General features: G+C 42.3%; 106 protein-coding genes and 2 rRNA genes (2 of these 108 cut by a window edge). 83 read left to right on the top strand and 25 right to left on the bottom strand.

All coding sequences use genetic code 11. The annotated features are described in order from the left end of the window. The 3 genes from DESMER_RS05500 to DESMER_RS05510 form a co-directional block, all read left to right on the top strand. Nucleotides 1-2861, top strand: a 23S ribosomal RNA gene (locus tag DESMER_RS05500) (it extends 50 nt beyond the left edge of the window). A gap of 102 nt (nucleotides 2862-2963) precedes the next feature. Beyond that, a 5S ribosomal RNA gene (gene rrf, locus DESMER_RS05505) occupies nucleotides 2964-3079 on the top strand. 551 nt (nucleotides 3080-3630) lie between these two features. Further along, nucleotides 3631-3867 carry a phosphopantetheine-binding protein gene (locus DESMER_RS05510; RefSeq protein WP_042334294.1) on the top strand — a complete coding sequence of 79 codons (237 nt, stop codon included), beginning with the start codon at nucleotides 3631-3633 and terminating at the stop codon, nucleotides 3865-3867. 232 nt (nucleotides 3868-4099) lie between these two features. Here the strand turns inward: DESMER_RS05510 and DESMER_RS05515 are convergent, their stop codons facing one another. Both DESMER_RS05515 and DESMER_RS05520 read right to left on the bottom strand, forming a co-directional pair. Then, nucleotides 4100-4573: a hypothetical protein gene (locus DESMER_RS05515; RefSeq protein WP_014902081.1), complete on the bottom strand. Its 474-nt coding sequence runs from the start codon at nucleotides 4571-4573 to the stop codon at nucleotides 4100-4102. A gap of 484 nt (nucleotides 4574-5057) precedes the next feature. Further along, complete coding sequence (locus DESMER_RS05520; protein ID WP_014902082.1) at nucleotides 5058-5324, bottom strand: hypothetical protein; 267 nt, start codon at nucleotides 5322-5324, stop codon at nucleotides 5058-5060. A 496-nt stretch (nucleotides 5325-5820) separates the two neighbouring features. Here DESMER_RS05520 and DESMER_RS05525 point away from each other — a divergent pair, with 496 nt between their 5' ends. Continuing rightward, the gene (locus tag DESMER_RS05525; RefSeq protein ID WP_014902083.1) at nucleotides 5821-6516 is read left to right on the top strand and encodes an SGNH/GDSL hydrolase family protein; all 696 of its coding nucleotides are present in this window, start codon (nucleotides 5821-5823) and stop codon (nucleotides 6514-6516) included. Nucleotides 6517-6620: 104 nt separating this feature from the next. Here the strand turns inward: DESMER_RS05525 and DESMER_RS05530 are convergent, their stop codons facing one another. Next, nucleotides 6621-7217 (bottom strand): DUF1836 domain-containing protein, encoded by a 597-nt coding sequence (locus tag DESMER_RS05530; RefSeq protein WP_014902084.1) that lies wholly within the window; start codon nucleotides 7215-7217, stop codon nucleotides 6621-6623. Nucleotides 7218-7748: 531 nt separating this feature from the next. On the opposite strand from DESMER_RS05530, the gene DESMER_RS05535 reads away from it, so the two are divergent. The 3 genes from DESMER_RS05535 (at nucleotide 7749) to floT (ending at nucleotide 10555) form a co-directional block, all read left to right on the top strand. Beyond that, on the top strand, nucleotides 7749-8426 hold the full coding sequence (locus tag DESMER_RS05535; protein ID WP_014902086.1) for a PspA/IM30 family protein: 678 nt from the start codon (nucleotides 7749-7751) through the stop codon (nucleotides 8424-8426). 82 nt (nucleotides 8427-8508) lie between these two features. Then, nucleotides 8509-9033, top strand: coding sequence for an NfeD family membrane protein (locus DESMER_RS05540; protein WP_014902087.1), 525 nt, complete (start codon nucleotides 8509-8511; stop codon nucleotides 9031-9033). Between the two features lie 19 nt (nucleotides 9034-9052). Next, a complete protein-coding gene (gene floT, locus DESMER_RS05545) occupies nucleotides 9053-10555 on the top strand; it encodes a flotillin lipid rafts scaffold protein FloT (RefSeq protein WP_014902088.1) in 1503 nt (500 codons plus the stop codon). 517 nt (nucleotides 10556-11072) lie between these two features. Here floT and DESMER_RS05555 read toward each other — a convergent pair. Further along, entirely contained in the window at nucleotides 11073-11465 is a 393-nt protein-coding gene (locus tag DESMER_RS05555; RefSeq protein WP_014902089.1) for a DUF6173 family protein, read from the bottom strand. 430 nt (nucleotides 11466-11895) lie between these two features. On the opposite strand from DESMER_RS05555, the gene DESMER_RS05560 reads away from it, so the two are divergent. The 15 genes from DESMER_RS05560 (at nucleotide 11896) to DESMER_RS05635 (ending at nucleotide 28906) form a co-directional block, all read left to right on the top strand. After that, entirely contained in the window at nucleotides 11896-13734 is a 1839-nt protein-coding gene (locus tag DESMER_RS05560; RefSeq protein ID WP_014902090.1) for a PAS domain-containing sensor histidine kinase, read from the top strand. A 424-nt stretch (nucleotides 13735-14158) separates the two neighbouring features. After that, nucleotides 14159-14515: a DsrE family protein gene (locus DESMER_RS05570; RefSeq protein WP_042333423.1), complete on the top strand. Its 357-nt coding sequence runs from the start codon at nucleotides 14159-14161 to the stop codon at nucleotides 14513-14515. A gap of 282 nt (nucleotides 14516-14797) precedes the next feature. Further along, nucleotides 14798-15973, top strand: coding sequence for an HpcH/HpaI aldolase/citrate lyase family protein (locus tag DESMER_RS05575; RefSeq protein ID WP_014902092.1), 1176 nt, complete (start codon nucleotides 14798-14800; stop codon nucleotides 15971-15973). Continuing rightward, a complete protein-coding gene (locus DESMER_RS05580) occupies nucleotides 15924-17342 on the top strand; it encodes a phosphoribosyltransferase family protein (RefSeq protein ID WP_014902093.1) in 1419 nt (472 codons plus the stop codon). The genes DESMER_RS05575 and DESMER_RS05580 overlap by 50 nt, the downstream gene beginning before the upstream one ends. Nucleotides 17343-17388: 46 nt before the next feature. Then, on the top strand, nucleotides 17389-18507 hold the full coding sequence (locus tag DESMER_RS05585) for a cysteine protease StiP family protein (RefSeq protein WP_014902094.1): 1119 nt from the start codon (nucleotides 17389-17391) through the stop codon (nucleotides 18505-18507). Further along, nucleotides 18504-19340, top strand: coding sequence for an HAD family hydrolase (locus DESMER_RS05590; RefSeq protein ID WP_014902095.1), 837 nt, complete (start codon nucleotides 18504-18506; stop codon nucleotides 19338-19340). Before DESMER_RS05585 ends, DESMER_RS05590 begins: the two co-directional genes overlap by 4 nt. A 250-nt stretch (nucleotides 19341-19590) precedes the next feature. Next, nucleotides 19591-20211: a TerD family protein gene (locus DESMER_RS05595; protein WP_014902096.1), complete on the top strand. Its 621-nt coding sequence runs from the start codon at nucleotides 19591-19593 to the stop codon at nucleotides 20209-20211. A gap of 23 nt (nucleotides 20212-20234) precedes the next feature. After that, nucleotides 20235-20813 carry a TerD family protein gene (locus tag DESMER_RS05600; RefSeq protein WP_014902097.1) on the top strand — a complete coding sequence of 193 codons (579 nt, stop codon included), beginning with the start codon at nucleotides 20235-20237 and terminating at the stop codon, nucleotides 20811-20813. Nucleotides 20814-20962: 149 nt separating this feature from the next. After that, nucleotides 20963-21544 carry a TerD family protein gene (locus DESMER_RS05605; RefSeq protein WP_014902098.1) on the top strand — a complete coding sequence of 194 codons (582 nt, stop codon included), beginning with the start codon at nucleotides 20963-20965 and terminating at the stop codon, nucleotides 21542-21544. 227 nt (nucleotides 21545-21771) lie between these two features. Further along, on the top strand, nucleotides 21772-23706 hold the full coding sequence (locus tag DESMER_RS05610; protein ID WP_014902099.1) for a proton-conducting transporter transmembrane domain-containing protein: 1935 nt from the start codon (nucleotides 21772-21774) through the stop codon (nucleotides 23704-23706). Nucleotides 23707-23717: 11 nt separating this feature from the next. Further along, the gene (locus DESMER_RS05615) at nucleotides 23718-24674 is read left to right on the top strand and encodes a respiratory chain complex I subunit 1 family protein (RefSeq protein WP_014902100.1); all 957 of its coding nucleotides are present in this window, start codon (nucleotides 23718-23720) and stop codon (nucleotides 24672-24674) included. 12 nt (nucleotides 24675-24686) lie between these two features. After that, a complete protein-coding gene (locus DESMER_RS05620; protein ID WP_014902101.1) occupies nucleotides 24687-25340 on the top strand; it encodes a hydrogenase in 654 nt (217 codons plus the stop codon). A 6-nt stretch (nucleotides 25341-25346) separates the two neighbouring features. Then, nucleotides 25347-26801, top strand: coding sequence for a proton-conducting transporter transmembrane domain-containing protein (locus DESMER_RS05625; RefSeq protein WP_014902102.1), 1455 nt, complete (start codon nucleotides 25347-25349; stop codon nucleotides 26799-26801). A 1-nt stretch (nucleotide 26802) separates the two neighbouring features. After that, nucleotides 26803-28392 (top strand): hydrogenase large subunit, encoded by a 1590-nt coding sequence (locus DESMER_RS05630; protein WP_014902103.1) that lies wholly within the window; start codon nucleotides 26803-26805, stop codon nucleotides 28390-28392. Between the two features lie 19 nt (nucleotides 28393-28411). After that, nucleotides 28412-28906: an NADH-quinone oxidoreductase subunit B family protein gene (locus tag DESMER_RS05635; protein WP_014902104.1), complete on the top strand. Its 495-nt coding sequence runs from the start codon at nucleotides 28412-28414 to the stop codon at nucleotides 28904-28906. 141 nt (nucleotides 28907-29047) lie between these two features. Here the strand turns inward: DESMER_RS05635 and DESMER_RS05640 are convergent, their stop codons facing one another. Then, nucleotides 29048-30916: a sigma-54-dependent Fis family transcriptional regulator gene (locus tag DESMER_RS05640; RefSeq protein ID WP_014902105.1), complete on the bottom strand. Its 1869-nt coding sequence runs from the start codon at nucleotides 30914-30916 to the stop codon at nucleotides 29048-29050. Nucleotides 30917-31252: 336 nt separating this feature from the next. After that, a complete protein-coding gene (locus DESMER_RS05645) occupies nucleotides 31253-32275 on the bottom strand; it encodes a molybdopterin-binding protein (RefSeq protein ID WP_014902106.1) in 1023 nt (340 codons plus the stop codon). A 485-nt stretch (nucleotides 32276-32760) separates the two neighbouring features. On the opposite strand from DESMER_RS05645, the gene DESMER_RS05650 reads away from it, so the two are divergent. The 10 genes from DESMER_RS05650 (at nucleotide 32761) to cobC (ending at nucleotide 44966) form a co-directional block, all read left to right on the top strand. After that, complete coding sequence (locus DESMER_RS05650; RefSeq protein ID WP_014902107.1) at nucleotides 32761-35487, top strand: molybdopterin-dependent aldehyde oxidoreductase; 2727 nt, start codon at nucleotides 32761-32763, stop codon at nucleotides 35485-35487. Between the two features lie 172 nt (nucleotides 35488-35659). Next, nucleotides 35660-37957: a pyridine nucleotide-disulfide oxidoreductase/dicluster-binding protein gene (locus DESMER_RS05655; protein ID WP_014902108.1), complete on the top strand. Its 2298-nt coding sequence runs from the start codon at nucleotides 35660-35662 to the stop codon at nucleotides 37955-37957. Then, nucleotides 37954-38166, top strand: coding sequence for a DVU_1557 family redox protein (locus DESMER_RS05660; protein WP_014902109.1), 213 nt, complete (start codon nucleotides 37954-37956; stop codon nucleotides 38164-38166). Before DESMER_RS05655 ends, DESMER_RS05660 begins: the two co-directional genes overlap by 4 nt. A 12-nt stretch (nucleotides 38167-38178) precedes the next feature. Further along, nucleotides 38179-38625: a DVU_1555 family C-GCAxxG-C-C protein gene (locus DESMER_RS05665; protein ID WP_014902110.1), complete on the top strand. Its 447-nt coding sequence runs from the start codon at nucleotides 38179-38181 to the stop codon at nucleotides 38623-38625. Between the two features lie 3 nt (nucleotides 38626-38628). Next, a complete protein-coding gene (gene trsM, locus DESMER_RS05670; protein ID WP_014902111.1) occupies nucleotides 38629-39414 on the top strand; it encodes a DVU_1556 family methyltransferase in 786 nt (261 codons plus the stop codon). 3 nt (nucleotides 39415-39417) lie between these two features. Further along, entirely contained in the window at nucleotides 39418-40773 is a 1356-nt protein-coding gene (trsS, locus tag DESMER_RS05675; protein ID WP_014902112.1) for a radical SAM (seleno)protein TrsS, read from the top strand. A gap of 2 nt (nucleotides 40774-40775) precedes the next feature. Further along, complete coding sequence (locus DESMER_RS05680; protein ID WP_014902113.1) at nucleotides 40776-42116, top strand: DVU_1553 family AMP-dependent CoA ligase; 1341 nt, start codon at nucleotides 40776-40778, stop codon at nucleotides 42114-42116. After that, nucleotides 42117-43238 (top strand): DVU_1551 family NTP transferase, encoded by a 1122-nt coding sequence (locus DESMER_RS05685; RefSeq protein WP_014902114.1) that lies wholly within the window; start codon nucleotides 42117-42119, stop codon nucleotides 43236-43238. It begins immediately after the preceding gene. Then, the gene (locus tag DESMER_RS05690; protein ID WP_014902115.1) at nucleotides 43238-44341 is read left to right on the top strand and encodes an XdhC family protein; all 1104 of its coding nucleotides are present in this window, start codon (nucleotides 43238-43240) and stop codon (nucleotides 44339-44341) included. The genes DESMER_RS05685 and DESMER_RS05690 overlap by 1 nt, the downstream gene beginning before the upstream one ends. 22 nt (nucleotides 44342-44363) lie before the next feature. After that, nucleotides 44364-44966 (top strand): alpha-ribazole phosphatase, encoded by a 603-nt coding sequence (gene cobC, locus DESMER_RS05695; RefSeq protein WP_014902116.1) that lies wholly within the window; start codon nucleotides 44364-44366, stop codon nucleotides 44964-44966. A 119-nt stretch (nucleotides 44967-45085) separates the two neighbouring features. On the opposite strand, the gene DESMER_RS05700 is transcribed toward cobC, so the two are convergent. After that, nucleotides 45086-46960 carry a sigma-54-dependent Fis family transcriptional regulator gene (locus DESMER_RS05700; RefSeq protein WP_014902117.1) on the bottom strand — a complete coding sequence of 625 codons (1875 nt, stop codon included), beginning with the start codon at nucleotides 46958-46960 and terminating at the stop codon, nucleotides 45086-45088. Between the two features lie 426 nt (nucleotides 46961-47386). On the opposite strand from DESMER_RS05700, the gene DESMER_RS05705 reads away from it, so the two are divergent. The 6 genes from DESMER_RS05705 (at nucleotide 47387) to DESMER_RS05730 (ending at nucleotide 55094) form a co-directional block, all read left to right on the top strand. Beyond that, nucleotides 47387-49180 (top strand): aldehyde ferredoxin oxidoreductase family protein, encoded by a 1794-nt coding sequence (locus DESMER_RS05705; RefSeq protein ID WP_014902118.1) that lies wholly within the window; start codon nucleotides 47387-47389, stop codon nucleotides 49178-49180. A gap of 195 nt (nucleotides 49181-49375) precedes the next feature. After that, nucleotides 49376-49600, top strand: a complete 225-nt coding sequence (locus DESMER_RS05710) for a MoaD/ThiS family protein (protein ID WP_014902119.1) — start codon at nucleotides 49376-49378, stop codon at nucleotides 49598-49600. Between the two features lie 2 nt (nucleotides 49601-49602). After that, nucleotides 49603-50301, top strand: coding sequence for a HesA/MoeB/ThiF family protein (locus DESMER_RS05715; protein ID WP_014902120.1), 699 nt, complete (start codon nucleotides 49603-49605; stop codon nucleotides 50299-50301). A gap of 110 nt (nucleotides 50302-50411) precedes the next feature. Then, nucleotides 50412-51653, top strand: coding sequence for a molybdopterin molybdotransferase MoeA (locus DESMER_RS05720; RefSeq protein ID WP_014902121.1), 1242 nt, complete (start codon nucleotides 50412-50414; stop codon nucleotides 51651-51653). 33 nt (nucleotides 51654-51686) lie between these two features. After that, a complete protein-coding gene (locus tag DESMER_RS05725) occupies nucleotides 51687-53594 on the top strand; it encodes a molybdopterin biosynthesis protein (protein ID WP_014902122.1) in 1908 nt (635 codons plus the stop codon). A gap of 339 nt (nucleotides 53595-53933) precedes the next feature. Next, complete coding sequence (locus DESMER_RS05730) at nucleotides 53934-55094, top strand: iron-containing alcohol dehydrogenase (RefSeq protein ID WP_014902123.1); 1161 nt, start codon at nucleotides 53934-53936, stop codon at nucleotides 55092-55094. 127 nt (nucleotides 55095-55221) lie between these two features. Here DESMER_RS05730 and DESMER_RS05735 read toward each other — a convergent pair whose 3' ends face one another. Next, complete coding sequence (locus tag DESMER_RS05735) at nucleotides 55222-56244, bottom strand: molybdopterin-binding protein (RefSeq protein ID WP_014902124.1); 1023 nt, start codon at nucleotides 56242-56244, stop codon at nucleotides 55222-55224. Nucleotides 56245-56549: 305 nt separating this feature from the next. On the opposite strand from DESMER_RS05735, the gene DESMER_RS05740 reads away from it, so the two are divergent. After that, nucleotides 56550-57644 carry an XdhC family protein gene (locus DESMER_RS05740; RefSeq protein WP_014902125.1) on the top strand — a complete coding sequence of 365 codons (1095 nt, stop codon included), beginning with the start codon at nucleotides 56550-56552 and terminating at the stop codon, nucleotides 57642-57644. Between the two features lie 59 nt (nucleotides 57645-57703). Next, nucleotides 57704-57907: a spore protein gene (locus DESMER_RS05745; protein WP_014902126.1), complete on the top strand. Its 204-nt coding sequence runs from the start codon at nucleotides 57704-57706 to the stop codon at nucleotides 57905-57907. A gap of 205 nt (nucleotides 57908-58112) precedes the next feature. Here the strand turns inward: DESMER_RS05745 and DESMER_RS05750 are convergent, their stop codons facing one another. The 4 genes from DESMER_RS05750 to DESMER_RS05765 all read right to left on the bottom strand — a co-directional run bounded on the left by DESMER_RS05750 (nucleotide 58113) and on the right by DESMER_RS05765 (nucleotide 61747). Then, complete coding sequence (locus DESMER_RS05750; protein ID WP_014902127.1) at nucleotides 58113-58829, bottom strand: energy-coupling factor ABC transporter ATP-binding protein; 717 nt, start codon at nucleotides 58827-58829, stop codon at nucleotides 58113-58115. Nucleotide 58830: 1 nt separating this feature from the next. Next, nucleotides 58831-59532: an ABC transporter permease gene (locus DESMER_RS05755; protein WP_014902128.1), complete on the bottom strand. Its 702-nt coding sequence runs from the start codon at nucleotides 59530-59532 to the stop codon at nucleotides 58831-58833. Between the two features lie 111 nt (nucleotides 59533-59643). After that, on the bottom strand, nucleotides 59644-60534 hold the full coding sequence (locus tag DESMER_RS05760) for an ABC transporter substrate-binding protein (RefSeq protein ID WP_014902129.1): 891 nt from the start codon (nucleotides 60532-60534) through the stop codon (nucleotides 59644-59646). 295 nt (nucleotides 60535-60829) lie between these two features. Beyond that, on the bottom strand, nucleotides 60830-61747 hold the full coding sequence (locus DESMER_RS05765) for a helix-turn-helix transcriptional regulator (protein ID WP_014902130.1): 918 nt from the start codon (nucleotides 61745-61747) through the stop codon (nucleotides 60830-60832). Between the two features lie 363 nt (nucleotides 61748-62110). Here DESMER_RS05765 and speD point away from each other — a divergent pair, with 363 nt between their 5' ends. The 21 genes from speD (at nucleotide 62111) to DESMER_RS05865 (ending at nucleotide 81179) form a co-directional block, all read left to right on the top strand. After that, nucleotides 62111-62488 (top strand): adenosylmethionine decarboxylase, encoded by a 378-nt coding sequence (gene speD / locus DESMER_RS05770; protein ID WP_014902131.1) that lies wholly within the window; start codon nucleotides 62111-62113, stop codon nucleotides 62486-62488. A gap of 257 nt (nucleotides 62489-62745) precedes the next feature. Continuing rightward, a complete protein-coding gene (locus tag DESMER_RS05775) occupies nucleotides 62746-63513 on the top strand; it encodes a polyprenyl synthetase family protein (RefSeq protein WP_014902132.1) in 768 nt (255 codons plus the stop codon). 15 nt (nucleotides 63514-63528) lie between these two features. Beyond that, nucleotides 63529-64383 carry a UbiA-like polyprenyltransferase gene (locus DESMER_RS05780; protein WP_014902133.1) on the top strand — a complete coding sequence of 285 codons (855 nt, stop codon included), beginning with the start codon at nucleotides 63529-63531 and terminating at the stop codon, nucleotides 64381-64383. A 19-nt stretch (nucleotides 64384-64402) separates the two neighbouring features. After that, nucleotides 64403-65062, top strand: a complete 660-nt coding sequence (locus tag DESMER_RS05785) for an FO synthase (protein ID WP_014902134.1) — start codon at nucleotides 64403-64405, stop codon at nucleotides 65060-65062. A 23-nt stretch (nucleotides 65063-65085) separates the two neighbouring features. Beyond that, nucleotides 65086-66168 (top strand): cyclic dehypoxanthinyl futalosine synthase, encoded by a 1083-nt coding sequence (mqnC, locus tag DESMER_RS05790; RefSeq protein WP_014902135.1) that lies wholly within the window; start codon nucleotides 65086-65088, stop codon nucleotides 66166-66168. A 3-nt stretch (nucleotides 66169-66171) separates the two neighbouring features. Next, a complete protein-coding gene (tatC, locus tag DESMER_RS05795) occupies nucleotides 66172-66939 on the top strand; it encodes a twin-arginine translocase subunit TatC (protein WP_014902136.1) in 768 nt (255 codons plus the stop codon). A gap of 13 nt (nucleotides 66940-66952) precedes the next feature. Then, nucleotides 66953-67318, top strand: coding sequence for a twin-arginine translocase TatA/TatE family subunit (locus DESMER_RS05800; protein WP_014902137.1), 366 nt, complete (start codon nucleotides 66953-66955; stop codon nucleotides 67316-67318). A 7-nt stretch (nucleotides 67319-67325) separates the two neighbouring features. Beyond that, on the top strand, nucleotides 67326-68294 hold the full coding sequence (locus DESMER_RS05805) for a polyprenyl synthetase family protein (protein WP_014902138.1): 969 nt from the start codon (nucleotides 67326-67328) through the stop codon (nucleotides 68292-68294). Nucleotides 68295-68461: 167 nt separating this feature from the next. Next, a complete protein-coding gene (locus DESMER_RS05810) occupies nucleotides 68462-69058 on the top strand; it encodes a TetR/AcrR family transcriptional regulator (protein ID WP_014902139.1) in 597 nt (198 codons plus the stop codon). 112 nt (nucleotides 69059-69170) lie between these two features. Next, nucleotides 69171-70490 (top strand): cytochrome c biogenesis ResB family protein, encoded by a 1320-nt coding sequence (locus tag DESMER_RS05815; RefSeq protein ID WP_014902140.1) that lies wholly within the window; start codon nucleotides 69171-69173, stop codon nucleotides 70488-70490. Next, nucleotides 70487-71374 carry a c-type cytochrome biogenesis protein CcsB gene (gene ccsB, locus DESMER_RS05820; protein WP_014902141.1) on the top strand — a complete coding sequence of 296 codons (888 nt, stop codon included), beginning with the start codon at nucleotides 70487-70489 and terminating at the stop codon, nucleotides 71372-71374. The genes DESMER_RS05815 and ccsB overlap by 4 nt, the downstream gene beginning before the upstream one ends. A 109-nt stretch (nucleotides 71375-71483) precedes the next feature. Continuing rightward, nucleotides 71484-72122: a precorrin-2 dehydrogenase/sirohydrochlorin ferrochelatase family protein gene (locus DESMER_RS05825; protein WP_014902142.1), complete on the top strand. Its 639-nt coding sequence runs from the start codon at nucleotides 71484-71486 to the stop codon at nucleotides 72120-72122. Further along, nucleotides 72098-73432, top strand: coding sequence for a glutamyl-tRNA reductase (hemA, locus tag DESMER_RS05830; RefSeq protein WP_014902143.1), 1335 nt, complete (start codon nucleotides 72098-72100; stop codon nucleotides 73430-73432). The genes DESMER_RS05825 and hemA overlap by 25 nt, the downstream gene beginning before the upstream one ends. Continuing rightward, a complete protein-coding gene (gene hemC / locus DESMER_RS05835; protein ID WP_014902144.1) occupies nucleotides 73429-74340 on the top strand; it encodes a hydroxymethylbilane synthase in 912 nt (303 codons plus the stop codon). The genes hemA and hemC overlap by 4 nt, the downstream gene beginning before the upstream one ends. Nucleotides 74341-74580: 240 nt before the next feature. After that, nucleotides 74581-76086 (top strand): uroporphyrinogen-III C-methyltransferase, encoded by a 1506-nt coding sequence (cobA, locus tag DESMER_RS05840; RefSeq protein ID WP_014902145.1) that lies wholly within the window; start codon nucleotides 74581-74583, stop codon nucleotides 76084-76086. 4 nt (nucleotides 76087-76090) lie between these two features. Then, nucleotides 76091-77266 carry a putative heme d1 biosynthesis radical SAM protein NirJ1 gene (nirJ1, locus tag DESMER_RS05845; RefSeq protein ID WP_014902146.1) on the top strand — a complete coding sequence of 392 codons (1176 nt, stop codon included), beginning with the start codon at nucleotides 76091-76093 and terminating at the stop codon, nucleotides 77264-77266. 56 nt (nucleotides 77267-77322) lie between these two features. Next, a complete protein-coding gene (gene hemB / locus DESMER_RS05850) occupies nucleotides 77323-78300 on the top strand; it encodes a porphobilinogen synthase (protein WP_014902147.1) in 978 nt (325 codons plus the stop codon). Between the two features lie 2 nt (nucleotides 78301-78302). Next, nucleotides 78303-78437, top strand: a complete 135-nt coding sequence (locus DESMER_RS24660; protein ID WP_282433055.1) for a hypothetical protein — start codon at nucleotides 78303-78305, stop codon at nucleotides 78435-78437. Nucleotide 78438: 1 nt separating this feature from the next. Then, a complete protein-coding gene (ahbB, locus tag DESMER_RS05855) occupies nucleotides 78439-79455 on the top strand; it encodes a siroheme decarboxylase subunit beta (RefSeq protein WP_014902148.1) in 1017 nt (338 codons plus the stop codon). A 15-nt stretch (nucleotides 79456-79470) separates the two neighbouring features. Then, entirely contained in the window at nucleotides 79471-80760 is a 1290-nt protein-coding gene (gene hemL, locus DESMER_RS05860) for a glutamate-1-semialdehyde 2,1-aminomutase (RefSeq protein WP_014902149.1), read from the top strand. Between the two features lie 116 nt (nucleotides 80761-80876). Beyond that, a complete protein-coding gene (locus tag DESMER_RS05865) occupies nucleotides 80877-81179 on the top strand; it encodes a hypothetical protein (RefSeq protein ID WP_014902150.1) in 303 nt (100 codons plus the stop codon). 286 nt (nucleotides 81180-81465) lie between these two features. Here the strand turns inward: DESMER_RS05865 and DESMER_RS05870 are convergent, their stop codons facing one another. Together DESMER_RS05870 and DESMER_RS05875 are read right to left on the bottom strand one after the other, a co-directional pair. After that, nucleotides 81466-83160: a M3 family oligoendopeptidase gene (locus tag DESMER_RS05870; RefSeq protein ID WP_014902151.1), complete on the bottom strand. Its 1695-nt coding sequence runs from the start codon at nucleotides 83158-83160 to the stop codon at nucleotides 81466-81468. A gap of 1177 nt (nucleotides 83161-84337) precedes the next feature. After that, the gene (locus DESMER_RS05875) at nucleotides 84338-85324 is read right to left on the bottom strand and encodes an MBL fold metallo-hydrolase (protein WP_014902152.1); all 987 of its coding nucleotides are present in this window, start codon (nucleotides 85322-85324) and stop codon (nucleotides 84338-84340) included. A gap of 219 nt (nucleotides 85325-85543) precedes the next feature. Here DESMER_RS05875 and DESMER_RS05880 point away from each other — a divergent pair, with 219 nt between their 5' ends. Next, nucleotides 85544-86542 carry a DUF4434 domain-containing protein gene (locus DESMER_RS05880; protein ID WP_014902153.1) on the top strand — a complete coding sequence of 333 codons (999 nt, stop codon included), beginning with the start codon at nucleotides 85544-85546 and terminating at the stop codon, nucleotides 86540-86542. Between the two features lie 13 nt (nucleotides 86543-86555). Here the strand turns inward: DESMER_RS05880 and DESMER_RS05885 are convergent, their stop codons facing one another. Further along, nucleotides 86556-87731, bottom strand: coding sequence for a TraB/GumN family protein (locus DESMER_RS05885; protein ID WP_014902154.1), 1176 nt, complete (start codon nucleotides 87729-87731; stop codon nucleotides 86556-86558). A gap of 279 nt (nucleotides 87732-88010) precedes the next feature. Then, nucleotides 88011-89627, bottom strand: a complete 1617-nt coding sequence (locus tag DESMER_RS05890; RefSeq protein ID WP_014902155.1) for a (Fe-S)-binding protein — start codon at nucleotides 89625-89627, stop codon at nucleotides 88011-88013. A gap of 300 nt (nucleotides 89628-89927) precedes the next feature. Here DESMER_RS05890 and DESMER_RS05895 point away from each other — a divergent pair, with 300 nt between their 5' ends. The 8 genes from DESMER_RS05895 (at nucleotide 89928) to tatA (ending at nucleotide 94447) form a co-directional block, all read left to right on the top strand. Next, the gene (locus DESMER_RS05895) at nucleotides 89928-90137 is read left to right on the top strand and encodes a hypothetical protein (RefSeq protein WP_014902156.1); all 210 of its coding nucleotides are present in this window, start codon (nucleotides 89928-89930) and stop codon (nucleotides 90135-90137) included. A gap of 127 nt (nucleotides 90138-90264) precedes the next feature. Beyond that, entirely contained in the window at nucleotides 90265-90645 is a 381-nt protein-coding gene (locus DESMER_RS05900) for a DUF134 domain-containing protein (protein ID WP_014902157.1), read from the top strand. Next, nucleotides 90642-91022, top strand: a complete 381-nt coding sequence (locus tag DESMER_RS05905; protein ID WP_014902158.1) for an iron-sulfur cluster assembly scaffold protein — start codon at nucleotides 90642-90644, stop codon at nucleotides 91020-91022. Before DESMER_RS05900 ends, DESMER_RS05905 begins: the two co-directional genes overlap by 4 nt. 13 nt (nucleotides 91023-91035) lie before the next feature. After that, entirely contained in the window at nucleotides 91036-91404 is a 369-nt protein-coding gene (locus DESMER_RS05910; protein ID WP_014902159.1) for a NifB/NifX family molybdenum-iron cluster-binding protein, read from the top strand. Nucleotide 91405: 1 nt separating this feature from the next. Further along, nucleotides 91406-92263, top strand: coding sequence for a nucleotide-binding protein (locus tag DESMER_RS05915; protein WP_014902160.1), 858 nt, complete (start codon nucleotides 91406-91408; stop codon nucleotides 92261-92263). Then, nucleotides 92241-93116, top strand: coding sequence for an ATP-binding protein (locus DESMER_RS05920; RefSeq protein WP_014902161.1), 876 nt, complete (start codon nucleotides 92241-92243; stop codon nucleotides 93114-93116). Before DESMER_RS05915 ends, DESMER_RS05920 begins: the two co-directional genes overlap by 23 nt. A 189-nt stretch (nucleotides 93117-93305) precedes the next feature. After that, entirely contained in the window at nucleotides 93306-94091 is a 786-nt protein-coding gene (locus tag DESMER_RS05925) for an SDH family Clp fold serine proteinase (protein WP_014902162.1), read from the top strand. Nucleotides 94092-94255: 164 nt separating this feature from the next. Further along, nucleotides 94256-94447 carry a twin-arginine translocase TatA/TatE family subunit gene (gene tatA, locus DESMER_RS05930; RefSeq protein ID WP_014902163.1) on the top strand — a complete coding sequence of 64 codons (192 nt, stop codon included), beginning with the start codon at nucleotides 94256-94258 and terminating at the stop codon, nucleotides 94445-94447. A gap of 82 nt (nucleotides 94448-94529) precedes the next feature. On the opposite strand, the gene DESMER_RS05935 is transcribed toward tatA, so the two are convergent. Then, nucleotides 94530-94793 carry a spore coat protein gene (locus DESMER_RS05935; protein WP_014902164.1) on the bottom strand — a complete coding sequence of 88 codons (264 nt, stop codon included), beginning with the start codon at nucleotides 94791-94793 and terminating at the stop codon, nucleotides 94530-94532. Nucleotides 94794-94819: 26 nt separating this feature from the next. Then, on the bottom strand, nucleotides 94820-95026 hold the full coding sequence (locus DESMER_RS05940) for a hypothetical protein (RefSeq protein ID WP_014902165.1): 207 nt from the start codon (nucleotides 95024-95026) through the stop codon (nucleotides 94820-94822). Between the two features lie 243 nt (nucleotides 95027-95269). On the opposite strand from DESMER_RS05940, the gene DESMER_RS05945 reads away from it, so the two are divergent. After that, on the top strand, nucleotides 95270-96340 hold the full coding sequence (locus DESMER_RS05945; protein ID WP_014902166.1) for a tetraprenyl-beta-curcumene synthase family protein: 1071 nt from the start codon (nucleotides 95270-95272) through the stop codon (nucleotides 96338-96340). An 81-nt stretch (nucleotides 96341-96421) separates the two neighbouring features. On the opposite strand, the gene DESMER_RS05950 is transcribed toward DESMER_RS05945, so the two are convergent. After that, a complete protein-coding gene (locus DESMER_RS05950; RefSeq protein WP_014902167.1) occupies nucleotides 96422-97414 on the bottom strand; it encodes a polyprenyl synthetase family protein in 993 nt (330 codons plus the stop codon). A gap of 195 nt (nucleotides 97415-97609) precedes the next feature. Between DESMER_RS05950 and DESMER_RS05955 the strand changes: the two genes are divergently transcribed. Further along, entirely contained in the window at nucleotides 97610-97831 is a 222-nt protein-coding gene (locus DESMER_RS05955; protein WP_014902168.1) for a hypothetical protein, read from the top strand. 346 nt (nucleotides 97832-98177) lie between these two features. On the opposite strand, the gene DESMER_RS05960 is transcribed toward DESMER_RS05955, so the two are convergent. After that, complete coding sequence (locus tag DESMER_RS05960) at nucleotides 98178-99437, bottom strand: MFS transporter (RefSeq protein WP_014902169.1); 1260 nt, start codon at nucleotides 99435-99437, stop codon at nucleotides 98178-98180. A 199-nt stretch (nucleotides 99438-99636) separates the two neighbouring features. On the opposite strand from DESMER_RS05960, the gene DESMER_RS05965 reads away from it, so the two are divergent. Continuing rightward, nucleotides 99637-100197 (top strand): flavodoxin family protein, encoded by a 561-nt coding sequence (locus DESMER_RS05965; RefSeq protein WP_014902170.1) that lies wholly within the window; start codon nucleotides 99637-99639, stop codon nucleotides 100195-100197. Between the two features lie 63 nt (nucleotides 100198-100260). Here DESMER_RS05965 and DESMER_RS05970 read toward each other — a convergent pair whose 3' ends face one another. From DESMER_RS05970 to DESMER_RS05980, 3 genes are all read right to left on the bottom strand, one after another. Then, nucleotides 100261-100587, bottom strand: coding sequence for a hypothetical protein (locus DESMER_RS05970; protein WP_014902171.1), 327 nt, complete (start codon nucleotides 100585-100587; stop codon nucleotides 100261-100263). 99 nt (nucleotides 100588-100686) lie between these two features. Then, nucleotides 100687-100896, bottom strand: a complete 210-nt coding sequence (locus DESMER_RS05975; RefSeq protein WP_014902172.1) for a hypothetical protein — start codon at nucleotides 100894-100896, stop codon at nucleotides 100687-100689. A 77-nt stretch (nucleotides 100897-100973) separates the two neighbouring features. Then, nucleotides 100974-101420, bottom strand: a complete 447-nt coding sequence (locus tag DESMER_RS05980) for a demethoxyubiquinone hydroxylase family protein (RefSeq protein WP_014902173.1) — start codon at nucleotides 101418-101420, stop codon at nucleotides 100974-100976. A 292-nt stretch (nucleotides 101421-101712) separates the two neighbouring features. Between DESMER_RS05980 and pckA the strand changes: the two genes are divergently transcribed. Continuing rightward, nucleotides 101713-103287, top strand: a complete 1575-nt coding sequence (gene pckA, locus DESMER_RS05985; protein ID WP_014902174.1) for a phosphoenolpyruvate carboxykinase (ATP) — start codon at nucleotides 101713-101715, stop codon at nucleotides 103285-103287. 1043 nt (nucleotides 103288-104330) lie between these two features. Here pckA and DESMER_RS05990 read toward each other — a convergent pair. Continuing rightward, nucleotides 104331-104840 (bottom strand): type II toxin-antitoxin system HicB family antitoxin, encoded by a 510-nt coding sequence (locus DESMER_RS05990; protein WP_014902175.1) that lies wholly within the window; start codon nucleotides 104838-104840, stop codon nucleotides 104331-104333. Nucleotides 104841-105135: 295 nt separating this feature from the next. Here DESMER_RS05990 and DESMER_RS05995 point away from each other — a divergent pair, with 295 nt between their 5' ends. From DESMER_RS05995 to DESMER_RS06010, 4 genes are all read left to right on the top strand, one after another. Then, a complete protein-coding gene (locus DESMER_RS05995; RefSeq protein WP_042333434.1) occupies nucleotides 105136-105789 on the top strand; it encodes a molecular chaperone DnaJ in 654 nt (217 codons plus the stop codon). Further along, nucleotides 105779-106459, top strand: coding sequence for a formate dehydrogenase subunit gamma (locus DESMER_RS06000; RefSeq protein ID WP_042333436.1), 681 nt, complete (start codon nucleotides 105779-105781; stop codon nucleotides 106457-106459). The genes DESMER_RS05995 and DESMER_RS06000 overlap by 11 nt, the downstream gene beginning before the upstream one ends. Before the next feature lie 1178 nt (nucleotides 106460-107637). Continuing rightward, nucleotides 107638-108867, top strand: a complete 1230-nt coding sequence (gene sstT / locus DESMER_RS06005; protein WP_014902177.1) for a serine/threonine transporter SstT — start codon at nucleotides 107638-107640, stop codon at nucleotides 108865-108867. 163 nt (nucleotides 108868-109030) lie between these two features. Continuing rightward, nucleotides 109031-109756, top strand: coding sequence for an SGNH/GDSL hydrolase family protein (locus DESMER_RS06010; protein ID WP_014902178.1), 726 nt, complete (start codon nucleotides 109031-109033; stop codon nucleotides 109754-109756). 52 nt (nucleotides 109757-109808) lie between these two features. On the opposite strand, the gene DESMER_RS06015 is transcribed toward DESMER_RS06010, so the two are convergent. After that, nucleotides 109809-110951, bottom strand: a complete 1143-nt coding sequence (locus DESMER_RS06015) for a DNA cytosine methyltransferase (protein WP_014902179.1) — start codon at nucleotides 110949-110951, stop codon at nucleotides 109809-109811. A gap of 375 nt (nucleotides 110952-111326) precedes the next feature. On the opposite strand from DESMER_RS06015, the gene greA reads away from it, so the two are divergent. The 5 genes from greA to DESMER_RS06040 all read left to right on the top strand — a co-directional run. Further along, nucleotides 111327-111797 (top strand): transcription elongation factor GreA, encoded by a 471-nt coding sequence (gene greA, locus DESMER_RS06020; RefSeq protein WP_014902180.1) that lies wholly within the window; start codon nucleotides 111327-111329, stop codon nucleotides 111795-111797. An 855-nt stretch (nucleotides 111798-112652) separates the two neighbouring features. Next, nucleotides 112653-113840: an ATP-binding protein gene (locus DESMER_RS24290; protein WP_242831052.1), complete on the top strand. Its 1188-nt coding sequence runs from the start codon at nucleotides 112653-112655 to the stop codon at nucleotides 113838-113840. Nucleotides 113841-113988: 148 nt separating this feature from the next. Continuing rightward, on the top strand, nucleotides 113989-114183 hold the full coding sequence (locus tag DESMER_RS06030) for a helix-turn-helix transcriptional regulator (RefSeq protein WP_014902182.1): 195 nt from the start codon (nucleotides 113989-113991) through the stop codon (nucleotides 114181-114183). Between the two features lie 5 nt (nucleotides 114184-114188). Beyond that, a complete protein-coding gene (locus DESMER_RS06035) occupies nucleotides 114189-114629 on the top strand; it encodes a DUF6773 family protein (protein ID WP_014902183.1) in 441 nt (146 codons plus the stop codon). A 211-nt stretch (nucleotides 114630-114840) separates the two neighbouring features. Further along, nucleotides 114841-115343: the 5' portion of a DeoR/GlpR family DNA-binding transcription regulator gene (locus DESMER_RS06040; RefSeq protein WP_014902184.1), read on the top strand. Its footprint extends 274 nt past the window's final position; 503 of the gene's 777 nt are visible here — the first part of the coding sequence; it begins with the start codon at nucleotides 114841-114843; its stop codon lies off the right edge, out of view.

The raw sequence follows: 115343 nt of genomic DNA on the forward strand, positions 1-115343 counted from the left end.
GAAGGGCGCGGTTAACAGCGAAATGCCATGGGGAGTCGTAAGCAGGCTTTGATCCATGGATACCCGAATGGGGCAACCCAACCGGAGTCATGTCCGGTTATCCTCAACTGAATACATAGGTTGAAGAAGACAACCCGGGGAACTGAAACATCTAAGTACCCGGAGGAAAAGAAAGAATCATCGATTCCCTGAGTAGCGGCGAGCGAAACGGGAAGAGCCCAAACCGAATCCTTCGGGATTCGGGGTTGTAGGACCCTCTTTTAAGAATAAATCTCTAGCTGAAGAAGACTGGAAAGTCTCGGCAAAGAAGGTAACACCCCTGTAAACGAAAGGGAGACATTCTGTGAGGGAATCCTGAGTACCGCGGGACACGTGAAACCCCGTGGGAAGCAGGGAGGACCACCTCCCAAGGCTAAATACTACTTAGCGACCGATAGCGAACCAGTACCGTGAGGGAAAGGTGAAAAGCACCTCGGAAGAGGAGTGAAAAAGAACCTGAAACCGTACGCTTACAAGCAGTTACAGCACAGTTATGTGTAGTAGCGTGCCTTTTGTAGAATGAACCGGCGAGTTACGGTATGTAGCAAGGTTAAGGTGAGAAGCCGGAGCCGAAGCGAAAGCGAGTCTGAAGAGGGCGCAAGTTACATGCTGTAGACCCGAAACCGTGTGATCTACCCATGGCCAGGGTGAAGGTGGGGTAAAACCCACTGGAGGCCCGAACTCACTGTCGTTGAAAAGGCAGGGGATGAGCTGTGGGTAGGGGTGAAATGCCAATCGAACACGGAGATAGCTGGTTCTCCCCGAAATAGCTTTAGGGCTAGCCTCAATTGATGATCGATGGCGGTAGAGCACTGAATAGGCTAGGGGCCTTACCAGGTTACCGAACCTTATCAAACTCCGAATGCCATCAGATTTAGATTGGGAGTCAGACTGTGGGGGATAAGCTTCATAGTCGAAAGGGAAACAGCCCAGACCATCAGCTAAGGTCCCCAAGTATACACTAAGTGGGAAAGGATGTGGAATTGCACAGACAACCAGGATGTTGGCTCAGAAGCAGCCACCATTTAAAGAGTGCGTAATAGCTCACTGGTCGAGTGGTTCTGCGCCGAAAATGTAACGGGGCTCAAGTGTATCACCGAAGCTATGGCTTGCAGTTTTACTGCAGGGGTAGGGGAGCGTTCTATCAGCCGAGAAGTCAGACTGTAAGGTCTGGTGGAGTGGATAGAAGTGAGAATGCCGGTATGAGTATGCGAAAAGGAAGGTGAGAATCCTTCCCGCCGAAAATCTAAGGATTCCTGGGGAAGGCTCGTCCGCCCAGGGTAAGTCGGGACCTAAGCCGAGGCCGAAAGGCGTAGGTGATGGACAACTGGTTGAGATTCCAGTACCACCTAGAAATGTTTGAGCAATGGGGTGACACAGAAGGATAGGTTAAGCCAACCGTTGGTTGAGTTGGCCCAAGCGAGTAGGAGGTAGGGTAGGCAAATCCGCCCTGCGAGACTCTGAGACGTGATGGGGAGCGAAAGTTAGTAGCGAAGTAACCGACTCCAAGCTGTCAAGAAAAACCTCTAGTGAGTGACTAGGTGCCCGTACCGTAAACCGACACAGGTAGATGGGGTGAGAATCCTAAGGCGCGCGAGAAAACCCTCGTTAAGGAACTCGGCAAAATAGCCCCGTAACTTCGGGAGAAGGGGCGCTCTTGGCAATAAGAGCCGCAGAGAAATGGTCCAGGCGACTGTTTAACAAAAACACAGGTCCCTGCTAATCCGAAAGGAGATGTATAGGGGCTGACACCTGCCCGGTGCTGGAAGGTTAAGAGGAGAGGTTAGGGGCAACCCGAAGCTTTGAATTGAAGCCCCAGTAAACGGCGGCCGTAACTATAACGGTCCTAAGGTAGCGAAATTCCTTGTCAGGTAAGTTCTGACCCGCACGAAAGGTGTAACGATCTGGACACTGTCTCAACGAGGGACTCGGCGAAATTGTAATACCCGTGAAGATGCGGGTTACCTGCGACAGGACAGAAAGACCCCATGGAGCTTTACTGTAGCTTGACATTGGATTTTGGTATAAAATGTACAGGATAGGTGGGAGACTAAGAAGCTAGGGCGCCAGCCTTGGTGGAGTCAACGGTGGGATACCACTCTTTTTGTACTGAAATTCTAACTAGGTCCCCTGAATCGGGGATTAGGACAGTATCAGGTGGGCAGTTTGACTGGGGCGGTCGCCTCCTAAAGAGTAACGGAGGCGCCCAAAGGTTCCCTCAGCGCGGTTGGAAATCGCGCGAAGAGTGTAAAGGCAAAAGGGAGCTTGACTGCGAGACCTACAAGTCGAGCAGGGACGAAAGTCGGGCTTAGTGATCCGGTGGTACCGAGTGGAAGGGCCATCGCTCAACGGATAAAAGCTACCCTGGGGATAACAGGCTTATCTCCCCCAAGAGTCCATATCGACGGGGAGGTTTGGCACCTCGATGTCGGCTCATCGCATCCTGGGGCTGTAGTAGGTCCCAAGGGTTGGGCTGTTCGCCCATTAAAGCGGTACGTGAGCTGGGTTCAGAACGTCGTGAGACAGTTCGGTCCCTATCCGTCGCAGGCGCAGGAAATTTGAGAGGATCTGTCCCTAGTACGAGAGGACCGGGATGGACGAATCCCTGGTGTACCAGTTGTCTCGCCAGAGGCATAGCTGGGTAGCTATATTCGGAGCGGATAAGCGCTGAAAGCATCTAAGCGCGAAACCGACCTCAAGATGAGATTTCCCACAGCGAAAGCTGGTAAGACCCCTGAAAGATGATCAGGTTGATAGGCCAGGTGTGGAAGCACGGTGACGTGTGGAGCTGACTGGTACTAATCGGTCGAGGGCTTGACCTAAATCGAGACGCTAGGTGAGTGGCTCAAATTCTTAGACAATACTAGATAGACTCTGTGCAGTTTTGAGAGAACAGCAATCGAAAGAAAGCGATATCTCAGACATCTGGTGATTATGCCGGAGGGGTTCCACCCGTTCCCATACCGAACACGGAAGTTAAGACCTCCAGGGCCGATGATACTTGGGGCATAGCCCCTGGGAAAGTAGGTTATCGCCAGGTAAAACAAGCGAAAGATCATCTCGTTAGAGATGGTCTTTCTTTATGTTCATCCTTCCACCTCATATGGGGTGTCTTAAATTCGCCCACGTGGGCGAATTTGGGGAGCCGGGATTCCACCCTTCGGGAGTATGCGTTATAAGACGCAGTGTGGCGAAAGGCTCCCCTTCGCCACGAAGTGATTCTTTGTGGTTGGTGGCACTCATCCTCCGCCGCTAAGGATTCTTTGAGGGATCAGCGGCTTCGGCGAAACTCTCCACCGGAGACTTTCGTCACAGGACACTAGCGTGCCTTTCGTATCGCCAGGTAACAAGCGAAAGAACTATCTCTAACGATGTAGTTCTTTCTGTGTCGAATCATACTGAACGATAAGATCTTGGGCCCGGATTTCCACTCGTTGTATTCGAACGGCTTGAGTTAATTTTCGTGCTTATCCTGTGTTTTGAGGTTAAACGTGACAGCTTTGTCATTGTCAATACTAGAGGAAAAAGGTATATTTATTATAGGTAGTCAACACGATATTACATAAGTGTTGAGGAAGGTGTGTATTGAAAATGGAAGACAGAGTAATATTCACTTTAAAGCATATTTTAGCAAAGAAGAAGAGAAGGATAACCCTAGAGAGTCGTTTGCGGGAAGACTTATTTGTAGATTCGTTAGATATGGTGATGATCATTGCGGATCTGGAGGACGAATTCGAGATAACCATTACTGATGATGATTTTGCAAATGTGGTTACGGTCAATGATATTGTAGAAAAGTTGAGAGATAGAGGTTTAACCGACTACTGATACTTTTCAATTTCTTCTTCCGGTTCTTATTGGTTTACTATAATGGTCATTTTAACTCAAGTTACTCGTTTTCAAACAATGCTTTCGAGAGGACAAAAGGTGCAAACCTTTTGTCCTTTCTTTGCCAAAGGCTTAGGCAAAAAAAGAATGACGTTCAAATTGTTATCAAATTGAACGTCATTTCTTGTCTTTTGGCTAAGGTGATTTCTAAATTCTAGTTGGCTCTTTAATTCTAGATCAGTCCTGTTGATTCATATGAACATCTTTCCAGAACACTAGAATGAGAATTGGCTTTGTCTACATAGAATTTAGCCATTTTATGAGCATCTTCTAATGTATCAAAAATTAAGAGAGTGTAATTGAATAAAACTCTATTTTTTACATGATGCGCAAGGTGAGGTATTCCGCTTTGCTTGGCAAGTGAAAGCAATACGGGTTTCCTACCAATTCTCATGAGAATACTTAGGGCATCTAGAGATACGCATTTGTCTGTCATCGAAATTGAAATAGCTTTCTGCATATTACACTTGTTGTTGTTTTCGACATTAAGGTTATTCTTCTGGCGATGTTCAACCCACTCATCAGACATTTTGCTGTATAAATCGGATACTCCTTCTACCGCAAGTGTAAACTTTCCTTTTAATGATTCTGGCATATTCTCGTATTCCACCGGGGTAACTCCAATCACTATATTTCTCTTTCCCACGTTTCCCCACTCCTCGCCATAAATATTTTATATACATAGATCGACAAAATATATTGACAACTGCTTAAATTATTTGCTCAAAATCTTAAGAAACAATGCATAAAATTATAAATATAACAGTAAGCTGTACTTAGGGCGGAGCATTAACCCTAATATGTTAGTTTATTCATAAAAAGTTATAATTTATTGACCTAAATTAGTTTTGAATGTTTAGCCAATTCTTAATTATCTTGACAACATTATATACTTTGCGATACAAAAATTCAATGGCTATTTACAGAAAAATTCTTGTTTTTAGAAAAACATATTTTCGATACCCAGAGAAGAAAATCTGATATGGCAGTCTAATCAAGGGAAACTCTATCCAATAATAAAAGTACAAAAGAATAATATCCGTATGCTCTTTGTCATTAAGACAAGAGTATACGGATATTATAAGTTTTAGACAATATTTAAATTTGAGAACATGTACTACTGATTCAATCTAATTAATAATATAACGTCTCCACGGGATACTGCGTAGGTTTACCTTGGCAAGAAGGCTAACTATATTTTTTCGTCCATACCAGGTCGGTTTTCCTTGTGTGTCCTGGCTCATCAGGACGATTGGCATGCCTGGAAAAACGTGACGATAAGCATTCATAGCCTTTTGAAGCTCACTAGTACTTTGGAATACTTGGGGCTTAACCGTAACAATAGCTAAAGTATCATCCTTTACTTTAACAATGGCACCTTCAATTTGATAACTCATAAAAAATCACCTCCTTAAAATAAACAAAAGGGGTTCGAGTTTTCTTTAAATTCTCAAGATCTTACAAAAGAAGGAAGCCCCTGAATTTAATTAGTTCTAGGAATAATCGAGTAGCTAATTATAGACATCGTTTAATGGGTATTTTATTATAGCATGTCCGGGTTCATCTCGGATTACGCATCGATGAAAAAAGCAACCGATAATGATTTTATCAAGAACAACCAAATCATTCAATGGGATATTTAAGAATTAAAGTAGATTAAATTTTAAAAATTAACTGTTTATTACAACAAACCATGTATAAAAATGGTAAAATAGACTCGATGCAATTAATAAATAATCTAGTGGTCAAATCTCTCTCCCAGAACGAGAAAAATGGTCAATTCGAACCAGGTTCGCCTGCATGAGGTGACGAGAAAAAGATCAGAATAGATACTAAGTTTTCGAAAGAAGGCAATGTACATAGTCTTATTGGATGAGAAAGAGAGTAAGAGCTTTGAAGAAGATAATTGTTTACTTACTAATACCCTTACTGGTGCTGACTTTAGCCATTATTACTTATATTAAAGTCCAACCCTTAACCGGTATAAGCAAGATTAAAAACGGTACAGTGAAAGCTGTAATTCTTGGGGAGTCTATCGCTGTTAGTCAAGGTGCTTCAGACCCTTTAACAACTGGGTGGAATTCCAATCTTGAGAAATCCCTTTTAAACAAGTACTCAAACAAAATAGAATGGGATAACAAAGCTTCAGCAGGAGAACTTGTGGATTATTGCTTAAAGAGAGCAACTGAGATAGAAAGTACTACAGATGCTGTGTTTATTTGCTCAGGAAGAATTGATAGAAATTTTGAAACTCCCGAACAGTTCAGTAATAAATACACGCGGTTGATCTATGACATTAAAAGCAGAGCGCCGGGTGCTGACATATTTTGTGTTGTTGAACCACCTATGGTTTCCACAGATGAATCATTGTTTTTGGCAATCAGAGCAGTAATAATTAATGTTTCCGCTGCAACTGAATCAAACGTGTTGGATGTTTGGAGTGCATTTCCAGAGGATCAAGTAACTTTGAATAAATTATTGATGGACGGACTTCATCCCAATGATGAAGGATATAAGTTAATGTCGGATTATATTTATAATCGATTAGTTTTGATGGTTGATGCATTAAAGTGGAAATTTCCACTTTAACATATCAAAAGCAAGAGATATGAATCATTCCCAGGAAAAATTCATATCTCAATTTTTGTAATTATTCTTGGCTTTATATTATCAAACAAATCCGAAATAGGGGCTCAAGTTTTAGCAAAATATTTATCAATTATTTTTTCGGCTAATTTTTTGTGGGCATTTGCTTGAGCTATCAGCATTATGACAACTAAAAATAACTCGGCTGTGTCTTTACCATCTTTATCGATGGTCTGGGTCTTTTCTTTGATCATAGTTGCCTTGTCTATTAGTCTTTCATCAAAGGAAGCTAATTCAATATTTTTTACTTCCAGAAAAGTTGAGTAGATGTCTTCAAGGGAAATTAAATCATCTTCCGGAGTTTCAATATTGTTAAGAACTGGTTCAAATAAACTCTTGATATCGTTAATAGACAAAATGTTTTTAAGATAATACACAAGGATTAAGAGAATTATATGTCGTTTATTGTATTTCTTTTTTACTGGAGACATTACAAGCCCAGCTTTGGTATAGTTGTTGATCATTGTCTTAGTTAGGATTTTGTCTTGGTCGTCTCTCTTTTGGTTGCTCAGACCGCTTTCCATGAAAGAAGTTAGCTGTTCCATGTATAGGTCGATGTCCGGAATATCAGTGATCTTAATATCTTGGGTTAAGGATAATTCTTCTACTAATTGTTTAAGGGCCTTTTCATCGAATTGCATCATTAATCACCTCGAATAAATTATAGAGCATAGGAACCCTTATTTCAAGATAATATATAACATAACATGTAGTATTTGAAGCTACATTGAGAGAAGTAGAGAGATATTAACTAACAAGGGCAAATCTAAACCAAAAAGGAATGTAGTAATTAAAACCGGAACTTGAGGTTAATTTAAACAGATGTTATTATATAACCATAGCAATGACGCAAGGGAATATAGAAAGGAGGTACATAATTAATTTTTTTATTTAGTAGAATACTTAATACTTGTAACCTTTTAGCTATCTTAAAGCCTCTATATTATGAAGGATAGTACGCGGTTTCTTTCGTGAAGGTTAACACATAGTTTACCCTTAGCGCTGCTCTTCTAATGTAAAAACAGGGGGCGAATATATGTTTGACAGAACTGGTTTCAAAAAGTATAGAGATGAATTGATCTTTATAGGATTATCGGTGTTGGTGGTCTTTGGAATTAGTCTATTATCAAGATGATGTTTACTCATTATCAGACAAGCAAAGGAGTGTAAGTTTTATGGGTTTATTTAAAAGGGTTAGTGACAATATCAGAGCAAATCTAAATTCTCTACTGGATAAGGCAGAGGAACCCGAAAAAATGCTAGATCAATACCTAAGGGATATGGAGGAGGATATAGCGGATGCTGAGGCTGCTGTAGCAAGGCAGTTGGCTGTGGCTTGGAAGTTCAAGGCCCAATTGGATGATGCCCTGGCAATGGTTGAGAAACGAGGGAATCAAGCTATAGAGGCCTTAAACAGAGAACGAGAAGACCTAGCCCGCAAAGCCCTTGAAGATAAACGACTTAATAAAGCTAAGGCTGAGGATTACCAAGTACAGTACCAAAGCTGCAATTCTACGGCAGAAAAGCTTAGGGCAGAGTTGCAAGAAATGAAAAATGAATACGAGAAGCTGCGGATTAAACGAGATGCTTTGGTGTCAAGGGTTGAGGCAGCCAAAGCTCAAAAAGAAATCTATGGAGTCATGAATGGTTTTGGAACTAAAGGTTCTCGTCGTAATTTTGAAAGAATGGAGGAGAAAGTCCTCCGAATGGAAGCAGAGGCCTATGTGGCTCAAGATTTATCTGAGAAAGCTAAAAGTCTCGATCTGGAATTGGAAGCACTAGGAAATGATCAGATTGGCATAGAGAAGGAATTATCTGAATTGAAAGAGAATCTTACAAAAAAGAAGGAATAAGATACACTTATCGATCACGTATTTATTCCGGTAACTTAATATCCTATCATTTGATTTCAAAGCACATGGAGGGGGAGGTAGAGTGCTTGACATCTACTGGATTTGTTTAATCGGTGGAGTACTGTTTGCACTGGTAACCATAATATTTGGGGATATTTTAGGCGACATATTTGGTGGTTTCTTCGACGTCCTCTCCATGGATCACCTGGATTTTCTGCAGCCGATGGTTCTAGTTGGAGGGATCACAGTCTTTGGGGGCTCGGGGATTATGCTGAGTCGATACACCTCGCTAGAGCTCATCCCAGTGGTCATTATTTCTGTAGTGATTTCGCTGGCAGTTTCAGTCTTAGTTTATTTTTCTTATGTCAGACCCATGAAAAATTGTGAAAACTCTACGGGTTATTCGATGAAAGATCTCGTTGGCAAAATAGGTGAGGTAAGTGTTCCTATTCCTGTTAAAGGCTATGGAGAAGTGGTCATGAAAGTGGGAGCAGGAAACACTAACCAAATTGCCGGCAATCTCGAACAAGAAGAGCTACCCGCCGGAACTCGGGTAGTGGTTGGAGAAACAAAAGAAGGTATACTTTTTGTTTTCCGTTATGAGTAGATTGAGAGGAGAGGTAATCATGGAGATTTTAGGACTTGGGGTACTCGCAATTCCTATGGCTGTGTTGGGGGTTATTCTCGTATTAGGAATGGCCTTTTGGGCCAGGTATAAAACTGTTGGCCCTGATGAGGCTATGATTGTTACAGGTTCTTATTTAGGGAGCAAGAATGTCCATACAGACGAATCGAGTAGAAAGATAAAAATCATCCGAGGCGGTGGAGCTTTTATCCTCCCTATTTTCCAACAAGCCCAGTTTATTTCCCTGCTATCGCATAAACTAGATGTTACTACCCCGGAAGTATATACAGAACAGGGTGTACCGGTGATGGCTGATGGAGTGGCAATTATAAAAATCGGCGGGTCTGTAGAGGATGTAGCTACGGCGGCGGAGCAATTCATGGGTAAACCTACCGAATCTATACAGCAGGAAGCCCAGGAGGTATTAGAGGGGCATTTGAGGGCAATATTAGGAACGATGACTGTTGAGGAAGTTTACCGCAATAGGGACAAATTTGCTCAGGAAGTTCAAGGAGTGGCAGCTAAGGACCTGAAGAAAATGGGATTACAGATTGTATCCTTTACCATTAAAGATATCCGAGATAAAAACGGCTATCTGGAAGCCCTTGGTAAACCCAGGATTGCTGCTGTAAAAAGGGATGCGGAAGTTGCGGAAGCGCAAGCCGTTCGAGATGCCCGGATCCAAAAAGCTAAAGCTACCGAAGAAGGACAGAGAGCTGAGTTACTTAGAGATACAAGCATTGCTGAAGCCACCAAAGAGAAGGAACTCAAAGTAGCCTCCTATAAAAAAGATCAGGACACGGCAATGGCAGAAGCCGACCAAGCCTACCATATCCAAGAGGCTCGCTCTCAGCAACAGGTTATTGAAGAACAAATGAAGGTTTCCTTAGTTAGAAAGGAAAAAGAGATAGAAATTGAGGAAAAGGAAATTCTGCGCCGAGAGAAACAATATGACGCTGAAGTTAAAAAGAAGGCAGATGCTGATAGATATTCAGTTGAACAGGCTGCTGAAGCCGACAAAGCTAAGCGAATGCGGGAAGCCGATGCTCTAAAATATAGGATCGAGGCTGAAGCAAAGGCCAATGCCGAACAAAAACGTTTAGAAGGGCTGGCAATCGCTGAGGCAGAAAAAGCTAAAGGAACGGCAGAAGCAGAGGTCGTTAGGCTCAAAGGTTTAGCTGAAGCGGAAGCTAAAGAAAAGCTGGCTGAAGCCTTTGAAAAATTTGGTCAGGCCGCTGTACTCGACATTATCGTCAAAATGCTGCCTGAACTGGCCGGAAAGGTTGCTGAACCTTTGAAATCCATCGATAAACTGACGGTAGTAGATACCGGTCATGGGGAAGGAGCGGCAAGGGTTAGCAATTATGTTACCTCGCTGATGGCAACTGCTCCTGCGATGTTGAAAAGTGTATCCGGGATTGATCTGGAAAGCATGGTTAAACGGCTGACAAAGGAGCCTGATAACTATGTAGAACAAAAGGCTGAAGATAAACAACAGGTTTAGAAAGAAAGCAGGCTGCATGTTAAACATGTAGCCTGCTAGTTTCTTACTAAGTATAGTCTTAATTAAATCCAAAATGACGGAATAAACTTAATCTCACCAAGCAAAAACCGAATGTTATCACAGCGATGGGTTTTTGCTGACTTATCAGAAGTTTTTTGATTTCTGTATCTTCTTACTCTTGTCTGTAATCAAGGGGCCATATTTCTCCCATTCTTCGGGTGTCATCATTCGAGTCAGGCATTCACTGACCAAAGGGGGTGATTCTTCTTTTCCACATATCAATTGAGTGGTGTGTAGAGTCCCAGGTTTGTTTGCTTTTCCATACATAGCTATCAAGCGCCCTTTCGACTTTTTTCTACAGTTTACAAGATAAGGGAAATTAAGAGCATATGACATTAGTCATTATTTCGATAGGACTTTAAGCACGTTTTACGAATGGAAGGAATACTCCATGTAATGATTACCCGGAATGTTACAATTCCAGTAAGCAAATTGTTCCAGAAGCCGCAGAGCGGCTTCATTCTGTTTTGAAACCAATCTCTCGTTTTGGTTCATTAGGGTTATCGCGCAAAGATGAGGTCAAAAGAAAGCTTATTTGAGAGACATGCTGGATCAATTCCACAGGCGAACCATTAGGCATTGTTCCAGAGAAACGAATAAGGCTTGGGTTACTGTATCCCAGGCCGTTGACTACAAAAGTCACAGATTGTCCAAAATTCACCAAACGAACAGCAACTTGCTTATCATTATCAAGCTTGGAATCAAACTCAACAATTTGATCATAAATCTTCTTGCAAAATTCACTAGCTAGGTTCTGCTCAATCCATTCAAGTTGAGGATTTGTAAACATTGGTAGGTCTTTGAGAATATCAAGATTCATTTTTCTCAAAGAGGGTAAGAAATCATCCAAGGGATAAACCTCCTTCTTCTGCTATAGGTAATTCAGAACCCAATAATGTATATTTCGACAGCAGAATAGGGGAATCCTGTAAATTATCAAATCTAAAGAAAGTTCTTTTAATTTAGGCAAACTTAGAAAAGCTCGTATATAAAAGCTTTTTAGATAGATGTGCGCTAATTTATTGACATTAAACACATTAGATTTTGTAAACAGAAGTTTTAAAGCCCACGATTGAGATAAGGGGAATACGTGAAATTTCTTGGATTTAAAACTTTAAAGGATAATGGCAATACGTGTAGAATATTTGGGAAAGATAATAGTATTTAGAAACATATGGCGGATTATGTTTGGGATTTCACGTAAAGCTCGCTACCTGAAATTATCAGCGTATTGAAGGTTATTAATATAGATGACTGATTAGGTCATAGGAGGATTTGGATTGTGTAACGGAGGATTAAGTAACGAACATTATAAAAAAATATTAAGCATTACTCCCGAATTGCTGTGTATATCTGATATGCACGGGCAATTCCGGTACGTAAACTCAGCATTTGAAGAGGTCTTAGGTTACACGGCTGAAGAATTGAGGGGATCAACCTTATATTCCATTTTACACCCTGACGACAAGCAAGCTGCGACTAATACGATAAAGTGTTTGCTTATTAATAAACAAGAAAGATTAAGCATTGAGAGAAGGTACCTTTGTAAAGAAGGGGCTTATAAATGGATAGCCTGGGAAATAACAATTGATTGGACAGAAGAACTTGTGTATTCTTCTGGACGGGACATAACTGATAAGAAAAAAACTGAAGAAGCAGAACGCAAAGCAAAAGAAAGATTAGAAGAAGCTCAGGAATTTGCGCGTTTAGGGTATTGGGAGTTTGATGCAATCACAGGAGAAAATTATTGGTCTGATGAATTGCTTCAGCTATGTGGCTTAACCCGTGATGAATCGGCGTCAAATTTAGATGCTTTTATGCAGATGGTTCATCCGGATGACAAAAATTTGATAATAAATTCGATGAAGATGCCACCTAAAGATAATGAATTTGAATTGGAAATAAGGCTAATCAGGTCAAATGATGAAATCGTCTGGATCCATGAAAAAGTAAAGTATGACCAAGATTCTTCGGGTAAGGTAATTCGGTGGTATGGAGTAGTACGAGATATATCACTGCGTAAACTGAATGAAGATAAATTAATGGAAAGCGAAGCTAAATTCAAAGAACTTGTCGAAAACCTGGGAGAAGTAATCTGGATACGTCAGGGTGGAAAACTTGTCTATATTAGCCCGGCCTATGAGCAGGTATGGGGAAGAACGTGTCAAAGTTTATATAGAAATCCGCAATCATTTATAGATTCCATACACCCAGAGGATAAAGAACGTATTCTGCAGGCTTTTTTAAACGATAACTATAACAATACTAACCAGGATTTGCTTGAAGATCAGTATAGAATTATCAGGCCTGACGGAACAGAACGGTGGATTTGGTTAAGAAAATTTCCAATATTAGACGATGCCGGAAAACTAATTCGACATGTGGGAATCTGTTATGATGTCACCAAAATCAAGGAGTATGAGGAAGAAGTCTTGAAAAACAAAATGGAAAAAGAAATGGCTCGACTCGATAGACTAAGTCTTGTAGGGGAAATGGCTGCTGGTATCGGTCATGAGGTCAGGAACCCAATGACCACCGTTCGAGGGTTTCTCCAATTGTTAAGCAGAAAGGAAGACTGTTTAAAATACAATGAATTTTTCACGCTCATGATCGATGAACTGGATAGGGCAAATTCAATTATCACAGAATTTCTTTCCCTGGCAAAGGATAGAGTCGTTGAATTAGAAGTGCAAAGCCTTAAAGAAATTGTCCAAGATATATTTCCTTTAATCCAAGCTGATGGATTGGTTTCCGAAAAGAATATTGTGATGGAACTTGAAGAAGTTGCCAAAATTCCTTTAGATAAAAAGGAAATTCGTCAGCTTATTTTAAATCTTGTTCAAAACGGCTCCCAGGCCATGTTACCTGGAGGAACAATTAAGATTCGAACCTTTATGGAAAAGGAAGAAGTAGTTTTGGCTGTATCAGATGAAGGTTCAGGAATAACCCCACAAGTACTTGAGAAGATAGGAACACCTTTTTTCACGACCAAGGAAAACGGAACTGGCCTGGGGTTAGCGGTTTGCTATAGCATTGTAGCGCGGCATAACGCTAAGATAGATATTGATACTGGTTCAAAGGGGACTACGTTTTTTGTCCGGTTTAAAAACCTCACTTAAGTATAAGGGTTGCAGGAAGCTGCAACCTTTTTTGATATCTTACCAATAAAGAAAAAACAATTTGGAGTGAACTAGCTGCAAATAAATGTGAAGAAACTGTTTTCTAAGCATACTGAAGATGGAAATTTCAGTAAAAGCAAAGAATTATACACCACGAAAGGGAAAAGTGTAAGATAAATAATCATAAAGATTGTAATATTGATTACAAAAATGCCTTTACTCTGAAAAAACCACAGGGCAGCTTCGATCCTCAGGGGTGAATCCATTTTCCTCCTCCGCTGGAGCAGCATAGATGGCTACCCCTAAAATTAATTTTTGTTCTCCACAAGGAAAATAACAATTAATGGAGAAGGATACATCAATCAGGTATTGGGCATATGCCCAACTGATAAGGCTACGTAAGAGAATTAGGGAGGGAAAGACTTTGGAAAAATTTCTTTTTGTGCTAAGCCGAGGGCTTGAGGATCCGGTTCGGGCAACTAGGGCATTTCAACTTGCGAAAGTTGCTAAAGAAAAAGGTCATGAAGTTAATATTTTCTTAGTTGATGATGCTGTAGTCTATGGAGTTTTGGGATTAGCTGATAATGTTAAGGCACCTACCGGGGATGATGCTAAAACTTATCAGGATTACTTAATTGAGAAGGAAGTGCCATTTTACATTTGTACACCATGTGCTAGATATAGGCTCTTCGGCGAAGATGAATTTATTGCTGGGGCGAAATTGTCTACAGCAGCTCAGCTTATCGATCTGGCGGCTGAATCAAAAGTATTTACTTTTTAAGGATACTAAAATGGATATCTGTGAAGTAATATGCTGCTAGGAGAAGCAACGAGAGGAACTCGCCTTAACCTTTATAGGTTGACCCGGGTTTCTTTTATGTTCATTAAACAATTTTAATGATTGTTTTACTAAGATTTAACATAAATTTCACCAATTGTTCACCAAATAGGAAGGAATTAGTAGTATTCTTAAGTAAGACAAGTATAAAAAATTAATGTTGGTCTGAGGAAGGAGAGAAGTACAGCTTTGGGCTAGTACGATTGAGTGAGACATTTTAATTATTTGACGAAAGAGGGCCTAGAGGCCACTTTCTTTAAAGCTCCGGAGTTTTTCAACAAAGAAACTCCCCGAGCGATTCTTTCCCATGCCTTAGGTGCGTCCCTCTATATGCCAGGGACTAGAGAGACTATAGCCCCAGACATAATTTCTAATAAGTATCGAGGACTTGCCTCAACTGTCTTTTGCCTGGAAGATTCAATCGGTGATGCTGAAGTGCCATTTGCTGAGGAGAATCTTACAAAACAAGTCCAAGATATTTATAATTCGATAGAAAACCAGCAGTTAGAGTCTTTTGAACTGCCGCTAATCTTCATTCGAGTTAGGGATCCCGAACAGATTGTGCGCCTGATAGAGAGAATGGAAGACAGCAGCAAGATAGTCACGGGGTTTGTCTTTCCCAAATTTACATCCGAAAGTTATAGATACTTTGAAACTATCAAGAGTCTGAATCAAACGACAGGTTTTTTCTATGGTATGCCCATTATTGAAAGTACAGAGGTCATCTATAGAGAATCCCGCTTTCGGGAATTAATGGACATAAAGGGGCTTTTAGATACCTATCATGACTTAGTTTTAAATGTACGCATCGGGGCAACAGATTTTTCAGGCTATTATGGAATTCGTAGAGGTCCGGATGTAACAATTTATGATATAACGGTAATACGTGATTGTATTTCCGATATTATTAATATATTTAGCCGTTTTGAAAGTGATTACGTAGTCTCCGGTCCCGTCTGGGAGTACTTCTCTAATGGAGGGAGAGTTCTTAAACCGCAGCTGCGCAAGAGCCCTTTTGAACAGTTTCACGATAATCTCGGGAATAATCGAACGAAGATTAGAAGCCAGCTTCTGAATAAATATGTTGATGGGCTAATTCGGGAAGTTATTTTGGACAAAGAAAATGGAATTATTGGCAAGACCATTATTCATCCAAGTCATATCATTCCGGTACAATCCCTATATATTGTGGGATATGAAGAGTATTTAGATGCTTTGAGCATTATTGAGAATAGTAATGGCTTGCAAGGGGTTACGAAAAGCCATTATACTAATAAGATGAATGAAATGAAACCACATTATAATTGGGCACAAAAAATTTTATTAAGAGCAAAGAGTTATGGAGTATTTCATGAACAACACAATTTCATCAGCCTCTTTACCGAAGATGTATACTTATAATGTAGAAGGGCAAAGGGTATCCGTTACCCTAACCAAGAACCCTTTTGATATTGACCCTCAAATACTATATTCACTGGCGGCAAGACAGAACAAAAAACGAGGGTTTTTGTTTGTAAGTAAGGTTCTTGGCAAGCATGTACCGGTGGATCCCTTTATACCTTTGCTGGCAGGAAGCAGTTTAGCTATTCAATTTATGGCTAAGATTCATGGAGTAAATCATGCCGATACACCAGCTATTGTACAGGCCTTAAAAACGAATGAAGATACAAGAAAAGTTTATGAAGCCGTACTTTCCAAACCGCGCTTTGTACTGCCTCAGAAAACTTTATTCATAGGTTTCGCTGAAACAGCAACAGGCTTAGGGCAGGCAACTTTTAGCTCCTTTGATAATGCCCATTACCTACATACGACCCGGGATCAGATTCCTCTTTTGCCCGCAGTGCTGGATTTTAAGGAAGACCATTCTCATGCAGTTAATCATCGGTGTTATTCGGTGGATCCGGAATTGCTTCGAAATCCAGAAACCATTGTTCTTGTTGATGATGAGATAACTACCGGAAACACAGCTTTAAATATTATTAAAGCAATCCACGCTAAATTTCCGAAAAAAAATTATGTGGTCTTATCCCTCTTAGATTGGAGAACGAAAGAAAACCGGGCTAACTATCAGCAGCATGAACAGCTGCTTAATGTTAGAATTCACACCGTTGCTCTGTTAGAGGGAGAAATAGAAGTGAGCGGTTCCTCTTTAAACGAACGAAGAGAACAAGGGGAGCAAAGAAATTTGGAAGTGGAATCCGATATTGCTAAGGACTTTTGTGTTTCCGTAGAACAGAAACTCTTGAATTTAAAGGATATAATTTCATTCTATTCCCTTGATTCCAATGGAAATCCAAGTCTTGCCCCTTATCTTGGATTAACCGGTAGATTTGGATTGTCTAGCGAGAGAGAGCAGGAAATTCTGCCCTTAGCTAAGGGGATTGGGGAGAAGTTAAAGCTGGATAGGTCAGGTGAAAAAACCCTTTGCCTAGGAACCGGCGAATTCATGTATTTTCCAATGCTCATTTCGGCCTATATGGGTGATGGTATAAAATATCATTCCAGCACCAGAAGTCCGATTTATCCCTTTGCCAAGCCTGACTATGGGATTCAAAATAGATTTTCCTTCACCAGTCCGGATGATGAAGATCTTAATTTTTATGTGTATAACATTCCCCCCAACTATTATGATGAGGTCTATGTGTTTCTGGAAAGGGAAGTATCTTCTGCGCGTTTAAAGCCTCTATTACAGGTTTTTGCTGAACTTAAGATGCCGCGCTTAGTTTTTGTTATAGGCTCATCTATAGAAACCCCTGAAGACAAAGTCTAAGAATTTGAATTTTGCTCTTTAATAACAGGAAAAGAGGTGACCGCAGGTGAATGAAAAACTCTTTACTCATCAAATTCCTGATCCCGCCCCAATGGGATGCTATAGCCCGAAGGATGTTATTTTTTTACTCAAGAACCTTAATGGGTTAATGGCTGAGACAGATCTGGAAACCCGGGAGCAAAAGATCCAGTCCGGCGGTCATTATTCGGAAATGCTGCCGATAGAATATGAACCAACCAAAGATTACTTGGATCTTTTTCACCTGACTCTTCAAGAGAGTGCAAGGAAAGTCGCGAAGGCTGTAGGAATTGTAGCAGAGCAGATTTTACAGAAAAAGGGATCTGAAATGGTGCTTGTTTCTCTGGCTCGGGCTGGAACTCCGATAGGTATTTTGATCAAACGCTACTTGCTGGAAAAGCATGACTTAGATTTACCTCATTATAGTATTTCCATTATTCGAGGCAGAGGTATCGATGAAAACGCTCTGTTGTACATTCTTCAGAATCACTCACCTGCAAAGATCCAATTCATCGATGGGTGGACAGGCAAGGGGGCAATAACTCAAGTCTTAAATCAAGCCTGCCTGGAGTTTAATGCAAAATATAACTGGGAACTGGATGATGACTTAGCAGTCCTTGCCGATCCGGGGCACTGTGTAAAAACCTTTGGAACCAGAGAAGACTTTTTAATTCCTAGTGCTTGTTTGAACTCAACAGTATCTGGATTGGTTAGCCGAACTGTCCTTCGCCAAGATCTTATCGGAGACAAGGAATTTCATGGGGCCAGATTTTATGAAGAACTTCTCAAAGTAGAAGTATCCAATTTGTTTATAGATACCATTTCCAAGGAATTTTCATACCTTTCTCAAGAGAGCTTGGGATGTTTGAATAACACAGTTGAGGCGGAGGTTTCTTGGCAAGGGCTAAAATCCTTAAGAAGGATCCAGGAAAGGTATGGAATCAAGGATATCAATTTCATTAAGCCGGGTATTGGAGAAACGACGAGAGTTCTACTCAGACGATTGCCGGAAAGGGTTCTGGTGGATAGTATTGAGAATAATAACTTGAAACATATTATGCTGTTATGCCAAGATAAAGGAGTTCCAATCGAGGAGTATCCCGATCTGACTTATTCTTGTTGCGGAATTGTGAAAGAATTATCATGAAGAAAAAAATAATGTTTGCCAGCGACTTGGATCAAACTTTGATATACTCACAACGATCCTTTATCAATGAAAATCTACAAGAAACCATTCACCCCGTTGAATGGTTTGAGGATCGATATATTTCCTATATGACTTCAACCTCAATAAGGCAACTAAAGCAACTATCAACAGAATTGCTTTTCATACCGGTAACTACACGAACCAAAATTCAATATCAGCGGATAAACTTCAGTGACTATGGTATCTTCTTTGACTATGCAGTGACCAGTAATGGAGGGACAATTTTTCATAACACTATTGAAGATCAGGAGTGGAGGAAACAGGTCTCTGCTGGTTGTAAGAATTGTCTGGAGTCTGAAGATCTGATCCAAAGGTTTAATGAGATCAGACATCCTTCCTGGGTACACCCGGGTTCCGGCAAGATGGCCGACGATTTATTTTATTACTGTTTAGTTGAACGTGATAAGATTCCCGTCCTAGAGTTAGCGGCGTTTAAGCTATGGGCTAAGGACAATAATTGGGAGTTGTCTATTCAAGGCAGGAAGCTCTATTTAGTTCCTAATAGTGTTAATAAGAAAGCAGCGGTTCAATATATAAAAGCAAAGGAAGGTATTGACTGTAGCTTAGCAGCGGGAGATTCCTTGCTGGATTTGGATATGCTGAATACTGCAGACTTCGCCGTTGCTCCTGCTCATGGGGAACTACATTCCCTTAGACTGCAGAAGCTTTTAGATGTAGAGAGAATTCACTTTACGAGACAACATGGAATTAAAGCAGGAGAAGAAATCTTAGATTATGTAGCCGGTTCCATGTCAAAGGGTTTAGTAGTATAAAATTAACTTAATATGTGAAATATATAATGGAAAACATTGGTTTCCCAAGAACATTGCTGGGGAGTTTTGTGAAACTTATGTGAACATTACAATTTGGCTTTTTCTCCAAAGCTTTCCTGTGATAAGATACAAGTATCCTTTTATTTTAGCTTGTCAAGGCATAAAAAAAGGAAAAAAATCGAGAAGTGGCGAAAAGATAATAGTGATAAATACGATTAAAATGCGTGGTATCTAAAAAGGGGGATTCACAGTGGGAATTAATTTGCAAAAAGGTCAAAAGATTGATTTAACTAAAGGTAACCCCGGCTTAACAAAAATCATGGTTGGCTTAGGATGGGATGAAGTATCAAAACCAAAATCCGGCGGTGGAATTCTCGGCGGGCTTTTTGGCGGCGGAGGCGGTGGAGGGGCAGCAATTGACTGCGATGCATCTGCAATTCTTCTCGACGGCCAAGGAAAGCTGACTTCGAAAGATCGTCTGGTCTATTTTGGCAACCTGCAAAGTGGAGACAAGAGTGTAAAACATAGTGGAGATAACCTAACGGGAGCCGGCGATGGAGATGATGAACAAATACATGTGGAGCTAAGCAGTGTGCCAGGTTCCGTCGATAAGATTGTTTTCGTCGTCAATATATATGATTGCATAAAACGCAAACAAGACTTTGGCTTAATTGCCAATGCATTTATTAGGGTTGTTAATCCTGTTAATGGACAAGAGTTTTGTCGTTATAACTTAACTGAAAGCTATGCCGGCAAAACAAGCTTAGTGGTGGCAGAAGTATATCGCCACAACAACGAATGGAAATTCGCAGCAATCGGCGAAGGTACCAATGATGCATCCTTAAGTGAACTCATCCGTCGCTATCAGTAAAATTATTAAAGGGGGATAATGCTATGGCAATTAGTTTGCAAAAAGGTCAAAAAGTGGATCTTACCAAATCAAATCCCGGGCTTACAAAAATCATTGTTGGTCTGGGCTGGGATGTTAACAAGTATGATGGCGGAAAAGACTTTGATTTAGATTCTTCAGTTTTCATGCTTAGTGCTGAGGGAAAAGTTACTGACGAAAAGAACTTTGTCTTCTTTAATAATCCCAAGAGTCCCGATGGTTCAGTGACCCATACCGGTGACAATCGTTCCGGTGCCGGGGATGGTGATGATGAGCAAATCAAAGTCGATTTAGCCATTGTTTCCAGTAATGTATCCAAGATCACTTTCACCATTACAATTCATGAGGCTCAAGAACGGAATCAGAACTTTGGACAAGTATCTAACGCTTACGTACGTGTCCTGAACGAAGCTTCAGGGGAAGAGTTAATTCGCTACGACCTAGGAGAAGACTTTTCTATTGAAACAGCCATTGTAGTTGGCGAGCTTTATCGCAACAATGCAGAATGGAAGTTCAATGCCATTGGCAGTGGTTACCAAAATGGATTAGCCGGACTGTGCAAGGATTTTGGTTTAGACGTCTAATTCTGGAGGTCAGAAGCCAGAGTTCAGAGGTTGGGTTACTTAATTGTAATTTCATGAAATAATTAAATAGGTACACCTCCGTAAGTGGGTGTACCTATCACTATAGCTATCAGTATAAAAGCTTAATAAGAATAAGGTGGTGTTTCATAGTGGGGATCAGTCTGCAAAAAGGACAAAAGATTGACTTAACTAAGGGAAACCCAGGGCTAACCAAGATCATTGTTGGATTAGGCTGGGATACCAATAAGTATTCCGGTGGGTCGGACTTTGACCTAGATGCCTCCGTATTCTTGCTTGACAAAAACGGTCGAGCCGGAGGAATTGAGGATTTTATATATTATAATAACCTCGTTGGAGGTAATGGTTCAGTAAAACATACCGGTGATAACCTCACCGGAGCAGGTGACGGGGATGATGAACAAATTAAGGTTGACTTAGCTCTTGTACCTGCCCATGTCGAAAAGATTGCCTTTACCGTTACAATTCATGACGCGGTTCAAAGATCCCAGAACTTTGGTCAAGTATCAAATTCCTTTGTCCGAGTTGTTAATGAAACCAATGGACAAGAAGTTATGCGCTACGATTTAGGTGAAGATTTTTCTGTTGAAACAGCACTTGTAGTTTGCGAATTATATCGTCACCAAGGAGAATGGAAGTTTAATGCTATTGGCAGTGGCTTCTCAGGAGGACTGGCTGCTCTTTGCACAAACTATGGGTTAGATGTAAATTAGTATAATCGTCGATGAGGCGTCCCAATATTTGGGGCGCTTTTTAATTTGCATGAGTATATTTATGCATTTTCTTTCATATATGGGAGTTTGGCAGTAATACACTCATATTTGCTGGAATATACTAAAAATTAGTCTGTTGTGAGCCTTTCTGCTGTTTGATGTTTATGTAGTCGTTGCATACAATGGTAGAGCAACATCCATGTAGGACATCAGGGAGGTAATAATTAATGCTTAAAATGGGGAGCCGACCCATAAATCGATTTCTGAGCTTATGTATTTTATTGGCTGGGGTGGTACTCGTATGGGGTACAATTGTAACTTCTCACGGCGGGGACTGGCTTGTAAGAGGATTAAGGTTTTTTACGGAAGAAGGTGCGGGTCGTTCACTTACCTGGAAAGTGGATGGACTGACGATATTCTTCCTTTTTATTTTGCTCTTAGGCCAATGCTTATCTTCTCTTTATGCGATGGGATACCTAAAAGAATATGAGGAAGGAAATAAGTCTCTTTGGCCGTTTTATGGTGCTTGGTTTCTATTCCTTGGCAGTATGGTTAGTGTTCTGCTGGCAGATGATGGCTTTACCTTTTTATTGACTTGGGAAATGATGTCCTTATTTTCTTTTTTCTTAGTTCTCTATGAGCATGAAAATCCCCAAAACCGCAAGGCAGCCTATATTTACCTAATTATGACTCATGTCGGAACGGTCTTCTTGACCGCAGCAACCCTGTATTTATATACAAAAACCGGAAGCTTTGCTTTTCAGGTCTGGGCCGATTCGTCTTCGACACTTTCTACTAGTCAACTCAATTTGCTTTTTATAGCTTTCTTTATAGGATTGGGGACAAAGGCGGGTCTTGTCCCGTTACATATTTGGCTGCCCTACGCCCATTCTTCTGCACCAAGCCCTGTCTCTTCACTGATGTCGGGGGTCATGGTTAAAGTGGCGCTTTACCTCTTTTTAAGAATAGTTTGGCTTGCTTTTGGGCCGGGGATGGCTTGGTGGGGATGGTTATTCTTACTGGTTGGTGCTCTATCTGCCACTGTCGGAATACTCTTAGCGTCGGTTCAGACAGATCTTAAGAAGTTGCTCGCTTTTTCCACAATTGAAAATATAGGTATTCTTAGTATGGCTTTAGGAAGTGCCTTTCTGGCAAGGTTCTGGCAGAATGAATGGGCAATGAATTTGGCCCTTATTGCATTTTTTTGGCATTCTCTTCAGCATATGCTTTTCAAAACTTTGCTCTTTATGAGTGCCGGAAATATTATTCAGGCAACACATACCAGAAACCTAGAACAATTGGGCGGCTTGCTCAAACGTATGCCGAAGACAGGTTTTGGAGCCCTTATTGGAGTAATAGGGATCACCGCTTTACCTCCTCTGGGGGGATTCTGGGGAGAATTAATGATTTTTCAATCCCTATGGCTCAATACCATACATCTTGCTAATGGTTGGAGTAAAGCCGTCTTGCCCTTGTTTATTGGAGTCCTCGCCTTAGTAGGGGGATTATCCATGGCCACTTTTGTGAAGTGGTTTGGGATTGCTTTCCTTGGACAAGCCCGTTCGAATGTGGCTGATAAAGCTAGAGAGGTACAGCCTGTTCAATATGTCGCTCCATTTATCATCATTATTTTAGCGGTTTTAACTGTGCTTTGGCCCTCTGCTACCTTAGCCTTAATCAATTTTCCGCTCTTAGTTTTGAAAAACGGTGAAGTATCTGGGTTAGGATCAGTCGTAGAAAACTCGATCCATATGGCTTCCGTTTATTTGATAATTTTTACGTTACTCACATTAGTTGTTTTTACTTTAAGCAAACGAGGGAAACAGAGAGTTACAGCGACTTGGAACTGTGGTTCCCCTTTAACCCTTGATATGCAGTATAGTGCCACTGGATTAACCAAACCTATTCGGATTCTGTTTGCTAAAGCAATGGGTTCTCATCGACAAGTTGAACGGGATTTTGCTGGAACTCGTTATAGTTTGCGTTCGTTGAGCTATGAAGGGGAAATTAAAGCTACTTTTGAGGATTACTTCTATCGACCTTTAATTCGAGGATTGCTTTGGTTGGCAGCTCAAATTCGCAAACTGCAAGAAGGAAGTATTCATTTATACTTAGGGTACCTTTTGCTGACAGTGATCGTCGTTTTATTTTTAGGACGCTAGGAGGGAAGATATTGGACGGATCATTAGTGTTTTCAACCCGTTTGGTCATGGGCTTGGGACATATACTCTTAATTTTAATTGCTGCTCCGCTTCTTCAAGGATTCATTAAAAAAAGTAAAGCCTTCTGGCAGATGAGACAGGGCCCATCGATTCTTCAACCTTATCGAGATTTGAGAAAATTGATGAAGAAGGAAGAACTAATCTCAGAACATGCCTCGGGGATCTTTTTTCTGACTCCGCGGATTGTTCTCGCATGCATGTTAATGGCGGGGCTTGTTATTCCAAATGTTTGGGGATGGGCACCTTTAAGCGGTTGGGGGGATCTTTTTGTATTTGGTGCAAGCCTTGGTTTAGCCCGATTGTTTTTAACCCTTTCAGGCTTAGAGGGGGCAGGAACTTTCGGGGGGATGGGTTCTAGTCGAGAACTCTTTGTAGGATTATTAACGGAGCCGCCATTGCTTCTGGGGTTGATTGTTTTAGCTTTTATCTCTAATACAACCTCCTTACAAGGGATAACCTCCGGACTGGAGAGTGTGCCTCTCATTTTTGTCCCGCGATTATTAGCAGTAATAGCTTTGGTCATCGTTTGTATTGCAGAGATGGGTCGGATTCCAGTCGATAACCCAGATACCCATTTAGAACTAACCATGATTCACGAAGGAATGTTGCTGGAGTATACCGGTTCATCCCTAGCTTTGCTAAATTTTGCCGAGCAGATCAAGCAACTTTTGCTGATTAGCTTATTGACTCAAATTGTATTGCCGAGCGGGTTGATCTGGGGGAGTGAAGGTTTTTTAGGAATCCTCTCGGCTTTGGGTTTTGCTGGAGTTAAGATTGCTGTTTTCGGATTCTTTTTTGCCACAGTAGAAAGTGTCTTTGTTAAGAAGCGCCTTTTCTTACTTCCTAATTATTTGGCAACCAGCACTGCCTTCGCAATTTTGGCCTTGGTATCACTTTGGTTTATATAAGGGGGTTATGAAGTGCAAAGTGATTTTGTAAATGAGCTTAATTTATTACTGATTGTGCTTTTAACGAGTGGATTGAGTATTGTCTATAGCGCGAAGGTTAAAACAGCCCTCAACTTGTGGACTTTGCAGACTTTGGCTGTTTCTATTCTTATCTTAGCACAAGGGATCTATTATCATGAACTGGACGTAATCATTGTGGGAACCCTGTTGTTAATTGGCAAGGTCGGAGTTATTCCTGTACTTTTAGGACGTGTCTTGAAAAAGTCCAAGACTGAGTGGGTAGGGGAAATATATTTAAAGCGCACTTCTTCCTTAGTGGTTGCCGGAGCCTTAACTCTCATTGCCTATGAAGTGACGGAACCATTGATAGTACTGCAACCAAGCTTTCGTAACGGTTTAGCTGTTGGCTTAGCCTTAATCTTTTATGGCCTGCTGCTAATGATGATCCGCAAAGTCGCAATAGTACAGGTTTTAGGAATCTTGCTTGTTGATAATGGAATATTCCTAGCAGGATTTTTCTTGACCCAAGGGATGCCTTTGTTGATAGAGCTGGGAAGTATGTTTGATATCCTAGTCGGGATTTTAGTAATTGCGATTCTGACTAAGCAAATGCTGGAGAATTATGATTCTCTAAATGTTGATCACATGAGGTCATTGAAAGGATAGTATGCGATGTTTATTGGAGTGGGAATAATCGCGGCAGTTGGCATGCTGATGTCGTCAAAGGGCATCTACTTAAAACTATGGAATTGTACGGCACTTGTTTTATTAGCTGTGACCGGTGGATGGACCATAAGACAAACCTTAAGCCAAGGGACATACGGAGATCGATCTGGCCTTTTATATTGGGATGCCTTGAGCGCTTTGCTGCTAAGCGTCATAATCATAATTGCGGTGTATGTTATTTTATTTTCTTTGGGGTACATGGAAAAAGAAGTACTGGAGAAGAAACTGCTTAGAAAAAGTTTGAAGTGGTATTATTTCTGGATATGGATCTTTATCGCAACAATGCTTATAGTTGTCAGTACACCTAACTTAGGGATTATTTGGGTAGGAATTGAGATGACGACCATAGCCACGACTCTTATAGTTGGATTCTATCGAAACAAACAGGCAGTTGAAGCTGCTTGGAAATATGTGGTCTTGTGCACGGTAGGAATCAGCTTTGCTTTGCTGGGAACAATGTTGCTTTTTGCCGCGGCTGCACCGCTCTTGAATCTAAGTTTAAGCGCCTTGGATTGGCGATTGCTCCCACAAGTTGCCAATCAACTAGACCAGAATTTTCTGCGTTTGGGTGTTATATTTGCAGTTGTTGGTTATGGGGCAAAGGTGGGATTAGTTCCAATGCATGCTTGGCTCCCTGATGCCCATAGTCAAGCACCCTCTCCGGTTAGTGCCTTACTCTCCGCTGTTCTGCTTAATTGTGCTCTTTATGCAATTTTACGTTGGTATACTTTAGCTCGTCTGACCTCTCTGGGCTCAGATTTCATGGGTACGATCCTGATGAGCTTTGGATTGTTATCGTTGGCAGTAATGGTTGGATTTATTTTATTGCAAAAAGATATCAAGCGCTTATTGGCCTATTCAAGTGTTGAACACATGGGAATCTTAGCCTTAGGGTTTGGGTTGGGAACTAGGGAAGCAGTCTGGGGAGCGTCTTTACATCTGTTTCTCCATGGTTTAACGAAAGCCAACCTCTTTGTTATTATAGGAAATTTAGTGCAGAAAACTGGAACAAGACAAATCCCTAGGATTCGTGGGATATTGAAAGTTTACCCTTACACAGGGATCATTATGGTTTTAGGATTATTAGCGATCACTGGAACTCCTCCTTTTGGAACTTTCAGGTCAGAGCTGAGTATCCTTTCCGGGCTGTATAAAACAGGACATCCAATCTTGGGCTTTTTGGCCATTTTATGCCTCACAATAGTTTTTGCAGGTTTCCTCTTTCATTTTCTCCAGATGCTCTTTGGAAAGCCGAGAGGGCATTATCACCCTGGAGAGAGTATTAGTACTCTAGCTCTGGCAATCCCGCTTTTAGTAGTCCTTTTTCTAGGTTTGTTCATTCCCCATAGCCTTAATGAGACCCTAAATCAAGTTGTCAAAGTCATATTGGGAGGAGTATAGGATGCAAGGCTTAAGGGAGTATTTACAGAGTTACCCTGATATCGAGATTCTTAAATGGGAAAAACAAGAGGGAATTGTCTCACTGCCTCCCCATGATTTTTCAGATCTATTGACCTATTGTTTAGCTGTGAAGCCCCGGCCAATTTGGTTAACTCATGTTGTCAATGACGAGCGACAGTTGGGAAATGGTTTTTCCATCTATTTAGTGCTTCATTTTCCTGGAAAGGATTTTTCACTCACTTTTGTGGCAAAAGGGATTACTGTCGAATTTCCTTCACTTACCTCAATTTTACCGGCTTTGAATTGGTCGGAACGAGAAGCTCAAGATCTCTTCGGTTTGCTCGCTGACGGACATCCTGATCCTCGCCCGCTGGTATTACATCCGGGCTGGCCTAAGGGGTTCTATCCTTTACGTAAGGATTTTCAAGCTGAGCAAGAATCTAAGGGGTTTAAATCAGCACCTTTAGTCTTTCCGGAAGGCCATGGCGATGGCTTATTTGAAATTCCAGTTGGCCCAATTCATGCTGGAATTATTGAACCGGGGCATTTTCGGTTTTATACCCTTGGAGAAGCTGTTCTCCACTTAGAGGCCCAACTCTTTTTTACGCATAAGGGAATTGAGAAGCTCCTTGAAGGTAAAAGCATAGCAGAAGGTTTAGGCATCATAGAACGGGTTTGTGGAGTATGCACGGTCAGTCATTCTCTCGCTTATTGTCAGGCGGTTGAAAAACTTGCTCAATTGGAAGCTCCTTATTCTGTCTTAATATGGAGAACAATTCTGGCGGAATTGGAACGAGTTTATAATCATATAGGGGATATCGGTAATATGTGTGCCGGAGTCGGCTTTGCTTTAGGGAATGCCAATGGTCTGCAATGTAAGGAAAGGCTCCAACGCCTAAATCTAGAATTCTTTGGTCACCGATTTTTAAGGGGTACGGTGGTTCCCGGGGGCGTTAAATCAATCCCTACACTTAAGGAATCTCAAAGGATTTTAAAACAACTCATTGGACTAGCCAGCGATTTTGAAGAATGGATACCTTTGCTGCTCAAACACGACGGCTTTCGTCAAAGGGCTATCACGACTGGAATATTAAAGTCAGAAAGTGCAATGGATTTAGGAGTTACTGGGCCAGCCGCCCGGGCCTCGGGTTTACGTTATGATTGGCGAGAACTTCATGCCCATTTGGTATACCCAGAGCTGAAGGTTAAAGCTATGGTCGAAAACGAGGGAGATGTTTGGTCAAGGTTGATGGTTAGGGTCGAGGAAACAAGGGAAAGTTTCCGGTTTCTAAGAGAGTTATTGCAAAAAGGGTGGATGGAATCAGAGGTTCTAGATGTCAATCCAAAGGCCCTTGAAGAAAATATGATGATTCCTTGGCAGCCAGCTTGGGGATGTGTTGAGTCTCCTCGAGGAACTGATGTTGTCTGGCTCATGTTGGATGACAACAATAAAATTTACCGCTGCCGAATTCGATCAGCAAGCTATGCCAACTGGCCGGCAGTACCTCTGACGGTGCCAGGCAATATTGTCCCGGATTTTCCATTAATCAATAAAAGTTTTGAATTGTGCTATAGCTGCTGTGACCGCTAGTTGAAAAGGGGAAGATAACATGTGGAGTTTGTTGCTCCGAAAACTGAAAATAGGGCGTCTCACAGAAAAGGGCGGGCTTGTAATAACAGCGCCAAAGCCGTCTAATTTACCTAAAGAATTTAGACAATCTTTGCAAATTCGTCATCTGGATTGTGGCTCTTGTAATGGGTGTGATTGGGAAATTACAGCTCTTATTAATTCGGTCTATGACCTTCAGCATTACGGAATTGACTTTGTAGCTTCCCCACGTCATGCAGACCTCTTAATGTGTACAGGGCCTGGCTCTACTCAATTATTAAAAGCAGCTCATGAGACCTATGAAGCTATGGCCAAACCAAAATGGGTCATGGCGGTGGGGGATTGTGCCATAGATGGCGGGGTATTTAAGGATGGGTATGCCAGTGAAAAAGGTATCGGTGGAGTATTATCGGTGGATTTTAAGGTTCCGGGTTGCCCACCTTCACCAAAAGATATAATTTCTGCTTTGCTGGAATTTATGGGCAAACGAATTTGAACTTGGGGCAAATAGAACGTAAAGTCAATCGAAAAAAACTCCCGTAAATAAATTAATCCCTGGCAGTTCAAGTTGAACTGTCAGGGATTAATTTGTTTTAGTCAAGTAATTCAATCTAACTGAAAAGGATAAAAGTTAAGTTTAAACCTGAATATCCAGCTCTTTTATCTTGCGGTAGAGTGTATTTCGTCCAATCCCCAATATTTTTGCGGCGGGGGCAATTTTCCCTCTGGTTTGGGTTAAGGCGTAGAGGATTGTTTGCTTAGTTTGTTGATATAGTAAAGTTTCGGTTGTACACTCGGATTTTGAATCTTTCTGAATAAGTTCGTCAGGCAAGTTTTCCACGGTTAGAATCGAGCTGTCAGCCAAAGCAACCATGCTTTCAATACAGTTTTCCAGTTCACGGACATTTCCGGGCCAGGAGTGAGCCAATAAATAAGAATAGACGTCTTCATCAATCCCCAAGGGTTGGCCATTAAATGATTCGCAGGCTTTGCGAATAAAGTGGGGGACTAATTCTCTTATGTCTTCACTACGTTCGCGTAAGGGGGGTAGTTCTAAAGTGACAACTTTCAGACGATAATATAGATCTAAGCGAAAGAGTTCCTTTTCAACGAGAGCGTTGAGGTTTTTATGCGTCGCGGTAATCACCCGAACATTAATCTTTTTGGCTTTAATATCTCCAATTCGAGAAACTTCCTTTTCTTGAAGTACTCTAAGGAGCGCCACCTGAACGTTCAAAGGCATATCACCAATTTCATCAAGGAAAATAGTTCCTTTGTCTGCTAATTCGAACTTTCCGGGTTTCCCCCCACGGCGGGCTCCCGTGAAGGCACCCTCAACATAGCCAAATAGTTCACTTTCAATCAGTGTGGGAGACAGTGAAGCACAGTTTAAAGCAACAAAAGGACCTTCTCGACGTGGACTGAGTTGATGAATTGATTTAGCGATTATTTCTTTTCCCGTGCCACTTTCACCATGGATGAGAACGGAAGAATGGGTTGCGGCTACTCTCGAAGCTTGTTCCAGAATTCGTTGCGACGCTCGACTGCGTCCGACCCATAAGGTATTTGCTGGGGCTCGATGATTGCTTTGTAGAGTTCCGACTGCTCCTAATGGTTCGCCGGCATCGTTGACCACACGCTTTAAGTGTGAGGATATTTCTTTTCCCGTCCGATCCTTTAAATGCAGATCTAGAGAATGTCCGCTTAACATCCACCCTTTTGGAGAACTGAAGATATCAGCTGCCGGTCTGCCTATGATGTCTGTTTGTCTTCGCCCCAGCAGCGCAGCGCCAAAACTGTTAATGTTTGTGATGATACCATTATTATCAATGGCCAGAAACCCTTGGTGCAATAGGGAGGATGCCAGCTTGGCTCCCTCTTGATAAAACTTTAATTGATTTTCCAGTTCAAACACCTGCAAGTTTTTTTTGATCATACTTGCACCCATCATAGCAATATTTAAAATCTTTTCCTGATCATGATTGGCTTCTCCGCTGATATCTAAGACACCGATAGGTTTCCCCTGGGCATTTTGTATCGGAGCAGCCCAACAGGCTAAAAAGTGATTATCACGCACAAAATGCTCCCAGCCAGACACTGAGGTAGGGGCATTGTCGCGGAGAGCTGTTCCGATGGCGTTAGTTCCGCGAATTTCTTCACTCCAACTAGCACCCGGACTCAGATTGACCCTTTGTGCTTTAGTCATAAAAGGCGCGTCGCCGATGGCTTCAATTATATATCCATCATTATCACCTAACAAAATAGTGTAATTGGTGCTTCCCAGCAGGTCAAAAATGTAGGGTAGAACCGTCTCCCCGGCTCGGATTAGGGCCTCTTTAGCTTCGCGGCGTTCACTGAGCCGCGGCAAAGATAGAATATCCTGATTAGAAATTAGGGTGTGGTCTACACGATACTCTAAGCTTCTTTGCCACGAACGATAGATGGAAGGAGTGACTTCGGATTCAACGCTTTCCCCATTAATGAAACGTTTCCAGTGGTTATCCATAGATCCCTTCCCCATCCTCTCTAGTCATGGAGTTTGTTCCTTACAATTGTCAGAATATCATATCTATTTCGATCAGACAACACCAAAGCTTGAGACAAATTGTTCTATTTTGGAACAAAAATTGGATGCAAATCGATCAAATATGGAGCATTGAGGTCAATAAATGGTAAACTGTCTTACCTAATTGAGCTATTTTCTGGGTTCCTAATACTCACTTAAGTCTCTTTAGCATGATATAAAATATAAATAAACCACAGGCGGATTCTTAAAACACCTGTGGTTTGGTTTCTTTTACTTGAACCAAAGTAACTTCGGCTCTAGACAGTCAAATTATCCTTACTTACCAAAGGAACAGCGGGGATAGATGCAGACGGGACAGTTGAGACAAAGGCCTCCACTTCCTAGCTTGACGATATCCAGGCGTGTCAAACGCTCTCCTGTCATCAAGCGTGGAGCAATTAAGTCAAAGGCCGTCGTCTTAGAATACATTACGCACCCAGGTAATCCCATGATAGGGATTTTTCCAATATAAGCCAGCAAAAACATGGCTCCCGGCAACACGGGGGCACCATAGGTAATAAGCTCTGCGCCCATTTCTTTGATGGCTGTGGGCGTAACATCGTCCGGATCAACAGACATGCCGCCGCTCACTAAGACCATTTCTGCACCTTGATTTAGCTGCTCTCTAATAGAGCTCTGGATCAAGGAAACATCATCATTGGCCAAGGTATGGGCAATAACCTCAGATCCCCAGTTTTCAACCTTAGCACGCAGAACAGGGCCAAATTTATCTTGGATTCGTCCGTGGTAGACTTCACTCCCTGTGGTTACTATGCCCACTTTCGCGTGCTTGAGAGGTCGGACTTCCAGAATAGGTTCTTTAAAGGTTTTAGCAATCCCTTCAGCTTCCTTGATCACGGCCTCATCAATCATCAGGGGTACAACTCGGGTTCCGCCGACTATATCCCCTTTTTTGACCGGATAGTGATTGTGAAGGGTAGATAGAATAACCTGTTCTAATGTATTTAAGGCCAGAATGCCGTCTACAGAAGAATAAAGGAGTCCGTCATGGGCAGCAGTTAAGTTTACTTTTCCTTCCTTAGGTTCGTCGAGAACTAGGCCAGAACCGGCAACGGCTTGGGCAAGGCGCTCCGCAGCTTCATTTTCGTGGATTAAGCCCGGTGTCTGATCCCAAACATAAATATGCTCCTTACCCATACTAAGCAGGACTGAAATATCTTCGTCTCGAACGATATGTCCCTTTCGAAATCGCGGCCCTTTGCTGACCCCGGGGATAATCTGAGTCATATCGTGAATAAGAATAGTGCCAACAGAATCCTTTACCTTGATTTTTTCCATGAAGATATCCTCCAATACATCGTGTAAGGGTGTTCGATTACACCTCACCAGAAGCAGGGAAGAAAAATGTCAGAGTTCAAGGCAGATTGAGGGGAAATCAAGCTGCCCAATTGCATGGTACAGCATTCTTGTCGGATGGTCAAGAGGGAAGTGTTTTGGTGAGAGGATTAGAGAATAGGGAAGAGAGACGAAGTTTTAATAGTCTGAATCATGGCATGATTATTGCAACAATCTTCAAGTAAAGCAAAGTAGAGCAAATTAAATCAAAGTTAACCAAACTTAGGCAAGCGAATTTATAGCCTGCTAAAAAAAGAATGGGAGGAATATTTGTCAGTTGTTTAACAAGTGAGTGGGGAAATTTGCTCTTTTGCTGTCCAGAACATACCAGATATTAGTTCGAAAAATGAAGTCATCAAGCTATAGCACAAACTGGGAGAACAAAAGCAGATTGTAGAGGATTAAGCAAGGAAAAAGGAGAGAAAAGGATGATTAAGAAACATGTCATTATCAACGGTAACCCTCAAACATTAATTGTTGATGGTGAAGTAACTCTAGCCAATGTCTTACGGGGACAACTGCACATGACCGGAACTAAAATAGGCTGTGGTAAGGCTCAATGCGGTGCTTGTTCCGTTATTGTCGATGGTAAAGTCATTCGATCCTGCGTTACAAAAATGAAACGAATTGCTGATGAAGCTGTTATTACCACGATTGAAGGCGTGGGCACCAAGGAACACTTACACCCCTTACAGCTGGCCTGGATGATTCATGGTGCTGCTCAATGTGGTTTTTGTAGTCCGGGATTCATTGTTTCTGCCAAACAACTCTTAGAGGAAAATAATAATCCCACGAGGGACGAGGTTCGAGATTGGTTCCAAAAGCACAGAAATGCCTGCCGATGTACAGGGTACAAACCTTTAGTTGACGCAGTAATGGAAGCTTCTCGTTTAATACGCGGTGAGGTAACTGTTGAAGAGTTATGGTGTAAATTGCCTGAAGACGGACGGATTTGGGGCACAGAGTACATTCGCCCTTCGGCCTTGGCCAAAGTTACAGGTACTTGGGATTTCGGTGCTGATGTAGGAATCAAAATGCCTTGTGAAACTTTGCAGCTCAAATTGGTACAGGCCAAAGTTTCTCATGCTAATATTCTCTCCATTGATACCTCTGAAGCTGAGAAAATGCCGGGAGTTTATCGAGTTATTACCCATAAAGATGTTGTCGGCAAAAACCAAATTACCGGTTTAATCACTTTCCCAACCAATAAGGGAGATGGATGGGATCGCCCGATTCTCTGTGAGAAAAAAGTGTTCCAATTTGGCGATGCCATAGCCATTGTTGCAGCTGATACGGCAGCACACGCTCAGGCAGCGGCTGATAAAGTAAAAGTGGAACTTGAATTGCTCCCCGAATACATGAGTGCTCCTGCAGCCATGGCGGATGATGCCATTGAAATACACCCCGGCACACCCAACGTTTATTTCGAAACCAAGGTGGTAAAAGGAGATGAAACCGCTCCTTTAATGGAAACCGCTGATGTAGTTGTGGAGGATGACTTTTATATCGGACGACAACCACATATGCCTATTGAACCAGATGTGGGTTTTGCCTTTTTCAATGAAGAGGGTAAGCTGATTATTCATTCTAAGAGTATCGGAATTCATCTCCATCAAGCAATGATCTGTGCAGGGATCGGAATTGAGTCCGATAAGCTGATTTTGGTACAAAACCCTGCCGGTGGAACTTTTGGCTATAAATTCAGTCCAACCATTGAAGCTTTATTAGGGGTTGCCGCTGTGGCCACAGGTAAACCGGTCTACCTGGAATTTGACTACTATCAGCAAACCACTTATACAGGAAAACGTTCACCTTTCTTTATTAATCTCAAATATGGGGCGACTAAAGAGGGTAAATTAGTAGCCATGGAATCAGATTGGACTGTCGACCATGGTCCCTATTCTGAATTCGGCGACTTGCTGACTATGCGCGGTACACAGTTCATAGGCTGCGGTTACAATATCCCCAATATTCGGGGTAATGGACGAACTGTGTGTACGAACCATGCTTGGGGTTCGGCTTTCCGAGGGTATGGATCTCCACAAAGTACCTTCTCCTCAGAGGTATTAATGGACGAATTGGCAGAAAAGTTAGGAATGGATCCCTTTGAATTACGTTACAAAAACGTCTACAGACCGGGGGATACCACACCAACGGGATGTGAACCTGATGTCTACTGCCTGGTGGATATTCTGGATAAACTTAAACCTTGCTATGAAACGGCTCAGGAATGGGTTAAACAGCCGGCATCCTCACCTGACAAGAAACGCGGAATTGGAATATCCATTGGTGTCTATGGATCAGGCCTGGACGGAGCAGACAGCTCTGTGGTCAATGCAGAGTTAACTTCAAAAGGCGTAACAATATATACTTCTTGGGAAGACCATGGGCAGGGTGCGGATATGGGAACTTTAGCAACGGCTCATGAAGCCCTGCGTCCTTTGGGAATCAAGCCAGAGGATATCAAGTTGGTCATGAATGACATGGAGAAAACTCCTAACAGCGGACCGGCGGGTGGAAGTCGTTCCCAAGTATTAGTTGGTAATGCAACTCGAGTTGCTTGTGAAGAACTCATCAAAGGGATTAGCAAAGAGGACGGAACTTTCCGCACCTATGACGAGATGATTGCCGAAAAATTGCCGGTTTATTTTAGCGGTGCTTGGACTGCTCCTGCTTCGGAGTGCAGTGTAGAGACCGGACAAGGAAATCCCTTTGCCGTCTATATGTACGGAGCTTTCTTATCTCAAGTTGAAGTCAACATCACCACCGGGAAGACTGAAGTTGTAAAAATGACAATGGTAGCAGATGTAGGAAAAATCGCCAACAAATTAGTCGTAGATGGACAATTGTATGGCGGCTTAGTTCAAGGTTTAGGCTTAGCTCTTAGTGAAGATTTCGAAGACATCAAGAAACACATTGATTTGATCAGCTGTGGCTTACCATTTATTAAAGATGTCCCGGATAATATTGAACTCCATTATGTAGAGACCCATAGGCCTCATGGCCCCTTCGGAGCTGCAGGCTCAGGAGAATTGCCCCTGACCTCTCCTCATGCTTCCATCATCAACGCCATTTACAACGCGTGCGGAGCTCGGATCACCCACCTGCCTGCTCGTCCGGAAAAGGTTCTGGCGGCACTCAATGCTAAGAAATAATTAATCCGTCGGCTACGAACTTTGTATTACTCTTAAAGACTCCTCCTGGGGAAACAGGGGACGGTTCTTCTGTCTGGCTCTGGGAGGAGCGCTTTTTATCCTTTGCTGGCTCTGCGTCAGCAGCATGGATGTCTACCCTGAAATAACATTATAAAGTGAGTTGGTGTTGCTAATGGATCAAGACGAACTAAAAAAGCAAGAAGCCAAGTGTACTCAGGAAAGCCCTCCGGCCTGTACGGCAGGCTGTCCTATTCACGTAGACGTTCGGAAATTGATGACGGATATTCAAAAACAAGATTGGAAAAGTGCCTTAGCAACCCTCCAAAAGAAACAGCCCTTTCCCGGAATCATCGGACGAATCTGTGATCATCCCTGTGAAGCTGTCTGTCTTCGCCAAGACGTGGGAACAGCAGTTGCCATTTCTGCCCTAGAAGGGTTTTGTGTGCAAAATCACTATGCAAAAGTCAAGATGGGAATAGTTCCCTCAAAAAGCCAGACCGTTGCTATAGTTGGTTCAGGCCTGAGAGGCTTGACGGCAGCCTATGACTTAGCTAAAAAAGGATATAAAGTTAGCCTGTTTGAGAAAACTGACCGTTTGGGCGGATATCTCTGGAGTTACCCGAAGGATCAACTACCTTCTGAGATTATCGTCGAGGAATTGTCCGTGTTAAGCAGGCTCAACGTTCAGATACATCTAAACACAGCAATAACCTCCCAGGATTTAGGCCAACTCCAAGGAAAATTTAATGTCTTATATCTGGGGCTGGCCGAAAATTCACCGGAGATAACAGAGCTCTTAGGTGAGCAGCTGCAGATTGATCCCGCTACCTGTGCAACTCTCCTTCCTGGAATATTTGGCGGGTCTTATGCAGGTAATAATTCTCTCATTAATTCAGTAGCTGACGGCCGGAAGGCAGCAGTTTCCATGGATCGCTATTTGCAGGGCGTCTCCTTGACTGCTTCACGAGAAGGAGAAGGGGCTTTTGAGACCCAATTGTACGTTAATACCCGTGGAATAGATCCTTTATCCCGGGTGCCAATGAGTAACAGCTCCCAAGGGTATACCCTTGAGGAAGCCCTTCAAGAAGCGGGCAGGTGTCTGGACTGTCAATGTCTGGAGTGCGTTAAAGCTTGTAAGTATATGCAGGAATACGGAAGTTACCCTAAAAAGTATTTGAGGCAGATCTATAATAACGATACCATCGTCATGGGAATGCGCCATGGGAATAAAATGATCAATTCCTGCAGTCTCTGTGGCCAGTGCGCAGAAATATGTCCTCAGGGGCTGGATCTGGGGGTGGCCTGTAAAGCAACCCGGGAGAGCATGGTAAGCAAAGGGAAAATGCCTCCCTCGGCTCATGATTTCGCTCTGAGGGATATGACTTTCAACAACAGCGCGGAATTCACTTTAACCAGACATCAACCCGGCCACACTTCCAGTAAGTATGTCTTTTTTCCCGGCTGTCAATTAAGTGGTTCTTCGCCGGAACGAGTGAAACAGGTTTATGCCTATTTAACTGACAAGCTTTCCGGAGGAGTAGCTCTCCTGCTGCGTTGCTGCAACGCTCCCGCCGATTGGGCCGGAGATCAAGAATTATTTCAAAACAGTTTAAAGGATTTAGTGAATGAATGGGAGTCCTTAGGCAAACCGCAAATCATTGTCGCCTGCTCTACCTGTCACAGCATATTCCGGGAGAGGTTTCCGGAGGTGGTATCTTTATGGGAGCTGATGGCGGACTTGGGATTGCCTGAGCAGGGAGTCTGCCCCACCGGGGTTAAACTGGCTGTTCAAGACCCTTGTACCACAAGAAATGAGCCAAACCTCCAAGCTGCCGTACGCCAAATCTTACAGGAGCTGGGGTGTGAGATTGAAGAATTGCCCTACAGCAAAGAACGAACCAAGTGTTGTGGCTTCGGAGGACTGACATCCTTTGCTAATCCGAATTTAGGGAAGAAGATTGTTGAAGATCGAATCCAGGAAAGTTCTACGGACTATGTGGCCTACTGTGCGATGTGCCGGGATAATTTTGCCTCCCAGGGCAAACGAACGGTTCATCTCTTAGATTTGATGTTCGATACTAACTTTGAAGAGGCGGCACTTAGACCCAGGGTTGGTTTATCATATCGGCACGAAAATCGAGCAAAATTAAAAAGCACCTTGTTAGACTCGCTGTGGAAAGAAGTTCTGCCGAAAAAGGATGTGGCCTATTTGCAGATTAAACTCCAGTTAGATGAAAGAGTCCTGGGGATTATGGAAGAACGACGGATATTAATTGAAGATATTCAACGGGTCATAGAACTGGCCGAAGGGACGGGAAGAAAGTTTGTTAACCCTGACAATGGTCACAGCTTAGCCTATTTCCGGCCTGTCAAAGTGACCTATTGGGTTGAATATCAAGAACAGGAGCAAGGCTTTGTGGTACTCAATGTGTACAGCCACCGCATGGAAATTGTGGAGGAAGGATCATGAATAACAATCAAAAACAGACTCCTAAAACCCCTTGGAAGTGTGGGAAATGTGGCGGAGAGCTCCAGAGAGGGGCGGTCAAGGCCTCCTATTTGGGTAATGATTTTGTCGTAGAAGAGTTAAAATGCCTAAGCTGTGGCCTGGTCTTAATTACAGAAGATCTGGCTTTAGGGAAAATGTTTGAAGTAGAACAAAGCCTTGAGGATAAGTGAGGGGGGAGCGGGATGACCGTCGACGCATTTCGCATGTTTCAATTAGCTACCCAGGGATTCTGCTGCAGCCAAATCATGGTTATTCTAGGATTAGATGAACAAGGCCAGGAAAACCCAGACTTAATTAGAGCCATGCATGGGTTGTGCGGAGGGATAGGCAGATCGGGAAAAACCTGCGGAGCACTTACCGGCGGAGTGTGTGTACTTGGCTTAAAGATGGGGAAAGGAACGCCCCAGGAATTTGGTCATTCCAAATTAAACCGGATGATCAATGATTTGCTGGAGTGGTTTGAAGAGGTTCATGGCAGTATCGATTGTGACGGGATTTTAGATCACTCTCTGGGCGAGGGTAATGAGTACCCAGTGCAATGCGGCAATATTGTTTCAACTACCTTTAGTAAGGTTAATGAGATTTTGGCTGCCTATGCGGATGAGCCGGAAATGTCGGATGAGGAATAAACAGTGGATAATAATGACCAAGGAATTTTTAAACTATATGAGAGTGACCTCTTGCGCCAGAGTACAGGGGATACCCTGAGACCGGGTGGTTTTTACTTAACGGATCTTGGAGTAAAAAGCTGCAATTTTTCCCCGGGGGCGCGGGTACTAGATGTGGGCTGCGGCAGCGGCGCAACAGTTGATCGTTTGGTTTCCTTGTATGGACTACAGGCTTTAGGACTGGATCCCTCAGCACTGCTTCTGGAAAGTGGTCTAAAGAAGAACCCCAGTTTGAATCTGATTCAAGGACAGGGAGAAGACTTGCCTTTTCCTGCTCAGCAAATGGACGGAGTATTTGCCGAGTGCGCTTTGTCCGTTATGGCAGACCTGGATCAAGTTCTCCAGGAAATTTTTAGAGTTCTTAAACCAGGCGGGTGGTTAGTTATCAATGACGTTTATGCCAAGAATCCCGACGGACTTACTGGTCTTCAAGCCCTTAAGCTCGATTCATGTATTCGCAGGGCCCTGCCCAAAGAGGCATTAGTTGATAAACTTCTCCAACAGGGTTTTCGACTTGTTAATTGGATGGATCATACCAACTTATTGACCCAGCTAACTGTCAATTTAATCATGACCCATGGCTCCATGGACAATTTTTGGCTGAAGACATCAACCTGCTCGTGTTCTAATCTAGACTCAGGTTCTGAATCAATTGATCCGATCCTTGTTCGAGGGGCTCTTAAGCAAGCCAAGATGGGATATTTCCAACTGATTGCCCAAAAGAAGGCTACTTCAGTTAGAAAGGGATAGCAGATGGATATAAGAGACGAATATTTGATATCCGCAACCGAAAGCTTCACCGAGAGTTTATGTCCGGAATGTTTGCAGAGAATTCCGGCTCAGCGAGTGGTTGAGAAGGATGCAGTTTATATGGTCAAGCAATGCCCGGAACATGGAGACTATAGAACCCTGCTTTGGCGTGGGAGTCCCCAATGGGACTCTTGGCTCAGACCAACCATTCCGACCCCGCCAAAGGAGTGCTTTACTCAGGTTGAGAAAGGATGTCCCTTTGATTGCGGCTTATGCCGAGAACATTATAAGACAACCTGTACAGCTTTGCTGGAGATTACTCAGCGTTGTAATTTAAACTGCCGGGTTTGTTTTGCCAATGCCGGTACGGAGCTTGATGAACCATCCTTAGCAGTGATCGAGGGATGGTATAAGAAGGTTCTTACTGCCAGCGGTTCGGTCAATATTCAGTTGTCCGGCGGCGAACCAACTATTAGAGATGACCTGCCGGAAATTGTGGAGATGGGAAGGAGCTTAGGCTTCAACTTTATTCAGCTAAACACCAATGGCTTGCGTCTGGCGGAAGACTTTGCTTTTGTAAGCCGATTGAAAGAAGCGGGTCTTAGCTCCGTGTTCCTGCAATTTGACGGTACAGAGGATTTGATTTATCAGACAATCAGAGGCCGCAAGCTTTTGGAGGTTAAGGCCAAAGCCATAGACAATTGCGCTGAACAGGAGATTGGGGTGGTCTTAGTCCCTACCTTGATCCCGGGGATTAATACTCACAATATCGGAGGAATCCTCAAGTTTGCCTTAGAGAAACATCCCGCTGTCAGAGGGGTGCACTTTCAGCCCGTTAGTTATTTCGGAAGGATTCTCAAGGAACCCCAGGATTCAGACCGGATCACCCTCCCTGAAGTCATTCGAGCCATTGAGGAACAGACGGATGGACTGATCAAGGTCGGCAATCTGAAACCCCATAATGGTCGCTGCTCCTTTAGCGGCAATTTCATCAAACAAAGGGACGGTTCATTAAAGCCCATTGTCAATAATTCCTGTTGCACCGGGCCGGAGCGGGCAGATGAGCTGGCTCGAAAAACCCGAAGTTTTGTGGCTCGGCAATGGTCGGGGGCAGAAACCTTAAAGATTCAGCCTCTAAGCACCCAGCCCTCCAACTCCTGGGACAATCTAATTCAACAACTGAAAACCTATGCCTTTTCCATCAGCGGTATGGCCTTTCAGGATGTCTGGAATCTGGATATTGAACGCCTAAAAAATTGTTGTATTCATGTGGTCAGCCCTGAAGGCAAGTTAATTCCTTTTTGCGCTTACAACCTTACAGATAAACTCGGGCACTCAATTTACCGGAGGGAGAGATAGGTTTGGCTATAGCAACCACCTCCCTGGAGCCGTGGATTAGCAGCAAAATCAACGGAGATTCTTCAAAGAACTTAACCAGAACCCGAATTGAAAACTATCAAATACAAAAGCTGCAGGAAACTCTTCAGTGGGCTATCAGCAACAGCAGGTTTTACAGACATTTATACTCAGGCCGGGCTTGTGAGATAGACAACCTTAAGGATTTATTACAGTTGCCCTTTACCACCCCTGAAGATTTAAGACAGAATCCTTTGGATTTCCTCTGTGTCTCGCAAAATGAGATCAATAGAATCGTTACTTTACAGAGCTCGGGCACAACCGGCAAACCTAAGCGCTTGTTTTTTACTGAGGCAGATCAAGAATTAACCATCGATTTCTTTCGTCATGGTATGTTAACCCTGGTAAAACCCGGAGATAGAGTCTTGATAATGCTGCCGGGAGGTACCCCGGGAAGCGTCGGAGATTTGCTGCGCTTAGGTTTAGAAAGAGCGGGTATAACAGGGATTGTTCATGGTCTGGTCAGCAATCCGGAGTCAACTTTAGAGCAGATCAAAGTAAACAAGATTACTGCTTTAGTAGGAATCCCTACCCAAGTCCTGAGCTTGGCTCGTTTTAAAAATTCCCAAGGACGCCCAGTCCATTTGAGCTTGAGTAGGGTTTTGTTAAGTACGGATTACGTACCCCTAGCTATAGCGCAAGAACTGGAAAAGACATGGGGATGCAAAGTATTTAATCACTACGGAATGACTGAGATGGGACTGGGAGGAGGCCTGGAATGTGAAGGCTTCTGCGGTTACCATCTCAGGGAAGCGGATCTCTATCTGGAAATCATCGATCCCCGCTCCGGGCTGCCTGTCGAGGATGGGCAGCGAGGAGAGATCGTCCTAACCACTTTGACTCGGAAGGGAATGCCCTTGATCCGCTATCGAACAGGTGACCTGTCCAGATTTATTCCGGATCCCTGCGTTTGCGGGACAGTATTAAAGAGACTGGAACTGCTGAAGTCCAGAGATCGGGTTTACCTGACCGAGACGGAGTACCTTACTATGGCGGACTTTGACGAGGTATTGTTTGCTTTGCCTAAAGTTATGGATTTCGAGGTAACCCTTACGAAGAAGGGAGCAAAGGAAAGCTATTTACAACTCAGAGTCCAGCTAAAGGGTTCCTTTTCCTTGGCAACCCAGAATAATCTTATGGAAGCCTTAGATAAAATTCCTGCCCTCAGAAATGCCAGACAGCTGGGTCAACTGAAGGTAATGCTTTTGCTCATCTCCAGCACAGGACTAATTGTTCAAAAAAGCACATCTAAACGACAAATTCTCGACAAGAGAGGGAGTGACTAGTTGTTAACAGCAATCATAGTTGCCGCCGGCTACTCATTTCGCATGAAACGCTTCAAACCCCTTTTATCCTTGGGCGAGGACACGGTCTTAGAAAAAGCTGTTGAAAGCTTCGTTAAGGGTGGAATAAGGGATATTCGCGTGGTAGTGGGGCATCGAGCCAACGAAATGTATCCTATTTTAGAGAAAATCGAAGTTCAGACGGTTGTCAACCCGAATTTTTCTGAGGGCATGTTCTCCTCGGTGAGAGCCGGAGTTGAAAGCCTGCCCTCGGAGGCGAAAGGATTTTTTTTGTTACCTGTGGATAATCCAATCATCAGGCCGGACAGTATCAAGAAGCTGGAGAGTGCCTTCATGACAACAAGATTTGGTATTATCTACCCAACTTATCAAGGCACCAGGGGACACCCTCCTTTAATTTCCTGCCGCTATGGGAAAAAAGTAATGTTTTGGGATAAACCGGGAGGAATGAAGGCTTTATTAGAACAATATGAACAGGACGCCTTGGAGGTGGAGGTGGAGGACCCTGGAATTCTGCTGGATATGGACACACCGGAAGACTATCAACAAATGCTCAACTATTGCGGGCATTCCCAGATACCTTCGGAAAAAGAGTGTTACGCTATCCTGAAAAGTTCTAACACTTCTCCACAGGTGGTAAATCATTGCCAGCAGGTAGCACAGGTAAGTAGTGTCCTGGGAAGTTGTTTAATTAGGTGCGGATGTCCGCTGAACCAGGAACTCATCAAGGCAGCTGCCCTGCTGCATGACTTAGCCAAAGGGGAAGCTAACCATGCCTTGGCGGGTGCCAAAATGCTGGTTAAATATCCGGAAGTAGCCCTGATTGTCGCTGAACACATGGATATTTGTCTAGATTCAACAGACCGCCTTTTAACAGAGAAAGAAGTGGTTTATTTGGCAGACAAACTTGTTAAAGAGGAACAAATTATCTCACTCCAGGCTAGATTCTCCGGACTCTTGGAACAGTTCAAGAACAATGTTGAGGTTTCCAATAAGATTATCCTCAGACTTAGCAACGCCGAAAAAATCCAGGGGAAAATAGAAGAGATCGTTAAGATGCCATTGCCGGACATATGGAAGGTTGAGCTAGGAGGAAAGGGCTAATGGATAAGGAAATAATTTTTGGCCTTAAAAAGGCCATCGCAGAAACAATGGAAGCAGCACTGATTACAGTAACCAACGTATTAGGCTCAACTCCCCGTAAGCCGGGAGCAAAAATGTTGGTTTTTGCTGATGGAACAACCCTAGGAACCATTGGCGGCGGATGTGGGGAAGCAGAGGGAAGAAGAGAGGCTCTTAATGTTATCGCAGCTCAGACCTCGAAGATACACTACCTTAATATGACTGCAGACCTGGCCTCAGATGAGGGTATGGTTTGTGGAGGGATTATGGGATTATTCATTGATTATCTGGGGCCCTATAGTCCGGAGGAACACCTGAAAATCATGCAAGATTATTTGGCTGACTTGGAAAGGGTAAAACCTGTTCTTGTAACTGTTATAGAGGCCCATAATCAGGAATTAGTAGGGAAAAAATTATTCGTCCTAGACAATGGAGAGATCAAAGGGGATTTAGGCTCAGAAGAGCTAACTCGAATTGCTCTGGAAAATGCCAAAATCGGAGCTAAGCGCTGTCAGCCGGTCTTGGTGAGTTTAGACTTAGAGTTTGAGCCCTGCGATACTTCGGTTAAGAAACCAGCCTATCGTTTTTTGGTGGAGTCACCCCAGACGGTTGTCCAACTGTTAATTCTGGGTGCGGGACATATTGCCCTCCCCCTGGCGGCTATGGCTAAGATGGTAGGGTATGAGGTTACTGTGGTAGATGATCGGTTATCCTTTGCCAATGCTTACCGATTTCCAACGGCTGATAAAATTCTGTGCGATGACTTTGAACTTGCCATAGATAAGATAACCATTAATCCCCAAACATTTGTGGTGATTATTACCCGTGGACACCGCTATGACAAACTCTGCCTGCGTAAAGTGATCGATCAGCCAGCTTCCTACATCGGTATGATTGGCAGTCGGAAAAGGGTGAAAGCCTTGCTTGCTGAACTGGAGGAAGAGGGAATTTCCAGAGAAGGGCTGCAAAAGGTGTATTCCCCCATCGGCCTGAAAATCGGGGCGGAAACTCCTGAAGAAATTGCTGTAAGCATTCTTAGCGAACTGATAAAAGTTCAAAGGGAGTTGGATCAAAAGGTAAGGTAAATTGAAATGAGCATAATCAATTATGAGTAAAAAATTTATTTATTTACTAAGGCACGGGGATATTGGTCTTGGTAAAGAGAAACGCTATATTAGTCAAACGGACTTGCCCCTAAGTGTCCTTGGCGAGCAGCAAGCAAATTTATTGAAGGAGAAGTTGAGTCGGGTGCCCTTAGATAGCATATACTGCAGCGATTTAGCGAGGTCAGAACAAACTGCTGATATAATTGCTGCGGTTCATCAAATTAAACCCATAGCGCGCCAGGAATTACGCGAAATAAGGATGGGCGATTGGGAAGGGCAGCTTTTCTCAGAGATCAGAGCTAAGTATCCCAAGGAATTTCGGGAACGTGGAGAAGATATCGCCAATTACACGCCGCCAGGGGGGGAAAGTTTCTCTGATTGTTACCAAAGAGTGATTCCTGTCCTGGAAAACCTATCAAAATCCAACGAAACAACTATCGCAATTGTTGGGCATGCAGGCGTCAATAGAGTAATATTGTGCCATGTACTGGGTATGCCTTTAGAAAACCTCTTTCGTTTTGAGCAAAGTTATGGATGTGTTAATCTGATCAGCAAAGAGGGTTCAGAATATCGATTGAACTATTTAAACTATATAGTCACCTGAATCTCTCTAAAGATTATTAAAGAGGCATGAAAGCTAGACCGCCTCTCACACACCGATAAAGGGGTAGATCCTTTAACACAATTATTGTGTTAAAGGATCTACCCCCTTTACATGCCGAGCTATATATTAACACCCAGATCCTTCATCTTCCGATAGAGAGTATTTCTCCCGATGCCAAGGAGCTTAGCAGCTGGGGCTATCTTCCCGTTAGTTTGATTAAGGGCGTAAAGAATAGCCTGTTTAGTTTGTTGATTTAGCAGGGGTTCAGCTTTGGTTACTGATTTGTTTTGCAAAGACTGCCGAATTTCATCCGGTAAATCTTCAACGGTAAGAACGGGACCTTCTGCTAAAGCAACCATGCTTTCAATACAGTTCTCTAATTCTCGGACATTACCAGGCCAGGAATGGGAGGACAGATATGAAAACACTTCTTCTTGAATACCCAGCAGTGGGAGTTCCAGGGAATTACATGTTTTGTCAATAAAATAACGAACTAAGTCAGGAATATCCTCTGTACGTTCCCGGAGGGGAGGTAATTCTAAAGTAATGACTTTAAGGCGATAGTATAAATCTAAGCGAAATTTTTCCTCAGTTACTAGCACGGAGAGATCTTTATGAGTAGCAGCAATGACACGAACATCTATTTTTAAAGCTTTTGTATCCCCAATCCGAGAAACTTCCTTTTCTTGCAGCACTCGAAGAAGTGCTACTTGAACATTTAAGGGCATATCTCCAATTTCATCAAGGAATATAGTCCCGTTATTAGCTAATTCAAATTTGCCGGGTTTTCCACCCCGGCGTGCTCCCGTGAAGGCACCATCAACATAACCAAACAATTCACTTTCTATAAGTGTGGCAGGAAGTGAGGCGCAATTCAAGGCGACAAAGGGTCCTTCGCTTCGAGAGCTGAGTTGATGGATTGTACGGGAAATTATTTCTTTACCTGTTCCACTCTCTCCATTAATAAGCACAGAAGAGCGGGTGGAAGCAATTTTAGAAACTCGTGCCAGCATTCGTTGTGACAGAACACTATTCCCAATCCACATTGTATTAGATAGAGAAGTTGCTTTAGAGATGTTTAGAGTTCCTACGGCACCTAATGTTTTTCCGGAGTTATTGACAACTTGATTTAGGTGAGAGGTAATTTCTTTACCTGAACGATCTTTTAAATGGAGATTCAATGAGTGCCCATTTAACATCCATCCTTTTGGGGTGCTAAAAACATCTCCTGCGGGTTGTCCTATGATCTCTTCTTGTCTGCGGCCAAGCAATCCCGCCCCGTAAGCATTGATGTTAGTTATGATGCCATTGTGGTCAATGGCCAGAAATCCTTGTTGTAACAATGAAGAAGCTAACTTTGAACCTTCTTGGTAAAACTTCAATTGGTTTTCCAACTCAAAAAGTCGTAAGTTTTTCTCGATCATACTTGCGCCCATCATAGCGATGTTCAATATCTTTTGGCGATCCGGATTAGCTTCGCCGCTTATATCTAAAACTCCAAGGGGGATACCCTGACTGTTTTGGATTGGGGCAGCCCAACAGGCCAAAAAATGATTATCGTGAACGAAGTGCTCCCATCCAAAAACCGATATGGGAGAATTGTCTCGTAAGGCTGTTCCAATGGCATTAGTCCCTCGAATTTCTTCACGCCAACTGGCTCCGGGACTTAAATTTACTTTTTGAGCCTTACTCATAAAGTGCGTGTCTCCAACGGCTTCGATAATGTAACCATCATTATCACCCAACAAAACAGTATAATTATTGCTTCCTAATAAGTTGAAAATATATGGCAAAACAGGCTCACTAGCTCGGATCAAGGATTCTTGAGAGTCACGGCGCTCGCTGAGGCGTGAGGTTGTCAGAATGTCCTGGTTAGAAACTAGGGTGTGATCTACATGATACTCTAAGCTTCTCTGCCAAGATCGATAGATAGTAGGAGTTACTTCCGACTCAACACTTTCGCCTTTAATAAAACGCTTCCACTGATTATCCATGACTCTTTTTGCCTCCCTCTCTCGGAATATTGTCCTTACAATTGACAGAATAACATATCTATTTTAATCAAACAACAAGATTACAGAATATAACTTTCGACAAGTGTTCAATAATGGAACATAACTTGCACACAAAATGCACGGATACGGAGCAAAAAGTAATAACTCAAGTTTTAAATAAAATTTAAGTCGTTTTATATCAATTTAATGGTGTTTGGTTTAATTTGATTTAGTTTGGTATAGTTAGTTTTTAATTGAAATGATTTAACGTATTAGAATATTTGTTTTTATTTTAAAGTTTTTAACATATGGCACATTAATTGCTATATAATTATGATTAAGATCCCATAATGGACGGGTAGTTTATAAGATTCAACCATCTGGGGATGTAAAGAAGAAGAATAAAATTTACGAGGAGGAAGATTCATGGGTGGGTATATCGGAAAAATATTACGTGTTAATCTCACGGAAGGAAAAATCAGTACTGAACCTTTAAACATGGAACTTGCAAAGAAGTATTTAAGTGGACGTGGTCTTGCCGGGAAAATGTTTACAGATGAGGTAGCTTCAGACGTTGATGCCCTTTCTCCTGAGAACAAGATATTTATTGCTGCCGGTGCTCTGACAGGAACCAATGCTCCAACCTCAGGTCGTTATGTAGTAGTGACAAAGTCTCCCTTAAATGGTGTAGTGGCCTCTTCAAACTCAGGAGGACAATGGGGCGCTCATATGAAATTTGCCGGTTATGATATGGTCATCTTAGAAGGCAAGGCTGACCGGCCCGTTTATCTAAGCATTCATGATGATGTAGTAGAGATTAAGGATGCAGCTCACGTTTGGGGCAAAGATGTCTATGCCACAACTGATACCTTAAAAAAGGAATTTGGAGATGACAAGGTTAAAGTCTTATCCATAGGGCCTGCCGGTGAGAACCTTTCATTAATATCTGCTGTCATGAACGATCTTTACAGAGCTGCAGGACGCAGTGGCGTCGGTGCTGTTATGGGTTCCAAAAATGTTAAGGCAATTTTGGTTCGTGGAACGGGTAAAGTAGAAAATGCCAATCCGGATGTAATGAAAACTGTCTTAAGCTCAGCTTTAGGCAAACTTAGAGAAAATGGTGTAACAGGTCAAGGACTTCCCACTTATGGAACCGCGGTTTTGGTCAATATTATCAATGAAAGTGGTATTTATCCGGTTAAGAACTTCCAGGAATCCTATGATGCTGAGGCGGATTTAATCAGTGGTGAAACCATGACTGCAAATCATCTGATTAAAAAAGACCCTTGCTATCGCTGCCCGATTGCCTGTGGACGTTATAGCAAATGGGAGGGTGGCGAAGGTGCCGGTCCGGAGTACGAAACAGTGTGGGTATTCGGTTCGAACTCAGGTATTCACGACTTTGATGCAATTCATAAAGCTAATGATTTGTGTAACAAATTAGGTTTAGACACAATTTCCGTTGGAGCTACAATTGCTGCAGGTATGGAATTAGTGCAGAGAGGCTATATTAAGCCTGAAGAACTTGATGGCACACCCCTTGAGTTCGGCAATGCAGCGGGAATGGTTGAATGGGTTCGCAAAATTGGCTATGCGGAAGGCTTAGGGGCCAAAATGGCTTTAGGTTCCTATCGTTTAGCTGAAAGCTATGGTGCTCCTGAACTGTCCATGACTGTGAAAAAGTTAGAAATTCCAGCCTATGATCCAAGGGGAGTACAAGGTCAGGGTCTTCAATTTGCTACCAGTAATCGTGGAGGCTGTCATGTTCGTGGGTATATGATTTCTCCGGAAATCTTAGGATTACCAGAGAAGCTTGACCGTACTTCATTAGAAGGAAAAGCAACTTGGGTTAAGATATTCCAAGACCTTACAGCGGTCATCGACTCCCTGGGACTATGTTTATTCTCCTCCTTTGCCTTAGGTCTTTCGGATTATGCTGCCCTAGTAAATGCAGTGACAGGTGCCAATTATACAGATGAAGAACTCTTAGCCTGCGGAGAAAGAATTTGGAATAATGAACGCTTGCATAATTTGCGCGTCGGATACTCTGCTGCTGAGGACACCCTTCCGAAGCGTTTAATCCAAGACCCAATTGTAGATGGTCCTTCCAAAGGCCAAGTCCTCAAATTGGCAGAGCTTCTGCCTAAGTACTACGCTGAGCGTGGTTGGGACGAAGCAGGGGTGCCTACGCCTGAGTGCCTGACAAAACTAGGAATGTAATCTAATACAGTTATACATTCAGAGTAAGTCTAAATTCAGATTAAATTTCAAGGCATTTGATAAATGCTTAATTAAGAAACAAAATGTCAAAGGGGGGGACTCTATTAAGGGTCTCCCCTTCTAATACCATGGTATAATAGTCTATGAATGCCTAATAATTAAAACATAACTATTAAAACGGAGGGGGTAGTTGGAGTGCGTGTAACGATTAAACTATTTGCCACATTTCGAGATGGCCGTTTTAAGGTTGAAGAGCGTGAACTTCCGACAGGAAGCAAAGTCTTAAATATTCTTGAACCATTAAACATTAAACCTGAGGAAGTGGCTATTTGTCTTGTTAATGGACGAGATGTAAATGCCCAGCACCTTCTAAACGATGGAGATACTATTGCCCTTTTTCCACCTGTTGGAGGGGGGTAAACATGCTGGAAGGTCGTTATGTACGTAATAAAGAAACTTTGACGGATCAGGATCAGAACAAGCTGCTGTCTTCCTCAGTGGCAATAGTAGGGTGTGGAGGACTTGGCGGTTATATAGCTGAGGAACTTGCCCGAATCGGGGTCAGACGAATAGTGCTGATAGATGGGGATCGTTTGGAAGTTAGTAATCTTAATCGGCAGATTATGGCGACGGAAGAAACTATTGGACAGTGGAAGGTAGAGGCCGCCCGAGATAGATTGCAGAGGGTAAATTCTGAGGTTAAAGTTGAGATTATTAAAGAGTGGTTTGCAGAGGAGAGAGGAAGGGATTTCTTTTCCGAAGTCGACTTGGTCTTCGATGCTCTTGACTCTTTAGCTGCAAGAGTTGTATTAGAACGAGTTTGTCACCAGTTGAAGCTACCTTTGGTTTTTGCCAGTATTGCCGGATGGTATGGTCAAATTGGAGTGAGTTTACCCGGTGATTTTAGCGTTTTGCGTTTATACGGTCATGGGGAACGGGGAGTAGAGAGTAAATGGGGGAATCCGGCTTTTACTCCTGCGGTCGTAGCAAGCCTGAGTGTTGCAGAAGGGGTAAAACTATTAATTGGTCGTATTCCTGCCTTGCGCCGGGCCTGGCTGCAAGTGGATTTATTAACTATGGAATTTGAGCGTTTTGAATTACCTAGTTTGGAGTCTTTATAAACGGTTGAGAATAATGTTATTGGAGATTAATCGCCAAAACATTAAAGATAATCACAGAAACCAGAAAAAACAGAACACGAAAATAAGTCGCTGAAAGGTGTAATTAGAGCATGGGAAGTAGTAGTGAATTATTTAAAGTTCATACATTATCTGAAGCGATCGACTCCTTAAAGCCATATGTTCTTTCCTTTTATGAGCGGGTGGAGCAGATACCCTTAGAGGAATCTTTGGGGCGTATTCTTACCAAGGATATTCCGGCTACATGCGCCGTGCCTAATTTCCGTAAATCTACCATGGACGGGATGGCTGTTCGGGCGGCAGATACTTTTGGAGCCAGCGAAAGTATGCCGGCCTTGCTGGAGTGTCTTGGAGAGATAAGAATGGGTGAGGCTCCTACGAAATCTTTAGGAAAAGGAGAAGGGATACTAATACCCACGGGGGGAATGCTGCCTGAGGGAGCAGATTCTGTGGTTATGGTTGAACGACTTGAACATTTTGGAGAAACACTTTATGGTGTAACAAAAGCTGTTGCCCCGGGGGAGAATCTTATTGAGATCGGGGAAGATTTTACTGAAGGGGAAGTCTTGTTATCAAGGTACACAAGAATAAGAGCTCAGGAGATGGGGCTTTTAGCATCTCTGGGGATGAACCAAGTTGCTGTGCTGCCGCGATTTAAGGTTGGAATCCTTTCCACGGGGGATGAAATTATTCCTCCGGATCAAAAACCTCTGCCTGGCCAGTCAAGAGATATTAACGGCTACACCTTGCTTGGGCTGGCCTTAGCATGTGGTGCGGATGCTCGCCATTATGGCATTGTCAAAGATAATCTTGAAGAACTCCGTTCGGTACTTGCGCAGATGTTGAAGGAAAATGATATTGTTTTGCTCTCCGGCGGGAGTTCTGTTGGGCTGCGAGATTTATCTGCTCAACTTATCAGCGAACTGGGAGAGCCGGGGCTGCTTTTCCATGGCTTGGCCTTAAGGCCGGGCAAGCCGACAATCGGTGGTGTGGTAGACGGGAAATTAATTTTCGGACTTCCCGGGCACCCCGCCTCAGCAATGGTAGTTTTTGAGGCACTGGTTCGTCCCTGGATAGACGGCTCAGTCCTAAAATCACAAGTCGATCCTCTGCCTAAAGGTGTTTTATCCCAAAATCTGTATTCGGGAAGCGGACGTGAAGAGTTTGTAAGAGTTAAGCTGGTACCCCATACCGAAGGTTGGCAAGTTGAGCCGGTTCGCGGAAAATCGGGCTTAATACGCACGATGGTGTTAGCTGATGCCATAGTACATATAGGATTAGACACAGAAGGGATCGAAGCAGGGAAAGAGGTTTCTTTCCGGCTTTTGCGTTAAAAAAATATCTGCTATAAGGGGAGGCTTAATAAGGTGGAACGCCAAATATATCTTGAAAATACTGCTTGGCAGGATGGACTAAAGCTGATGATGGACAAGCTTGCAGTACGTTGTATTCCAAAAAACGAATTTATCGATGTACGTTCAGCATTGCATAGAATTACAGGGGCAATTGTTCGGGCTAAAAAGAGTTCGCCTCATTTTGCGGCTTCAGCCATGGATGGTTACGCTCTTAGGGCTAGGGATACTCATGGAATCTCTGAGAGAGAGCCCCGTTGGTTAAAGCTTGGAATTCAAGCTATTCAAGTAGATACGGGAGACCCGCTTCCGGAGGGAATGGATGCCGTCGTCATGCTGGAAGATGTTTTGGAATTAGGAGAGCAAGGAATTCTGCTCCAAGCTCCTATTGTACCTTGGAACCATGTCCGCCCCGTAGGAGAAGACATGGTTGAAGGAGAGGTGCTTTTGCCCATTCACCACCGCATTAGACCTCAAGATCAAGGGGCATTACTGGCGGCGGGAGTGTTAGAGGTCGAAGTACGACGTAAACCCCGAGTTGGCATTTTACCAACAGGGGATGAAATACGTCCTGTGGAGGCAAATCTTCAGGTAGGGGATATTGTCGACAGTAATTCCACAGTGTTGGCTTCCCTTGTTGAAGAATGGGGCGGATCAGCAACCATATGGCCGATTACGCCGGATAAACCAGAATTGCTGGAAGCTGCGATTTTAGAAATGGCAGCGACACAAGATATTTTAGTCATCATTGCCGGATCATCCCAAGGGCGGGATGACTATACATCGCATTTAGTTAGTAAGCATGGGAATCTTTATCTCCATGGAGTAGCTATCAAACCGGGAAAACCAGTGGTTTTAGGAGAAGTTCAAGAAAAGCCAACGATTGGAATCCCGGGATACCCGGTTTCCGCTTATTTGACCGCCCACTTATTCTTAGAACCATGGGTGAAGCATTATCAAGGTTTAAGTAAAGATTTCCAGTCTAGTCTGGATGCTGTGATCAGTAAAAAAGTTTTTTCTTCATTAGGCAGTGAAGAGTTCGTTCGGGTTAAAGTTGGAAAAGTCGGAGAGCGTTGGGTTGCCGCCCCTTTAAGCCGAGGTGCCGGTGTGACCATGAGCCTAGTAAGAGCTGACGGGATTTTGCGAGTGCCTCGTTTACAAGAAGGTTTTCATGAAGGTGAAACAGTTCCTATTGAGCTGCTGCGTCCGGTTTCAGAGTTAGAAGAAACCCTTGTTTGCATTGGATCCCATGATCTTACACTAGACGTTTTAAGCAGCCATATGAAAGCCAGAGGCGGCTTCGGTGGGGTTGCATCGGCACATGTAGGGAGTCTGGCCGGAATCCTGTCTTTACGCAAAGAGGAAGCTCATTTTGCAGGTATCCACTTACTCGATCCTGAGACGGGAGAGTATAATCATTCATACTTAAAACGTTTCTTACCGGGAAGAGATATGGCTTTAATGAACTTGGTTTATAGGACTCAAGTGCTTATCGTACCCAAAGGAAACCCTCTAAATATAAAGACCCTGGCGGATTTTACTAAGCCTGGTGTTCGATTTGTTAATCGGCAGGGGGGATCAGGAACTCGAGTGCTGTTTGACTACTTGCTCCAGCAGCAAGGACTAAGCAAGGAGCAAATTTTAGGGTATGAGCGAGAAGAATTTACCCATTTAGCCGTTGCTATCGCTGTAGCCTCGGGTGCCGCTGATGTGGGCCTGGGTATTCAAAGCGCCGCGGAAGCCTTGGGTTTAGACTATATTTTCATTGGAGAAGAACGGTATGACTTGGCAATTCCTCGTGAGTATCTTGAGGAACCGCGCATGAAGGCCATGATTTCCGTGATTCAAAGCAAAGAATTTCAAGACGAAGTGTTGGCCTTGGGCGGATATGATGTGAGAGAGACAGGAGTTTTTTACATTTAACAGTTAATTGCAGTTAGTAAATTTATATTTTAGTACGACAAATGCGTTTAGTGTTTGTCGTTTTTTTATTTGACGGGTAAATATCTATGAATTAAGTGTTCAAATATGGTGCTCTTTCCAAAACAAGTGTCCCAAACTAGAACAATAAATAATTAATTAAAATTATAATGAGTCTTTCAATTATTTAAAAAATAAAGAATATAGCCTACAAGCAGGCCTTCGGAATTGATAAATCAAATATTTCAGATTTTTGGCATGAGTCTTGCAATATAAAATCAACATTAACGGCGATAAACATATTTCAGAGAAACTCGGAAGAATGAATAGGAGGAAACGAATATGTCAAATTATCAAGTGTACGGGTATTTTATGCCAACAGTTAACCTTATGGGTGCAGGAGCAGCCCAAGAAACCGGTAAACAAGCGAAACTATTGGGCGGAAAAAGTGTACTATTGGTAACCGATGCTTATCTCGAAAAAATTGGTATGGCTCAAGAAATTGCTGACATCATTGCCAAAGAAGGCCTTAAAGTTACTATATATGGGGGAGCAGAACCTAATCCGACGGATAAAAACGTCCATGATGGATTAGACATTTTCAATAAAGAAGAATGCGATCTAATTGTTTCTGTAGGTGGAGGATCCGCCCATGATTGTGCAAAAGGAATCGGACTGGTTGCAGGTAATGGTGGGAGAATTAACGACTATGAAGGCGTCGATCAATCCCCGAAACCGATGGCTCCAATGATCGCTATCAACACTACCGCAGGTACAGCTGCAGAGATGACAAGATTCTGTATTATCACAGATGTTGCTCGGCATATAAAAATGGCCATTGTTGACTGGCATGTTACTCCAAACGTATCGATTAATGACCCTTTATTAATGATGAAACAACCACCTAGCTTAACCGCCGCTACCGGAATGGACGCCCTGACTCATGCTGTTGAGGCCTATGTATCCACAGCCGCAACACCTGTTACAGATTCAGCTGCTCTAATGACCTTTAAATTAATCAGTAAATACCTGCGTCGTGCAGTTGCAAATGGTGATGACTTCGAAGCTCGTGAACAAATGGCTTATGCCCAATTCCTAGCAGGTATGGCCTTTAATAATGCCAGCCTCGGTTATGTCCATGCAATGGCTCATCAATTAGGTGGATTCTATAATCTGCCTCATGGGGTATGTAACGCAATTCTTCTTCCCCATGTTTCACGCTTTAACATGATTGGTAATATGGAGCGTTATGGGGAGATTGCTGAAGCAATGGGTGAAAACATTACAGGACTTTCTGCGAGAGATGCAGCAGAAAAATGCTTTAGTGCAATCAGTACCTTATCCCAAGATGTTGGAATTCCTACGGGATTGTCCGCACTGAATGTTAAAGAAGAAGACTTTAAATTGATGGCTGGTAATGCTAAGTTAGATGCATGTCAAGCTACTAATCCTCGCACAGCGACTCTTGAGCAAGTAATTGAGATTTACAAAAATGCTATGTAATTCAACTTTAGTCTAGTGTAAGTTAATAAAGCAAGGAAAAGCTCGCTAGGGATTACTCCCAGCGAGCTTTTTGTTTTAGCGGGTAAGGTTAATGATAACGATAAATATGACTGAAGGAGTTAATCGATTATTTTCCAAATGCGCAGTGGGGATAGGTGCAAACCGGGCATTCAAGACAAAGTCCGCCACTTCCAAGTTTTACAATATCACGACGTGTCAGCCTTTCACCGGTGAGAATTCGGGGAGCAATTAAATCAAAGGCGGTAGTCTTAGCATACATAACGCACCCGGGTAAGCCCATAATAGGAACATTTCCAATATAGGCTAATAAAAACATAGCACCAGGTAATACCGGGGCCCCATAGGTAACGAGCTCGGCTCCTATTTCTTTGATTGCTGTGGGAGTAACATCATCAGGATCTACGGACATTCCGCCGCTGACTAAGATCATTTCGGCTCCCAGAGCCAGCTGATCGTGGATGCTGTTTTGGATCATGGTTACATCATCATTGGAAAATTTTAGGTCGAGGATGGTAGATCCCCAGTTTTCAACCTTAGAACGTAGAACGGGGCCAAATTTATCTTTAATTCGCCCATGAAAGACTTCACTTCCGGTTATAATAAGTCCTACCTTAAAAGGCTTAAGGGGCCGCACTTCAAGAATGGGAGATGAGAAGGCCTTAGCAGTTTCTTCGGCTTCCAGGATTATTTTTTCTTCAATCATTAAAGGAACAACACGAGTTCCGGCAATTTTGTCATGCTTCTTGACCGGATAATGGTTGTGACGAGTAGAGAGAATAACCCCTTCTAGAGTATTCAGTGCTAAAATCCCTTCTTCTGAAGAGTAAAGCAGTCCGTCGTAGGCAGCGGTAAGTGTGATTTTACCTTCTTTGGGCTCATCAAGGATAAGTCCAGAACCGGCCACTGCCTGAGCGAGTCTCTCTGCAGCCTCGTTCTCATGAATGAGATCAGGCTTTTGATCCCAAACATAAATGTGTTCTTTACCCATGCTTAGCAGAACTGGAATATCCTCTTCGCGGATAACATGTCCCTTGCGGAACCTGGGGCCTTTGACCACACCGGGGATAATTTGAGTCATGTCATGAATGAGGGTTGCACCAACAGAATCTCGGACTTTAATTTTTTCCATGGGATAGCCTCCAATGCTATATAAGTGAAGTGTCACATCTGATAACTTAAAGGATAAGGTACGCAAATTCCCTGTGCATAGTATACTTGTATACTTATGATGGTATCGCATTCTCAGTGGGAGGTCAAGCAAGCTGTGTTGCGGGGACGGTCCTTTTAACACAATCGTGTGTTAAAAGGACCGTCCCCGCAACACAGCTTGGGAAGATTCGCCTTAAATATGTTTTGCTGATATAATCCGAGTATGAAGAAAAATCATTTAAAGCTGCCTTTCAATCATAAAGGCAGTTTCTAGGGAGATCGACTATGGATAAACAAGTGTATGTGGGACTCAAAAAGGCATTGGAACTTAAATTAGAAGCAGCTTTAATTACTGTAACAAGTGTATTGGGATCCACCCCCCGTAAACCCGGAGCACAGATGTTAGTTTTTGCCGATGGGTCGACGTTTGGAACTATTGGAGGTGGGTGTGGCGAAGCAGAGGGCAGGCGGGAGGCTCTTAATGTTATAACAGCACGAATACCTAAAATATATAATTTAAATATGACCGCAGATATTGCTCAAGAAGAGGGGATGGTCTGCGGTGGAATTATGGAATTATTCATCGAGTATGTTGACACGCAGAGTTCTTCAGAAAAGAAAGACTTCTATAAGGATTATCTAACGGCCCTGGAGAGTAAAAAATATCCAATTCTCGTGACGGTAATTCAAGCCCAACATAATGAATTACTAGGTAATAAGCTCTCTATTGAAGATCTTAATTTTCTCGGTGATTTGGGCAGAATAGAATTAAATAAGATAGCTTTGGAAAAAGCCAAAAAAGGTGCACGGAAATGTCAACCTTTCATTATATGTTTAAGTTCTGAGTTTGAACCATGTGAAAGATCTTCTCCGGAATTGGTTTATCGATTGCTGGTAGAGCCGGCGACGACAGTAGTTCAATTGTTAATTCTTGGTGCCGGTCATATTGCAGTCCCCTTGGCAACTATGGCTAAGATTGTTGGCTATGAGGTAACAGTGGTGGATGATCGGCCGTCCTTTGCGAATACAAATCGTTTTAGTACGGCAGATAGAGTGATTTGCAACGATTTTGAACGAGCCTTAGAGAGCGTCGAGATCGGCCCGCAAACCTTTGTCGTGATCATTACCAGGGGGCATCGTTATGATAAAGTGTGTTTAAGGAAAGTGATTAACAAACCTGCCGCTTATATTGGGATGATCGGTAGTCGAAAAAGAGTTAAATCCCTAATTTCGGATTTAGAGACTGAAGGGATTGCCCGTGAAGCGTTGCAAAAAGTGTATTCTCCTATAGGTCTAAAAATTGGGGCTGAGACCCCTGAAGAAATTGCCGTCTGTATACTTGCTGAGCTAATCAAAGTTCAAAGGGAACTTGACACATAACTTCTTGCCCTTTAGGTCATCCTAAAAAGGAAATCATGATCGATAGGAGTGATCAAAGGTTGACTAAGACGGATAATGAAGCGGACTATAAGGCTCATCTGCAAGAACATATGGACAACACAGTAGCTAATTTGAAAGAAGCCGAAGATTACTTAGAAAAGCACGCCGGTGAGTTGACTGCTGCTAAAAAACATCTCATAGAAGATCAAAATGATCGGCGCAAAGAAAGCATCAAAGGTTTCACGTTAGGGAAAAATAGCTAAGACCTGGGGGGGCCATCTACAGACAATTAAGTTGTCCCAGATTCGTCACCGGTGACGAATCTGGGACATGCTCAGGATGAGGGGGGCTTTTTTTAAAGTTAAACAAGTGTCTGTGATTGTACAATTACTACTATTGGGTACACCCAAAAGGGTTGTCTTATTATGAATGTCTGAGGACAATCATTATGAGACAACCCTTTTGGGGTTAGGCTGAAAAATGTGAGAGAAAACGGTCAACTTCTTCATTGTGTTTTTCCTTCAGTAGTTGAGCGGGAGAACCTTCCCTTACTGCTTTCCCATTTAGAAGGATTAAGGCTCTTTTGGTTAAATGGAGAATGTCTTTGAAATCATGACTTACTATTACTGTAGTGGTTTTAGTAGATTTAAAAACTTTTGCCAGATCGCCCCTTAGTGCTTCTTTAGTAGGCGCATCTAAGGCCGAAAAGGGTTCATCAAGGAATAAGATATCCGGCTCAATAGCAAAGGCTCTGGCTAAGCTTACTCGCTGGGCTTCCCCTCCGGAGAGCGACCGCGCAGACTGTTTGGAAAGATGGGCTACACCAAATTGTTCCAGCCAAAAATCTACCTGCTCTCGAATTTTTTTATTAGGGAGTCCTCGGATTTTCAGCCCTAGGGCAACATTGTCAAAAACTTTTGTGTTTAATAAAAGTGATTCTTGGAAGACAATTGCTATTCTACGCCTAATTGCAAGTGGAACCGTTGCAGGCATCGGATTTCCTTGAAAAAAGAGCTGTCCAGAAGTGGGGGGCTCCAAAAAAGCGAGAATTTTTAACAAACTGCTTTTCCCTGAACCATTTGGACCGATTAGCCCAACACATTCTCCTGCCGATAGTTGAAAATTAACTTTATGCAAAATGGTTTTTTGGCCCTGAAACCAGCTTATCTCTTTAGCCTCGAGCACACTAAGCGCCCCCTTGCTGTTTCTGTTGAAGTAGAGTCAAGCATAATGTAGCCCCATAAGCAAGTAAGCATAAAATAATACTTAAGGCAATAGCAATATCGAAGTTACCTTTGGAGACCTCTAAGACTGTTGCTGTTGTTAAAACTCGGGTTTGGCCTTGAATATTTCCTCCAACTGCCATGGAAGCCCCAATTTCTGATACGATTGCCCCAAAGCCGGCAATAATTGCCGCAAGTAGTGAATACCTAACCTCTTTAAGGAGCAGCCAAACATATTGTAAGCGAGTTGCTCCCAGTGCTTTGATTTGCAGCCTCAATTTGGGGTTGGTCTGTTGAAGAGCTGCGCAAGTTAAAGCAGCTACTATTGGAGAAGCAATAATTGCCTGAGCAATGATGATGGCCGTTGGGGTATACATAATATTCAAAAAGCCAAAAGGACCTGAACGCCAAAGGAATATCGAGACCCAAAGCCCCACGACTACCGGCGGTAATCCCATTCCAGTATTCACAATGCTTAAGACAACTCGACGTCCGGGAAAGGCTTTGAGAGCTAAAACTGTGCCAAATGGAATCCCGATTAAAAGACTTATTAAAGTTCCGATAGTAGAAACCCTAAGGGTGAGAAGGGTAATTTCCATCACCTCGGGATCCCCTGTTATGAGAAGGCGGAGGGCCGCTAAAATTCCTTGCCAGATCATTTCCATAGGTTTTATTTCCCTTTCATGGTAATAAACAAAGGGATAAACGGATTCAGATAGAAATTCAGACAGAGGGACGGTTCTTCTGTCTGAATTAAATAACTAATTTGTTCTTAATTACTTGCCTGCATCAGCGAAGAAAAGAGCTTCTCCAAATTTATCTTTGCCAAATGAACCAATGGTGGCTTGAGTATCTGGATTGATCATATATTCAACAAAGGCCTTCGCACCATCAGCGTTGACTTTGGGAAATTTCTCAGGATTGACCTGCATAACGTGATAAATATTCAAAAGGGCTGCATCACCCTGGAGAAGAATATCGAGTTTTAAATTCTTCTTGGTAGCTAAGTAGGTAGCGCGATCGGTTAAAGTATACCCGGCTTTTTCAGAGGCGATAGTGAGAGTCTGGCCCATACCCTGACCAGTTGATTGATATTTATCGGCTGTCGGTTTGACATTGGCCTTTACCCACAAGGCTTTTTCCATTTTATCAGTTCCGGAATCATCTCCACGGGTAACAAAAATTGAGGAAGTGGCAGCAATCCCTTTAAAGGCGTCTACAACAGATTTAGTTTCCTTTACTTTGGCCGGATCTGCGGAAGGCCCAACAATAACAAAATCATTATGCATTACTAATTGGTAATTGATGGCTGTTTGATTATCAACTAATTTTTTTTCGGAAGAGGGGGCATGGACTAATAAAACGTCAGCATCCCCTTTTTCACCCATTGCTAAAGCAGCCCCTGTGCCAACAGCAATGGTTTTAACTTTATATCCGGTTTTTTTCTCGAAATCCGGTATCAGAACGTCCAGTAAACCGCTGTCTTGAGTACTGGTAGTAGTTGCCAGGATAATATCAGGTCTTTCAGGCTTTGGAGTTTCAGCTTGAGGTGTGGAAGGTGTTGGAACCGGAGTCTCAGTTTTTCCGCACCCGACAAGGGTTAACATAATGGCAAATGCAAATAGGACAAAACTGAATGTAAGACGGTTGAAAATATTCTTCTTCATTAGTTGTTTCCTCCTCTTTAAAAATTATTTGTTGGATCGCTATCATACATAAGACAATCTGATAGGGATCCCTAACACCAGTTCAGCTTAATCCCGAGGATATACAGTCCAGGAACCGTCCCTGATTTGCTTACTGACTGTGTTGACATAAATAACATACATGCATATATCATGCCAAGACAATTTGATGCTAGAAAAATTATTAGGCATCAAACCATAAATCAAGTAAGAGCACAAGTGAAATGTTTGCTAAAATATTTAAATTTAAAATCAACTTTTTACTCTACCCCGCTGCTTATGTATTAAAAAGGATTTGCCCTGTCAAGGAAGTATCATATCCTTTTTGCTGATGAACCGCTTGGATAAACCCAGGGGATTTCAAAACACCCAAGAGTTGATGCCAAGCTGGAGTTTTAGTGGTTTTTCCCATGCAAACCAGATCATATCGCTCTTGGAACAAAGGGACAAAATCGAGACCCAAGCGTTGGGCCGCCGCTTTAACCCCTACTCCCACGTCGGCTTGTCCATTAGCCACGTGACATGCCACCCCTGAATGGGTAGATTCTTCATGCTCATATCCCAATATTCGACTGGGTGAGATCTTGGCAGCTTTTAAATAGGCATCAAGGCGGAGGCGTGTTCCTGACCCTTTCTGACGATTGATAAAATTCAGACCCTCGGTGGTGATATCGTCCCATGTCTGAAGATTAAGGGGATTCCCAGGTGCTACTATAAAACCTTGCTCACGTTGGACTAAATTAACAATACAAACAGATTCTCCGGGTATTACATGTTTGACAAAGGAAATATTATAATCCTTGGAGACATCGTCCCATAGATGTATCCCTGAGATATCTGCATCCCCTCTATATAGAGCGATAAGTCCGTCCATGCTTCCTCTAAAGGAGATAGAGGATTCAATGGGAAGGGGGGCGTGTCTGAGAAATTCGAAGAGAAGCTCAACCACCGGGTCGTGGCTTCCTATAAAGCGAAGGGCAGGTGATACAAGCGGGGGAGCTGAGATAGCTTTAGAAGCAGGATCATTAACACCTAGAGTTCCACGTAAGTATTGATCTAAAACAGCTGGATCAATACGAAGCTGGCGCCCGATATGGTGAGCTGGTATTTCTCCCCGTTTTACAAGTTCATAAAGAGTGTACTTGGAAACCTTGAGAATTTTCGCTGCTTCTGCAGCAGTTAAAGTTAGGCTCAAATAGACGCACCTCTCTCTTATACCTCATAATTTTAAGTGTAGATTAGCTATGGAGGCAAGTCAATAGATCAGAAAGTTCTACTTAGTTTTAATTTACTTAAGTTGGTTATCCTAAGCTTTGTTCCTGTTAAGTTGTTAGGGAAATCAATGCCTGCCTAAGGCAGAAAAATATATAGGGGTATTCTCTACACATCTTGTAATAAGGAAACGTAAAATGATCTGATACAAAAATAAAATTTTGTTGACAAGACGGTACTTTATGCTAAAATTTAACGTGATGGAAATTTGGAGATGATCTGAGGAAATCGAAGATCCACCCAGATTCTTTCCTGTTTTTAGTAGAAAAGGGGGCAAAGATCACAATTGGCAAATTCTCTTGGACGTCATGTGTTGGCTGAAATCTATGGGTGTAGATTCGACATTTTAAATGATCGAGAGCAGGTCGAAGCACTAATGGTCAACGCAGCTTTAGAAGCTGGTGCCGAAGTTCGTGAGGTAGTATTCCATAAGTTTAGTCCTCAAGGGGTGAGTGGTGTTGTAGTGATTTCTGAATCACACCTAGCCATCCATACGTGGCCAGAACTCGGATACGCGGCAGTAGACGTCTTCACGTGCGGGGACAGTGTCAATCCCTGGGATGCCTGCAATTATTTAACCGACCATTTCGAAGCAGGGCATATGACAGCAACGGAAATGAAGCGTGGTATTGTTGACGAATCAAAGGAAGCGGTAAATTTATAGGAGGGATATTTATTTTATTCCGGACTAAGTCAAGTACGGATGGAGAAGTCAGGTTCTTTTTTATTACTTGTACCTAATAGACCTTGTAACTTATGAGTAAAGTTGCAGGGTCTATTACATTTTTAAGAAAATACACATATTCTTTCGATAATATTGTCATATTATCAGGGTATATTGCATAAATAGGGCAGGAGTTTGAATAAATATATCGAATACATAATAGGTTAATGTCCGAATGGAAGACAAGGAGCGATTACATGGTTCCCGTAGATTTCAGCTTCCAAGGGAAACTGAACAACGTACAGGCGCATTTGCGCCAAGAGATTAATTTTAAGCCAGCTGGATTTGAAGAACTAGTACACCTGGAAATGAATGAACTAGATCACACTGTGAGTCCGGCCATTGTTTTAGCAGTAAGTGCTTCATGTACAGAGGATAACGATAAATCAGAAGCATTAGCTGGCATTATTCAATTTATTTTTATGGCAAATAAGGTACATAAACTGATGAAGGATGATGAAGATCTCCCAGAAGAACGCAGGCAGTTTCCGGTGCTTGTTGGAGACTTGCTCTATGGAAAGTTTTTTCTGGAGCTTTGTCGTGAGAAATTGTTGCTTTACTTAGACCCTCTGGCTCAAGTTATGGGTACAATGAGTCAAGGAGGTATTTCTCGCTGGCTTTCACGGGATAAAGATTTAAGTGGGGATGAGCAGCTTAAAATAATTGAACTAGAGAGTGCGTCGTTAACTGGGACAGCGGCTCGACTTAGTGCTGAACTTGCGGGGGTCTCACTTCCTCTTCAGAAAAAACTTGAATCTTTTGGGTGGGAGCTAGGCTTGGCCTGGGGAGCTTGGAAAGAAGGTTTGGAGACTTCTGTTATTCAGTCTATTCTTCGCAGAGCTAATGACATTTTAGAAGAAATTTCGGCTGAATCACAAATTGAGCTTCGTCCTCTGAGTGAAGTTTATCAATACATATCAGGAGAACTGAATGTAGGGTATAAAGCTTCAGAGATAGGGTCGTAACGAACGGGGTGAATTATGGATAAATTAAAAGTTTTTTTCGAAATGATCAAGTTTGAGCATACTATTTTTGCTCTTCCTTTTGCCTACTTAGGAGCCTTTTTGGCAGCAGGGGGTGTTCCCTCCGGCATGAAACTTTTGTGGATAACTCTGGCCATGATTGGAGCTCGAACGGCTGCAATGTCTTTAAATCGACTGGTTGATAGGCATATTGATGCACGTAACCCACGCACAGCCCTTAGGGCCCTGCCTGCCGGTCAGCTTAGAGTTAATGAGGTTTATGGTTATACAGTATTATCTTTTCTGCTGCTGGGTATATCTGCGTACAAGCTTAATCTCTTGGCTTTATTGTTAATGCCGATAGCTGTTTTTTTTCTGGTGTTATATTCCTATACTAAAAGGTTTACTTGGGCCTGCCATTTAGTACTGGGAATTTCCTTGGGTCTGGCTCCTGCAGGAGCGTGGATAGGGATAACCGGTCATTGGGCTCTGGCCCCCGTCCTGTTAGGACTTGGAGTTATGACTTGGGTTGCGGGTTTTGATGTTGTTTATGCCTGTCAGGATGTTGAGTTTGACCGTAAGGAAGGACTGCATTCGATACCGGCAGTTTTTGGCTTGAAGAGGTCCTTGGAAATATCATCCTTTCTACATATACTGGCACCAATCCTCTTCATTTCGGTAGGAGTAGTCATGTCATTAAGTTGGCTCTATTACGTAGGGGTCGGAATTGCCATCGTCTTACTTTTTCGACAACATCATCTTGTTTCGGCAGACGACTTTTCCAAGCTGGGAGTTGCCTTTTTTGACCTGAATGGTTATTTAAGTATCTTACTTTTTGTTTTCTCGGTTCTGGATTTAACCTTACTGCACTGAATCTAAAGGGAGGTAAACTATGCCCTCACTGTTTGCCCTAAGCGAACTAAAGGATCTGGTAGATAAAATTGAAAACAGTCAACGTTTAGATCTTGATGACGGCGTACGTTTGCTGAAAAGTCAAGAGATATTAACCCTGGGATATATGGCTAATCTGGTGCGTGAACAGAAAAACGGCAATAAAACCTATTATAAGGTTAATCGTCCCATTGACTTCGCAGATATTGGAGCGTCTCTCACAGAAAAAGAAAAGTGCTCAACCGCCTTGATGATCTATGGCAACCCAATATCCCCGGAAGAGTTCATTGACAGTCTGATCCGACTTCGTAACCAGCAAGATCAAGCAAATCAATTCAGCACCTTCAGTCCGGTTCCTTATTATACAAAGGAAGAATTAGCAGGAAGTATGGGTGTCGGTAATACAACGGGTAATGAAGATTTAAAAATCTTGGCAATTTCGAGAATTCTTCTCGATAATTTTTCGCATATTAGAGCTTATTGGATGTTACTAGGGCAAAAATTAGCTCAAGTTTCCTTGGCCTTCGGCGTCGATGACTTAGATGGCAGTGTTCTAGAGGAACAGAGTACGCCCAGCTCTGGAGCAAGCTTCTGTATGAGCAAGGGTGCCTTGATCCACTTGATACAAAAGGCAGGGCGAGATGCCGTTGAAAGGGACTAAGCGTTAGAAGGAGGATAAAGGCATTGCAGACGGAAACCTTGAAGATCATCGAGAAACGTTTAGCGGGTGAACGGTTGTCTATCTCTGATGGAATTGAACTGTTACAAAATGCTGATCTTCTTTCTTTGGGACAAGGGGCCAATCTCGTTAGACAACAAATGCATCCTGAAAAGGTAGTGACATTTGTTATTGACCGAAATATTAACTATACAAATGTGTGTTCCTGTCAATGTAAGTTCTGCGCATTTTATTGTAAACCGGGTGATCCCCAAGGATATATTTTGTCACAAGACCTATTACATGCTAAAATTGAAGAGACCATCGCAGTAGGCGGAACTCAGCTCTTGATTCAAGGGGGACTGCATCCTGATTTGGATTTAGAGTATTTTGAGCACCTGCTGCAGGATATCAAGGCTCATTACCCTATTCACATTCACTCCTTCAGCCCTCCGGAAATATGGGATCTGGCGGATAAATCTAAATTATCAATTGAAGAAGTTATCATACGTCTCCGCGATGCAGGGCTGGATTCCATTCCCGGAGGAGGCGCGGAAATCCTCGATGACCGTGTACGCCATTTGATAAGTCCGAATAAGATCGGCTGGCAGAAGTGGATGGAGGTTATGACCACGGCCCATAAGCACGGACTGAAAACTACTGCGACTATGATGTTTGGGCATGTCGAGACCTTTGAAGAACGAATTTTACATATGGTTCGTGTTCGAGAAGCTCAAGATCAAACGGGTGGATTTACTGCTTTTATACCCTGGAGTTTCGCACCTTCAAACACGCTACTCGGGGGAGAGGGCAGTACGGGAGTAGAGTATTTAAGGACTCTGGCCGTGGCTCGTTTAATGCTGGATAATGTTCCTAACATTCAAGCATCATGGGTGACTCAAGGTGCTAAGATGGCCCAAGTTGCTTTAAGTTTTGGAGCCAATGATTTTGGTAGCACCATGTTAGAGGAAAATGTGGTTCGAGCTGCAGGTGTTCAAACACGTGTCCCGTTGCAAGAGATTATTCGCTGTATTGAAGATGCAGGCTATCAGGCTGTGCAACGCAATACCCATTACGAATGTCTAAAGGTCTACAGGAAGGAAGTGTAATGGATGCGCAGGCGACAGCGTAAGAACGATGAGGCAAATTTGCCTTTAATGGACCATTTAAAAGCCTTACGTAAAGTGCTGGTAATATCTGCGTATGCTATATTAATTGGTACGATTATCGGATGGTTTTTCAGTGATCGAATCTTTGCTTATCTTGCAGATCCCGTAATTCGATTGCAAGGTATTACGTTTATTACTACGACACCCATGGAACCGATGTTAGTTAAAGTTAAGGTAGCTTTGCTGATTGGGATAGTATTATCTCTCCCTATTGTAATCTGGCAGATCTGGAGCTTCGTCTTGCCTGCCTTAAAGCAAAATGAACGGAAATATTTGTACTTTATAGTGCCTAGCTCTGTAATCCTCTTTCTCAGTGGAGTTGGATTATGTTTTTTCGTAGTACTGCCAATTGGGTTGAAGTTTCTGCTTTTTGTAGGTGGTGATGCAATTACCTCCTATACTCCTTTACTAACTAAGGCCTCATATTTCGGATTCCTAACCACCATGTTTTTAACCTTTGGTTTGGTTTTTCAAATGCCTATTGTCTTATTAATTCTGATTAGGATAGGTGTTCTAAGCCCTCAGGTCTTAGCATCAAAAAGACGTTGGGCAGTACTGATTATCGTAATTCTAGCTGTAGTAGTGTCCCCGACGCCCGATTTATTGACTCAACTCCTCATGGCTGGGCCAATGTATCTTCTCTATGAAATTAGCATTTGGTTGGGGTATCTCGTTGCGCGTAGCAGAGAAAAAGAGTTGGCTTTAAAGTAAGGGGGGGGAACCGATGGGATTAAGTGAAATTCTCTTAATTTTAGTTGTTGTACTTATTTTATTTGGTCCAGAGGATCTGCCTGTTATAGCCAGGTCCCTTGGTAAACTGGTTTTTGAAATTCGTAAAGCTACCAATGAATTAACTAAGGAATTTCAAAGTACAATAGAAACGCCGGCAAATGTTATTAACAAAGCCTTTGAACAGACTACTTCGCCACGGGTTGTTGAAAAGGATACGGAGTCACCCTCAGCTGAGTCGGAAGATCTTAAATCAGAAGAAGAAGAACTTTTGACGTATGAGGATGAAATCCCGAAGAATCCACTGGCGGAACTGCCATCAGATATGGTATCTTATGAAGAAAAGGGTGCGAGCAGGTGAATCGGTTTTGAAACAACTCTGGCTCTTTAATCAAATAAATTCAGATTTGCAACGGGTTGAAAAAGAACTGACTAAATTCGTGGAGACGGGTTATCCAATTCTTCAAGATTCTGCAATCCATTTGTTGGCTGCAGGGGGAAAGCGATTGCGCCCGGCTTTTACGCTCTTAGCAGGAAAATTCTATGGTTATCCGCTGGAAAAATTAATGCCTGTTGCAATGGCTTTAGAACTCATACATATGTCTTCACTTGTTCATGATGATGTAGTAGATGCTTCGATGACTCGAAGAGGACGAGCAACAGTTAAAGCTAAATGGGGAAATATTGTTTCTGTTGAAACGGGGGATTACCTGCTGGCAAAATCACTGATGCTTATCTCGCAGATTGATAATCCCGAAGTGTCACGAATTCTTGCTGAGATCAGTGTTGAAATGTGCCAAGGCGAGATTCAACAGATCAAATGTACATTTGATGTGGAGCAAACCTTAAAGCAATACTATTATCGAATAAAACGTAAAACTGCCTTATTAATCTCTGCTTGCTGCAGATTGGGCGCACTGGTTTCAGGTGCTCCTAAGCGTCAAGTGTGGGCGTTAGGTGCCTATGGTCATTCCTTGGGTATGGCCTTTCAAATTGTCGACGATGTTTTAGATATTACAGCTAAGCCCTCTGAATTTGGGAAGCCTATTGGAGGGGACTTGCGCCAAGGAATAATGACCTTGCCTATGATTCTCGCTCTTAAATCATCGCCACAGTCTTCTGAGTTAAGAGAGTTACTCAGGAAAAAGGATAAGACGGAGGAAGAGGTCTGGGAAACAATCTCCCTGATTAAATCTTCGGGAGCAATTGATCAGTCCATGCAGCTTGTGGACATCTATATTGAAAAAGCTAAAAAACATTTGTTGGATCTGCCTAAGATCCCAACTCGCAAAGCCTTGGAAGAGCTCGCTGAATTTATACGGACTCGCAAGTTTTAGTTAATAGCTCACACCAATAGTTAAGCCCTGCAGCATTGTCTGCGGGGCTTTATCTTATGGAATTTATGAATAGGTTCATTTTTAATTGACAATAATAAGGTCTACAAATATAATAAAAATGAATAGATTCATTTTTTGCACTGAGGGAAATCTCTGGAGGTATACTAATGCATCAGGAAATGAGTAGGCGGGAGAAAAAGAAACTTCAAACCAAAAAGACTATATCAGAAATAGCTCTAAAGCTATTTTCTACTAAAGGCTTAGAGGAAACTACCATAGCTGAGATCATGGAAAAAGCGGCTCTGGGAACAGGTACCTTTTATAATTACTTCGAAACTAAAGAAGCGATTCTAAAATACTGTCTGGCTGAAAGAATAGATTGTGCCAAACAAACCTGTGAAGATATACAAACTTCGGCCTTAAATGCTACGGAAAAATTGCACCAAATCCTAAAAGTTATATCCAAAACTCATGATGAAAATCGGCAGATGATAGGGTTATACGTCAAATTTAATCGCAACCCTGACAAGGTCGAGCAAAAGCCACCCCATGGGGCCAGATTTGAAGAGATTTTAACCAGCATTATTATTGAAGGGCAAGCTAAAAATGAGTTCAGAAATGATATTCCACCGGAAATCATTAATGAGATGTTTTCCGGCATTCTTAAGTCAACCTTAAATAGCAATCTGGGTTTTTCTTTCATGGATAACATTAGCTATAAGCATTCTCTGTTATTAGAAGGTGTGATTAATAAGAAGGGCTAACTAGCTACCCCTTCTATCCATTATCTTCATAGCAATACTTTTTTGGGGTATAATAACGCGTAAGGTTTTTTTCCATAATAATGAATCATTATCTTAGAGAAGGGGCGATTTAGTGAAGGAATATCACGAGGGCATTGTAGAAGATATATGGCGGTTTTTCAGCTCAATGAAGTTAGGGCTGATACTCTTAGGATTAGTAGCTCTCGTCGCGGGAATAGGTACGGTATTTCCACAAATAAACCTAGACCCTCAAGGAGCTAAAGCCGTCAGTAAACTATGGCAAACCCTTGGTTTTACGAATATTTATGGTTCGACTTTGTTTCGTTTACTGATGGGATTGTTATGCATTAATTTAATTGTGTGCAGTATCCAACGTTTTCAGGGGATTTATAATCAAACCTTTGCCCTTAAACCACCAGAAAGCATTACAAGTGTGCTTAATAAAGTTCAAGCTAAATTAAAAGGTGAGAGTGGGACTCTCCGGAGTTCTATTGAAACTCTCTTGCAACAAAGTGGCTTCAAAGTCATTAGTCGAGAAATCGACAATGGCTGGAGTTTTATTGCCATCAAACGTCGCTTGGGAAACTGGGGTTCACTGATTTCCCATATTTCCTTTGTTGTGCTAGTCATCGGAGCAATCCTAGGTACAACTCTGGGCTTCAAAGGTTTTATGATGACCGGAGCAGGGACAACCGTGCCTTTGAGTTCGATTAATCTATCCAAGGGAACTGTTAAGCAAGATTTTGATGTACATATCTATTCGGCAGAGGATCGCTTTCTGGAAAATGGAGATCGAGATAATTGGTATACAGATATGGCAATCATCCAAAACGGACAGGAAGTAATTCGCCAGACAATCTCTGTTAACCATCCCCTAACCTATCAAGGGGTCACCTTCTATCAAGCAAGTTTTGCCAATGGGGCTCGACTAACCGTTGATCTGAAGGATCAAAAAATCCCAGTTGTTTTACAAGATCATGGGGGGAATTATTTTCAAGCACCTGGAACGGATCTCTATCTAATCGCTGCAGCCATTAAAAGTGACCCGCAAGAACCAATTATGCTTTATCAAGTCTATAGAGGAACCGGTGTAGAGCCTGTACAAAAAGGTCAAATTAACCTAGGACAAACTATTGACGTACAAGGTGAATATAAGCTAACTCTTGAGGGTAATGTAGGATTTACCGGATTACAAGTCAAACAAGACCCTGGCGTAACGGTTATCTGGCTGGGGTGCGCTCTATTGCTGCTGGGACTTATCTTGTCTTTTTACTGGCGTACAGTGGTAGTATCGGGAGTGTTCAAATCTGGACAGGATTCAATTGGAGAACTGACGATAGGGGCCAGAGCCGGTAAAGTAACAGGTGGCCTCCAGCAAGAGTTTGACCGTTTGATTCAGGGAATTCAATCGAAAAGGGAGGGCGCACTGTGAATCAGGGATTACAAAACCTGGAGACTACATCCTTTTATATCATGTTAATGGCCTACACCCTTTCTATGTTATTTTACTGGGCTTGGATTGGAACTAAAAAAGATCTAATGGGCCGCTTTGCAACCTATCTTACCATTGTTGGCTTACTAGCTAACACTGCAGCAATTATTTTAAGAATGATCATTGCAGGTCGTCCGCCTCTTTCCAATTCTTATGAGTTTTTGTTGACCTTCGTTTGGGGAATTACCTCTGTGTATCTTTTCGTCGAATTTCGTTATAAGCTGAAAGCTTTAGGTGCTTTTGTCATGCCCGTTTGTTTCATGATTTTAATGTTCATTATTATGAGTATGGGTGCTGAGGAAAGAATCGCTCAATCCATACCTCCGGCCCTTAAAAGTAAATGGATAACCTTCCACGTGGTTACAGCAATGTTTTCCTACGGAGCATTTGCAATTTCCTTCGGCTTGGGGATTATGTATTTGCTTAAATTTAGTAGAGAAACAAACGGAAAAACAGCTAAATCTCAAGAGGCGGGAATTATCTCCCGTTTTCCTGAGTTGGAAACAATCGATGAGTTATCCTATAAGGTAATTGGCTTTGCCTTTCCCCTCCTGACTCTCTGCATAATTACCGGTGCAATCTGGGCGAATTACGCTTGGGGCACATACTGGTCTTGGGATCCGAAAGAGACCTGGTCTCTGATTACTTGGATAATCTATGCTGCTTACTTACATGCCCGGTTGATGTATGGATGGAAAGGAAAAAGAGCGGCCTGGATGACCATATTTGGTTTTGCAGCGGTTCTATTCACGTTTTTTGGAGTCAATTATTTTTTACCGGGTCTACATTCATATGCTGTCAGTCAAAACCTTATTATTGTTTAATTGACAGGAGATTAGATATTTAGAGAGTTAAAGAGTTTTTGCAGGAAAAATGTCTAAATATAAAGAACGTAAGAACTAGGAGAAAAGTTAGAGAAGGTGACTATTGAATATGTCCCAGTATTATCCGATATTTATAGACTTACATGCTCTGCCGGTTCTGGTTGTCGGAGGAGGAAAGGTTGCATTACGAAAGGTTCAAACCCTATTGCATCACGGATCTTTAGTCAGGATAGTCTCTCCTCGCCTCGTACCTGAGCTTAAGGAGCTAATTGATGGAAAGACATGTTTTTGGAGAGAAAAGGAATATTCTGCAGAGGATATTCAAGAAGCAATGTTGGTTTTTTCATGTACTGAAATTGAGGAGATCAATGCTCAAGTCTCGCAGGATGCTAAAGCGAATCATCGTCTCGTGAATGTTGTGGATGATCCTGAAAAATGTAGTTTTATAGTACCTTCTATTATGGAAAAAGGTGATCTAAAAATTGCTGTGTCCACCGGAGGCAGCAGCCCCATCGTAGCTAGGCAAGTTCGAGGGGAATTGGAAGATTTGTACGGTCAGGAGATGGCTGAATATCTGACTTTACTTAAAAATTGGAGAAGTAGAGCCAAGTCTGAATTACCTCCGGAAAAACGCGCTGTTTTTTGGAAGCGTGCTACAGATGGAGAAATCAGAGAACTTATTAAAGCTCAACGTTTGACCGAAGCGAAAGGAGTGCTAGAAAAATGTTTCCTGTCGCTATTGGGTTAAATCACCGCACTGCACCTGTAGAAATTAGGGAAAGAATGAGCTTTCACCCATCTCAAATGCTGAAGGCTCTCCAAGAATTAAAAGAATGTCCGGGGATTCAGGGGGCCGTGATCCTCAGTACCTGTAACCGTACCGAGGTATATGCTGCAACTATGGATGTGGAAACAGGGATCAGCTCAATTAAAGACTTTTTTTCCAGTCATCATGGCATAGAGGAAAAAATTCTGGAGCAATATCTGTATTCCCATACCTTATATGATGCCGTCCGCCATTTATTTCGGGTAGTTTCAGGACTGGATTCGCTGGTTCGAGGAGAAACCCAAATCCTTGGACAAGTCAGCAATGCTTATCAGCAAGCCAGCGATGCAGGAGTTACTAATAAGGTGATCAATGTCTTTTTTCAGACTGCCTTAGCAGTGGGAAAACGTGTGCGTACCGATACAATGATTGACCAGCATCCTGTGTCCATCAGTTATACAGCTGTAGAGCTGGCTAAACAACAATTCGGTGAACTCCAGGGAAAAGGAATTCTAATTTTAGGGGCCGGAGAAATGAGTACCCTGACTGTCAAACATTTAGTTTCCGCCGGGGCTACTACAGTGTTAGTTTCCAATCGATCCTATGATAAGGCTGTTTTGCTCGCTCAGGAATGCGCCGGTCGTGCCGTTCGGCTGGATGACGTAGATCAGTATCTGGCGGAAGTAGATATAGTTATTTCGGCCACCGCCTCGAAGCATTTTGTTTTGATGCCGGAACGCATGCAAGAAATTATGAAAATAAGAAAAAATCGTCCCATACTGCTTATTGATATTGCGGTTCCACGGGATATTCACCCTGAAGTTGGGAATATCCCTGAAATTACTCTATTTGATATTGATGATTTGCGGGGAGTTGTCGATCGGCATCATCAAGAGCGAGAGCTGGCAGCAATTAAAGCTGAAAAGATTATTGATGAAGAAATGGAATTGTTTTTAAAATGGCATAACACTCAGTCTGTTGTACCAACAATTTTGGCCCTGCAGAAAAAAGGAGAACAAATCAGAGATCTGCAAGTTGAGCGTGCTCTGGAGCATTTTAGCGGGTTAACGCCTAAACAGGAAAAGGTAATCCGTTCAATGGCTAATTCTATTGTTAATCATCTCCTGCATATTCCGATTATCAATCTCAAAGAGTATGCCAATACCAGTCAAGGACATCTCTATGCTGAAGTTTTTCAAAACATATTTGATTTAAATGTTGGTGAAGAAGGTGCTCGTCGAAACATGACCAAGAAGAGACATGCGCAGGGGTGCCATAGGAGGGCTGAATGAAAAATATACGCATAGGAACTCGGGATAGTCAATTAGCAATGTGGCAAGCTGAGTGGGTTCAATCTCAACTAACTAAGCTATATCCGGATCTCAATTTTGTGCTTGTCCCTATGAAAACTAAAGGGGATAAGATTTTAGATGTTCCACTTTCTAAGATCGGAGATAAGGGATTATTCACCAAGGAATTGGAACACGGTCTCTTAAATGACGAACTTGACATGGCTGTTCATAGTCTTAAAGATATGCCAACCCAATTACCCCCAGGCCTAATCATTAGTGCTTTTTGTGAGAGGGAAGAACCCAGAGATGTTTTCTTAAGCAAGAATGGAGTAAAACTCGAGGAGCTGCCTCCAGGGGCCCTGATTGGAACAAGTAGTTTGCGTCGGAAGTCTCAGCTCAAACATTATCGGCCGGATCTAAATTTCACAGATTTAAGAGGTAATCTGCAAACCCGTTGGCGGAAGTTGCAAGAATCTGACATGGTGGGTATTGTCCTGGCTGCTGCCGGTGTTAAACGACTGGGCTGGGCACATCGCATCACTCAGATCTTACCGGAAGATATTATGTTGTCAGCAGTCGGTCAAGGATCTATCGCTATTGAAATCGATGAGAAACGTTCAGATGTTGCCGAACTGTTAGCTCGTTTAAATCATCCGGAAACGGAAAGAGCAGTACGGGCCGAACGTACATTAATGCGCAAACTTGAAGGAGGCTGTCAAGTTCCTATCGGAGCTTTGGGTCAAGTGGTTGATGGGGAGATAATCCTGCGAGGGATGGTGGCAAGTTTGGATGGCGTCCGCGTACTTAAAGCAGAAGTAAGAGGTAGTGATCCCGAAAAAGTAGGTATTGAGGTTGCTAATCGTCTGATTGAGATGGGAGCTGCTTCAATATTAGAGGAAATTCGATAGGGGACTTGTGCGCTGCCCCGTGTCTGGGGTCGGTCGCTTTCACAGAGTTTGCTATTCTGCTTACGTAAAGACCTCGGGCCTGTATAACACTGCGTCCCGGGCTTGGAACTGGGAACGAGAGTGAGTATGAGAGTTTTCTAGAGAACGAGGGAACATTTCGTGTTTCTGACTCGTTGTTATTTAAAAATATTTTAATGTATATATTAAGCTTTTGTAAGCTGATTGATAGGAGTGTTGGTTTTGAGTAAGGGATATGTATATTTAGTGGGTGCCGGTCCGGGAGACCCTAAGTTAATTACCATTAAGGGGTCGGAGTGTATAGCCAAAGCAGATGTGTTAGTTTATGATCGGTTAGCTTCACGGCGCCTTTTGACGTTAGCTCGTCCGGATTGTGAGCTCATCTATGTGGGGAAATCCCCGGATCGCCACACACTTCGGCAGGAAGAAATTAATCAAGTTCTTGTGGATAAAGGCTTAGAGGGAAAAATCGTGACCCGTCTTAAAGGTGGGGATCCTTTTGTTTTTGGCAGGGGAGGCGAGGAAGCGGAAGCTTTGCTCAAGGCAGGGATTCAATTTGAAGTAGTTCCCGGCATTACCTCGGCCATTGCAGTTCCGGCTTATGCTGGGATTCCGGTAACTCATCGTGATCTCACATCTTCTTTCGCAGTTATAACAGGGCACGAAGATCCTACCAAGAATGAGACCAGTATTCATTGGGATCATCTTGCCCAGTCCCATGGTACCTTGGTTTTCCTAATGGGCATGGAGAATCTCCCCTTGATTGCCCAAAAGTTAATGGAAAATGGGAAGAAGCCGACGACTCCTGTGGGAATTATTCAATGGGGGACAAGGCCGGAACAAAGAACTTTGGTTGGGCAATTGGATACTATTGCCGAAGAGGTTAAAAAACAGAACTTCACTAATCCTTCAATCATAATTGTTGGAGAGGTTGTATCCCTTAGGGAGAAACTCCAATGGTTCGAAAAGAAGCCATTGTTTGGTCAAAGAATCGTTGTTACTCGTGCACGCCACCAGGCCAGCGTACTGACGCAAGAAATTGAAGCCTTAGGCGGAGAGGCGTGGGAGTTCCCGACGATCGATATCGCGCCTCCCACTGATAACGCAGCCTTAATTAATGCTATCAAAAACCTAAGAGAATTCCAGTGGCTTATTTTTACCAGTGTTAATGGGGTAGAGGCTTTCTTCGACGAGTTAAGCATTCAAGAACGGGATGTGCGGGAGCTTATCGGCGTGGAGATAGTTGCCATAGGCCCAGCTACCCAAGCTTCGTTAGAGAAAAGGGGACTTCGTGCTGCTTATGTTCCTGAAGAGTATAAAGCAGAGAAAATTGTGGAAGGTCTGACAAGCAGAGTTGCCAAAGGGCAAAAGGTATTGCTGGCCAGGGCCGAAGAAGCTAGGGATGTTTTGCCTGTATCTCTCAAGGCTATGGGTGTGGAAGTCTCGGATGTCCCAGTCTATAAGACAGTTCTGGGGGGAGCAAATAGTGGGGAATTGAAACGAATGCTTGCTGAGCAGGAGATTCACAAGGTTACCTTTACCAGCTCGTCAACGGTACGAAATTTTATGGAGCTTTTGGATGGAGAAATATCGTTGCTGAACGGTGTCTTACTTTACTCAATTGGTCCAATCACCAGCGCTACAGCTCGAAAGCTGGGTTTGACTATCTATAAAGAGGCGAAAGAGTATACGATTCCCGGACTAGTTAATGCCTTAATGGAGGAGTGAGAGTATGATTAGTGTCACAAAGCTCTTATTTGATACAGAGTACTTCGGAGATTCTCTGAGATACAATAAAGACTCTCATGGTGCCCGAAATGGAACAACCACTCTTTCCGGGCCAGTGGTCGTTTGGAATTCCACCAAGACCTGTAATTTAAAATGTGCCCATTGTTATATGGAGTCTGAAGCTCAAAACTACGAGGGAGAAATGACCACTGAAGAGGCGAAGAGATTTATTGATGATCTGGCGGAATTTAAATCTCCCGTTTTGCTTTTTTCCGGTGGAGAGCCTCTTATTCGACCTGACTTCTTTGAATTGGCGGAATATGCAATTTCCAAAGGTCTTCGGGCTACACTTTCGACTAATGGGACTCTAATTACTCCTGAAGTTGCCCGCCGCATCAAAGACATCGGGATTTCCTACGTGGGAATCTCTCTGGATGGTCTGGCAGATGTTAATGACAAGTTTAGAGGTAAAGAGGGAGCCTTTAAGGCGGCAATGCAAGGAATACAAAACTGTGTAGCCGTGGATCAGCGAGTTGGGCTGAGGTTTACTATTAACAGTCATAATATTAAAGAACTGGATAAAATCTTTGATTTTATTGAAGAAGAGAACATCGATCGGGTTTGTTTCTACCATCTGGTCTATTCAGGCAGAGGAAACAAAATGATTGCAGAAGATGTGACGCCAGAAGAATCTCGGCAAGCCATGGATACAATTATTCGCAGAACCCGAGACTTTGAAGCACGAGGCTTAAAAAAGGAAATTCTAACCGTTGATAATCACTGTGACGGGGTTTACATGTACATTCAAGCCTTAAAAGAGGATCCCGCCAGAGCACAAAAGATTAAGGATCTGATTGGTTTTAATGGCGGAAATCGTTCCGGCATAGCCTTTGGAGAAGTGGATCCCCTGGGCTTTGTGCATCCCGACCAGTTCACACAGCATATCACCTTTGGAAATGTCCGAGAACGTAAAATAGCTGATATTTGGACAGATGTTACTCATCCTCTGATGGCAGGGCTTAAAGACCGCAAAGCTTTATTAAAAGGACGATGTTCAAAATGTCGATACCTGGATATGTGTAACGGGAATTTCCGCACCCGGGCTGAAGCAGTTTCGGGAGACTTCTGGGAGTCCGACCCGGCTTGCTATCTTACCGATGAAGAGATAGGTATTAAGTAAAGATAACAAAAATAAAGTTGGGATAGGGTTTAACTACAGGAGGAGGTTCTTGAGAAATGGAATTAATCAGGCGTCCCCGCCGTTTACGGGTTAACGAGACAATCCGTAATATGGTACGAGAAAATCATCTTAGAGTAGAGAATTTAATTTATCCCATGTTTGTGATGCCCGGCGAAAAGAAAAGGGTTGAGATATCCTCAATGCCGGGAGTATATAACTATTCCCTTGATGAATTTATCCTTGCTCTTAAGGAAGTTGTAGAACTTGGAATTCCCTCGGTACTGCTCTTTGGTATCCCGGAGAGCAAAGATAGTGTGGGATCAGGGGCTTACCATGAGCAAGGAATTGTCCAACAAGCTGTACGTCTAGCCAAAGAACATTACCCCAATCTTTATATCATCACGGATGTCTGCTTGTGTGAATACACGGATCATGGACATTGCGGCTTGATAGAAAAGGGTCAGGTTTTAAATGACCCAACCCTTGACCTGCTTGCTAAGACAGCACTTTCCCAGGTCAAAGCGGGAGCAGATATGGTTGCTCCTTCGGACATGATGGATGGGCGTGTCGCAGCAATCAGAGAAATGTTAGACCTGGAGGGCTTCACTAACATTCCAATTATGGCTTACTCGGCCAAGTTCGCATCCGGATTTTACGGTCCTTTTCGCGAGGCAGCAGGATCAACACCGCAATTTGGAGATCGCAGAACTTATCAGATGGATCCTGCTAATGGCAATGAAGCTATGCTCGAGACGGATTTAGACATTGAAGAAGGGGCAGACATGGTTATCGTCAAGCCGGCAATGTCCTATGGAGATATTATTTATCGAACCAAAGAGCGCTACGGTATACCGGTGGCAGCTTATAATGTCAGCGGAGAATATGCCATGGTTAAAGCCGCTGCTGCTAACGGCTGGATTGATGAGAAACGCATAGTTTTGGAGGCCCTTTTGAGTATGAAACGTGCCGGAGCCGATTTGCTGATCACCTATCATGCCTTAGATGTGGCGGGATGGCTTAGAGAGGAGGGTTAAGTATGATCGTTTCTTGGAATAAAACCAGTGATTGCAATATGTTTTGTGATCATTGTTATCGTACTGCCTATTACAATGATGGAGATTACATGGCTGAGGAATCTTGGTGCTTGTACCATGGGAGGAAGGGGGTTTAGTATGGATGCAACGGACAGAGCCTTACTAAATGCCATCCAAAATAATTTTCCGATAGCGGTTCATCCCTATTGGATCTTAAGTGAAGCAGTAGGTATTACTGAAGATGAGGCTTTTAAACGAATTCAAAATCTTCGTCGGGAAGGGATTATTCGTCGTTTAGGGGGAGTCTTTGATTCCCGTCGGTTAGGTTATTACAGTACTTTATGTGCCGGTAAGGTTCCCGAAGATAAAATACCTGTGTTAGCTAAGCTGTTGGACGAAATTTCCGGGGTGACTCACAACTATATTCGTGACCATGACTATAATGTTTGGTTTACCTTAATAGCCCGCTCACATGCGGTAGCGGAACGCATCCTCCATACGATTCGTGAGGAGACAGGAGTGTCGGAAATCTTTACTCTTCCCGCATCTCGAGTGTTCAAAATCAATGTCAATTTTGATTTTGAGACATCCATAGATGACCTGGAGCCAGACGACGGTCAAAATCCTTTAGGGGAGTATGCCTCACCCAGCCAAAAGCATGAGACTCCTCCTTATGAATTAACTAATGACGAAATAAGTCTTATCCGAGTCATCCAGGGCAATTTGCCGGATTCCCCGACGCCATTTATTGAGCTGGCCGAAAGTCTGGAATGGCCTACGGACAAAGTTATTTCAGTGGCTAGTCACTTGCTGGAAATGAAAATACTGCGTCGTTTTGGGGCAGTCCTTCGTCATCAAAAGGCCGGTTTTGTAGCAAATGCTATGGGTGTTTGGCAGGTAGACGAGGATCAGACGGAAAAAGTTGGAAAGATAATGGCCCGTTTTAAAGAAGTAAGTCATTGTTACCAGCGACCGACCCTTGAGGATTGGCCATATAACCTATTTACTATGATTCACGGACGTTCTGCAGATGATTGTGAAGACATAATGAAGAGGATTGCCCAGGCAACGGGAGTTAAGACTTATTCCATGCTTTTTAGCGTGGCCGAATTAAAAAAGAGCAGTATGCAGTATTTCTTAGAAGAATCCATCTAGAAAGGAGATAGGTTATTGAGTTTCGTCGATGAAAAAAGCCGTCACGCATTTGCTAAAGCTCAGGTGGTGATTCCCGGAGGTGTTAATTCACCAGTCAGGGCCTTTAAATCGGTCGGACGGGATCCGGTGTTTATCGACCGGGGTGCAGGGGCTTATATTTGGGATATTGATGGCAATCAATACATTGATTATGTAGGATCCTGGGGTCCGTTAATCCTTGGACATGCTCACCCGGATGTGGTTGCAGTGATTAAGCAAGTGGCTGAGCGAGGAACAAGTTACGGTGCGCCTACTGAAGTTGAGACTGTCTTAGCAGAAGAAGTACTGAAAGCTTACCCTTCCATGGAAATGGTACGCATGGTCAATTCCGGAACTGAAGCGACTATGAGCGCATTGCGTTTAGCCCGTGGGGTCACAGGCAGATCTAAGATCGTAAAGTTTGAGGGCTGTTACCATGGTCATGCCGATCAACTTTTAATTAAGGCCGGTAGTGGTGCCCTTACCTTTGGCGTGCCCACATCTCCTGGGGTTCCAACTCAAACCGCAGCTACTACAATTTCCGCCCAGTTCAATGATCTTGAAGGTTTGACTGAGATCTTCAAACGTGAAGGTGAGGAAATTGCTTGTGTAATTTTGGAACCGGTAGCAGGGAACATGGGAGTTGTCTTGCCTGAGGAAGAATTTTTACAGGGACTGAGGCGTTTAACTAAAGAGTACGGAGCATTGTTAATATTTGATGAAGTAATGACTGGTTTCAGAGTAAGCTACGGGGGTGCCCAGGCCCATTTTGGGATTGATCCCGATTTGACCTGTCTAGGTAAGGTAATCGGAGGGGGACTCCCGGTTGGTGCTTACGGTGGAAAACGAGAGTATATGTCTCAGATCGCTCCTAGCGGTCCGATTTATCAAGCGGGCACACTCTCAGGTAATCCCTTAGCAATGAATGCAGGGTTAGCAACTCTAAAATTATTGCAGCAACCGGGAACTTATGAGAAATTGCAAGCCATGACTGCACGGCTTTCAAATGGTTTAAAAGAGCTTGCTCAAGAAGCAGGGCTTCCCATTTGGGTCAATTCTGTCGGGGCCATGTTTTCCGCCTTCTTTACAGACACTCCCGTCAGAGATTATGCCAGTGCCTGTTCCTCCGATGTAGAGCAATTTGCCAAGTTCTTTCGCGGCATGTTAGAGGGCGGCATTTACTTAGCCCCGAGTCAATTTGAAGCCGTCTTTTTATCCACGGCACACACAGATTCCGATATTGACAAAACCTTAGAGCAAGCTCGAATCGTGCTTAAAACTCTATAGAAGGTTTTCGAAAACAGTGCTTCCAAAAGACAAGGTTCGATTGAATTAGTTTAGACCTAAATCCAACGAATTTACCGGATTCTAAACATACCATTATGACAGGGGGGACTGGCCGGATGGAACGCAAAAAGCGCATCATTAGAACCCTCATTACGATTAGCTTAATAGCAGGCTTAATCGCTGTGCTTTATTTTTCTCGTGACGCTGATCCCAAAAACCCGCATTCGACGGTACCTAGAGAAACTTGGATTCATGGACCGAAAGGACACGGATATGCTGTTATGAATAACCAGCAACCGTGGAAACAGTGTTATGAATGTCATGAAGAACAAGGACTGGGAGGCGAGGTCTATTGCCAAAGCTGTCATGACCAATCTGGTGTGAAGGTTGAGATACCGCAAAAGCCAGCTGATAAATAGTTAGGGCTTGATGTAGGGAAGTATTTGTCCAAACCGAGAGGCCAAATGGTGCATCGATGCACCATTTGATTTTCACTCCTATTTTGGTATACAGTATATATTCTAAGATATTCACGGAAAAGTATCAGGCATACATAAATCCACGTTATAACGTAAAAAAACTAGGGCTTGAGAATTGTGATTTTTGCACGATTTCGAGCCCTAGTTTCTTTTATCGATGAAGGTAAATAGTATGATTGTTAATCTGGACGATGTTCGCTCACAGAGCATATTACATGAGAACTTACTAAAGCTTTGAATCATCGATCCCAGCGAGCCATTCTTCTATCTCGCCAATAACTGATTGAACTGCTCCTTCTTCAAAAGGAGAAATTAAGTGAGCAAGCTTAACTAATTCAAGAAAGGATTTGCTGCCACCCATTTTACAGAGAGTTAGATAATCTTGCCAAGCGCTCTCCCGCTCTTCTTGAGACCTTTTCCAAAATTGGAAGGCACATATTTGTGCTAAGGTATAGTCAATATAATAAAAGGGAGCGTTAAAGATATGCCCTTGCTGATGCCAGTAACCGCCCTGTTCTAAGTACTCATTATCTGAGTAGTTGCGGTGAGGCAGATACTTTCTCTCAATTGAACGCCAGGCGGCTTTCCTTTCAGAGGGTGACGCTTGGGGATGAGAGTAAACATAATGCTGATACTCATCAACAGTCACCCCATAAGGGATAAAGAGGAGAGCTTCACTCAGGTGAGTAAAGCGATATTTGTTGGCAGCGTCTTTGAAGAATAGCTCCATCCATGGCCAGGCAAAGAATTCCATGCTCATGGAGTGAATTTCACAGGATTCATAGGTAGGCCATTGATATTCCGGCAGGGTATGGCTTCTGCTGGAATACACTTGAAAGGCATGCCCTGCTTCATGGGTAAGTACGTCCACATCTCCGGAAGTACCATTAAAATTGGAAAAGATAAAGGGTGCTTGGTATTTGCTGATATAGGTACAATACCCGCCCCCGGCCTTGCCCTTTTTAGTGACCAGATCCATCAGATCATTTTCCAGCATAGAGCTGAAAAACTCATGAGTCTCCGGAGATAGTTCTTGGTACATACGACGCCCATTTCCAATGATCCACTCCGCATCTCCTTGAGGCTTAGCATTGCCGCTAAGGAAGCTGAACTTCTCATCATAATATAAGAGTTCAGCCAAACCGAGGCGGTTTTGTTGACGTTCTCGAAGCTTCGTTGCTACAGGAACAATCTGCTCTTCCACTTGCTTTCTGAAATTAGCCACCATCTCCGGAGTATAATCGGAACGAAGCATCCGAGCATATCCTAACTCGACATAATTGGAAAAGCCCAGTTTCTGGGCAATTTTAGTTCTAACCTGGACAAGCTCAGCAAAGATCTGGTCAAGCTTTGCTTCTTGTTCTTTGAAGAAGCCATATTTTGCCTCGTTGGCGCGCTTTCGCAGCTCACGATTTTCGGACTGTAAGAAGGGCCCTAAGCCTGAAAGATTGCGTTCTTCTCCTTCAAATAGAATTTTGGCAGAAGCAAGTAGCTTGGTGTACTCCGTGGACAATTTGTTTTCCAACTGCAGCTCTTCAACAATCTCAGGCTTAAAGGTTTTAAGGGTTAGTTCTGCGATATTAAACAATTGTTTGCCCCATTGTCCTTCCAGCTCCTCACGGTAAGGGGAAGCAAGCAGTGCTTGATAGAATTCGGAAATCAATCCTTGATAGATGGGTGTTGTATCATCGAAGTATTCCTGCTCTTTTTCGTAATAGGAATCTGTCGTATCCACGGAATGGCGGATTGAGACGAGTTGGGACATTGATTCGAACTCGCTTCGCAAGAGGTTAATTTGAGTCAGGGCGGCATTTTGTTCGGAGTAAGAAGGAGCTTGGCGAAACTTATCGAGCAGGGTATTAAATTCCTGCTGCAGGTCGCTAATGTTGGGTCTTAGGTAAGGGTATTCTTTGAATTTCATTGAGAGTCACCTCTATTAAAGTTTTTTGAGCGCTTTTAAGCGGCTTCTTTAAGTTCAGATTTGAGCTAGATCTTTTGGATACAGGGCACGGTTCTGTCGGGCTCTGGGGGAGCGCTTTTCTGCACGCGTCTGCGAGTTCCACCGCTGGTTCGTTGGACGGTTCGCGAGCGCGTCCGAACCTCCGGGTATTCCTGCATGTGAACCTGCGGCGCGCTACGGGGACGCGAACCGTCGGCACTCGCCTTAGCGCGGTTCCACTGACGCAGCCTCTTTGCAGAAAAGCGCTCCTTCAGACAGTTTGCTAGGAGTGTAAGTATTTCCTTGGGGACTCAGGTAAGGCTTTGCAGAATTCGTGTTAGGAAGATAGTTCTTTAGTTTTTCATCCTCTGATGATGGTGCCTTAGTAGGGACATGAAAGGCTACTCTTAAAACGCTCCAAAAGAATAAAGACCCCAAAGACAGGGCGGCTTCGTCCAACAGGAGTAAACCCATTGCATGGAGAGGCGGTAAGGCCTACAAAGCTTGTGTGGGAAGCGGAGCCACAGGTTCACATCAGGTATTACCCAGAGGTTTGGCACGAAAGTGTCCGGTACGATAGTCTCCAGCGGAGAGTATCGCCGAAGCCGTGATCCCTTAAGGAATCCCTACTGGCGTAGGATACATTTTCGCTGAAGCGGCTATCTTCAAAGAATACTTATCCGCTGAAGATCGCTCCTAGGTCAACGCGTGGGCGAGCCTCGGAGTGCTGAGTGACACGAAGACACTGTCCTCGAACGAATTAGCTGGTCTTGCAGGATGTGGGCGAAGCGCCCTGATCCGAGAGACCCTATTTCATCCTCTGTTGGTGTCTCATAGCGGCACGAAAGGATACCCCGAAAACACCCCAAAACACTCTTAAGAATAAAGACCTGAAAGACAGGGCGGCTTCGATCCACAGGAGTGAACTCATTGCATGGAGAGGCGGTAAAGCCTACAAAGCTTGCGTGGGTAAGCGGAGCCACAGGTTCACATCAGGTATTACCCAGAGGTTTGGCGAAGCTCCCACGCAAGCGAGTAGGCGAGCCTCGGAGTGCTGAGTGAGCGGATGTGGGCGAAGCCGCCTGACCCAAGCGACACTAAATTTCATCCTCTGCTAGTGCCTGCTTAGTAGCGGCCCTGGATTTCATCCTATGCTGCTCTACGAACGAGGCAATACCCAAGTCACTCCTGTCTCTTGAATAGCCACTTTTTCGATTTGCCCCGCTGCCGCTTGGCGGAAACGCAGGATAGGCTCATCCATGGGCTCTCTGGATAGTTTAAAAGATCCCCAATGCATCGGGATAACCCATTTTGCTGACATCTCCTCTCCCATTCTCCAGGCCTGTTCAGGAGTCGCATGCTTATCCTCAAAAGACTTTGGTGAATATGCCCCAATTCCCAGGATAGCTAAGTCAATGGGTATCCCATTCAGTTGTTGTTTGATTAATTCCGTATAGCCTGTGTCCGCTCCGAAGAAAATATTTACACCGTTTTTCGATAATAAGAGACTATTGGCTTCCATACCTTTTTTCCAAGGAATTCTGGCTCCCCAGTGTTTACCTTCGATAGCCTTAACGGTGACTCCAGCCAAACAGGTAGTTTCTTGCCAGTGTAGTTCTTCAATAGATTTGTAATTCATACCGTTCCACAAGGGGAGAGTGTTTTTGGCAGTAACAACAAAGGTATTTGCTGATTGGAACTTGCGTAAAGTTGGATAATCAAAGTGGTCTGTGTGCGCGTGGGATACCAGCAACAAATCTATTGAACCAACTTCATCGCTACTCAAGGGAGAAGCGATGTAACGGCTGGGGCCTATTGTCAGGTTCCCTATAGGAGTAATACCAATGTGTGAATATAAGGCTGGGTCAATAAGGATTCTCGTTCCAAAAAAGTTAATCAAAAAACTGGCATGGCCCAGCCAGGCAACAGTAACTTCGGAGTTTGACCACTTTTGTGGGGATGGGATATGCTTCGGTATTATTAATTTGTTCTGATTTTCAGCATCTAAGACATTATTAATGGCAATATAACCTCCAGTCAAGCCAAGAGTACCTAACAGGCCCAGGCTAAGAAATTTGCGCCGTGTATATTGATTCTGGGAGGGCCCAAGTAACTCTGATTCCAACAAATCGCCCTTATCTTTCAAACTATCACCCCTGTATGAACGTTCAGGAATATTAGAATAGCTCCACCTTACATTTTAAGGTTATATTTAGTATTTGGTGAATATATCCAAATGTAATTGTCCGGTTTTCTGAGAAATTCATTGAAAAAGTTCATAAACTATGTAAATGGAATATACTGTACGCTGGCGAAGCAAAAGGAGAGTAAGTGAAAAGAGAACAAGCAAAAAGGGGAGTGACCTATGAGAATATGGCGGGTGCTTTGTAATTGGTGGAAGTGGATTTACTACTTATGCCGAAGATCCCCTAAGAAAGCTAAAATTCAACCAACCTTTGGCAGCACGTTTATTCAATATTGGTACTGTCAAAACTGGGACTTTGATCGTTGGCTGGAAGAGTATCAAATGTTGCAAAAGATAGGAATTAAGGAAGTTATCCTTCAGAACATTGCTGATACCAAATCTCAGTACGCCGTATATCCAACGAAGATGGAAGGATACACCTGTAATAGTATCGATATGGTTGAAACTGCCTTGAGTGCCGCTGATAGTATAGGCATGTATGTGCGTATTGGTCTGGGGTATAGCAAAGACTGGTGGTCTAACGATATTTACGAACATGCCTGGCTGGAGGACGAGGCTGAAGTCAACAAGCAAATTGTAATAGAGATTGTTAAGATGTATGGGGGACATAAAGCACTAAAAGGTTGGTATATTCCTTATGAGTTTCATCCGCTAACAGCCCTGAGTATTGTCCAACAGGCGGATCTGAATAGGTTTTTTAAAGAGATTGCCAACACGATCAAGGCTAATAGTGCCCAAGATATCATGGTTGCCCCCTATTATAAAGCTCAGTTGACCTGGAATATTACCTTGGCATCTTGGGCCTATAGTGTCCATCATATTCTATATGATACAGGGATCGATATTCTTGCTTTGCAGGATAGTATTGGGGCAGGCTTTAACTCCCTGAATCATCTAGACGAAATTTATGCCTATACAAGAAAGGCTACGGACGAAATCGGAATGACTCTCTTTGCCGTCACTGAAACTTTTGAGGTCAATGAAACGGAATATTTGCCAGCCCAACAACATCGAATTAGTGAGCAACTGGCCAGAGAATCTGCTTATGTAAGGGGGTTCGTAGCATTTAGCATCAACCACTATCAGAATCCTCAAGAGGCTGCCCAGGCAACTGGTTATAAGGATTACTATAACTATTATCAGGAACACAGACCGTAAGATTTTCTAAGCTTTACTTTAAATTCTCGAGGAATAGACGGACAACATCCGCTCCCCCTACTATAGTTCCAATTGAGCCGCCTAAGTTGGCTAAGGTAACAATAATCAGAATTCTTGTGACCTTATTATTCCAAAAACCTTTAAGGCTAAAAACATCCTCGGAAAGATTCTCAAAATCTCTAACACTGGGGCGGCGGAGATAGGCTTGAACAATTCCGGCAAACCATCCGGCAGCAATCAGAGGGTGTAAGGTAGTGATAGGGGCTACGACAAAGGATGTAAGAATTGTCAGAGGGTGACCAAAAGCAAGTGCAGTTCCCAAGGCAGCAAAGGATCCGGTCCAGAGTACCCAACTTATAGTTTGTTGAATTCCAGCGGCAGGATTGGCAATAAAGGTATACACCATAACTGCCAGGATTAGAAGGGGAATAGACCAACCAATAATTTTGAGGGTTTTTGATTTTGCCGGTACTTCAGAGAGCTTTGCTAAATCGTGCTCCCTTTTTAGTTCTTCTTTGATTCCGGGGACATGTGCAGCGCCTAAGACGGCTACAACTTTGCTTCCCGGAGCATCTTTAATTTTTTGTGCTAAATACTGGTCTCGCTCATCTATCAAAGGAAGTTTTAACTTTGGGAAGCTTACGGTAAATTCATTAAGTATAGAATTAAGCATATCCTGTGATTTCATCTTCTCCAGATCCTCTTCAGAAATGTCTTCATCATCAAAAATACTAAAGAAAATTCCCGATAACAGCTTAACTTTTCCCCAGAACCCTACACCTTGCCAAATCCGGGAAAAGGTAATTTGAATGTTTCTATCTGCCAGTACAAGGTTGGCACCTATTTCTTTGGCAGACTCTGCCCCTTGAATCATCTCTTGACCGGCGTTAATCCCAAATTGTTTGGCGAGACGCTTTTGAAAGGAAGAGATTACAAGATTTATTAGCAGTAAAGTAGCTTTCTTTTCTTTAATAATCTTGAAAATATCAGTTTCCTTCCATTTATTGCCTTCAACGATTGTTTGATAGCGAGGTTCGTCTAATTCTATACAAACCGAGTCAGGCCTTTCCGCTTCAATAACTTCTTTCACAAGTTCCGCACTTTGCTTGGATACGTGAGCAGTTCCGATTAAAATGAATTCTTTACCGTATAGATCGATTCTAGAAATGTTTTCGTTTTCTTCGAACATAATTACCGTCCTTTAGCTTTAATCTTACTGCCTTGACATCTTTTCTCAAAGTTTATTGTACTCTAATTTCCCCCTGTACTACAAATTTGTTCCGGTAGAAAAACTTTGAAAAAAAAGCTCCCTAGGGGAGGAGGAAAAGTGAAAGCACGTTGAGTGTCCAGTTCAACGTGCTTTCATGTTTATATTATGGAGGTTTCTTCTCAAACAGCCGGAGGATACTGTTTAAAGAAGACACCTCCAACCTTTAAACCGCCCTTGAAGAATATCCTATTGTTAAATCTAATCTTCTAAAAACTCCAGGAAGGGTTTATCCATACCAACTAGTGCGTTGACCATGAGTTCTACTAAACCGCCATATTGAACATTGAACTTCTCGGTTGCTTCATAAAACTCCAGAATGTCACGAATAGCTCCTTTACAATTAGAACAAGGTGCACATACATATTTAGGTATTGAAACATTTTCCATGCTGTCCTGGAAGGCTCCAAGAATCTGGTTGAACTTCACCCGAGTGCTTATTTTATTTCTCCATTCAGAGAAATTCATGGAGTTCGTAATGGCGAACCCGCCGCCTCCACCACAGCAGTAATTGTCAACTCCGTGAGGCGTCATTTCTCTAAATTGAGGACTAATCACTTTTAAAACATTTCTCTGAGGTTCGACGATTCCCATCCCGCGGACATAATTGCAAGGATCGTGAAGGGTTACGGGAAAATTGTTCTTACTGGGATCTAGCCTTAGCCGTTTATCCCTAACCATATCCCAAAGGAGAGGGAGACAACTCTCAACGGGAACTTTTGCATCCCCATAAACCATCCGATCTCCTACAATCGCCGAAGCTTTGTGAGCATGACCGCACTCTGCAATAACTATACGATTGACGCCTAATTCTTTGGCCACCTTCATTTGCTTAACGGCTAGGGTCTTGGCTTGGAAATCATCGTACCAGATGCCATAATTGACATTATCATAGCCGGTGATTTCACTGCTAAGAGTCCAGTCTAGACCAGCTTCTTCGAAAAGAATCGCAAAAGCAATCGGGTTTTCAGGCCAAGCCATGTACTCGCCGGCATTATGTAAGAGCAGAATATCTGCACCTTTTTTATCAATCGGGAACTTAATCTTCCGACCATATTTCTCTTCGATTTCCTCTTCTAAAAACTCTATCGTGTCCAGAAAAGCCGGTTTGGTAATGCCTGTTGAGGAGCCAGTTTTTAGTTGAAGAACGGTACCTTTGGTATGTAAGGGAAGAGGGGCTATGCCCATTTCTTGGCTGAAGATCTTACGAATCTCTTTGGTGAGGATTGCATTGTCTAAGCCTAAGGGGCAGGTTTGGGCACAACGCCGACACAGATTACAGCGGTATGCTAATTCCCCAAGCCGAGATATTGTCTCCCAGTTCACATCGATATCAGCTCCGACGAAACGGCCCAACAGTTTTCCGCTTAGAGTGAAGTACTTCTTGGCAATTTTCCTGAGGACTTCCGAGCGGAAAATTGGACGATATAATTCGTTTTTTCCGGACGCTTCGTAGATATGGCAGGCGGCAGAACAAGTATCGCATTTTGCGCAGTATTCGAAGGATAACAGGAAGGGTTGGAGCACTCCATTGTTGGCATCCGAAAAGCTTTTTTCTAGGCCAAATATGAATTTGCGTACGAACTCATCTTCTTCGTCCTTGGTTTTCGGACGAATTAAGGTATCAATACCAACATAGCCGTCTAGAGATGTACAGAATTTTTCTTGCCAAGCGGGCTTAGGATCAGTTAGAGGGGGTTCCATTCCAGGCTTATTATAAGGGGGCAGCAAAGGCATGAGTTTGTCTGTTTCGAGTTTGATCAGTTGTTCATCCCGTCGTCCCAGATCTTGGGGACGCAAATCTTTTTCATTGATCATTTTTAGCTCTCCTCTTCCACAAGTTAACTCTCAAAATTATGTTAGTTATTCCTTGGGATACGCCCGTTCCGATGATAAAAGAATTTAAATGAAAAACTTAACTATGTTATAATTTAAGAAAATAGGTACAAATAGTTATTGACATATGCCATATTCGATTTAATTATACTATGTACCGGGCATATGTCAATTACAAATTTCTTCGAAAAATCGAGCCTTGGTATTATTGACATATGTTCAAAACGGAGTATAATTCAAGTTATTAAGGGCATATGTCAATAACTGAGGAGGGAATAGCTAATGCCAAGAAGAGATGGAACAGGACCAATCAGCTCATCAGGTAATGGTACTGGCTTAGGATTAGGGTCAGGCTACCGACGAGGTCCAGGGAAGAATTTTGCCAATGATCTAATTGAGCCAAAAAAGAAAAAAGAGTTGTTGCAAAAGCAAAAAGAGCTGCTGGAAAGAAAACTTGATGACCTTAACAAGCAAATTATGAGTCAAAATTAGCAGTAAAAGTGGCAGGAGAATTCTCCTGTTACTTTTAGTACTAGTCATGACAGTTTCATAACTGCACGACTTCTGTGCTAGGTAAGAGATTAAGATTAGAAATAAAGAGTAAATGAGGAGTAGGATAATGCCAAGACCAAGAAAATGGAGAAAAGTGTGTTGTTTACCGGAAAGTAACCGTTTTGGGCCACTCAATAACCAACTAAATCAAGAGCACTTCGTAGTTATGACTGTGGATGAGTATGAAACAATAAGGCTTATCGATCTAGAAGGCTTTACCCAAGAAGAGTGTGCTGACCAAATGAAGATAGCCCGTACTACTGTTCAACGAATTTACAATGATGCTCGAAGGAAGCTTGCAGAGTCCTTAGTAAATGGCAAAGTGTTGAGAATTGAAGGTGGGGATTATCAGCTGTGCGACGGGTTAGAAAAGTCCTGTGGTTGTGGCGGTTGTCTCAAACATAAATGTAACAGAGGTTTTGTACAAAATGATAAGGGAGGTGAATGATTATTTATTCAGAGAAAGTAATGGAACACTTTACGTGTCCCCAAAATTCCTATAGCATGCCGGATGCCAATGCTCAAGGAGTCTACGGAGACCCTGCTTGCGGAGATGCACTGATCATTTTCCTGAAGGTACAGGATAATACCATAGAGGAGATCAGCTATTTAGTCTTTGGCTGTTGTGCGTCGATTGCAACCTCTAGTATGACATCAGTACTAGCTAAAGGTAAAAGCTTAGAGGATGCTTTAAGTATTACGGAAGAGGATATCGTCCGGGCTCTGGATGGTTTGCCGGAGAATAAAGTGCATTGCTCGAACCTGGGAGTTAGTGCATTGCGTAATGCCATTAATAATTACTATGAAAGTCAGAAACAGGCGTAAAGGAGGACTCTCAATGAAAGTTGCCATACCCGTTGATGATAAATCTATGTCAACAAGTGTTTCCCAATCCTTCGGACGTACACCCTATTATCTCATTTACGATACCGATTCCAAGGAAAGTGCGTTTTTAGATAATAGCGCAATAGCCAGCCAAGGAGGGGCAGGTATTAAAGCCGCGCAAACAATTGTCGACAGTAATATTGATGCCATAATTACTCCTCAATGTGGAGAAAACGCCGCAGAAGTTCTCAGGTTGGCCAATATAAAATTGTATAAGATTATTAATTTTTCTGTTCAAGATAACATATGTGCCTTAAATGATGGAAAGCTTTCGATTTTAGAAGATATTCATCCTGGATTTCATGGTCATGGAGGCAACTAATATGAAGGTAGCCGTGCTAAGTGGCAAGGGCGGCACAGGGAAAACACTTGTATCAGTAAATTTGGCCTCAGTAGCTAAGGAATCTCTCTATATAGACTGTGACGTAGAAGAGCCCAATGGGCATCTGTTTTTCAAGCCGAAGAATTATGCCTCGGAAAGCATTGCGGTCAAAATTCCTTTCTCCGATGAAAAGCTATGTAGTGGCTGCCGTAAATGTGTCGAATTCTGCAAGTTCAATGCCTTAGCATTCATTATTAATAAACTAATCGTCTTTGATAACGTTTGTCATTCCTGCGGAGGGTGTATCTTGCTTTGTCCGGAGCAAGCTTTTGCGGAAAAAGACAAGCTGATTGGCAAGGTTCAGTACGGTGTTTCAGAAAATGTTACTGTCATGACGGGAGTATTAAATCCTGGAGAATCTTCGGGAGTACCCATAATTAAGAAGCTTTTACAAGACATTGTAAGCGGGCCGGAACTCATCATTATCGATTGTCCACCCGGCAGTGCCTGTATTGTCATGGAGAGTATCAAGGATGCAGATTATTGTATTTTAGTAGCCGAGCCAACCTTATTCGGAGTTCACAATCTCAATTTAGTTTATGAATTGGTCAAGTTGTTTAAAAAACCTCATGGTGTGATACTGAACAAATGTGTGGAGGGGGAAAATCCTGCCGAAAAATTTTGTTTGGAAAAGGATATTAAAGTTATAGGCAAGATTCCCTTTGACAGTGGCCTCGGAACTCTTAATTCTAATGCTCTGATCTCTGTCAGAGAGAATAAAAAGTACCATGATCTGTTTTCTTCATTCCTGCAGGTTGTGACTAAGGAGGGATCTTATGAAACAGTTACTAATCCTTAGTGGCAAAGGCGGTACAGGGAAAACTACGCTTGTAAGCGCATTTATTAAGTTAGCAAATGCTAAAATGTATGCAGATTGTGATGTTGATGCACCAAATTTGCACTTGATCATGAATCAAGCATCTGCACCAAAACAATCAGACTATTATGGTATGCCTAAGGCAGAGATAGATCAGGATGTATGTAACCAATGTGACTTATGCCGACAAAACTGCCGTTTCGAAGCAATTGAAGGAATGGTTAAGTATACGGTGGATCCATATGCTTGCGAAGGTTGTGGTGTTTGTGCAGCTGTCTGTCCGGTAGGAGCTGTATCTCTTAAACCTGCTAAAGCTGGAGATTTGATGCTGTACGTTAATGATTCAGTGTTCTCAACGGCAGAGCTAAAAATGGGGAGCGGTACATCCGGAAAACTTGTCACAGAAGTGAAAAAGCAGATGAAGTCAGCGCTAATAGACACAGGTCTGGCCATCATTGACGGTTCTCCGGGGATAGGATGTCCGGTCATCGCTTCTCTAAGTGGTGTAGATATGGTTTTAATCGTCGCCGAACCATCTATTTCCGGTATTAGTGATATGGAACGGATTATTAAGACTGCAGAAAAGTTTCATACCAGAACTGCGGTTTGTATTAACAAATATGATACAAATATTGAAAACACCAAAAAGATTGAATCGTTTTGTCGGCAAAGCTACCTCCCTTGTGTTGGTAGAATACCTTATGATTCAGAAGTAATAAAAGCAATCAATAAAGGCCAGAGTGTCGTAGACGTTGACACTGCGGCAGCGTATGCCATAAAGAAGGTTTTTGATAAGGCAATTACAATACTATTTAATGAGAGTTTAGTCTTGTGATGAAAGTTCTGAATTAATTAATAAAATGGAGGACGAACTATAGAAATTGCATTGTAATTTTTTATCTACTGGAACCCCGTTACGGAAGTTTACAATTTACCATTAAAAATGGAAATATATCCCTCATCGAATCACAATGCGCTTCCAACAGGAATAATATGGAATGCGAGGAAGAGCGTGGGGGGATTGATGTTGAAAGCAGAAGAACGGGCCAGCTACATTGAGCGACTTGAAGAATTGAGAAAATCTAAAGTTCTAATCTATTTTTCTTATACACCATTAGATGACTCTATTTTAGTCCCCCTTTATAAACAGTTAAAGGAAATCGGGCATACCCAAAAAATCGATTTAGTTCTACACAGTTATGGAGGAGCCGTAGATACACCTTATAAAGTAGTAATGCTAATTCGAGAATTCTGTGAAGAATTTGCAGTAATCGTTCCGTTTGTGGCAAAATCGGCGGCATCCATGCTTGTTCTAGGGGCGGATGAAGTCGTTATGGGTCCGATTTCCGAGCTGGGTCCTATCGATCCGTTGGTTAAGCATCCAACCTATAAAGACGTTTTAGTACCGGTTCAAGCAGTTTGGCATTGCTTGGATTTCTTTCAAAGGTCGATTGTTAATAGTAATAACCCGGAAGTTTCATCGATGATTGCTGCCCAAATGCTTAGTAAACTTGATCCATGGCTCATTGGAGACTATGAAAAAACCATTAAGGCTTCCAGACAGTATGCAGAAACCCTATTATCGTTATATATGCTTAAAGATAATCCGGAAAAGATTCAGATTGTCACACACGCTTTGACAGAAGGATACTATTCTCATGGATATCCAATCGGACGACGAGAAGCCAAAGAATTAGGAATAAAAGTAACCGAAGCTCATGGAGAGATGTGGGACGTTATTTGGAATCTCTATCTGGGGTATGAAAAACTTTTTAAGGAAAAGGACAACGAAGAACAACAAAAAGACTGACAGAGTTCGGTCTTTTTTCATTTAACTGGGTTAATGAGTTTTCCATTGAAAACATATTGCGCTATTTGGTTTAATAGGGTAGGATAATCATATTGCTTGGTTTTGCAATTGAATAGTTTTAAGTATATGATTAGAACGAGTAGATAGTTTTGGAGGTGCTTATTATGCTTACAACATTTGGCTTTGTCACTCCTATGACCGCGGGGATTATCCTTGTAATAGCTTTAGTGATTTTTGGCCCCGGTAAATTACCTGACTTAGGAAAAGCACTCGGCAAAGGGATCAAAGAATTTAAATCTGCGACTGAAGATGACAAACCGGAAGAAGTCAAAACTGTAAAAGTTGACAAAGAGTAATAAGGTGTTTAAAAGACGGAGCTGAGCTCCGTCTTTTTGTTTGTACTACTCAGAAAGTATAAGTTTTCTTTAAAAACTATCCTTAAAGCTGTAAGGAGTTAAATCTATCTTTGGTTTTCTGCACTTCTTGGGCAGGAGCATCACTCGTCGGGTACCAGCCCTTTTGATTCATGACAGTATAGAGATTTTCATGAATACTATGTTCTTCCGTCAGGATAGTCTTTAAGTTTTGCCTTAAATTAGCGCAGGTCGATTCAGTGATAAAGGTATTTATGGTGTTTGTATGATGCTTCTCTGAAGTTAAGAGATCCGTGATGATATCCTGTTCAGTCATGGTGTTTGGCATGTTCAATGTTATCACCCTTTCTTTAATTATTGATGGGAATTTAAATAGTTGAGTAAGGTATCATAATGTTTACGGTGTTGTTGGGCAAAGGAATTGAGTTGGGCACTGATTGCTTGGTCTTGGACCGATTGAGCTGCTTGTGTAAACTTGTGAACCAGCAGAGCCTCAGATCCCAGCTGATCATTCAAAATGGCTAAATTTTTTGAGGTTAATTCTGGATTGGCAGTATTCATGTACATTCTCCTCTCGAAAATTTTGTCCTTACATAGGATGTCACATTGTACAAAAACCTATGTAACTTTATCTTTATTAAGTTTTTATGAGCCGTAATGGAAGCTTAATAGCTCTGGCTTAGGGCTTTAACTTGCCTGTTTTGGTAATAATAGTTAAGGTGATTACAATATCGTTATTTCTCTCTAGCTACAAAATACTTCCTAGAGTCATATAATAGTCTTTATACTAAGGAGAATAAGTACATGAATAGATCAAGTTTGAGAACCTATAACAGCATAAAGCTGATATATTTATTTGTGGCAAAAGTCTTTCCGATTGTGAAAAGAGAACTAAACGAATGGAGACAAAAGGCCAGAGAAGCGCCTGATGCACGCTTGTGTCAACAAGCCTTAGAGAGTATTCGCTGGAAAGCCTTTCACTGTCAAGGGGGGAGTATTTATGCCCTTTATCCAGGTGTTCCAAGAGTAGCAACGATCCGGTTTATAGTTGCTTATCAGACTATGAGCGATTATCTGGATAATTTAGTGGACAGTCTTGAAGTTCAGGATGAAAAAGCCTTTGCACAGTTACATTTAGCAATGCAAGAAGCTCTAAATCCAGAAGCGGATCTGTCAGATTATTATTTGTATTATCCATATCGTGAGGACGGCGGGTATTTAAAAAATTTAGTTCAAACCTGCCAAGAAAGTCTCCGAAATTTACCGTCTTATCAAACAGTCCAAGGAGAAGCCATTAAGTTGGCGGAGCTGTATTCCTCCTTACAAACCTATAAACATTTGGCCGTCAGTGAACGAGAAGGGAAAATGGTAGATTGGATTACCCCGCATTTAGCCGCGGATTCCGAGATAACAATTTGGGAGTTTGCAGCTGCCTCAGGATCGACCTTGGGGATCTTTTGTCTGTTTTCCGTGGCCCATGATCCTAAATTGTCGCTGAAACAGGTTGAAACCATAAGCCAGACATATTTTCCTTGGATCTGTGGTCTCCATATTTTATTAGACTATTTTATCGATCTCCGTGAAGACCGGGAGACTAATCAGCTGAATTTTGTAGCCTATTATGAAAACCCAGAAATAGTTTTTGAACGTTTACAATTGTTTGTAGATAACTCCTTAAAGCAAGCAGAACATTTGGAATACGCTAAGTTTCATCAAGTTGTCGTTCAGGGACTTTTAGCAATGTATCTCTCCGATGAAAAGAGTATGGATGGTGAGATTCAGTCGATTGTGAAGAGGGTTATCGAGAAGTGCGGCATAGGAGTAAAGCTTCTCTATTGGGTCTGTCGTCACTTGCGAAAACGAAAAATTATTTGAAGACGAAAGTTGAAAAGCTTTTAAATATTAGAAGGGATCACTTAGATTTGACTAAGTGATCCCTTCTACCTCATTTAGGGGTTAGGCTTTACGATGCAAAATGGTATCTGCCAAATCTAGGAGAGTGGTTTTATAGGTGCTGGCCGGAATATTGTCAAGACACGCTTTTGCCTTATTGATACATTGGGTGGCAGTCTGGTAAGCCTCTTCAATACACCCGGTGCTAAGGAGAGCCTCTCTAATGCTCAGTGCTCCCAGTGGGGTAATACTACGAACGTTGATAATTTCCCGTAACCAATTTCCATAGATCGGCTTATCCAAGAGATAAAGGATGGGAAGAGTGATATTACCGTTAACCAGATCAGCTCCAATAGGTTTTCCCAGAGAATCAGCATCCCCTTCAATGTCTAAGATGTCATCGGTAATTTGGTAAGCATATCCCAGATTCATTCCATATTCCTGCATCAGTGATAATTCTGCTGCAGACGCGCCTGCTAAAACCGCACCGGATTGACAGCAGGCGGCAAGAAGAATACCGGTTTTATTAGCAATTCGCTTATAATATTCCTCAAAACTAACTTGACTGGAGAATTGTTCGTCTGCTTGATGAACTTCCCCATGGCACATTGCCTGGATGGCCTTAACTAGGAAGTTCATACTGGTCAATAATTCGGATCGTGAAAGGATATTGAAGGCTTCGGCAAACAGGTAATCCCCAGTTAATATAGCTGCATGGTTACCATATTCAGAGACAATGGTTGGTTTACCACGCCTTGTTTCCGATTCATCAATGACATCATCATGAATTAAGGAAGCCATGTGAATAAGTTCCGACGCAACTGCTGCATCAATCATTAATGGATTTAAGGGAGCAAAGCACATACCGCTATAGAGAGTGAGAAGAGGTCGAATTCTTTTACCTCCGGATTCCAGCAAACTGATACAGGTTTGGCGAATGAGACCATCGGCTTGCTGAAGTACAGTCTGTAGTTGATCTTCGACGAAGAGTAGTTCCGTAAATTTGAGCTTTGGAAAAGATGTTTCGGTATTGACATAACTTTGTTGTATACTCATTGCATTTGCCTCTGTTCTCAAGTTTTAAATGTTAAGCTTTTATATTATGTCAAAAAGGCAATGATTGGATACTCATAAGTGTGTAAAAAATTAAGATTGAGATTCGCTTAGATTCATTGGGAGAATGACTAATATTAAATTCTATGGGGATTCTAAAAAGGATTAGAAAAACAGAAACATTGAGGAGGCAAATCAATGACTATTGAAAATGATAAAGAACATGCTTCACAATTAAATCGTCAGACTTGGGAACCGGCTGGCGTAGTGAGTGTAGTGGAAGATGATAAAACACCTAAGTACGGTAAGGATAGCTTTAAGAATGCTAAAGGAGGAATGCTGACATTAGAAGTTAAAGAGGCCTTTCATAATAAAGGGCTTATGCAAGGACAAAAGAACTCAAATCCTGAGATAAATTAAAGCAAACCATTTAGCAATGATAAACTCCGACTTGTGTTTATCAGATAAATCCAAGTCGGAGTTTAATATCGGATCACTTAATAAGAAGCATAATCGAAGACTGATTCTGGGGTGAATTCATCATAAAAACAATCTGGAACGAGCTGATCAAGCCGACCATTATTGCCTACACTATTGCCTGTGCAATCCCTGCTAGTATTGCGGGAGTATATTATCTATATAGCATCTTTTTTTAATCAAACTTGAGACACCCATTTCTTATCAGGAGATGGGCCGTATTCTGCTTCGCTGAATAGTTCCCCTCTGAAGTCTCGATGTTCAGCTTTAGCTGAAGGTTGTGATTACCTTAGGTGGTCTTGGGCGAGGATTTATCGCGATAAGTCCTAAGCTTAAATATGGTAGTTAGTAATAAAATTGAAGACAGGCATAGGGCTCCGGTAAGAAAAAACGCTGTTTGAGCTCCCAATCTATCCGCAATGTAACCTGCGAACATATTCCCAAGGGGGGTTGCCCCGGCAAAGACAAGTGAGTAAACGCTCATTACTCTTCCTCGATACTCATCTTTAGCATGGATTTGGAGAGTGGAATTTGCTGTTGTACTAAACCAAATATTAAAGATTCCTGTGACGATTAATAGGAATCCAGAGTAATAGTACACTTTGGTAAGGCTGATAATCATCAAACAAATTGAAATTGCCACACTGCTACCTACTAAAACATTAGCTTTAGGCCCAGATTTACTGTTTAAGGATACCATTAAGGCACCAATAAAAGAGCCTATTCCTAGAGATGACATTAAGATTCCATAGACATACTCTTCTTGGTGAAGAACGTTTTTAGTGAATACTGGGATTAAGACATTAAAGTTAAAAACAAACAGTCCAATTATTAAAACCATCAATGTAGTTTTAACAAGTAATGGTTCATGGATGATGTACTTTAGCCCATCTTTGATTTCTCTCAGGACATTAGTAGCAACTTGCTTTCGTACGTAGGGGTTAACCTTGATTTTAAGCAGGCTGAGGAGTACTGCCATAAAGCTTAATCCATTTAGGAAAAAGCACCATTCCGCTCCTAATGAAGCCATAATCAAAGCTCCTATGGATGGGCCCAGAATTCTAGCTAGATTAAAGGTGGCAGAGTTCAAAGCAATGGCGTTCATTAAATCTTGCTTGCCCGCTATTTCAATGGTAAAGGATTGTCTGGTAGGTAAATCAACCGTATTTAAGAAGCCAAGCAGGAGAGCTAAAATGAGAATATATTCATAACGAACCGTATCCGTATAAACAAGGATAAATAATGTGAAGGCCAAGATCATTGAAGTGAATTGTGTTATTAAAAGTATGGTTCTTTTGGGATACTTGTCGATAACAACCCCAGCAAACAAGGAAAATAAAGTAATCGGCAGAAACTGAACCGCTCCTAATAAGCCTACCAATAAAGGGGAATCAGTCAGTGAAAAGACAAGCCAAGTTTGTCCGATACTCTGCATCCATGTTCCAATTAAAGAAACCCATTGTCCCAACCAAAAAATTCGAAAATTATAGTGGCTCAGGGCGGGAAGTTTGTTGGTCAATCTGTCTTTTAGATGGCTTTTAATATCCATACGCATACACCTTCATGGCACTTGAGCTTGGGATAAGTAACGAAAATATTATATCATAGTCAATCGCTGTGTCTAAAAGATTTAGGAGAATTATCTCTGCAGAGGAGATTATTCGAGCGGATTGGGCATGAAAATCCTTTAAGGGAAATTGCTTTCCTGATACAATAGTAAAGAGAATTAAGAAATGTAAGGATATGATATGATGAACGTGATGATTTTAACAAGCAGCCCGAATATGGATGGGCTTACTGCAGCCTGCGGAAATGCTGCCAAATCAGGAGCAGAGGAGACAGGCGCAAAGGTAATCATGGTTAACTTGAATCAACAAAAAATTGGGAGCTGCCATGCTTGTGGTAATGGCTGGGGAACCTGTCGTAATGAGCATCAGTGTCAAGTAGTTGATGACTTTCAGAATTTACATGCTTCAATGAAGGACATGGATGCCTTTGTCCTAGTTTCCCCTGTATACTGGGGTGAAATGAGTGAGTCCGCTAAATCCTTTACTGATCGCTTAAGACGATGTGAGGGTATAAAAAAGGAAAAGACCTGCTTAGAGGAGAAACCGGTAATATCAGTAGCAGCAGCCGGGGGGAGCGGCAATGGAATAACAACCTGCCTAACCTCAATGGAAAGACTTTTTACTCATGTAAAAGCCGAGAAGTTTGACTTTATAGGAGTTACTCAGAAGAATAAAAAGTACAAGATAGATACTATTCGTGAAGCCACAAAGGAAATGGCTTTAAAGCTCCAGGCTAAATAAGCTATAGTATCGCTAAACAAACAAGCCATCACGAATAGTGATGGCTTGTAACTGTGTAATAGACTATTGCTTAGCAGCTTCCTGCCTCTTATAGTATTCGGAGACTGCGGTAGACTGCATTTCTTCCCAAGTTTTAAAATTGGAGTTTTTAGCAATAAATTTATCAAATTCTGCGTTGAGAAGAGCTAAGAATTCCTCAAATCTACTTACATTATACTTTCCTACGATAAGCAGTTCGCCAAAATTAGCAAACTTAGTATATTTGCTCATAAAATCCGGAGTAAAGAGATCTGTGAAACTAACTAGGCCAAGTGATTGATTAGGCTTATCAGCATTTTTTTCTAAACTATCCGTTAAACGTTCTAAATCAGATTTATTATCATCGCTCATGAATATTCCGCCACCTTCTTATGTTGTTTAGAATTGATTAACTTCCGAACAGCTAAATTAGATTATATTATAAATGCAGAGAGAGTAAAAGTATTTTGGTTATTCAGAGTCGTTCTTGAATGGGTGTTCTTCGATGTTCCAAAATGAGCCACCTGGTTTAAAAGCATCTGTACTGAGTATCTCCATTTCTCCTTCACGAAGAGCGGTATCAAAGAATTGTTCGATGGTAATACCCAGCTTGGTGCATACGTAGTTAAGTCGTTTGCGCTCTTCATCGGATACGGGAATCACTAGATACTGGGTCTTCATAATTATCACCTCTAATTTAGTGATTCGCTAGAAAGATTAAAAAACCTGCTTAGGGGATAGAAAAACTGAAAATCCCTTTATTGAGGGTGATTTTCCATATAATCTCGGAGCCAAAGTGTATGGAATTCCTCATCCAGAAGATAATCCATAAGAGTATTGCGAAGTTCAGAATAATGTTTGTCCTTACTCTCATCAATAAAAGTCCGATAAGCTTCCATAGCTTTATTTTCCAGAGCAATCCCAAGTTTGCAGGTGTTGTCAGAACCGGTTAGACTAACCATATCCCCAAGAAAGCCGCCGGCCAGTTCAAAGGCTGAGCCGATAATCGTAGGAACTTCAATATCAGCCTTGGTTAAGACTTGGGCAAAGAAATCTGCGTGTCCACTTTCGATTTCCACCATTTTTTTGAATGCTTTTTTGTAATATTCATTGGTAGATGATGAGACTTGTGATTCATAAAAAGCAACTTGAAAGGTTTCTAGGGTATAGAATTCTTTTAAACGGAAAATCAACTTATCGTCCATTATGATACCTCACTATTTCGTAATCTTAATGTTTACTTATAATTTATCAAAATTGGATTTTATATCCTTGGTAAAAAATGCTTGGAAAAGTTAGGCGGTTTCTGTTAATATAACCTAAGAGTCATAATTGTTCAATGTATACAATGTTCAAAGTCCGCGTCGTGAATATTCATGCGCTTAGTTACTCCTTCAGAATGTCGATGGTAAAACCTAAGAACTCAATAAATTGTGTATTAAGTGTCTTCAATCAATGGGTATACATAATAGATAAATCTAGGGGGTTAAATAAGAGATGGGTACTAATTCCAATATCGATCACTTGTTCACAGTAAAGGCTCCTGTTGGCAGGAATATTCCGGTGAGTAAGCTGGTGGAAATAGCTTTAGCTCGCCAAGAGGGAGTGTTGACTAACAACGGGGCTCTTTGTTGTTCTACGGGAAACTACACTGGCCGCTCGCCCAAAGACCGCTTTATTGTTGATGAACCTTCCATCAAAGGGCAAATTGCTTGGGGAAAGGTTAATAAACCTATTAGTCCTGAAACATTTGATAAATTATATCGTCGGGCGTTAGATTATCTAGAGACTAAAGACTATTTTGTGTTTGACGGTTTTGCAGGGGCAGACGACAAATATAGCCTGCCAATTCGGGTAATTAATGAATATGCCTGGCACAATATTTTTGTTCAACAGTTATTTATTAGACCAACGGAAAAACAACTGGAGAACCACCAACCTGAGTTTACTCTGATCTGCACCCCTGGGCTGACTGCAGATCCTCAAACAGATGGAACCAACTCCGAAGCCTATGTCATTTTGTCCCTTGAGAAAAAAGTAATTATTATAGGCGGCACTGAATACGCTGGCGAAATGAAAAAGTCGATTTTCAGTGCCCTGAATTATTTAATGCCATTTCGCGAAGTGTTGCCCATGCATTGCTCGGCCAATGTGGGGGCCAATCAAGATGTGGCTCTTTTCTTTGGCTTATCCGGTACAGGAAAAACTACCTTGTCAGCTGATCCCGAACGCAGACTGATAGGGGACGATGAGCACGGCTGGTCGGAAAGCGGTATATTTAACTTTGAAGGTGGATGCTATGCCAAGTGCATAGATCTATCCCAAGAAAAGGAACCCCAGATTTGGAATGCTATCCGCTTCGGAACAGTTATTGAAAATGTGGTTTTAAATCCCGATTCACGGCTTCCTGATTACAAAGACAGCTCCCTTACAGAAAATACCCGGGCAGGTTATCCGGTAACTTATATTGATAATGCTTTAATTCCGAGCCAAGCAGGGCATCCCCGGGTGGTTGTTTTTTTGACAGCTGATGCCTTCGGAGTATTACCCCCCATCTCCAAACTTACCAAAGAGCAGGCTATGTATCATTTTCTGTCAGGTTACACATCTAAGCTGGCTGGGACAGAGAGGGGTATCACAGAGCCTCAGGTTACATTCTCTACATGTTTTGGGGAACCTTTTTTACCCTTGAGTCCGGCAGTTTATGCGGAGATGCTGGGAAAACGGATTGATGAACATAATTCGACGGTTTACTTAGTGAATACCGGTTGGTCTGGCGGTCCCTATGGGGTTGGGAAACGCTTGAATCTTACATATACCAGAGCTATGATAACTGCCGCTTTAAATGGAGAATTAGAAAAAGCTGCTTATCAGCCTGATCCGGTCTTTGGTCTTATGATCCCAGAAGCAGTGAATGGAGTGCCTGTGGAGGTTTTAACCCCACGGAATACCTGGGCAGACACTGAGGCTTATGATAAAACAGCAAATACTTTAGCAGAGAGCTTTCGGCAAAATTTTAAAAGGTTTGAGGATGTTTCAGCTGACATTCGATCTGCCGGGCCAAAGAATTAATAAATATGTGAATATTTCTCAGCAACTAAAAATTTCGATAGTAACGGACAGCTGGAATCTGTAAGCATTATTTAGGAATAGAGTAAGAAAAAGCGCCTCTCCCCTTAATGGAGAGGCGCTTTTTCTTATGGATCACTCGTTACCTATGATGTTGGTGATTTGTGCTAATGTCATGAAATCTTGTGGCAATAGATATTAATCTGGGAAATCCATCCTGGCGGGGACGATTCTGTCGGGCTCTGGAGGGAGCGCTTTTTAGCTGTGTTAACCCGTGCGAAGACGGTGCTGTAAGAAGGTTTAACCCGTGCGAAGACAGTGTCTTCGTCGATCTGCACGCGTTTGCGAGTTCCGCCGCTGGCTCGCTGGACGGTTCGCGAGCGCGTCCGAACCTCCGGGCATTTCTGGCCGCATGCTATGCCGTCCGTGGCGCATGCGGCACTAGGAACATCGTGTTCCGTCGAATGTGAACCTGCGGCGCGCTACGGGGACGCGAACCGTCGGCCCTCGCCTTAGCGCGGCTTCACTGACGCAGCCGCTTAGCAGACAAGCGCTCCTTCAAGCAGTTTGCAAATATTAGCAGTACTTAGGAGGACTTTAGTAAGGCTTCGTGGAATATTTAGCGTGCTCGGAAGATAGTCCTTTAGTTTTTCATCCTCTGCCGGTGCCGCCTGACCCAAGCGACCCTATTCTCATCCCCAGATAGTGCTGCATAGCGTCATGATCACTAAAAGAATTAATCACAGATTCTACACAAATAGGTCACGAAAAAGCAACATCTATTAATTATATTTAATGAAGATCCTCAACGACATTCGAAAGGAGATGGCTAAGCATGAAGTTGATTCTTACTTTACTGTTAATTGGTATGATCCCCACCCTGCTAAGAATGTTGCCGACTAATGAATACTCTGAGTAATTTAGTTAGAGACAGATAATGAATCATTTCCCGTGTATAGCGGTAAAGATAGAAGTCCTCTTGAACATAAAAGTTAAGATTAATAAAGAAAGGAATCCCTAACTAAGACAGGGATTCCTTTCTTATTTTAGGCGGATTCCTCGCCTCCATTCCACTTATCTTTCCAACCGTCCCACTTGGGGGCATTTGCCAGCTGCTTTTTCATGGATTTGCATTGTATAGTCCAGTGGCCAATGCTAAGGGTTGGAGTTTGGAGAGATAAATGTGTTAGCATAATTCCTAAATGTCTCCTAAAGGCCTTGGTGCCTCTATCGTCAACAGAATCAAACTCCTGAATAATTCCTAAGACTTCACTAATACTTGAACAAATAGAACCGTTAGCTTTGTTTTTATGAGATACAAAATATCCGATAACATCCTCATCGGTCTTTTCTGGCTCCACCTTATTTTCGCTGGACTCCTCTTCGTTGAATTGAAGTCCGTCAATTGTCTCAATGGCGTCTCTCAGTTCTTCGGCTCTTTGTATTACCTCAAAAAGATCTTTTCCTTGGGTTATGCACCCTTTTACTTCAAGTATTTCTGCTATCCATAGTCCTTCTTCATTAAGTGGGCTTGCAATTAAAGTGCAATTCTTCATAAAGGAAACCTCCAAATTCAGAAATTTATGTTATACCATTCAAGGTGGCATGTGGAAAAACCTTCCATATAATAAATTGCGTTCGTCTTATTGCGAGCTATTAATCGTCGTAATTACTGAGTTTTTAGCATTAAGACCTTTTTCTTTGGAATTAGAAGAATATTGCACTACTCCCTTGGGGGTAGGAAGTCAGTGATCATTCAAATAAGCGTGCGTATACTGCACGCTTATTTGCGTTATAATAACTTCGGCACTGAGGATAGATATAAAATCTAAATTAAAAGAGGTGCATCGTATGTTTGAATTAATCAAGGGACGGTTATGGCAAGTGTTGGGTCTCCTAATGCTAATATTTGTAGCTGTAGCTATCCCGGCAACTCCGGTTCAAGCTCAAGAAAATTGTCTTCAATGCCATGGGGATCAAAAAACTAAGATTGAAAGATCGGAACACAGCTTTTTAAGTTGTACCAGCTGTCACACAGGAATTACTGGGTATCCCCACTCTCAAGGAGCCGCATTAAATAAAAAAGAAAGTGTAGCCACCTGCACAAGCTGTCATAAAGGTCAGGTAACGGATAGTTATGCCAGAAGTTTTCATGGTAAAGCTGTTCATCTGGGAAGTGAAAAGTCTGCCAGTTGTGCCGATTGCCATGGCTTCCACGATATTCTCGGTCCAAATAGTTCAGGCTCTAAAGTAGCTAAACAAAACATTCCAGATACTTGTGCCAGTTGTCATGGGAAGGCATCACCTGGATTTGCAGAAGGAGAGGATCACTACGAGCTTAAGCCTGGCGGACCAGGAGCTCCAATGTACTATACAGGTAAGTTTTTTATCTGGCTTACCCTGATCATTATTACAGCCTTAGTTATCCATATTGAACTTCAGCTATTTCATAACCTGCGTACAATTCTTCGGGAACGGAAAGAGGTGGCGAATCGTGGACAATAAGGATGTGTTTCAACGTTTTGATCTTCACCAACGTATCCAGCATATCGGAATGTTTAGTAGTTTTTTTGTGTTAACAATTACCGGATTACCCATTAAGTTTGAGCAAAATAGTGTCTCTGTTTGGATTGTAGCGTTGTTTGGCGGCTTCGATAATCTCTTTACCGTACATCTTGCAGGTGGAGCAGTTATGCTGTTAGCTTTTATCTATCATTTAATCTACTTAGTCCTATATCCCTTGTTGACTAAAAAGACATCCTGGGCAATATTGCCGAAGGGTAAAGACTTTGTTGACGTGGTTCAAGATGTCCAGTATTTAACAGGTCTGAGAAAAGATCCGCCTAAATTCGATCGCTACACGTATAAAGAAAAATTTGACTACTGGGCCGTCTTCTGGGGTATGGCGATTATGGGCGGATCAGGATTAATGATGTGGTTTCCGGAGATATTTACCCAGTACATACCCAGGTGGGTAATAGATTCAGCTAGGTATGCACATACAGACGAAGCAATTCTGGCCATCAGCGCTATATTTATATGGCACTTTTTCAACTCTCACTTTAGCCCCAGGTTCTTTCCGATGAACCATGTTTGGTACAAAGGGACCATGTCTAGAGAAGAAATGGAAGAAGACCACCCGTTGGAATTAGAAAGACTTGAATCAGGGAAATAGCCGAAGACACAAAGGGGAAAGGAAGATAAAACATGTCACAGTACTATAAATACAGAAAGAGTCTCCCCCTGACCATATTCCAGATGATACTTTATGTAATCATACTAGTGTATATTCTTATCTGGGGTTTCAATTATATTTAGAAATAACTCAACCCAAACTAATTAGTTTGCTAAATATTAAGAGGAGAGCTGATATTCAGCTCTCCTGTTTATTCTAAAACGAATGGTTCTTCTCGCAAGTTGTTGGCTTTATTCCTTTAAGAAGAACAATTCATTGTAAACATATTATCTCCAAGTAAGAGGTCTTTACACTGGGAGGTTTTGTATATAATGAATCAAGGCTGTACTCCTGCCCTAAAGATAAAACCGTCCTTTCGGACGGCTTTTTTACCTTAATAATCGTTATCGCCCCAGACTTTACCTAACCAGACTGCAGCGCCGATGCCGACGGCATGGATGATCAGCGAGCGAGTACTAAATAAACTACTTCTTCGTCTAATTCCCATCATAAGAAAAAACCTCCTTTCAAATTTTAAGCTTTTTTAGCTTTTCATTTTTTAAGCATTAAGATACTAAATTATATTTGTAAATTATAGGATGCTGGGTTGGGTTATGAGGCGGCATTTTCATCATTCCCTAAAAAATTGGGGGTATTCAACAATCAATAGAAAACTAATATCAACAACTAATCTCAGGGTTGTTGGGAGATTATCCTTTATAAGTATCCTTGGGAGCAGTAAAATGGCCTAGGTAAACTATACCTAGGCCATAACTTTGAGAACTGCTTTTATCAGTGGCAGGGGTGGGGAGGCTTGGGCGGAACCGGTGGGTGAGGTGGTCTGCGAAGTAGTGCCAATAGCTCCCAAATGATTACCAACAATAAGATTATGATTATTATTAATGCAGTAAGAATCATATGCGTCACTCCCTATTATAAGATTGTAAAGACTGTGAGGATCTTAGTCCATTCTATTCAACATGTCTATTGGATGTTCTTGGAATTTATTCTATTTTGAGGAGTGTTCATCAACCTGTAAAAAATGCAGAAATAAGGTATTGTATGGTCTTTAAGAAGGGAGAATAAATAAAGATCTTAAAAAAAGTTGAGTTCAAGGCCTCAAAGCAAGTATAATATAATTTTTGGAGCAGCTTATCTTAAATTCAGGGGGAAAGTGCATGAAAAATCTAATCAACAAATGGAATCAATTGAGTCTGGTAAAACAAATAATCATTGGTCTGATCATCGGCATAATCTTAGCTACAACAATTCCGGAACTGGCAAAACCAATCACAATTTTCGGCACATTATTTGTTGGAGCGTTAAAAGGGATAGCACCGATATTGGTTTTCTTCCTAGTCATGTCAGCCATCTCTCAACATAAGACTGGACATAAAACTAATATGAAATCAATTATCATCCTATATCTTCTAGGGACTTTCATAGCTGCGTTTGTTGCGGTTATTCTGAGCTTTATGTTCCCAGTAACCTTAACTCTCACAACAGGAGCTCAAGATATCAAACCCCCCGGAGGGGTCGTGGAGGTTCTGAAATCATTACTCTTAAATGTTGTCGATAACCCGATAAAAGCATTGTACAATGCCAATTATATTGGAATATTAGCTTGGGCTTTAGTTCTTGGCTATGCCTTAAAAAAAGCCTCGGATTCGACCAAAACGATGATGGCCAATTTTTCCGAGGCCTTAACTGAAATGGTAAGATGGGTCATTAAATTCGCCCCCTTAGGTATCATGGGGCTTGTGTTTGATTCCATTGCCACCAGTGGCCTAAAGGTCTTACTCGGCTATGCCCAATTATTGGCCCTGCTCCTGGGCTGCATGGTGATTATCGCCCTTGTCGTTAATCCAATTATTGTTTATCTAAATATCCGCCAAAACCCATATCCCTTAGTACTGAAGTGTTTAAAGGAAAGTGGCATTACAGCATTCTTTACACGCAGCTCAGCAGCAAATATTCCGGTTAATATGAGCTTGTGCGAAAATCTAGGTTTAGATAGAGATACTTATTCGGTGTCGATTCCCTTGGGTGCCACAATTAATATGGCTGGTGCAGCAATAACCATTACTGTTATGACCCTTGCAGCAGTTAACACCCTGAACATCCAAGTTGATATGGCTACGGCATTAATTCTTAGTGTATTAGCAGCGATTAGCGCTTGTGGCGCATCCGGAGTCGCCGGTGGTTCTCTTTTGCTGATTCCTCTGGCCGCCAGTCTATTCGGAATCTCAAATGAGATTGCAATGCAGATTGTAGGGGTAGGTTTTATCGTAGGTGTTTTGCAGGACTCTTTTGAAACGGCACTTAATTCGTCTTCAGACGTGATCTTCACAGCAACATCAGAATTTGCCAAAATGCGTAAAGAAGGAAAAGAAATCATGATTAAGTAATGACTCCCGAAGCTCTCATCTAAGGATGGGAGCTTTTTAGTTGAGTTTAGACAAATTTCCCCTTACTTCGCAATAAAGTTATGAGATGATTGTGCCTGACAGAAAAACTGAACGGAAAAGATAGAAGATGGTGTATTCAGGCACAAGAAAGAGAGTAAGGGTCATGAGAAAGTTAACTATCTATTTAATATCGGGAACAATGCTGCTCTCTTTGCTGAATTTTGGTGATCCGGTAACAGTACAGGCGGCAGAGAGAAGGTTGACTGAGACAGTTGCTAAGGTTGATACCGTGACAGGTATTCAAAAGATAGAAACTGGTACAGTTAATGCTGTGATTTTAGGAGACTCAATCGCCGTTAGTCAGGGGGCCACGAATCCCTTAAGAACCGGGTGGACTAGAGAGCTGAAAAGAGCTTTAGCCGAGAAGTATTCCCATAGAATATCCTGGGACAACAAAGCTTCCTCAGGAACTCTTGTAGACTATTGTTTAACAAGAGCAACTGAGATAGAAAGTGATACAGATGTTGTCTTCATTTGTGTGGGAAGAAACGATAGGAATGAATACACGCCCTATCAGTTTAGTAAAAAGTATGAACTGTTAATTCGGGTGATTAAACGTAAAGCCCCCAAAGCGGATATTTTTTGCATTGTAGAGCCTCCCATGGTTTCTGATGACGAATCTTTGTTTTTGGGTATTAGAGCGGCCATCAAAAAGGTATCAGCTAAGGCTGGAGTACATTTATTAGACGTTTGGAGTACATTTCCTACAGATCAAGAGGATTTAGATGGGTTGTTGTCAGATGGGCTTCATCCCAACGACAAAGGGTATAAGCTAATGTCAAACTACATGTATAACCGATTGGTTTGGGTGATAAAAACAGCTAAGTAAAACGATTAATGGGGAATATTTAAGGCCTAGGCTGAATGCCTAGGCCAAATGTTTATAATTGTTCATGGACAGAGGTGCCACGAGTTCGCCGTGTTATTATTACTGCCTTATTGTTAGCAACAGCAATTAGCATTTGCCCAATTGCTATACCTAACCCAGTAGGAACCGCGTTGCCTATTTGTCGGTAACAATCAGTAAGTCTGCCTTCTATTCTCCAATTGTCAGGGAACTGTTGAATACGAGCATATTCTTTTACAGATAGTGCTCTGTCTTGGGTAGGATGGCAAAGCATTGTAGCCTTTTGAACAGGACTTGTCACTAGAGTAGGTGAGGGTTGGTCATAATCTAAACGGCGATAAAAGCCTGCATTTCCACCTCCGCTCTTGAATGCACCACCCATTGCAGTGCGAACCACTTCAGGGGGTAAGTTCCTCCAATTGCCGCCCATGGGGATATCTCTCAAATAAGACAGTCGTTCTGGGGAAAATGTCGCAAATAACCCCGGATCAGCCTCTAAATCTTCAATGGCATCGCGCAGAGTTCTCCAGCGATAAGAGGAATTTTGATGGGTCTGAAAATGGGTGGGTATAGGTAAAAATATGTTTTCATTGTCACGGGAACCTAAGATTATAAGTCTTTCTCTAAATTGGGGAACCCCGTAGTGAGCTGCATCCAGAATACCATAAACGAGTTTATATCCTAATTTATTAAACTCTTGTTTTATGACCTCGAATACTGAACCGGCAATTTCATCGGGTTCTATGGGGCAATCTCTACGCTCACCAAGTGGTCGCTGATTTATGGCTGCTGACAACAAACCTTTCACATTTTCCATGACAAAAAAGCGAGGTCGCACAACACTTATCACGTGAATGAATTCCATAAATAAACTACCGCGTGGATCATTTGTGCCCAAACGTTTACCTGCTGTACTAAATGGTTGACAGGGAGGGCCGCCCACTACAGCAAAAGCTTCGCCGGTTTTAAGTCCGGATGGATCAAGCAAGAACCTACAGTTGGGGTCATTTGCCACCAATTGACGAATATCCCCATGTACAAACTGACGATTGTTTGCGGCCATGGTACGCGCACACCATTGGTCGATATCCTGCGCTATTTTAATATCCAATCCCGCTTGCTCTAAACCTAAATCTAAACCCATTGCGCCACTAAACAAAGAGATAACGGGATACATCCGGAAAACTCCTTCCTGAAAATAACATACTGCTTGTATTCTGCAAACTTAATGGTTATTCCTTTAATAATTCTCTTTAAGGCTAAACAACAGCAGCGCAGCTCTGACTGAAGTTTTTAGAAATTGTTCATAATGTAATGTCTAATCCTGTAAGGTAGTTATAGCTATTGGGTATTGTTAAAACTCCTAATGGATAAGAACTGAATCCTTGACAATATTTTGCAAGATTCATATAATAACGAGTAATGTAATTAAAGATTATTATGAAGATAAGATTCTAGACAATAATGATTAAGCATAAGAGGGTTTAATAGTGTGCGGGACGATAAAAAAGAGTGCAAAAATGAGTAGGGCGAGAAAAGGGAGAGAGATACTATGGCTGAAAAAGAAGTTATTTTAACATTAGAAGGCCTCAAGAAGTTAGAGGAAGAGTTAGAGCTAACTAAAACCGTAAAGAGGCGGGAAGTTGCCTCGCGCATTAAGCAGGCTATAGACTTTGGGGATATTAGTGAGAACTCCGAGTACGATGATGCGAAAAATGACCAAGCCTTTATTGAAGGGCGGATTATTACTCTTGAGAAAATGCTTAGGAATGCGCGGATTATTGATGAACTAGAGGGAACTGACACTGTGGCCGTTGGGGCAAAAGTCCGTCTTAAAGACTTGGAATTTGGAGATGAGGAAGAGTATTTTATTGTCGGCTCAGCAGAGGCTGATCCTGGCACGAATAAAATATCCAATGAATCTCCGGTGGGAAAAGCAGTCTTGGGTCAAACTAAAGGGTCTGTTGTGGAGGTAAATGTTCCGGCAGGTGTCATACGCTATCAAATTCTAGATATTAAATAAGCGTCCTAAGAAAGTCGAATCCTGGGATAGGTTGATTTTACCGCTCCCCCTAATTCAAAAGTGAGAGATTGCATGTGGAAATGCTCTAGCTAAATGCTAGGGCATTTTTTTTGCGGTTCTTTTGTTCATTCGACTGGATACTTCAATTTTTCCGAAAGTTTCATGAAAATAGCAGGAATATCAGGGACAACGTGGAAGTATCAAATTGATAAACAATTAGTAATCTCCCAGTTTTTGGGCTTTAGGAGGATCATGTTGAGCACTGATTTAGAAAAACAAAACATGAGAATTAGGTGTGACATTAGGATTATTAACCATAAAAGGATGAAATGCCTATCAATCATGTTTTTGATCTTAATCTCCATTATATTATTGATCGATAATAATAACAGAGTCACAGGCTTATGGCATACTAATAATGCCTATAAATTATTATGCTATATTCATATATCCTATTTTTGCATAGCGGTCTATGGTATCTTGATCACTTATTTAGATAAAGAATCTCAAAAAGAAATCTATTTGCAGGTTAATCTATTTCTGGGTCTAAACATGAGTTCCTTACTATCGGGCTGGGTATCTCCCTACCTTAATGGTCAAATTTCAGTATATATTATTTGTTGTCTTTGTATCTCGATTTTGTTTCCGTTAAGACCTAAATACTCAATTCTTTTATTTATACAATCTTATTTACTCCTGATAGTTGGCTTATATATAAATCAGACAAACTTAGAAACTTTTCAAGCTAATATAATGAATGCTTCTTTAGTCTTCCCCATGGCACTTTTAATTTCAATCATCCTTTATAGATATACTGAAAGAGAATTATATAATAAATACAATTTGGAGTGGTTAGTGAAGGAACGAACAAGTGAATTGTTGAATGCAAATAAATTACTTAAATCTGAGATTTCTGAACGGGAACAGATGCAAACGGAAAAAATAGAGCAACTTACCAAATACTTAACCTTAGAGGCGGAACTTTCTCGCAGTAACCAATTTATTGCGGATATTATAAAGAATATGCCAGATGTTTTTTTTGCTATCGATAAGAACTGGCAAATAACCTATATCAATCGTGCTGGAGAAATTACTTTCGCCAAATCTCACGCTGAGTTAGCAGGGAAAATAATAACTGAATTAGCCTGGGTAACTGACACCGTCCTAAATCACTTCTACGAGGTACTGACTGAAAAGAAGTCGGTCTCCTTTGAATTCTTGTCTAAGGAGTTAGAGGATAAATGGCTGGAAGTTAGGGCGTACCCAATGGAAGGCGGCCTGACTTGTTATCTTAGAGATATTACAAGCCGAAAAATAACAGAATACGAATTAGCAAGACTTGATCGACTTTACCTTGTGGGGCAATTAGCCTCAGGACTTGCTCATGAAATTCGCAATCCACTTACAGTAGTACGTGGATATCTACAACTATTGGGCTCGAAATCAGTGTTTGGAGACCAAAAGTCAACCTTCGAGCTAATGATTTCCGAATTGGATCGGGCTAATGCCATCATCACCGAATTTCTTTCCCTCGCTCAGATCAAACAAGCAGACCTGAAAACCATAAATCTAAATGAAATCCTCAATAATTTATATCCGCTTTTAAGCGCCGATGCTATTAATCAAAATAAACAAATTCATCTCCTTCTTAGTGAGATTCCCGACCTACAGCTAAATTGTAAAGAAATCTCTCAAATGGTTCTGAATTTAGTCCGCAATGGTCTGGAATCTATGGATGAAGGCCGCTCAATTACGATAAGAAGTTTTAGAGAAGATAATATGGCCGCCCTCGAGATTATTGACCAGGGATGTGGTATACCACAAGAAAACCTTAACAAGCTGGGAACCCCTTTCTTTACGACTAAAAACTACGGCACGGGGCTTGGGTTAGCGACATCTTATAGAATTGCTGAATCTCACAATGCTAAGATTCGTGTCCTTTCTAATTCTACTGGGACAAGTTTCTGCATCCTGTTTCCGATACCAGAACAAGGACAGGACGCCAGTAAATCTGTAGCTGGACTCCATTCATTTTCCGCTTGACAAATTTAATCGATTAGGAAAGCTCTACCTTCTTAGCGCTTTATGGCATAAAGCGGCAAGAAGGTAGAGCTATTTTTGTATAATGCAATATATATTTTACAAAATGATATATATAGTGTATAATTTGCAATGTAAGGAGGGCGGGTTATTGAAGAATCTTAAAATGAAATCAGCAAGAGCTATTTTAGATATGTCTCAAGAGGAACTGGCAGAAGCAGTGGGGGTAACAAGACAAACTATCGGTATGATTGAAGCTGGGAAGTTTAATCCATCATTACAATTGTGCATAGCTATCTGCAAAACCTTAGGTAAAACATTAAACGATATTTTTTGGGAGGGATAAAGAGGATGAACGATGAAAGAATTGAGCAAGCAAAAAATAAAATCAGAAGTGAAATAGCTATGATAGTATTTATAGGCGTAGTTTTTTCGTTTTTAGTAAAAACTTTGATACTGAATATGAGTTTGGAGGAATGTATTACTGAATATGTAATTATGATATTTTTCCCGCTCTATCAGTTTATAAGAATGCATATCCTGAAGGTAAGTGTTTACAGTAAGAGTAAGCAACCCATAAGGAATTTAGGTATAACAATTTTAGTATTAGTGGTCATATCAGCGGTGGTCATTTTCAATTCGATACAGGAGTCCCCAGTATATGACTGGCAAAATTCAGTAGTGGGTATAAGTTCTTTTTTAGCACTATTTATCGTGATCTTTAGTGCTGCCAATAAGTATAATCGCTACAAAGGTCATAAGTACGAACAAGAATTTGATGATGATAAATAAGCTCAATTCAAAGTGGTTATTTGTATTAAAAGCGGTCTTTTTCCCTTGTAGAAGTGGAAGAGACCGCTTTGCTTTATGTTATGAAGTGAAATGTGGGTATGGCCGATCTCTTCTCTTAACTCAAAAAAGCAAATTAATGCATGATCGTGCAGAAATTGCTGTGTAAAACAGCAAAAAACGTGATATAATTAGCAACGAGGAGTTGTTAACTATGTTTGCTGAGGAACGTCAAGAGGTAATCCTTAGAAAACTTAAGTCTCTCGGTAGGGTATTTGCCAAAGAGCTGGCGCAAGAATTTGAAGTTTCCATTGATACCATTCGCAGAGACCTGACGACCATGGAACAAAAGGGTCTTATAAAAAGAACCCACGGAGGGGCGGTACCTTTATCAAAGGTCAGAAGATTTCCCATCGATGATCGCATTAGGTTTAGTGAGGGAACTGAGCATCAAAATGCAGTGGCTAAGCTGGCTACTTCATTTATCGAGCCGGGGGATACTATTTTTATCGGCGGGGCCAGTATCCACTATGTTTTGTTGAAATATCTACCGGTTGATTGGAATTATACTGTAATCACGAATTCACTGGTTATTGCTGATAAACTTCAACATCACCGCAATATTGAAACCTATATCGTCTGCGGAAAAGTTAAAAGTGAAGAAGGAATCGTCGATCCTTTAGCCACTGAATTCATGAGAAGCTTACGCTTAGATAC

Source organism: Desulfosporosinus meridiei DSM 13257 (assembly GCF_000231385.2).
GTDB lineage: Bacteria > Bacillota > Desulfitobacteriia > Desulfitobacteriales > Desulfitobacteriaceae > Desulfosporosinus > Desulfosporosinus meridiei.

What these genes read in the sequence shown, in the direction of transcription:
- DESMER_RS05700 (WP_014902117.1), bottom strand. Translation starts at nt 46,960, where the DNA reads ATGGATAATCAGTGGAAGCGTTTTATTAAAGGCGAAAGTGTTGAGTCG.
- DESMER_RS05600 (WP_014902097.1), top strand. Translation starts at nt 20,235, where the DNA reads ATGGCAATTAGTTTGCAAAAAGGTCAAAAAGTGGATCTTACCAAATCA.
- ahbB (WP_014902148.1), top strand. Translation starts at nt 78,439, where the DNA reads ATGGATGCAACGGACAGAGCCTTACTAAATGCCATCCAAAATAATTTT.
- DESMER_RS05650 (WP_014902107.1), top strand. Translation starts at nt 32,761, where the DNA reads ATGATTAAGAAACATGTCATTATCAACGGTAACCCTCAAACATTAATT.
- DESMER_RS05885 (WP_014902154.1), bottom strand. Translation starts at nt 87,731, where the DNA reads ATGTTCGAAGAAAACGAAAACATTTCTAGAATCGATCTATACGGTAAA.
- DESMER_RS05520 (WP_014902082.1), bottom strand. Translation starts at nt 5,324, where the DNA reads ATGAGTTATCAAATTGAAGGTGCCATTGTTAAAGTAAAGGATGATACT.
- DESMER_RS05925 (WP_014902162.1), top strand. Translation starts at nt 93,306, where the DNA reads ATGTTGAAAGCAGAAGAACGGGCCAGCTACATTGAGCGACTTGAAGAA.
- DESMER_RS05640 (WP_014902105.1), bottom strand. Translation starts at nt 30,916, where the DNA reads ATGGATAACCACTGGAAACGTTTCATTAATGGGGAAAGCGTTGAATCC.
- DESMER_RS05880 (WP_014902153.1), top strand. Translation starts at nt 85,544, where the DNA reads ATGAGAATATGGCGGGTGCTTTGTAATTGGTGGAAGTGGATTTACTAC.
- DESMER_RS05510 (WP_042334294.1), top strand. Translation starts at nt 3,631, where the DNA reads ATGGAAGACAGAGTAATATTCACTTTAAAGCATATTTTAGCAAAGAAG.
- DESMER_RS05980 (WP_014902173.1), bottom strand. Translation starts at nt 101,420, where the DNA reads ATGGACGATAAGTTGATTTTCCGTTTAAAAGAATTCTATACCCTAGAA.
- DESMER_RS05535 (WP_014902086.1), top strand. Translation starts at nt 7,749, where the DNA reads ATGGGTTTATTTAAAAGGGTTAGTGACAATATCAGAGCAAATCTAAAT.
- hemC (WP_014902144.1), top strand. Translation starts at nt 73,429, where the DNA reads ATGAAAAATATACGCATAGGAACTCGGGATAGTCAATTAGCAATGTGG.
- DESMER_RS05905 (WP_014902158.1), top strand. Translation starts at nt 90,642, where the DNA reads ATGATTATTTATTCAGAGAAAGTAATGGAACACTTTACGTGTCCCCAA.
- DESMER_RS05775 (WP_014902132.1), top strand. Translation starts at nt 62,746, where the DNA reads ATGGTTCCCGTAGATTTCAGCTTCCAAGGGAAACTGAACAACGTACAG.
- DESMER_RS05915 (WP_014902160.1), top strand. Translation starts at nt 91,406, where the DNA reads ATGAAGGTAGCCGTGCTAAGTGGCAAGGGCGGCACAGGGAAAACACTT.
- DESMER_RS05865 (WP_014902150.1), top strand. Translation starts at nt 80,877, where the DNA reads ATGGAACGCAAAAAGCGCATCATTAGAACCCTCATTACGATTAGCTTA.
- DESMER_RS05965 (WP_014902170.1), top strand. Translation starts at nt 99,637, where the DNA reads ATGATGAACGTGATGATTTTAACAAGCAGCCCGAATATGGATGGGCTT.
- DESMER_RS05910 (WP_014902159.1), top strand. Translation starts at nt 91,036, where the DNA reads ATGAAAGTTGCCATACCCGTTGATGATAAATCTATGTCAACAAGTGTT.
- DESMER_RS05955 (WP_014902168.1), top strand. Translation starts at nt 97,610, where the DNA reads ATGACTATTGAAAATGATAAAGAACATGCTTCACAATTAAATCGTCAG.
- DESMER_RS05970 (WP_014902171.1), bottom strand. Translation starts at nt 100,587, where the DNA reads ATGAGCGATGATAATAAATCTGATTTAGAACGTTTAACGGATAGTTTA.
- DESMER_RS05530 (WP_014902084.1), bottom strand. Translation starts at nt 7,217, where the DNA reads ATGATGCAATTCGATGAAAAGGCCCTTAAACAATTAGTAGAAGAATTA.
- cobC (WP_014902116.1), top strand. Translation starts at nt 44,364, where the DNA reads ATGAGTAAAAAATTTATTTATTTACTAAGGCACGGGGATATTGGTCTT.
- DESMER_RS05950 (WP_014902167.1), bottom strand. Translation starts at nt 97,414, where the DNA reads ATGAGTATACAACAAAGTTATGTCAATACCGAAACATCTTTTCCAAAG.
- pckA (WP_014902174.1), top strand. Translation starts at nt 101,713, where the DNA reads ATGGGTACTAATTCCAATATCGATCACTTGTTCACAGTAAAGGCTCCT.
- DESMER_RS05735 (WP_014902124.1), bottom strand. Translation starts at nt 56,244, where the DNA reads ATGGAAAAAATTAAAGTCCGAGATTCTGTTGGTGCAACCCTCATTCAT.
- DESMER_RS06035 (WP_014902183.1), top strand. Translation starts at nt 114,189, where the DNA reads ATGAACGATGAAAGAATTGAGCAAGCAAAAAATAAAATCAGAAGTGAA.
- DESMER_RS06015 (WP_014902179.1), bottom strand. Translation starts at nt 110,951, where the DNA reads ATGTATCCCGTTATCTCTTTGTTTAGTGGCGCAATGGGTTTAGATTTA.
- DESMER_RS05785 (WP_014902134.1), top strand. Translation starts at nt 64,403, where the DNA reads ATGCCCTCACTGTTTGCCCTAAGCGAACTAAAGGATCTGGTAGATAAA.
- DESMER_RS05635 (WP_014902104.1), top strand. Translation starts at nt 28,412, where the DNA reads ATGTGGAGTTTGTTGCTCCGAAAACTGAAAATAGGGCGTCTCACAGAA.
- tatA (WP_014902163.1), top strand. Translation starts at nt 94,256, where the DNA reads ATGCTTACAACATTTGGCTTTGTCACTCCTATGACCGCGGGGATTATC.
- DESMER_RS05665 (WP_014902110.1), top strand. Translation starts at nt 38,179, where the DNA reads ATGACCGTCGACGCATTTCGCATGTTTCAATTAGCTACCCAGGGATTC.
- DESMER_RS05740 (WP_014902125.1), top strand. Translation starts at nt 56,550, where the DNA reads ATGGATAAACAAGTGTATGTGGGACTCAAAAAGGCATTGGAACTTAAA.
- DESMER_RS05730 (WP_014902123.1), top strand. Translation starts at nt 53,934, where the DNA reads ATGTCAAATTATCAAGTGTACGGGTATTTTATGCCAACAGTTAACCTT.
- DESMER_RS05935 (WP_014902164.1), bottom strand. Translation starts at nt 94,793, where the DNA reads ATGCCAAACACCATGACTGAACAGGATATCATCACGGATCTCTTAACT.
- DESMER_RS05870 (WP_014902151.1), bottom strand. Translation starts at nt 83,160, where the DNA reads ATGAAATTCAAAGAATACCCTTACCTAAGACCCAACATTAGCGACCTG.
- tatC (WP_014902136.1), top strand. Translation starts at nt 66,172, where the DNA reads ATGCGCAGGCGACAGCGTAAGAACGATGAGGCAAATTTGCCTTTAATG.
- DESMER_RS05990 (WP_014902175.1), bottom strand. Translation starts at nt 104,840, where the DNA reads ATGAAGAATTGCACTTTAATTGCAAGCCCACTTAATGAAGAAGGACTA.
- DESMER_RS05895 (WP_014902156.1), top strand. Translation starts at nt 89,928, where the DNA reads ATGCCAAGAAGAGATGGAACAGGACCAATCAGCTCATCAGGTAATGGT.
- DESMER_RS05940 (WP_014902165.1), bottom strand. Translation starts at nt 95,026, where the DNA reads ATGAATACTGCCAATCCAGAATTAACCTCAAAAAATTTAGCCATTTTG.
- DESMER_RS05800 (WP_014902137.1), top strand. Translation starts at nt 66,953, where the DNA reads ATGGGATTAAGTGAAATTCTCTTAATTTTAGTTGTTGTACTTATTTTA.
- DESMER_RS05690 (WP_014902115.1), top strand. Translation starts at nt 43,238, where the DNA reads ATGGATAAGGAAATAATTTTTGGCCTTAAAAAGGCCATCGCAGAAACA.
- nirJ1 (WP_014902146.1), top strand. Translation starts at nt 76,091, where the DNA reads ATGATTAGTGTCACAAAGCTCTTATTTGATACAGAGTACTTCGGAGAT.
- DESMER_RS06010 (WP_014902178.1), top strand. Translation starts at nt 109,031, where the DNA reads ATGAGAAAGTTAACTATCTATTTAATATCGGGAACAATGCTGCTCTCT.
- DESMER_RS05645 (WP_014902106.1), bottom strand. Translation starts at nt 32,275, where the DNA reads ATGGAAAAAATCAAGGTAAAGGATTCTGTTGGCACTATTCTTATTCAC.
- DESMER_RS24660 (WP_282433055.1), top strand. Translation starts at nt 78,303, where the DNA reads ATGATCGTTTCTTGGAATAAAACCAGTGATTGCAATATGTTTTGTGAT.
- DESMER_RS05760 (WP_014902129.1), bottom strand. Translation starts at nt 60,534, where the DNA reads ATGAAGAAGAATATTTTCAACCGTCTTACATTCAGTTTTGTCCTATTT.
- DESMER_RS05655 (WP_014902108.1), top strand. Translation starts at nt 35,660, where the DNA reads ATGGATCAAGACGAACTAAAAAAGCAAGAAGCCAAGTGTACTCAGGAA.
- DESMER_RS05590 (WP_014902095.1), top strand. Translation starts at nt 18,504, where the DNA reads ATGAAGAAAAAAATAATGTTTGCCAGCGACTTGGATCAAACTTTGATA.
- DESMER_RS05810 (WP_014902139.1), top strand. Translation starts at nt 68,462, where the DNA reads ATGCATCAGGAAATGAGTAGGCGGGAGAAAAAGAAACTTCAAACCAAA.
- DESMER_RS05780 (WP_014902133.1), top strand. Translation starts at nt 63,529, where the DNA reads ATGGATAAATTAAAAGTTTTTTTCGAAATGATCAAGTTTGAGCATACT.
- hemA (WP_014902143.1), top strand. Translation starts at nt 72,098, where the DNA reads ATGTTTCCTGTCGCTATTGGGTTAAATCACCGCACTGCACCTGTAGAA.
- sstT (WP_014902177.1), top strand. Translation starts at nt 107,638, where the DNA reads ATGAAAAATCTAATCAACAAATGGAATCAATTGAGTCTGGTAAAACAA.
- DESMER_RS05975 (WP_014902172.1), bottom strand. Translation starts at nt 100,896, where the DNA reads ATGAAGACCCAGTATCTAGTGATTCCCGTATCCGATGAAGAGCGCAAA.
- greA (WP_014902180.1), top strand. Translation starts at nt 111,327, where the DNA reads ATGGCTGAAAAAGAAGTTATTTTAACATTAGAAGGCCTCAAGAAGTTA.
- DESMER_RS05715 (WP_014902120.1), top strand. Translation starts at nt 49,603, where the DNA reads ATGCTGGAAGGTCGTTATGTACGTAATAAAGAAACTTTGACGGATCAG.
- DESMER_RS05900 (WP_014902157.1), top strand. Translation starts at nt 90,265, where the DNA reads ATGCCAAGACCAAGAAAATGGAGAAAAGTGTGTTGTTTACCGGAAAGT.
- DESMER_RS05610 (WP_014902099.1), top strand. Translation starts at nt 21,772, where the DNA reads ATGCTTAAAATGGGGAGCCGACCCATAAATCGATTTCTGAGCTTATGT.
- DESMER_RS05960 (WP_014902169.1), bottom strand. Translation starts at nt 99,437, where the DNA reads ATGGATATTAAAAGCCATCTAAAAGACAGATTGACCAACAAACTTCCC.
- DESMER_RS05825 (WP_014902142.1), top strand. Translation starts at nt 71,484, where the DNA reads ATGTCCCAGTATTATCCGATATTTATAGACTTACATGCTCTGCCGGTT.
- DESMER_RS05920 (WP_014902161.1), top strand. Translation starts at nt 92,241, where the DNA reads ATGAAACAGTTACTAATCCTTAGTGGCAAAGGCGGTACAGGGAAAACT.
- DESMER_RS05720 (WP_014902121.1), top strand. Translation starts at nt 50,412, where the DNA reads ATGGGAAGTAGTAGTGAATTATTTAAAGTTCATACATTATCTGAAGCG.
- hemB (WP_014902147.1), top strand. Translation starts at nt 77,323, where the DNA reads ATGGAATTAATCAGGCGTCCCCGCCGTTTACGGGTTAACGAGACAATC.
- DESMER_RS05630 (WP_014902103.1), top strand. Translation starts at nt 26,803, where the DNA reads ATGCAAGGCTTAAGGGAGTATTTACAGAGTTACCCTGATATCGAGATT.
- floT (WP_014902088.1), top strand. Translation starts at nt 9,053, where the DNA reads ATGGAGATTTTAGGACTTGGGGTACTCGCAATTCCTATGGCTGTGTTG.
- DESMER_RS05945 (WP_014902166.1), top strand. Translation starts at nt 95,270, where the DNA reads ATGAATAGATCAAGTTTGAGAACCTATAACAGCATAAAGCTGATATAT.
- DESMER_RS05890 (WP_014902155.1), bottom strand. Translation starts at nt 89,627, where the DNA reads ATGATCAATGAAAAAGATTTGCGTCCCCAAGATCTGGGACGACGGGAT.
- DESMER_RS05580 (WP_014902093.1), top strand. Translation starts at nt 15,924, where the DNA reads ATGAACAACACAATTTCATCAGCCTCTTTACCGAAGATGTATACTTAT.
- DESMER_RS05625 (WP_014902102.1), top strand. Translation starts at nt 25,347, where the DNA reads ATGTTTATTGGAGTGGGAATAATCGCGGCAGTTGGCATGCTGATGTCG.
- DESMER_RS05705 (WP_014902118.1), top strand. Translation starts at nt 47,387, where the DNA reads ATGGGTGGGTATATCGGAAAAATATTACGTGTTAATCTCACGGAAGGA.
- DESMER_RS05755 (WP_014902128.1), bottom strand. Translation starts at nt 59,532, where the DNA reads ATGGAAATGATCTGGCAAGGAATTTTAGCGGCCCTCCGCCTTCTCATA.
- DESMER_RS05660 (WP_014902109.1), top strand. Translation starts at nt 37,954, where the DNA reads ATGAATAACAATCAAAAACAGACTCCTAAAACCCCTTGGAAGTGTGGG.
- trsS (WP_014902112.1), top strand. Translation starts at nt 39,418, where the DNA reads ATGGATATAAGAGACGAATATTTGATATCCGCAACCGAAAGCTTCACC.
- DESMER_RS05995 (WP_042333434.1), top strand. Translation starts at nt 105,136, where the DNA reads ATGTTTGAATTAATCAAGGGACGGTTATGGCAAGTGTTGGGTCTCCTA.